Below are 115,343 nucleotides of genomic sequence, written 5' to 3'. Positions count from 1 at the left end.
AGATAGACGCCATGCTCGGCTCAGTGCAGGGCGCGCGCGATCGCGTCTCCAGTATTTTCACTGACCTCGGCGGACGCCAGAACCGTCTGACGCTGCTCGGCGACGCGCATACTGACGTCAGTGTGGCGAACCGCCAGCTGGCCAGTGAATTAGGCGATACGGATGAAGTGACGGCGACGACCAATCTTCAGCTCTACGCGCAATCGATGCAGATAAGCTACAAGACGTACAGCATGGTCAGTCAGCTTAATCTGTTCAGTATGATGTAATCACGATGCAGGTTGGTTTAAAAACTTCGTCGCTGACGACCCCCGCGTCCACCACTGCCGGACGCGGCACTATTGATGCCCCACAGACCGTTACCCGTGTTCGCATGCCGGAAGCGGTCTCTTCGCGCAGCGCGTTCCCGGAGTCGGCGCTGCTTTCCCGTCGCCCGATGCGCTATAACGTGCAGCTTAACCAGCAACTGACGGCGGTACAGCAGGCGGACAGTTATCTGGCGCAAACGGAAACACAACTGCTTCAGTTGCGCCAATCCTCCCTGCGCGGCGATGCTTCCGCCCAGGCGGCGGCGCTGCAAAAGCACCTAACCCGCCGTACGCAGCTTTCCGGGGGGACGGTCGATCGCCATCTCATGCCTTCGCTGGAACATAAAAGCAGCGTGAATTTTACGCTGCCAGGCAGTGAGAAACTCCTCAGTAACTCCGAAGGTGAGACGCTGGTGTTCTGTCTTGGCGGCCGCCAGCGTGAAATGAGCGCCGTGTCGCTGCCCGCAGAAGCATCGCCGCGCCAGATCCTGACGAAGCTGAATATTGGCCTGGGACGGCTGGGTATTCACGCCCGGCAGAGCGGGAGCGGGCAATTGCTGTTTAGCGTGGATGAAAGCCGCTGGGCGCGCGTCAGCCAGCAGCTTACAGTACGCGGTGAAGGGGGACGCTATCCGGCCGATGCTTTTACCCTGCTGTCGCCGCAGGCGGAAGCCGCCAGCAGCGATGAGGTGCTGGCGTTGACCGCAGGCCGCGAGCGGGAAGGACCGGCAAAGCTGCAAAATACTCTGGAGCACATCACCAGCCAGCGCAGCCGACTGCGCCAGCAGCAGGATCGTGTGGCGTCGCGTATCAACGATATGGCGGCGGTTTTCACGCCGCAGCAGGCGCTGGAGACGGCGCGTGGGCTGGGGGATGCGCTGGCCGGCGGTACGAAAAACTTTAGCGTGCTTTCACAGGCACTGGGCGCGCAGGCGAATGTGCGTCTGGCGACGGTGAAGAATTTGCTGGGCTAAAACCCGCCTCTCCGGGTCGGGGGAGGCGTCGTTCAGGGGAAAAAACCTTTCTTTATGAGCGTCTCAGTGGATAAAGAAAGATTGACCCGCTTTCCCCGACCACCAGCGGCTGATCGCCCAGCGAAAGCGGCTCCATCCAGAAGATGGTGTGCATCAGTTGATCCACCAGGTTGTCGACCATCAGCAGGTTCTGCGCCTTGCTGTAGTAAATCGGCGTCAGATAAAAATAGAGCCTGTTGTTTCGCCTTTGCGTCGGGGTAAAGGTGCCTTTCAGCACAAACTGGTTATCGTTCGGGCTGATGAGCGTGATCAGAATCGTGCCCCGTGTTGTTTTCAGGTGCGCGTCGTAAGTCTCTTTACTCTGCGATTTCAGATCGTAAAACCCCATCTGAAACGTGCCTTCAACGTTGGCGCCGCGCATCATTCTTGGTGATGTTAGCGCGTTCCAGACAAAAGGCGAGACCGCCACGATGAGAATGGCGATGCTCAGCAGCAGATTAATTCTCTGTACAAATAGCCATTTCATTCAGCTTTCTCCGGGTTTCGCGCAGGATCAGATTGTTGAGTTGGTTTGCATCGAGCCGCCATTGATAAACCGCCATCACCAACTGCTGCTTATCGCAGGGGCTGCTCAGCGCAAATGTATAATTCAGCATGAAATTTCGGGTGCTGAAATAGACGGTCATCGTCACAGACTGCGTTTTAATCTGCTGGTTCAGGGTATAGAGCGAGGCTTTCAGTTTGCTGTACAGGTTCTCCGCGCCGTAGGAGAGATCGCCGGACGGTTCAATCGCGTAAATATGAATATTGCTGTAAACGTTAGGCTGTACCTCTTTCGCCGTCAGGTTTCCGCTCTCCTGACGCTTCACCACCCACCATGTCAGCAACGTGGTACAGACGATGACCAGCACCACGAACAGTACAAAGGTTGTCCGGTTTGCGCGCGGCAGCGCCGCCGCAGCGACAGGAACGGTGGCTTCCTGAGCCGGTGTTTCTGGCGCTGGCGGCATAGCGGCGGATTCATTCACCCTGTCTTCAGGTACCGCCGGTTTGTTTTCCTCTTCCGTCTCTCGCTCAGCTGGATCTTGCGTAGATTCATTAACTTCACTCTCTTCCTTCTCGATTACGCGGCAATATTCCGGCTCCAGCAAATACCCTTTTTTGGGTATCGTTTTGATAATTTTTTGCTGTTTGCCGTCATCCTCCAGCGCAGTACGTAATGCATGGATAGCATTGGGAAGACTGTTATTACCGATAACACGCCGTTCCCAAACCAGGTTAGTCAATTCTTCACGTGTGAAGATTTTCCCTGCATCCTGCATCAGAATATCCAGCAGCTTGAGCTGATATTCACCAAGGCGCTTCTTTTCTCCGGTTGTTAAATGGAGGATCGATCCTGAAGGAATATCAATCAGCCAGTTATTTACAGAGCAGTAGCGTTTATTCATCGATTAGTTGATGGTAGTGACCATTCCCGTTCAGTCAGTTTGTATTGTCATAATTTAAGTTCAATGCTGTGTTATTTAATTGTTATGGCAAGCCGGGGGTTATAATGAATTGCCGCTTATGCAAAAAAGCAAGAAAGGAATAAGTTATTCTTTGCGAAAAGTTACGCATAAACTTTGAACAAAAGCGGAAGATTACCCCTTTCCCCGTGTCGTCAGCTCTAGGAATAATCTTTTCCATGGCCTCTTTTTACGCGATAAAAGTGTGATGCGCAACACCTCTGGTAGTAAAAAATCTTGCCGCTGATTAAGAAAATTAGACAAAAGTTAACTCCAATAGTTAAAAGATCTTGATGTTAAAAAAGGTCGTATTTATGTGAATCCTATGTTCATGGAATAAATCTATACCTTACGGAATAAAAGGGTTTTATAGGGGTGGTAACGGTTATCGAAAATAGTGGTTAAGTTTGCTGTTTTTTGTGTCGCCTTATATTTTGATTCTGCGCTTTTTAGTCGTCTTAGAAAAATGATGAAGAACTCCCTTACTATTATTAGCGAGGCTTATCAGATAGGCGAAATATTTTTCTTGCGGGATGTAAAGGTGGGTTAAAAATAAAATTTAATTTTTCCGTCAAAAGGCCGTTTTACTCTTCCAGTAACAATGAAAGTGCCTGACGGACAGGTCACCCAAGGAGAAAACAATGTCCCTTTCTATTTTCACCAGTGCTTCATCTATGGCGTCTACCAACGCGTTAAATAAATCCAACAGCATGCTGTCCACCGCGATGGAGCGCCTGGGTACCGGCAAACGTATTAACTCAGCGGCGGATGACGCGGCAGGTCTGCAGATCGCCAGCCGTCTTCAGGGCCAGACCAACGGTATGGCGGTTGCCCAGCGTAATATCTCCGATGCGACTGCGCTGATGCAGACGGCGGAAGGCGCGTTTGATGAAGTCAGCAATATCATGTACCGCATGAAAGACCTCGCAACCCAGGCGGCGAACGACACCAACACAGAAAAAGATCGCAATGCGATCAATGCGGAACTGAACGATCTGAACGCCGAGCTGAAGAACATCATGGACAATACCTCTTATGCGGGTGAGAAGCTGTTCGGTGACAGCGGCAAATTCGCGAAAGCGCTGAACTTCCAGATTGGTTCCTCTTCCGGTGAAACGATGGTAGTTGATCTCTCTGGCGAGCTGAACGGGACAGGCAGTGGCGCGCTGTTTACCTCTTCCGGCTTCGGCTTTGGGGACTGGGAACAGGCCGATGGCATCAACATCAGCGATGCAGATACGGCAAAAGCGATGATGGATAAACTGGAAACCGCGTTGAATGATGTTGGTTCCGTACGTTCCAAAATGGGCGCCAGCATCAACCGTCTGGGCCACACCGCCTCTAACCTGGCGAACATGAAAGACAACACCGAACTGGCGCTGAGCAATATTCAGGACGCTGACTTCGCCAGCGAGGCCTCCTCCATGACGCGTAACCAGATGCTGGCGCAGACCAGCATGTCCATGCTGAAGCAGTCCAACAGCATGTCCAGCATGGTGATGTCCCTGCTGGGCTAATCGCTCGCAGATGCCTCACAGGCCGCTCCATAGGGGCGGCTTTTTTATGGGGGAATGCCTGTCAGGATAAAAAATCGCCATTCAGCACACCGGCGATTTAATTTTCTAAACCGGCGTGCCGTTCTTATTTACCAGAGCCACTGAAAACCGATTTTAAAAAGGAATACACAATGTCACTGTCAATTTTCACCAGCGCATCTTCCATGGCATCCACCAACGCGTTAAATAAATCCAACAGCATGCTGTCCACCGCGATGGAGCGCCTGGGCACCGGCAAACGTATTAACTCAGCGGCGGATGACGCGGCAGGTCTGCAGATCGCCAGCCGTCTTCAGGGCCAGACCAACGGTATGGCGGTTGCCCAGCGTAATATCTCCGATGCGACTGCGCTGATGCAGACGGCGGAAGGCGCGTTTGATGAAGTCAGCAATATCATGTACCGCATGAAAGACCTCGCAACCCAGGCGGCGAACGACACCAACACAGAAAAAGATCGCAATGCGATCAATGCGGAACTGAACGATCTGAACGCCGAGCTGAAGAACATCATGGACAATACCTCTTATGCGGGTGAGAAGCTGTTCGGTGACAGCGGCAAATTCGCGAAAGCGCTGAACTTCCAGATTGGTTCCTCTTCCGGTGAAACGATGGTAGTTGATCTCTCTGGCGAGCTGAACGGGACAGGCAGTGGCGCGCTGTTTACCTCTTCCGGCTTCGGCTTTGGTGACTGGGAACAGGCCGATGGCATCAACATCAGCGATGCAGATACGGCAAAAGCGATGATGGATAAACTGGAAACCGCGTTGAATGATGTTGGTTCCGTACGCTCCAAAATGGGCGCCAGCATCAACCGTCTGGGCCACACCGCCTCTAACCTGGCGAACATGAAAGACAACACCGAACTGGCGCTGAGCAATATTCAGGACGCTGATTTCGCCAGCGAGGCCTCCTCCATGACGCGTAACCAGATGCTGGCGCAGACCAGCATGTCCATGCTGAAGCAGTCCAACAGTATGTCCAGCATGGTGATGTCCCTGCTGGGCTAATTCCTCCCGGCGCCGCATCAATAAAAAACACCGCTGCATAGCGGTGTTTTTGTATCCGGCGACGTCGTTTCCTCTGCCGGAAATAGCGGAAAGGGAGATTCCTCCCGTTTTGTAACCTACTGAAAATGTTTAATTAAAAAGTTGGCACGATAGTTGCTTGAATGACGTCATGTCGAACGCGACGAGCGTGCCTGGAGAAACCTTTTATGTCTGATTTTGACCCCACAACACTGGCTACACAGCTGGCAAGCTATGACATTCTGGCGCTGCAGAACTCTATCCAGACGCAGACCTCCACGCTGGCCGCGCAGAAAAAAGCGCTAACCTCGTTACGTACCGCGCTCACGGATTTTCGTACGGCGATCAAAGGGCTGAACTCCAGTTCCAGCAACGTGCTGAAGAACAGCGTCACCATGAATCAGGAGGGGATCGCCACTATCTCCGCCAGCGCCTCGGCCCGTAAAGGGACCTACAGCCTGAATGTGACGCAGTTGGCTTCCGCCCAGCAAAAAGGGTTTAGCGACCTGACGGATGAGGATATTAAAAACGCCACCGGCACGCTGACCATCAACCTGAACGGTGAAAGCATTGATATTGAGATGGACAATCTGAACAGTCTGTCCGATTTCGCCGGTGCGGTGAACAAGGCGGATTTTCCGAGCGCCAGCGGCAATACCTCTGCCACAGAGCAGAACGGCGTCACCGCCTCGCTGATGCGCGTTGACGGCAAAGTGCAACTGATGCTGAGCAGCGACCAGAGTGGGGAACAGTACGATATTCAACTCGATACCAGCGCGATGACCGGCGATCAGACTATTTTCGACAATGCGACCATCATCACCAGCGGGAAAGATGCGAAATTTACGCTCGGCGATTCGCCCCAGGAGTACAGCAGCAGCTCCAACAACCTGGACAACCTGGTGGACGGCGTGTCGATCAAACTGACCGGCACGACGGAAGTTGGCAAACCACTGGTGATTTCCGTGGATACCGATCCCACCGGGACGCAAGAGCAGATTCAGGCCTTTATCGACGCCTACAACACGCTGAAAGATACGATCTCCGGGCTGACCTCTTCCGGAAGTAATACGGACGAACGCGGTGCGTTCGCCGGTGATGCGAGCATCTCTTCGCTCTCTAATGAGCTAAGTAACATTCTGCGCCAGACCTTCGGTGATGAAAACATGACCAAATTTGGCATCACCTCCGATAAAGACGGCAAGCTCTCGTTGGACGCCGACACGCTGGAAGAGCAGTTGAAAGCCGACCCACAGTCGGTAAATAACTTCTTTAACGGCAACGACGGCATGATCAAGGCGATGGATAAATCGCTGGATAAATACCTCAATACCAGCACCGGTTTGCTGAAAGGCCGCCAGGACACGCTCGACCGCCAGCAGCGCGATATCGACACGAAAACAGAAAAAATGAATACCCGTTATGAAAGCTCCTATAACCGCTACCTCAAGCAGTTCACGCAGTTGCAGAGCATCATGACGCAGATGAATAACACCATGAGCATGTTTAGCTAATTCTAAGGGAATCTGAGCGTAATGTACGGTAACGATCGGGAAGGCTACGGCCTTTACCACCAGGAAGATCTCGCGATTCAGTCGGCGGCGGCGAATCCGCACCAGTTGGTGCTGATGCTGTTTAACGGGCTAATGGATGAATTAATTCGCGCGAAAAGTCATATTGCCGCGCGTCGCTTTGAGCGCAAGGCGCAGAGCATCAATAAATGCATCGATATTCTCAACGCGCTGACCAGCGCGCTCGACTTTGAAAAGGGCGGCGAACTGGCCCTGAGCCTGGCGAATCTCTACGACTACTGCGTCTACCGACTCTATGACGCCAGCCATAAGCTCTCTGTTGAACAGATCGAAGAAGTGGAAAACATTCTCGGCAACATCCAGGACGGCTGGGAAAAAATGGGTCAGGCTGCATGAGTTATCTCTCCTCTCTGCAAACCCTGGCAGCCACGCTGCGCCAGGTGACCGCCGATCATAACTGGCCGGCGGTACAGCGCGCCGATGGTGAAATCGCCGCGCTGCTGGCGGACATTCGGGGCAAAACCCTGAACGGCGCCGAGCAGCAGGCGCTGAAAACCCTGGCGAATATTCACCGCCAGGCGCGCGAATACTGCATGGGGCAGCTTGAGATTGTGGAAGCCAAAATGGCGCTCTCCGTGCGTAATCGCGAAGGCGCAACGGCCTACGCAGCCTTTATGGATGCGGAGGATTTACGATGATGGATCTTCTCACGCTCGCGGCTGGCGCGGGTAATGCCTCGGGATCGCCGGTGCAGGCGGAGCCGATTACCGGAAGCAGCCCGGCGGTGACAGCCGCCAGCGCTCAGACGCCAGTGGCCTTTAGCGACGCGCTGCTGAATGTGGTGAATACGCTGATGGCCGGGCAGGGGGAAAACGCGCCCGCCGTCAGCGTCAGCGCCGAGGGGATTCGACAGAAAGCGAGCGAAGAGGCGAATGACGCGACGGTGGAGGATTCCTCCCTGCTGAGAGTCGATGCGCAACAACAACTGCTGGATGCGTTGCTGATGCCGCGCCCGCAGCCGGTTAGCGTCGAAAACATGCGTACCGGCGAGGCGGCGACGACGCATTCCCTGCTTCAGCAAATGCCCGACGCGCTCAGTGGATACGCGCCTGCGCTGAACGGGGCGACAGGACTGCCGCAAGCGGTATCGGGGGCGGAAACGGCGCTGCCGGTCACGCCCGCAATGGGGAGGCAGCTTCAGGTCGCGCCGCAGCTGATGACGGCGATGACAGCGATGACCGCGGTAACGCCTGAGCTTGCTGTGCAGCCTGCTGGCACACAGAGCAGCAGTGTCGTCACGGTGAGTAACGACGCCCGCACCTCGCAGGGCGCGCCATTGAAGTTGGATACGGAAGATTCCCGCTGGACGCAGCAGCTCCAGCGAGTACTGGGCGAACGTCTGCAGGTGCAGGTGAAGAATCAGATCCAGCACGCCACCATCCGTCTTGACCCGCCGGAGATGGGCAAAATAGACATCTCGTTGCAGATCGATAACGGTCGGATGCAAGTACAAATCAACGCCAGCCACGCCGAGGTATACCGTGCGTTACAGCAGACCAGCAACGATCTGCGTCAGAGCCTGACGGAACAAAATTTCGTGCAGGTCAACGTGCAGGTCTCATCGCAGTCCGGTGGACAGCAGCAGGAGAAGGGTTCGCCTTTTGCCGAACAGCAGGCGGCGATTCAGTCCGCGCCGGAGATCGCCACAGGCGCCACGGTGGCGGATGAAACGCGCCGTAAAGATGACTCGGTATTACTGACCGTTTAACAGAAAGAACACTATGAATACAAAAACACTTTTATTTGGGGTGATTATCGCCCTTGTGACCGCCGTGATGGCGGCCGGTTTAACCGTGGTCGGCACCCACCTGCTGCGTTCCGATGAGCGCGCGACGGCGATCGATAAACTCTTTTCCTCTTCCGGGTCGCATTCGGTGGAGTTTGTGGAGATCAAAAATCTGGTGATCACCCTGAAAGGGAGCGGCCGTACGGAGCGTTACCTGCTGCTGGAACTTAACCTGGCGACCAACGGCCCGGATAACACCCGTAAATCGGAAGAGATGATCCCGGCAATTCGCGGGGCGACCGTCAGCCTGCTTTCCGATATGGAATACAGTGCGGTGCGCGCCTTAAGCGTGGGTGAGCTGCATAACAAACTGAAGACGGCCTACGAGGCGCGCTTCAGCAGCCTGAACATGAATGTACCATTTGATGACGTGATCATCAGCAAAATGGTTTTCCAGTGATTAATAAGCCGTAATGGACATGATGGATTTTATTGCCAGCGAAACGCTGACGCCCGCAGACGAAGCGCGCTACCTCAGCCAGTATCTGCCGTTGGTTAACAAAATTGTGAAACAGCTGGCATACCAGGCCAGCAGCGTGCTTGACCGCGAAGATATGGAGCAGAGCGCGCTGATGGGGCTGTTAAGCTCGCTGCGTCGCTATGGTCATCCTGACGAGCAGTTTGCCGCCTATGCTGCGCCGCGTATTCGCGGCGCGGTGCTGGACGAACTGCGTCAGCTTGACTGGCGGCCGCGTCGGCTGCGACAGAAAACGCACAAGATCAATGATGCCATTCGCGAAGTGGCGCGGCTGTTGGGCCGCCCGCCGACGTTTGATGATCTTAGCCGCCATCTTTCCATTACGGCTGATGAGTATCAGGAGTATCTGCTGCTGGATTGCGCCAAAGCGCTGGAGAGCCTTGACGATCTCCTGAGCAATGATGTGCATGCCGGGGCGCTGGATAGCCGCCCCCTTGAAGAGGAGATGATTGTCAGCCGCACGCTGCGCAACGCGCTGGCAAGCCTCGATGAACGTGAACAGTTGATCCTCACGCTCTATTACCAGCAGGAAATGAGCCTGAAAGAGATTGCCCTGGTGCTTGATCTCACCGAGGCGAGAGTCTGTCAGCTCAATAAAAAAATCGCGCAAAAAATTCAGTCTTTTTTCCAGAAGTGAAAGTGAAAGGTTTATGCAGAAATTCTTAGGTATTCTCATCATCATGGGGTGTGTTGTCGGCGGTTTTATTATGTCTGGCGGGCATTTAGCATCATTCTGGCAGCCGGGTGAAATCATCATCATCCTCGGTGCGGGCATGGGCGCAATGGTTCTGGCGAACCCGAAAGCCGTTCTGGGCGAGATGTATCGCCAGTTCCGCGGCATTATGCGCAAAAACGAGTACACCAGCGAATACCAGCGCGAGCTGCTGATGCTGCTGTATGAACTACTGGAGCTGGTGCAGGACGGCGGCCTGAAGGTGCTGGACGAGCACATCGAATCGCCGGCCAATAGCCCGTTGTTCCAGAAATATCCGCAAATGCTGCGTGATAAAGCGCTGGTCATGTTTATCTCCGATAACTTCCGCCTGATGGCGATGGGCAAGATCAACGAACATGAGCTGGAGGGGATTCTGGAGCAGGAACTCGGCGCGATGGAAGAGAACCTGCTCCAGCCGTCGCGCTCGCTGCAGCGTACCGCTGAAGCGATGCCGGGCTTCGGGATCTGCGCCGCGGTGCTCGGGATAATTATCACCATGCAGTCCATCGATGGCTCGATTGCCGTGATCGGCGTGAAGGTCGCGGCGGCGCTGGTGGGCACCTTCCTTGGCGTTTTCTTCTGTTACTGTCTGATGGACCCTGTCGCGAACGCCATGGAGCAGCGCACCAAAAAGCAGATTGCGGTGCTGGAGTGCGTGCGTACTGTGCTGGTCAACCATGTCGCAGGCAAACCGACCCTGCTGGCGGTCGACGCCGGACGCAAAATGTTGCCGATGGATTCTAAACCAACCTTTGCCACTCTCGATGGCTGGGTGAACCAGATGACGGGTATGGCCGATGCGTAATCGCGGTAAAGATCACCACACCACAATCATCAAGCGCTCGTCGCGTAAAGGGCATGAGGAGATCCATGGCGGCGCGTGGAAAGTGGCTTTCGCCGATTTTACGCTGGCGATGATGGCGCTGTTTATGGTGCTGTGGATCATGGGCGCGGTCACCGAAGAGGAGCGTAAAGAGATTGTCTCTCTGCTCAACGGCGGCGAGACGATATTTGAAGGCCATGCGATTTCGCCGATCACCCAAAAAGATGTGGGCGGCGATCTGACCATCGTCGGCAAACGCGATCCGCAGAAAAACGCGGCAGAACAGAAAAAACAGCTGGCGCAGCAGGTTAAGCAGTCGGAAAGTCTCAAAGACGTTAACACCCGTTCGAACGCCGAGATTGAGGAGCTGGCGCGCATCATTATGCAGATCACCTCCGCGTATGACGCGCAGTCCAACCTTAAAATGGAGATTGTGCCGCAGGGGTTACGCATTCTGGTTTCTGACGATAGGAAACGGGAGATGTTCCAGCGCAGCAGCGCCGTTCTGACGCCGTTCTTTAACCGGCTGCTGACCCGCTTTGCGCCGGAACTGAATAAGATAGATAACAAGATCATTATTACCGGCCATACGGACGCCACGCGTTTTCGCGATCAGGTGCTGTATAACAACTGGAATCTCTCCGGCGAGCGCGCCATGCAGGCGCGTGCAGTGCTGACGAAAGGCGGGCTCGATCCGAACAAAGTGTTGCAGGTCAGCGGCATGGCTGATCAGATGCTCCTCGACCCGAACCAGCCGCTGAGTTCTGCGAATCGCCGTATTGAAATCATGGTGTTAACGCACTCTGCCAGTGAGTCACTGTATCAGTTTTTTGGCCAGCATGGTGAGAAAATCATCAAGCCGCTGGTCGAGAAAATCTCGAAAAATCCATAATAAAAGAGTTGTCGCGTGAAACGTTTTCTCTCTTTTACTTCTGGCTTGCCCGTTCTTCGGGTACCTCTTTTTCTGCTGGCGCTGGTGCTGTTGGCAAACTCCGGATATAGCGCCGCCCGGTCTCAGCCGTCGCCGGAAAGCGCGGAACTGGCGAGGCAACAGAACCGTCTGCGGCTGATGGCTAAGGTCAAAAAGCGGACGGTGACCGTACCCTTAACGCCGGAGCAGAAGCGCCGGGACATCGAGCAAAAACGCGCGACGCGGCTGAAAAATCGCGAAATGCTGGCGATGCATTCCCGCTGGCGACCCGGCACCGTCGATGCGCTCTGGACGCGCTCGCTGAATGAAAAGGCGCCCGTGACCCGGGAGGCGCTTCAGCGCGCGGCCAAACTGCGCACGGTGATCCGCCGCCTGGAAGGGCAGCTCGGCAAACCTTACGTCTGGGGCGGTAAAACCCCCACCGAGGGCTTTGATTGCAGCGGACTGGTCTTCTACGCCTACAATGCGGTGCTGGAGCGCAAGCTGCCGCGCACGGCGAATGAAATGTATCAGGCGAATCATCTGAAGCCGGTGCGCAGAGACAAACTGCGCAACGGCGATCTGGTGTTCTTCAACATCAACCAGCGCCCCGGCGCCGATCACGTTGGCGTCTATCTGGGCGACGATAAGTTTATTGAAGCGCCACGTACCGGGCTGAAAATCCGCATTAGCCAGCTTTCAGACAATTTCTGGCAATCACATTATCTTGGCGCGCGCCGCATTCTGAGTGAAGACGCCGCGTTGTGAAAAATACCCTTTAGATTGAGATACCACCCATGACCGCAACCCGTATGAAATTCGCCATTGATGATGGCTCCACCAACGTCAAAATCAGCTGGATTGAAAACGGCACACTGAAAACCGTTGTGTCGCCGAACTCTTTTCGCAAAGACTGGAAAAGCGCCGCGCTGCTGCGCGGACAGTCGGTTTACAACTACACCATCGGCACCACGAAATACACCTACGACGCCACCTCCGATAAGGCGCTGTCGACCACGCACATCGACTACCAGTATGACGATCTGAATCTGCTGGCGGTACACCACGCGCTGCTGCAAACTGGCATGACGCCGTGCGACGTGGATATCGTGGTCACGCTGCCGATTACCCAGTTCTACAACCCGGACGATTGCCAGCGTAACGAAAGCCGCATCGAAGCGAAGCGCCGCAATCTGACGCGCGACATTTCCCTCAATAAGGGCGAACTGTTCCGTATCGTCGATGTACAGGTGATGCCGGAGAGTCTGCCGGCGGCGCTCTCGCATCTATTGAATTCGAATGTCAACGAGTTTACGAAGTCGCTGGTGATTGACTGCGGCGGCACCACGCTGGATATGGGAGTGATCGTCGGCGAATTTGACGATGTCTCCGCGATTTACGGTAACAATGAGATTGGTGTGGCGATGGTGACTGACGCCACCCGCAAGCTGCTGGCCGCCGCAGACAGCGACTCCAGCTATCTGGTGGCGAATGAACTGATCAAACGCCGCCACGATATGGCGTTTGTGAAAAGCGTGATTAACGATGAGTCGCGCATCGACGACATTCTTGAGCGCGTGGCGATTAAAATTCAGGAGCTGGGCGACCAGGTGGCGTATGAAGCGAAAAAATTCGCCAAAAACCCGAACCGCGTTTATCTGGTCGGCGGCGGGGCGCATCTGATTGAATCCGCTGTACGTCAGACTTACGCGACCCTGGGTGATCGCGTGGTGACCATCGACAATCCGCAAAGCGCGCTGTCGCGCGAAATCTGCCTGTACCATGCGGAAAGCGGCGTTGAGCAGGTGGCTGCGCCGCAGATGGTCGAGGTCGGCGACGATGAATAACAGGCAAATTCGCCGGGTTAATCTCTCCCTGCATTTGTCGCCGGAGCATTCGCGTGCGGATCTGCGCGCGATGCTGCATCTGAAAAAATGGCACGATGACATCAACCAGGCGGGCGGAAATGCGAGTGACGCCAGTATGGAGATGCGTCGTTTTCACCGTAACGTCTATCTGGCTGGGCTACAGCTGCAGATGCTGAATCCGCAGCTTTGCAGCCATATCGCCGAATCGATTGGTCGTGAAACGCTGACGCTGGAGGCGCTTTGTGCCGAACTGAGTGAAGGACAACTGCTGCCGGTCGCCGCGGCGGAGCCCGCTTCCGCCCCGCAAAACTGCCTGGAGTTCAGCAAGCCGCAGTTGCGCCAGCTGCGTGCGCTGATGTCCGACGCGATGCAACGGCAGCCAGTCGTGAAAGAGAAAGATGAGGGTGAACTGGCGGCGATGCACGATGAAATCGCACAACTGAAAGCGCTGCTGGAAAAGCAACATGTGTTGTTGCAACAACTGAAGATGATCGCCCGGACGACGCCTGCGGCGGAAAGCGCAAAAACGTCCGGGGCGGAAGAGATAGATTTAAGCACGCTTGAGGCCCAGACGCAGAAGATGAAACAGATTAAACAAAAAGGGATTTTTTGAGGTGCTCCTCTCCGTGAGGAGAGGGGTCACTAATTGCCAATATATTTCAATGGGTTGAATGGTAGGCTCTGTACCCTTTCCATCTTAAGGCTATAGTGGCAGCTTGAGAATCAACGTTAGCGCCTGGGTTTGCGATACCTTAAAGCCTTGGTGAATATAAAAGTATTTGGCTTCTTCAGACAGAGAGTGAGCCATGATCGCGCGAACACCACTATTTTCAGCCACTCTATAACATCGAAGAACGGCATCCTGAAGAAGGTCTGCTCCAGACGTCATATTTTTCGCCGTTAGGCAGGGCGTAAATCAATCTGACAGGCGATTATATTTGGAAAAAACAACCGGATACCGAAAAGTTTGTCGGCTGAGGCCAGCTAAAATGCAAAAACGGACTTCCATGGAGGTCCGTTGATATGAATTTGGTGCCCGGACTCGGAATCGAACCAAGGACACGGGGATTTTCAATCCCCTGCTCTACCGACTGAGCTATCCGGGCAACGGGGCGCATTAAAACCGATCCGCCTCGTTTCGTCAACGAAATTTCTTCAAATCAACGCAGACTGCACAATCTATCACCACTTTGCTGTTATTGCACGCATTCTCAGGCGAAAAATGCCGTCCAGGCGGCGGAAAGGGGCATTGCCAGCAGTAGGGCAGGGAGCATATTGACCACTGCGAACATCTTGATGCCGCAGATGCGCAAACCGGTGGCGACCAGCAGTAATCCGCCAACGGCACTGAAGTCTGCCATCATCGCTGGCGTGGTGAGCGGCAGGATCAGCGCCGCGCAGGCTGCCAGCGACAGCTGGATTAACAGCATTGGCGCCGAAATGGCCGACACGGCAATACCGAGCGAGCAGGCGAAAATCATCGCCGTAAAAAAATCGAGAAAAGATTTGGCAATCAGGATACTGGGATCGCCAGTCATCCCTTCGCGCATCGCACCGAAAATGCCGGTGCCGCTGGCGCAAAACAGAACGATAATGGCGACAAAGTTCTGAATAAACGACTCATGTGGTTGTTTTTTCCCCGGCCTTGAAAAGAGCGCCTGCGCTTTCGCCACCGCATTGTTGATGCCTTTTTCCAGATAGCAAAACTCGCCTATCAGTGCGCCGATCAGCGTTGCCAGAACCATGACCGGCAGATTGGCGCATTTGACCACCAGTAAAATACCAATGCCAAGCGACGCCAGGCCGAAAATCGACGTCATTGAGACACGAATCCGTTCCGGTAAACGTTGGCTGAGAAGGGCACCGATAACGCCGCCGAGCAACACTGCGCTGGCGTTAATGAAAGGTCCGATTACCACGTTAGCTCCTGCTAAATATTTTGTCAGAGTGCATTATTATGACCTGGTTCTCACCTTTAATGCTTGTTTATCCGTGGCCTGTGTGCATAGAGATTTGATCTTGCGCCTGCCGGGTAAAGGTGCCATCATTGCGCGAATTTTCTCCAGTCTGTTGGGGCCGCATGGGATGAATGTCGCGTCTTCACATCGCCTTTATCATCATCGCCGTCTGGTGCGATGCGTGCCCCTTCTCGTTACTCCCCTTCCTTTACTCACCATGCGGTGAGGGTAGCGCATGCTCACGCGGGACAACAGTAAGATCAGAAACGGTCTGCTTTTACTGATGTCTGGCGGTCGGAGCTGGTGACCAGTTTGACCCAACATCTCGTGGGACAGGGCGATACGCCTTGTCCGGGACTTTTTTCTCCCGAAACGGGCTTTTGCGCTTATGAAATCTATGAACATTGCCGCCAGTAGTGAACTGGTTTCGCGTTTATCTACTCACCGTGGCGTAGTCGCGCTGGACAGCACCGACTTTACCGATGTGGCCGCCGTCGTGCTGACCGTCGCCGACAGCCGTAGCGGCATTCTGGCGCTGCTTAAGCGTACGGGATTCCATCTGCCGGTATTTATCCTGAGTGATGAGAAAACCGATACGCCAGCAGGCGTGCAGGCGATCATCAGCGGCAATGCGCAGGAGTGGCTCGAGCTGGAAGCCGCTGCCTGCCAATATGAAGAAAATCTCCTGCCGCCCTTTTACGACACCCTGACGCAGTATGTGGAAATGGGCAACAGCACCTTTGCCTGTCCGGGTCATCAGCATGGCGCGTTTTTTAAAAAGCATCCGGCCGGGCGGCATTTTTATGACTTCTTTGGCGAGAACGTTTTCCGCGCGGACATGTGTAACGCCGACGTTAAGCTCGGCGATCTGCTGATCCACGAAGGATCGGCAAAACATGCGCAAAAGTTTGCGGCAAAAGTGTTTCACGCCGATAAAACCTACTTTGTGCTGAACGGCACGTCGGCGGCCAATAAAGTGGTAACGAATGCGCTGTTGACCCGTGGCGATCTGGTGCTGTTCGACCGTAATAACCACAAGTCAAACCATCATGGGGCGCTGATCCAGGCCGGGGCGACGCCGGTGTATCTGGAAGCGGCGCGCAATCCGTTTGGTTTTATCGGCGGGATCGATAATCACTGTTTTAATGAAGACTACCTGCGTGCGCAGATTCGTCGCGTAGCGCCGCACAAAGCCGGGGCGCCGCGTCCGTTTCGCCTGGCGATCATCCAGCTTGGCACCTATGACGGCACCATCTATAACGCCCGACAGGTGATCGACAACATCGGCCATCTGTGCGACTACATTTTGTTTGATTCCGCCTGGGTGGGCTACGAGCAGTTTATCCCGATGATGGCGGACGGTTCACCGCTGCTGCTGGAACTGAATGAAAACGATCCGGGTATTTTCGTCACCCAGTCGGTACACAAGCAGCAGGCCGGGTTCTCGCAGACTTCACAAATCCATAAAAAAGATAACCACCTTCGTGGTCAGGCGCGTTTTTGTCCGCATAAGCGACTGAACAACGCGTTTATGCTGCATGCGTCCACCAGCCCGTTTTATCCACTGTTTGCCGCCCTGGATGTGAACGCCAAAATCCATGAAGGGGAGAGCGGCCGACGACTGTGGGCGGAGTGCGTAGAACTGGGAATTGAAGCGCGTAAAGCCATCCTCGCCAGCTGTAAACTGCTCCAGCCGTTTATCCCGCCCGTGGTGGACGGCAAAGCCTGGCAGGATTATCCGACGGAACGGATTGCCCGCGAGCGACGTTTCTTCAGCTTTGAGCCGGGCGCCAAATGGCACGGATTTGCAGGCTATGCCGATGACCAGTATTTTGTCGATCCGTGTAAGCTGCTGCTCACAACGCCGGGCATTGATGCCGAAACCGGACGCTATACCGACTTTGGCATTCCGGCGACGATACTCGCCCACTACCTGCGGGAAAACGGCATTGTGCCGGAAAAATGCGATCTCAACTCCATCCTGTTTCTGCTGACGCCTGCCGAGAGCGCAGAGAAAATGGCCCACCTGGTGGCGATGCTGGCCCAGTTTGAACAGCATATCGAAGACGACACGCCGCTTGCGGACGTACTGCCGACCATCTTCAACAAATATCCCGTGCGCTACCGCGATTACACGCTGCGCGAGCTGTGTCAGGAAATGCACGATGTGTATGTCAGCTTTAACGTCAAAGAGTTGCAAAAGGCAATGTTCCGTCAGGAAAGCCTGCCGAAAGTGGCAATGAACCCACAGGATGCCAACAGCGCCTTTATTCGCGGCGACGTTGAGTTGGTACGCATTAGCGATGCCGAAGGGCGTATTGCCGCAGAAGGCGCACTGCCGTATCCGCCGGGCGTGCTGTGCGTGGTGCCGGGTGAAGTGTGGGGCGGCGCGGTACAGCGCTATTTCCTGGCGCTGGAAGAAGGGGTGAATATGCTGCCGGGCTTCTCGCCGGAATTACAGGGAGTTTACAATGAAAAAGACGCCGATGGCATTAAGCGGCTGTATGGCTACGTGTTGAAGTAACGCCGCGTCCAGGCCGGATGGCGAATGCCATCCGGCAATCGGATTAATGCGCCACAGACTGCGTACCCGTCGGTACGCGAACGTGCTTGTACTTAAACAGCGCCACGAAGGCGAAGGCCAGCACCAGCGAGTAGCCCGCGAAGATCAGCCACACGGTTTGCCAGTCGGTAATGCCGTTCAGGGTGTAATGCTCCACCACTTTTCCGCTTACCACGCCGCCGAGAATACAACCGAAGCCGTTGGTCATCATCAGGAACATGCCCTGCGCGCTGGCGCGGATTTCCGGACGAACCTCTTTTTCCACAAACACCGAACCGGAGATGTTGAAAAAGTCGAAGGCGCAGCCGTACACAATCATCGACAGAACCAGCAGCACGGTACCAAACGGCGTCGGGTCACCGTAGGCGAACAGACCGAAGCGCAGCATCCACGCTACAATACTGATCAGCATAACGTTTTTGATGCCGTAGCGGCTGAGGAAGAACGGAATGGTCAGGATGAACAGCGTTTCGGAGATCTGCGAAATCGACATCATCACCGACGCGTGTTCCACGATAAAGCTTCCGGAGAACAGCGGGTTGTTATCGAAGCTGTGCAGGAAGGTATTCCCGAACATATTGGTAATTTGCAGCTCCGCGCCCAGCATCATGGAGAAGATAAAGAAGATCGCCATACGCTTGTTTTTGAACAGCGCAAACGCGTCCAGACCCAGCATGGAGGACCAGCTCTGGTTCTTCTGCTGATTTGCAACCGGAATATGCGGCAGCGTCAGGGTGAACAGCACCAGCAGTACCGACAGCGCTGCGCCAATGTACAGCTGCATATGGCTCAGTTCAAAGCCGGAGAAGCTCACGCCCCACATCGCCATGATAAACCCGATGGTGCCCCAGATGCGGATTGGCGGGAAGTCGGTGACGATGTCCATCCCCGCAGACTGGAGACGATAATAGGAAATGGTGTTGATCAGACCGAGCGTCGGCATGTAGGCAAGCGAGTTCAGCAGGATCACAAAGAACATCGCGCCCGGCGTGGTAACTTCCGCGGCCATAAATAGCGTTGCCGCCCCGACGATATGACAGAGGGCGTAAACCCATTTCGCGCTCAGCCATTTGTCGGCAACGATCCCCAGTAGCGTCGGCATAAAGACTGCCGCGATCCCCAGCGAGCTATACACCGCGCCAATGGAAGCACCGTCAAATTTGAGAGTGACAAACATATAGGAACCGAGCGTCGTCAGCCAGCTACCCCACAGGCAGAACTGCAGAAACGAGAGTATTTTCAGCTGCAGCTTAAGATTCATGTTAATTTCCTCACACCAAAAGGCGATTGAATGTTCCAATTGGCACATTTGCCGTTTCAATATGATGTAATTCTATCAACGACTACGGCTGGTTTTTTGTTACCTGTGACAAATAATTGCAAACAATATCTTTTTGCAATGCAAAAGAGTGACGAAGTTAACATTCTGGAGCTGCCCGACCGGCAAATTTGCCGGGCGGGCAGAGGGGATTACTGACGACGGTAGGATTTCTGCGCGGAGTTCACTTTATAAAGGTAGCGACGCGATTCCGACGACGGGTGGCGGGTGGTCAGGGTCTGGTAGACATCTCCTGGCGTCATACTGTTAATAATATTCGCCGCCTGAACTTTATCGTTTGAGAAGACGCGCAGGACGCTCCCCGCGCCGCCGTTATAGGCGGTGATCACCGCATAGCGTCGGGAAGTCGGGTTGTCGATGCCGCCCAGGTAAACATTGCTGAGCATTGCCAGATAGGCCGTCCCGGTATCAATGTTACTTGCCGGATCAAACAGATAGCTGCGGCTTGGCGTTCCGGAACGCCCCTGGGAGCGGAAGACATCTTTGCCTGCGGTGTGCTGCACAACCTGCATCAGGCCCAGAGCGTCGGAGCGGCTCACTGCATAAGGGTTAAATGACGACTCAGTCTGCATAATCGCCAGAATCAGCGACTCGTCAACGCCATATTTGTGCGACGCTTTGCGCACCATACCGAGGTATTTGTGCGCACGTTTATCCAGGTGATTCGGCACCAGATTGATCGTTACGCTGAAGATTTTGCGGATCCCATTGCTGCGGCTTTGCAGGCGCGTTTGTAACAGGTAATCGGCGAATTGGGTGGCGCGGCCTTCCCAGCGGATCGGTTGACCCGTGTTATCCAGTACCTGGCCATACAGGAACGGCTCACGGGAGATCTGGATGTCATCCACATCCGAGTACAGGTCGACCGAACTCGGATCGTCGCCCATCAGCAGCGTTTTTATGATTGCGCGACGCAAATGCGCGGCGGGATCTGTTCCGGCAATGGTTTCAACGGTGATCGTACCGGCGTCGAAGTTAATATGGCTGCGGGTCTGATACTGATCGGTATACTTTACATAGTCCTTCGGACCGGCAATCAGCACTTCCTGATAGCCCCACAAGTTTTCAATGTTATGGGCAAACTGCCCCATCAAAATGTCAAAACCGTTGGTATCCTTGACCCAGGCTTCGTTATAAGAATCGCCTTTTTTGGTCGAGCTGGAACAGGAGATGAGCAACGGCGCAATAACGGCAAGCGCGAGTAATTTTTTCATCATTCCGGGAGTGCGTGTTGTGTTTGTCGTTATGCCATTTCGCCGCAGGATACTCGTCCTGGAGACGGCATGATGTCCGGGCCGGATAAGCGCGGCGCTATCCGGCAACGCATTATTTACCGTCTTCCGGCGTATACCCTTCGATATGCACGTCTTTGCCTTCAAACAGGAAGTTGACCATTTCCTGCTCCAGCAGTTTGCGGTGCTCGACGTTCATCATGTTGAGTTTCTTTTCGTTGATCAGCATGGTCTGCTTGTGTTGCCACTGCGCCCATGCCTCTTTTGAAATCTCGTTATAAATGCGTTTTCCCAGTTCGCCCGGGTACAGCTGGAAGTCCTGGCCTTCTGCTTCACGCTGCAGGAAAGTGCAAAAAATCGTTCTGCTCATAACAAATCCTCTTTATCGACCGATGCGTCAAACCGGCGCGCCGGTGCGTAACTGCTGTAATAAACGCTCCACGGGAGCCGCCAGACCAACGGACGGCGGTTGCGCTAAGTTATACCAGAGCGCGCTGCCTTCATCCATGCAGGAACCCGTTGAGGACACGCTCAGCCACATAGGCACAATATCTAAGTGGAAATGGCTGAAGGTATGGCGAAACGCGTTAAGCTGGGTCAAAGTATCCGCGTTAACCTGCCGTTGCGCCAGCCACTCGCGTAATTCTGTTTCGTTGGCAAACTGCGGGAAGCAGTACAGCCCACCCCACAGTCCGCTGGGTGGACGCTGGGTGAGTAAGACTTCATCTTGATGCTGCATCAGTAAAAAATAGCCGGTACGCTCGGGCAGCGTTTGTTTCGGTTTTTTCCCGGGATAACGTGACCAACTGTCGGTGGCCGCCGCCACGCAACCGTGCTGTAGCGGACAAATCATACATTTCGGTTTTGAGCGTGTGCAGACCATCGCGCCTAAATCCATCATCGCCTGGTTAAAACGGGCCACGCCGTTGACCGGCGTCACGTCTTCGCTCAGATCCCACAGTTTTTTCTCGACCTCTTTTTTCCCCGGCCAGCCGCTAACAGCATAGCAGCGTGCCAGCACGCGTTTGACGTTGCCGTCGAGAATCGGAAAAGGTTTATCCAGTGACAGAGAAAGTACCGCTCCGGCGGTGGAACGGCCAACGCCGGGCAGCGCCGCAACCTCATCAAACGTTTCCGGAAAGACGCCGTGGTGCAGCGTGGCGACCTGCTGAGCGGCTTTGTGCAGGTTGCGCGCGCGGGCGTAGTAGCCCAGTCCGGTCCACAGATGCAACACTTCGTCCAGCGGCGCGTTAGCGAGATCGGTCACCGTCGGGAAATGACGCATAAACCGTTCAAAATAGGGAATAACCGTCGCAACCTGCGTTTGTTGCAACATCACTTCCGAGAGCCATACTTTGTAAGGCGTCTTGTCAATTTGCCAGGGCAGGGTTTTTCGCCCGTATTTGTCGTACCAGTCCAGAACCTGGGCTGAAAATTGAGACGCTTGCATGGTCACCAAAATCATTATTGTCGGGGGCCAGATTGCAGCACAGCGGCAACAGGGTGTAAACCGGAACTTTCCGCAGCGTGTCATCTTCCTTTACTTGCATCCGGCAACTAACTTTGGATAATGCCCGTTTTCAGAACTCAATCACAAGCAGACTTAACTTTTATGAAAAACGACGTCATTTCACCGGAATTTGATGAAAACGGCCGCCCGCTGCGCCGGATTCGCAGTTTTGTGCGTCGCCAGGGGCGACTGACCAAAGGGCAGGAACACGCGCTGGAAAACTACTGGCCGGTGATGGGCGTTGAGTTTAGCGAAGATCCCGTGGAATTCGCGACGCTGTTTGGCCGCGAAGCGCCGGTGACGCTTGAGATTGGTTTCGGCATGGGGGCTTCGCTGGTGGCGATGGCGAAAGCGCGCCCGGAGCAAAACTTCCTCGGTATTGAAGTGCATTCGCCGGGCGTGGGGGCGTGTCTGGCTTCCGCCCATGAAGAAGGCGTCGAAAACCTGCGCGTGATGTGTCACGACGCCGTTGAAGTACTGCACAAAATGATTCCTGACAATTCTTTATCGATGGTTCAACTCTTTTTCCCTGACCCGTGGCATAAAGCACGTCATAATAAACGCCGTATCGTTCAGGTGCCGTTTGCTGAACTGGTGAAAAGCAAGCTGAAGCTGGGCGGCGTGTTCCACATGGCGACCGACTGGGAAGCCTATGCGGAACATATGCTGGAAGTGATGTCTTCAATTGACGGCTATAAAAACCTGTCGGAGAGTCACGATTACGTACCGCGCCCGGCCTCGCGCCCGGTAACCAAATTTGAACAACGTGGCCATCGTCTTGGTCACGGCGTATGGGACTTAATGTTCGAGAGGGTGAAATAATGGCAAAGAACCGTAGCCGTCGTCTGCGTAAAAAAATGCACATCGACGAATTCCAGGAATTAGGGTTTTCGGTTGCATGGCGTTTCCCGGAAGGCACTTCTGAAGATCAGATTGATAAAACCGTTGATGACTTTATCAACGACGTGATCGAACCGAATAAACTGGCCTTTGACGGCAGCGGTTATCTGGCCTGGGAAGGTCTGATCTGCATGCAGGAAATCGGCAAATGCACGGAAGAGCACCAGACCATCGTGCGTAAATGGTTAGAAGATCACAAACTTGAAGAAGTGCGCACCAGCGAACTTTTTGACGTTTGGTGGGACTAATAAAGCAAAGGGTCGGCAAATGCCGGCCCGATTTGTCTTGAGGGAAAGTTATGATGCGCAAAATGCTGCTGGCGGCAGCGCTTTCTGTTACTGCGATGTCCGCCCATGCAGATTACCAGTGCAGCGTCACGCCGCGTGACGATGTGATTCTTAGCCCGCAAACTGTGCAGGTGAAGGGCGAAAACGGCAATCTGGTCATCACGCCGGACGGCAATGTGATGTACAACGGCAAGCAATACTCCCTGAGCGCGGCGCAACGCGAACAGGCGAAAGATTATCAGGCGGCGCTGCGCAGCACCCTGCCGTGGATTGATGAAGGCGCCCGCTCACGCGTGGAAAAAGGCCGCGTCGCGCTGGACAACATTATTGCTAAAGAAGTCGGCGAGAGCAGCAACATGCGCGGTCGCCTGACCAAACTTGATGCTCAGCTTAAAGAGCAAATGAACCGGATCATTGAGCACCGTACCGACGGTCTGACGTTCCACTATAAAGCGATCGATCAAGTGCGCGCCGACGGCCAGCAACTGGTGAACCAGGCGATGGGCGGCATTTTGCAGGACAGCATTAACGAGATGGGGGCGAAAGCCGTACTCAAAGGCGGCGGTAATCCGCTCCAGGGCGTACTCGGCAGCCTCGGTGGTTTGCAAACCGCCATCCAGAATGAATGGAAGAATCAGGAAAAAGACTTCCAGCAGTTCGGCAAAGATGTTTGTAGCCGTGTGGTCACCCTGGAAGACAACCGCAAGGCGCTGGTCAGCAGCCTGAAATAATTCTTTCTTAAAAAACAATGGCACAGATCGTCTCTGTGCCGTTTTATCTTCCCTTTCCGCTTCGTTTTGATAGCCACCTCTAAATTTAACAATCTGAAAAATATATTTATCTGGTTAATTGGATGAAATCACATTATTCATCTGTGGCATTGGGATAATGCGGCAAATTCACGTAACTGGAGAAATAACATGGAGTTTTTCAGGAAAACGGCACTTGCCGCACTGGTGATGGGCTTTAGCGGCGCGGCGCTGGCCTTACCGAACGTCACTATTTTAGCGACCGGTGGCACCATTGCTGGCGGCGGTGATTCCGCCACCAAATCTAACTACACAGCGGGCAAAGTCGGTGTGGAAAACCTGGTGAACGCGGTACCTCAGTTGAAGGAGATCGCGAACGTCAAAGGCGAACAGGTGGTGAATATCGGCTCGCAGGATATGAACGACGAGGTCTGGTTAACCCTGGCGAAGAAAATCAATAACGAATGCGACAGCACCGATGGTTTCGTGATCACCCACGGTACCGACACCATGGAAGAAACGGCCTATTTCCTCGATCTTACCGTGAAATGCAACAAGCCGGTGGTGCTGGTGGGGGCGATGCGTCCATCCACGTCGATGAGCGCCGACGGTCCGTTCAACCTTTATAATGCGGTCGTAACGGCGGCAGACAAAGCCTCCGCTAACCGCGGCGTGCTGGTGGTGATGAACGATACTGTGCTTGACGGGCGTGACGTGACCAAGACTAACACCACCGATGTCGCCACCTTTAAGTCCGTTAACTACGGGCCGCTGGGCTACATTCACAACGGTAAAATTGACTATCAGCGCACCCCGGCGCGTAAGCACACGACATCTACCCCATTCGACGTCTCTAAGCTGAGCGAACTGCCGAAAGTAGGCATTGTGTATAACTACGCCAACGCTTCTGACCTGCCGGCTAAAGCGCTGGTGGATGCCGGTTATGAAGGGATTGTGAGCGCAGGCGTGGGTAACGGCAACCTGTATAAAACGGTTTTCGATACCCTGGCGACGGCGGCGCATAAAGGTACGGTAGTGGTGCGTTCTTCTCGCGTTCCGACCGGTTCTACCACTCAGGATGCAGAAATCGACGACGCGAAGTACGGTTTTGTGGCTTCCGGTACGCTGAACCCGCAGAAAGCGCGCGTGCTGCTGCAACTGGCGTTAACCCAGACTAAAGATCCGAAGCAAATCCAGACGATGTTTAATCAGTACTAATAGCGCAGGGCGGCTACGTGTCGTTGAAGCCCAGAGAAGCGTAGCGCCATCAGGCGCTTGCCGGGTGAAGGTCCTGCCTCACCCGGCTTTTCGTGTTTACATTAAACCCAGCAGTTGCGGCACGAACAGCGAAATTTGCGGGATGTAGACGATCATCATCAGCGCGATCAGCAGCGCGGCGTAAAACGGCAGCAGTGGCCGAATCAGCTGCTGAATCTTCACGCCGGAAATGGAACAGCCGACAAACAGCGCGCTTCCCACCGGTGGCGTAAGCAACCCGATACAGAGGTTGGAAACCATCATAATACCGAAATGAACCGGATCCATTCCCAGCTCCTGCGCGATAGGCAGGAAGATGGGCGTGAAGATCAGTACGGCGGGCGTCATATCCATAAAGATACCGACGATCAGCAACACGATATTGATTAACAGCAGAATGATGATCGGATTGTCCGAAATGCCCATCAGCGTGTCGCTGATCATGTACGGAATGTCCGCGTTGGTCATCGCCCATGACATCCCGACCGAGAAGCCAATCAGGAGCAGGACGATCGAGGTCGTCACCACTGACTCCAGAATCAGCTTCGGCAGGTCACGCCATTTCACTTCACGATAAATCAGCACCGACAGGATAAAGGTATACACCACCGCAATGGCAGAGGCTTCCGTCGCGGTAAAAATCCCGCCGAGAATGCCGCCCATAACGATAATCACCAGCAGCAGGCTGGGCAGAGCGTCAATCAATGCCCTGAAGGCCTGAGCGCAGGTTGGGCGTTCTGAAAGCGGATAATGGCGGCGTTTGGCGATGATCGCGCAGACCACCATAATCGCCAGTCCCATCAGAATGCCCGGCAAATAACCCGCCATAAACAACGAGGCCACCGAAACGCCGCCTGCGGTAAGTGAAAAGACGATCAGCACATTGGAAGGTGGGATCAACAGTCCGGTGATACAGGAGGAGACGTTCACCGCGGTGGAAAACGTGGGATCGTAACCTTGTTTTGTCTGGATCGGGTTAAGCGTACCGCCCACTGCGGCGGCGGCGGCTACCGCCGAACCCGAAATGGAGCCAAACATCATGTTGGCCAGTACGTTGACATGGCCAAGCGATCCCGGTACCCGGCCCACCATCACCTGCGCCAGATTGATCAGGCGGATGGCGATGCCACCGCTGTTCATCAGCGTACCGGCGAAAATAAAGAAGGGAATGGCCAGCAGCGCAAAGTTATCCAGGCCGTTTGCCAGTCGCTGTGAAACAGTGATAACGGCGATATCCCACGGGAACATCAACAGCATCGAGGCGACGGTGGCAATGCCGATGGAAAAGGAAATCGGAACGCCAATAAAGACCAGAATAAAGAAGCAGCCAAAGAGGGTGAGAGCGATATAACTGTCCATCAGACGACTCCCTGCGTACCGTTTTTCAGTTGTTGAATGCTTTGATAAATAAAGCACAGGGCATAGAACATCATCACCACGCCGCACAGCGGCAGGATAAAGTACACGTAGCCCATCGGGATCTGCATCGCCGCAGACACCTGCGCTGTCGCCAGCGTTTTCTCGATCAGCTTCAGGCCACCGGTAACGATGACGGATCCGGCGAAGCCGAAAATCATCACGTTGATCAGCAGGCTAAGCAGGGCCTGCTTGCGTTTGTCGAGCGACATCGCCAGCAGGTCAATTGACAGGTGGCGCTGTGCGCCGACCGTATAGGCCGCGCCCAACAGGCCAACCCAAATCATTAAAAAGCGCGCCAGTTCATCGGTTAACGTGCTGGGCTGGTTGAGCACATAGCGGCTAAAAACCTGCCAGACCACGCAGATCACCAGCGCAATCATGACGATGACGGAAAATGCGGCAATGACGCGGTCTACCGCAAGTTTTAGGCGGTTAAATATCATCATTAAAATCCCGGTGTGCCGGGCCAGCGGCTGGCCCGGAAGAGTGGTTATTGCGCGGCGTTTTCAAATTTTTCCAGCAGCGCGGCTTGCCTGGAATCTTTCTTGAAGTCATCAAACAGGGGCTGTACCGCTGCGCGGAACGGGGCTTTCTCGACTTTTATGATTTCGCCGCCCATGGCTTTCGCTTGCGCGCGGGTATCGGCGTCGATCTTGTCCCACAGTTTTTGCTGGTGAGTTTCAGAGTTTTTCGCTGCGGTACTCAGGATCTGCTGCTGTTCAGGCGTGAGCTTGTCCCAGGTTTTCGTTGAGATCACCAGAAAATCAGGAATGGAGGCATGCTCATCCTCAGAAAACACTTTGGCGATTTCAATGTGACGCGTCTGTACCCAGGAAGGCACGTTGTTCTCCGCGCCATCTACCACTCCTTGTTGCATGGCGGTATAAACTTCTCCAAAGGAGATGGGCGTGGGCGAACCGCCCATCAGCTCGATCATTTTAATGGTCGTCGGGCTGGCCTGAACGCGGATTTTTAAACCTTTCAGGTCTTCAGGCCGGGTAATGGGTTTTTTGGCGTAAAAGCTACGCGTACCGGCAACATAGGCGGAAAGGGCAAAGAATCCTTTGTCTTTAGTGGAATCCATAATTTCTTTACCGACTTCGCCAAATACCACTTTATTGAAATGATTCTGATCTTTAAATAAGAAAGGCAAATTATAAATTGCGTAGACGTTATCAAAAGATTCCAGATCGCTGGCGGAACCTTTTGTCATATCCAGCGCGCCATTTTGTAGCAGTTCCATTGTTTCGCGGGCATTGCCCATTTGGCTGCTGGGGTAAATACGCACCGTCATTTTACCGTCAGAAAGTTGTTTCACCTCTTTTGCCAGCTCTTCAAACGCCTGATGGACGACATGGCTACGCTCGAGATTGTGCGCCAGTTTTAGCGTCACTTTTTCCGCCGCGCTGGCGCCGGCGCTCAACAGTGCAAGAAGGGAAGCGCATAATAATGAACGAGAAAACGATCTGATCTTCATAAGGTAGGCTCCATGCTCCAGAGGGAAGATAGTGGTTTATATCTGCTGTCAGTAATTTAATTTCTGTATGATAGATTGACATAGTTGTCGTACATCTGTGCGCCATCTTAATCACTAATGCGTCAGCCGAAAGGAGTTTGTATCTGTTTTGTGCGCCATGTTGGATATATTTTTCGCAGTACAGGGATTTTATATTTCAATAAAAATAATGAAGAAGAATATTATGTGGAAATACCGCGCTTACCGTTCGGTTTTATCGAATTTATTGGTCGGGGGAATGGGCGCCTTTAAAAAGGCGCGCGCTATTTATTCGGCAAGAAATAGTTCGAGGAGAGAGTTGAGAAACAGTTTACCGTGCTGGCTGATCTGCCAGTATTCTTCGCTTTCGGTCAGATAACCCTGCGCTTTCGCGTCGTCGATTTGTCGGCGAATCGTCGTTTCGCTCAGGCCGGTGTATTCGCTGAATTCGCGACGGGGCGCGGCTTCCAGCAAACGGAAGCGGTTCATAAAGAATTCGAACGGTTTGTCCGCTTGCGCCACATCACGCTGGCTTTCCAGATACCGTCCTTGCATATAGCCGCGCGGATGACGGGTTTTCGTGGTGCGCAAGATCCTGCCGTCCGGGAAGGTGACTTTGCCGTGTGCGCCGCAGCCAATCCCCAGATAGTCGCCAAAGCGCCAGTAGTTCAGGTTGTGCTGGCACTGATAGCCCGGTCTGGCATAGGCAGAGGTTTCGTATTGCTGATAACCGGCGGCAGTCAGCAACTGGTGTCCTTGTTCGAAAATATCCCACAGCGCATCGTCATCCGGCAGTACCGGTGGGCGTGAGCCAAACAGCGTGTTCGGTTCAATGGTCAGCTGATACCAGGAAAGATGCGGTGGATTAAGCGCAATCGCCTGTTTCAGATCGCCAAGCGCCTCTTCCAGCGTCTGGTCCGGCAGGCCGTGCATCAGATCAAGGTTAAAACTGCGCAGACCCAGCCCGCAGGCCAGATTCGCCGCACGTAGCGCTTCTTCCGGGCCGTGAATACGCCCAAGCCGTTTCAGCTTCGGCTCACTAAAGCTCTGTACGCCGATGGAGATACGGTTAACGCCAGCGCGTTGATAGTCGACGAAGCGATCGGCCTCTACCGTTCCGGGGTTCGCTTCCATGGTTATTTCCGCATCGGCGGCCAGATTCAGGCGCGCTCGCACGCCATCGAGCAGCGTTTGCATCGCCGGGCCGGAAAGCAAACTCGGCGTACCGCCGCCAATGAAAAGGGTTTTTACTTCACGCCCCTGTGCGTATGCGACGTCCGCATCCAGATCGCTCAGCAGGTGCTGAACGTAATCGTCGTGCGGCACTTCGCCCTTTAACGCATGCGAATTAAAGTCGCAGTACGGGCATTTCTGCACGCACCACGGAATGTGAATATAAAGACTCAGCGGCGGTAGCTTAACCATTACGCAAGGCTTCCAGTAACAGCTTCAGCGCCTGTCCACGGTGGGAAATCGCGATTTTTTCTTCGCGGGTCAGTTCAGCCGCGGTTTTGCCTTCCGAAGGGACAAAGAAGATGGGGTCGTAGCCAAAACCGCCGTTGCCTGCCGCTTCGCGTGTGATAACGCCCGGCCAACTGCCGTGGCAGACCAGTGGGGTCGGATCGTCCGCGTGGCGCAGATAAACCAGCACACAGTGGAAACGCGCCTGGCGTTTACCGTCCGGAATGTCCTGCATGGTGTGCAACAGCTTTTCCAGATTCTGCTGGTCAGTGGCGTCCTCACCGGCGTAGCGCGCGGAGTAGATCCCCGGCGCGCCGCCCAGCGCGTCAACCGCCAGACCGGAGTCGTCGGCAATCGCCGGTAAACCGGTAACCTGAGCCGCATGGCGCGCTTTCAGGATCGCATTTTCAATGAAAGTCAGGCCGGTCTCTTCGGCGGAATCGACGCCGAGTGCCGTTTGCGCCACGACTTCAAGCCCGAAATCGCTCAGCAGCGATGCAAGCTCACGCACTTTACCGGCATTGCCGGTAGCGAGGACAACTTTTTGCATAGGATACCTAATCTGTTAACGCCGAGACTTCGGGCGGGATCTGTTGCGGATGAAGAATTTTAACCTGTTTATGGCGGCCAAGTTCGCCTTTTTCAATAATGACCTGGCTTTTGGCCACGCGGAACTGCTTGCCGAGAAACTTCACCAGATGGCTGTTCGCCTGGCCGTCTACCGGCGGAGCGGTAATGGCGACTTTCAGTTCGTCGCCGTGTAAACCAACAATGCTGTCACGGCTGGCTTTCGGCTGAATATACAACCGTAAAACCAGACCGTCTTCGCAGCGCGTTACGGCACTCATAGCGCCATCCACAGCCCCGGCAGCAGCATGTTTCCGGTGGCCTGTAACAGCTCGCCAATCCCCATGTTGATCACATACAGCAACAGAACAAGGATCATCGGGGAGAAATCAATACCGCCCATACCGGGCAAAATGCGGCGTATCGGGCGCAGCAGCGGGTCGGCCAACTGCATCAGCACGAATTCGATCGGGCTGCGGCCCTGGCTGACCCAACTCATAATCGCCATCACCAGCAGCACCCAGAAAATCAGCAGACCGATAGTCTTCAGCACGATCAGCAGCGCGGCAATCCAGATAATCGGCAGGAAGGTCACCACCTTAAACAGCACGATCGCTTTGATAAAGCTGAGGATAAACGCCACCAGCAAAGAGGCGCTGTCGATGGGGCCCATCGGTGGAATGATGCGGCGCAAGGGGCCAATAATCGGCTGCGTGACTTTCACCACGAACTGGGAGAAAGGGTTGTAAAAATCGCAGCGAGCCCACTGCATCCACACGCGCAACAACAGCACCATGGTGTACAGCTCAATTACCGTTGAGAGCAGGAAGGTCAACGTATTCATCGCGTTCCTCAGTTTTCCTTAATTTTTTGTGTAATCCCGGGCGCCAAAGATGGCGGTGCCGATACGGACCATCGTACTACCGGCGGCGATAGCGGCATCCATATCGTCCGACATGCCCAGTGACAGCGTGTCGACGTCAGGATAGCGCGCTTGCAGCCCGGCAAATGCTACAGCCATTTGGCGTGCGACTTCAAACTGCCTTACATAATCTGACTCTGGCGCCGGAATCGCCATCAGACCACGCAGGCGAAGATGGGGTAATTCAGCGACCTCCGCAGCAAGCGCATCCAGGGCCTCCAGTGAAATCCCGGACTTGCTGTTCTCATCACTAATATTGATTTGAATCAGCACGTTAAGTGGAGGAAGTTCAGCCGGACGTTGCTCGCTCAGACGCGCGGCGATGCGCAGACGGTCAATGGTATGGCACCAGTCAAAATGCTCTGCCACCAGACGGCTTTTATTGGACTGTAGCGGGCCGATAAAGTGCCATTGCAGGCCTTCAACGCCTTGCGCCTGAAAATGGCGGATTTTCTCCACTCCTTCCTGCACGTAATTTTCGCCAAATGCACGCTGTCCGGCAGCGATGGCTTCTTCGATGGCGCTCGCAGGTTTGGTTTTACTGACTGCAAGCAACGTAACTTCTTCTGAAGCGCGACCGCAACGCGATGCGGCGGCTGAGATTTTGTCCCGGACCTGTGCCAGGTTATGCGCGATATCGTTCATTTTCCGAGGATGCATCTATGAATATGGAAGAAATTGTGGCCCTTAGTGTAAAGCATAATGTCTCGGATCTACACCTAAGCAATGCGTGGCCGGCGCGATGGCGCAAGCGAGGACGGCTTGAGGCGGCGCCATTCCCTATACCGGATATGGACAGCCTGTTGGCGCAATGGCTTGATGCGCGACAGCTGGCGGTGTTTCAGCAGGAAGGGCAGCTTGATTTCGCCGTCACGCTTACGGGTAACCAACGCTTGCGGGCCAGCGCCTTTCGTCAACAGCGGGGGATATCGCTGGCGCTGCGCTTGTTGCCCTCCCGTTGCGCCACCCTGGAAGCGCTGGCGACGCCTGCGGCACTGCCTGAACTGCTTGCCAGCGAGAACGGACTGATACTGGTGACCGGAGCGACGGGCAGCGGTAAATCCACCACCCTGGCGGCAATGGTGGACTGGCTCAACCGCCATACCGACGGACATATTCTGACGCTGGAAGATCCCATTGAGTACATTTACGCCAGCCAACGCTGCCTGATTCAACAGCGTGAGATCGGTATGCATTGCTCATCGTTTGCCGCGGGATTACGCGCGGCGCTGCGGGAAGACCCAGACGTTATTCTGCTCGGGGAACTGCGGGACAGCGAGACCATCCGCCTGGCGCTGACGGCGGCGGAAACCGGGCATCTGGTATTGGCGACGCTACATACCCGCGGCGCGGCGCAGGCCGTCGAGCGGCTGCTGGATACCTTTCCGGCGCAGGAAAAAGAGCCGGTGCGCAGCCAACTGGCGGGCAGTCTGCGCGCCGTTTTGTCGCAAAAGCTGGAGCCCGATAAGCAGGAAGGGCGCGTTGCGCTGTTTGAATTGCTGATCAACACCCCAGCGACGGGAAATTTAATTCGTGAGGGCAAAACGCACCAACTACCCCATGTCATTCAGACCGGACAGCAGGCAGGAATGATGACTTTTGCCCAGAGTTGGCAGCAGCGTCAGGCGCAGGGGCGAGTGTAGCCAGCTAAGCGGCGTGTCAACGCGGAGGGCGCCTCAATAACCCTGCTCGAAATAGCTTTCGAGAATGATGACTGCAGAAGCGGAGTCAATCTTACCTTTGTTGAGCGCGCGATAGCCGCCTTGCTCAAACAGGCCAGACCGTGCTTCAACGGTGCTCAGGCGTTCGTCATGCAGCGTTACCGTCACGCCAAATCGACCATGGATGCGGTTAGCAAATTTGCGCGCGCGGGCAGTGAGCGGTTGCTCGGTGCCGTCCATGTTTAGCGGCAAGCCAACGATGATTTCATCCGGCTGCCACTCTTTGAGCAGGCGTTCGACGAGTAGCCAGTCCGGCGTGCCGTCCTGCGCTTTAATCGCCGGAAGCGGGCGGGCGGTGCCGGTGACGCGTTGACCAATCGCCACGCCGATACTTTTGGTGCCAAAATCAAAGGCCAGTAACGTTCCGCTCATCAGGCATGCCCCGCCACGCCGGGCATGGTCTGAATGTCGATGCCAATCAGTCTGGCAGCGTCGCGCCAGCGGTCGGCTATCGGCGTTTTGAACAGAATATTGAGATCGGCGGGTGCGGTCAGCCAGGCGTTATCCAGCAACTCTTGCTCCAGTTGGCCTTTATCCCACGACGCGTAGCCCAGCGCGACCAGCACTTCAGAGGGTTGTTCGCGGGTGCCTAAGGTTTCCAGTACGTCACGGGAAGTGGTAATGACCGTGTTATCGGAAATGCGAATGCTTGATGAAAAACGCGACGGAGGGGTGTGCAGGATAAACCCGCGATCTTCCGCCAGCGGGCCGCCGAGCATCACCGCTTTATCCAGGCGAATAGCCGGATCGCGCGGTTCCGGGGTGATTTTCAGCTTTTCCAGAATTCCTTCAATCTGCAAGTTTTCCAGCGGTTTGTTAACAATAATCCCCATTGCGCCATCTTCATTATGTTCGCAAATATAGACCACAGAGCGGCGGAAAATCGGATCCTGGAGAGCAGGCATGGCAATAAGAAAGTGATGCTGTAAATTCATTGTCAGAGGTTCTGTGTCCTGGTTTAAAAAATCAACAGGGGTCAGTATGTGTGGAAAGCGTTAAATTGTCACTCTTAGAAACGCGTTGCCGGATGGGGCTTCGCTTTATCTGGCGAACAGGGACGCAAAATGTCAGCCGGACACGACGACCAGGCGTCGCGTCCGGCGACAGATTTTACCTGGCAAGGCGCGCTTCGATGGCGTCCATCAGCATGCCGGTAATGGAGACGGGGAACTCCGCTTCAATCTCGCGAATACAGGTCGGGCTGGTGACGTTAATCTCGGTCAGGCGATCGCCAATGATGTCCAGACCGACAAAAATCAGCCCTTTAGCTTTCAGCGTTGGCCCAATGCGGCGCGCGATTTCCCAGTCGCTGTCGGTTAATGGACGCGGTTCGCCACGACCGCCCGCGGCGAGGTTGCCACGGGTTTCGCCGCCCTGCGGGATACGCGCCAGGCAGTACGGCACCGGCTCGCCATCCACCACCAGCACGCGCTTATCGCCATCGACAATCGCCGGCAGATAGTTCTGCGCCATGCAGTAACGGGTGCCATGCTCGGTCAGGGTCTCGGCAATCACTCCGAGGTTCGGATCTCCCTCTTTCACCCGGAAAATGGACGCGCCGCCCATGCCGTCAAGCGGCTTAAGAATAATGTCGCTGTGTTTTTGCCAGAAGGCTTTCAACTGTGCTTTGTTGCGGGTGACCAGCGTTTCCGGCGTCAGGTCAGAGAACCAGGCGGTGAACAGTTTTTCATTACAGTCGCGCAGACTCTGCGGTTTGTTCACGATCAGCGTACCTTTCTCTTCGGCGCGCTCCAGAATGTAGGTGGCGTAAATAAATTCGGTATCAAACGGCGGATCTTTACGCATCAGAATCACGTCGAGATCCGCCAGCGCCAGATCCTGCTCGCCGGTAAAGTCATACCATTTGTCGTAGTTCTGCTCGACGCTCAGCGTGCGCGTATGCGCGCGGGCTTCACCATTGATCAAATAAAGATCGGCCATCTCCATATAATGAAGTTCGTAACCACGACGTTGCGCTTCCAGCAGCATAGCGAAGCTGGAGTCTTTCTTGATGTTGATGCTTGCGATGGGGTCCATCACGATGCCGAGCTTGATCATTATTCTTCTCCGTTAGCCCAGATCGCCAAAACGCACCTGCAGCGCGGTGATGGCGGTGAGCGCAGTTGTCTCAGTACGCAGAACGCGAGGTCCTAACAGAATATCAGTAAACTGGTAGCGTGCGGTCATGGCGATTTCATCTGCCGACAGCCCGCCTTCCGGGCCAATCAGCAGACGAACGCGTTCAACCGGCAGCGGCAGCGTATTAATACTGTTGCTGGCGCGGGGATGAAGGTTCAGTTTTAACCCTTCTTCCTGTTCCGCGCACCAGGCTTCCAGGTCCATCGCCGGGCGGATTTCCGGCACCCGGTTGCGGCCACACTGTTCGCAGGCGGCGATGGCGATTTTCTGCCACTGCTGCAGCTTCTTGTTCAGACGTTCATTATCCAGTTTAACGCCGCAGCGCTCAGAAAAAAGTGGCGTAATGAGGCTTACACCAAGCTCAATCGATTTCTGGATGGTGAATTCCATTTTTTCACCGCGCGACATCACCTGTCCAAGGTGAATATGTAACGGCGATTCGCGATCGTCTGTTTCTCCGCGCAGAACCTTTACCTCCACGCTCTTTTTACTGGCATGGGTAATTTCGGCGTCAAAAACCTGATTGCTGCCGTCAAACAGCTGCAGCGCCTGACCCGGCCCCATCCGCAGTACGCGCCCGATATGATTCGCGGCATCTTCGCACAATGAAAACTGTGTGTTAGCGGTAATGGGTTCAGGGTGATAAATGCGGGGAATACGCATGGTTAACAGTCCGCGTCTTGCCCCACGCCCGTTGGCGCGGGGAGGTTTAATATGAATCCCGCTAGTGTAGGTTAGCTCTTTTGCGCCTGGCAAGCGCGTTGCACATACGGGTTGTGGTTGCCTTGCACCTTCGCGATACGTTCGTCGCGCTCGCACTCCCAGTCGCTGACCGGATACATCTTATTCCACGCGTTGAAAAGTTGGGTTTGCTGGCGGGATAGGGTCAGATCGTACTGGTCGCGCATGTAAAAGTACGTCCGGGCGATGGCGCCGCGAGCGCGGGCGGGCGGCTCGGCGGCCTTCGCTTTAAAGTCGACCTTCATTGCACACTGCCCGTATTGACCGTCGCCGCCGTTCCATTGGCTGTACATAAAGTTGCCGCGATCGCCGTTGACCTCGCCAACGGCGGGCTGCAGGTTATGCATGTCGCTTTCCATTTTGCGATAGACCGGGTCTTTGGCGCAGTTTTTACGCCCACCGTCCTGCCAGCACTGACGCTGGTGGCCAAACTGCCATGCCGGAACCACGTGTTCCCATTCAATTCGGCTGGCGCGGTTTTCATTTTTACGCACTTTATAGCCGCAGGATGCGAGATCAACGACCCCTTTTTTCCCCTGCCAGTTGATTTTACATCCGCAGTAGAAGTCGCCAGGTACGTCGGCGTAGATCTTGACGCCAGCGGCTTTGGCTTGTGAAAAGCTGTTGATTCCGGCAGCAAGGGCCGGGCCTGAAAATACCGTTGCCAGCAGCGCAGCGGTAACACTCAAATGACGGTACATCACACACTCCGTGTCAAAACGAGCCCGCAACGTAGCGAAAGATGATTTGGGATGCAATCAGTCAGATCAGGAAAGTTCCTGATAGTTCTGATTATTTCAGTGGCACTAAGGGTTCGCCGCAGTGAACGCAGCGGTAGGTTGCCTCACCGCGTACCACGCGATTATGGCGGCGGACGGTCAATTGATGTTCCTGACACTGACAGCGATAAGGATAGGTATTGCGGCGCACTGACTGGAGCGCAAACTCATGGGTGCGCCGTGCAGGCACGCCAAGTACGCTTTCCATCATCCATTTCCACTCTTTACCGTGCGGCGCCACGCGGCCAAAGTGCTTCCAGACCAGCAAATGCGCCAGCTCGTGGGGAACCACCTCGCTGATAAATGCGTCGGTGTTCTCCATCAGCAAGACCGGGTTCAGGCGAATTTCGTAGCTTTCCAGCCAGGCGGTGCCGGCGGAGGTGCCACGCTGCTGATAAACCAGCTTAGGTTCAGGATAGCTGCGCGCCAGTTTCAGGTTTGCCCTGGCGAGATTTTCCCGCAGGCTGCGCATAACGGCCTGCTGGACGGCGATGGGGAGACGGGCTGTTTTCATAACGGCAGAGAATAATGGCTAAAAAAGGCGACTGCAACCAGCGCTTACCTGTCAGGCAGGAAAGTGCAGGGCGAAAATATGTTTTCCGTCGCGAAAGCGGTAGCTCACTGTGGCGGAATGCAGAGTCATAATGGCTTTAACCAGCGATAATCCCAGCCCATAACCCGCAGACTGACGGGCATTGTCTCCTCGCCAGAAGCGATGAAACAGCTTATCGGCGTTCAGGGCGACGATGCCTGGATTACGGATCTCGATAACCGTTTGGTCAGGGTTGCCACTGGCCTCAATCTCCACGGTCGCCTGCGCTGGCGAATAGCGGATCGCATTACTGAGCAGGTTCATTAATACCCTTTGCAGCAACGTCCGGTCCGCCTGAATCGTTGCATCGCCTGATACGAAAAAGCGGATGTTCTTTTCTTCGGCTTCGTACTCAAGAAACTCGACAAGGTTGTTGATGACCGCGGAGTAAGCCACCGCTTCTTTGGCGAGCAAAATAGTATGATGCTCCGCCCTGGCGAGGAAAAGGATGTTTTCCGTTAGACGCGACAGTCCCTCAAGCTCCTCAATATTGCTTGCCAGCGTGTGTTGATATTGTTCTGCCGTGCGTGCTTTGCTTAACGCCACCTGGTTATGGCCCAACAGAATATTGACCGGGGTACGCAGCTCGTGCGCCAGATCGTCAGCAAACTGATTCAGGCGCGTAAAGTCATCACAGAGCTTCTGGCGCATCACGTTCAGCGCGCTGCCTAACGGCTTCAACTCGACGGGGAGCGCATTTTCGTCCAGCGGCTGGCTCAGCCCGCGACTGTCGATATTAGCCGTCTGCTGACTGAGCGATGTTATCGCTTTTAGCCCTCGCCTGACCAGAAAGGGGGTGAGTGCGGAGCACACCAGGATGGCGAGGATGCCGATCGCCAGGCTGTTATTCCGGTACTGCTCAAGCATGTCCTGGCGTTCCGAGGCCAGTCTGGCGACGGTAATGGTGACAGGGCGGGCGTCGCTACTCGCGATGATGCGCACCGCTGAAAGTTGCGTACCGGCAATATCCCTTTTGGCGAGGGACGCCAGCGTCGGTTTTTGCTGCGCCGGAAGGGCATCCAGAACCGCTGGATTGACCCCGGTATGATTAACGGCAATATTTTCCGACGTGGGGGAGTGGATAAGCAGAATATCCTGGCGGGTGTCCATCATCCGGTTGAAATAAAGGGGAAGATTTTCCGCTTTCGCGCCGTCAACAAGCAGTTGTCGGATTTGCTCCGCGCGGTTAATCAGAGTGATGTCATCACGCCAGGTCAGCTCTTTACTCAGCGCGCGATACAGCGTCCAGCTGACGCCAGCGCAGGCGAGAGTCAGCACCAGCACAAATAACATCGTCAGGCGCAGCGTCATGGAGAGTTCACGCTTCATTGTTTTCTCCGGCGCACAGGCGGTAACCCATCCCTCTGACAGTGCCGATCAGCTTCACCTCAAACGGATCGTCGATTTTTGCCCGCAGGCGGCGGATGGCGACGTCTACCGTGTTGGTCTCACTGTCGAAATTGATTCCCCATACCTCGCTGGCGATGACCGCTCTGGGGATGATTTCTCCGGCTCTGGACGCCAGCAGCCAGAGCAGCAGAAACTCTTTCCGGGTTAAGACAATGGCCTTTCCTTCGCGGGAAACGCTTTGCCTGACGGAGTCCATTTCCAGCCCGCTGATTTTTATTCGGGTCTGGCCGCGACTGTGATTTCTCAACAGCGCGCGCACCCGCGCCAGCAGTTCGGCGAAAGAAAAAGGCTTCACCAGATAATCATTGGCGCCGGACTCCAGCCCTTTTACCCGGTCCTCAATGGCGTCGCGAGCGGTAAGACAAATGACCGGCGTTTGCTGTGCGGTTCTGATCGCTTTCAACACCTGCCAGCCGTCCAGTTCTGGCAGCATGATATCCAGAACGATCAGGCTATAAGGTTCATGCAGCGCGAGACGGAGTCCCATTTTGCCATCGCTGGCCTGGTCGACGACATAGCCTGCTTCCGTCAGCCCCTGGCTTACCCAGTCGCGGGTTTTCTGGTTATCTTCAATCAGCAAAATCTTCATGGAATTCACTATGTCACACGCGGCGGGTCACGGCTAAAAATAACACCAAAGATGACGAAAATGTAATGCGAATGTCAGGTTAGCAGCGGGCGGTTCATCTACATTTGTCTCACTCACCCCATACGGAGCGACACATGAAAAAAACTATTTTGACCGTAGCGTTACTCAGCGCAATGGCTGTACCCGCCATGGCGATGGCGGCAGCCACTAACCTGCTGAGCGTACATATTCTCGATCAGCAAACCGGCAAGCCTGCGGCGAATGTTGAGGTTATCCTTGAGCAAAAACGTCAGGACGGCTGGCAGCAGTTAAACAGCGGCCGCACCGATCGGGACGGCAGAATTAAGGCGCTATGGCCTGAACAGGCGGCAAAACCAGGGGATTATCGCGTAACGTTTAAAACCAAACCGTACTTCGACAGCAAACAGCAGGCGAGTTTTTTCCCTGAAGTTCCCGTTGAATTTCATATCAGCAATACCAGCGAACACTACCACGTTCCCTTACTGCTGAGTCAATACGGTTACTCGACCTATCGGGGAAGCTAAGGGTTAAGAGAAACGGGCGTCCTCTCAGACGAGAGGACGCGCAGGGAAGATTAGTCGTGCGCGCCGATTTCGCGCAGCTTGCGGCCTTTCATCAGGTTACGCTCGATGTGTTCCAGCGACACATGTTTGGTTTCCGGCACCAGCCACAGCGTGAGCAGAATGAACAGCACGTTCAGCGCGGCGTACACCCAGAAGGTGTTAGCGCTGCCCAGGTTGTTGAGCATGGTCAGGAATGTTGCCCCGACGATCATGTTGGCGATCCAGTTGGTGGCGGTAGAGCAGGTGATACCGAAATCGCGACCTTTCAGCGGCTGAATTTCAGAACACAGGACCCAGATCAGCGGACCGGCGCTCATGGCAAACCCGATGATAAACATCAATAGCATGGCGATGGCGAAGTACTGGGCTGCCGGCGAGTGGATGCCAACGTGCATCATCGTCCCCATAATTCCCATCCCTGCCGCCATGACCAGGAAGCCCAGCGTCAACGTCGGCTTACGGCCCCAGCGGTCAACCAGGCCGATAGCGATAAAGGTGGCCAGTACGTTAGTCAGACCGACAATAACGGTACCCCACATCTGTTCGGTGGTGTTCGTGTAACCCGCCAGTTCGAAGATTTTCGGCGCGTAATACATGATGACGTTCATCCCGGTGAACTGCTGCATCACCTGTAACAGCACGCCGAGGAATACCGCGCGGCGGAAGTTGCTGTTCTCTTTAAACAGCGCCCAACCGCTTTGTTTTACCTGTAAACTTTCACGGATTTCGTCCAGCTCGCGCTTCGCTTCGGCGCTGGTGTCACGCAGGCGCAGCAGCACCCGTTCCGCGTCGTGGAAGCGGCGTTTCGCGGCAAACCAGCGCGGGCTGTCGGGGAGGAAGAAAACGCCGATCAGCAGCAGGATAGCCGGAATGATGATAATGCCCAGCATCCAGCGCCATGCGCCGCTGTAGCTAAAGGCGGTATCTGAGAGATAGGCGCCGAGAATACCAATGGTGATCATCAACTGATACATGGAAATCATACTGCCGCGAATTTTCTCCGGCGCAATCTCAGACAGATACAGCGGGGCGGTGTAAGAGGCGACGCCGACGGCCAGGCCCAGCAGTACGCGGGAAAGAATCAGCACCTCGACGTTAGGCGCAGCGGCGGAAAACAGCGAACCGGCAACAAACAGGATCGCGCCAATCATCAGGCTTTTCTTACGCCCGAGCTTGAAGGAGAGCCAGCCGCTGCCGACGGCGCCCACTGCCGCACCGAACATCATGGAGCTGACAACCCACTCCTGGGTGTGGGCGGAAATCTGGAACTCATCAGTAATAAACGGTAACGCGCCGGCAATAACGCCGATATCCAGGCCAAAAAGTAATCCTGCCAGGGCTGCAAGGAAGCAGACAAAAAATGTCATCGCCTTATTTGAACGCCCCTGTTTTTTATTGTCAGGCATTATGCCCTCCGATTGGGTTATCAGTTTTGATGATGGTAAGGGTAGGTCAGTGCACCGTAAAAATATGTGATTGTTATCACGTTGGTGTAATCGGTTACACTATCATTTATCCCATTAATGTTTTAACTTTCTGAAATTAAAACCTTTTGCTAACCTTAGTACGGGAGCGTTTGTCTGAATTTAAGACAAAGCTGAAAAACAATGTAACAACTCTGCGATCGGGGTCATGGCGAAGGGAAATGGCGGGCAGAGGGGGAGAAAAGCGAATGTAATCGCTTTCATGAATACGTTATGAGGTCGTGTAAAGTGTAGATGACGCAGGGAGGTTTTGCCGGAAGGGCAACGCGTATCCGGCCTGCGTTGTAGGATGCGGGCCGGATACGCAGAGAAGGGATTATTTCAGACCGGCAGCGTCGCGCAGTACCTGCGCTTTGTCGGTTTTTTCCCACGGGAAGTGTTCGCGGCCAAAGTGACCATACGCAGCGGTTTCTTTGTAGATCGGGTGCAGCAGATCCAACATCTGAATCAGGCCGTAAGGGCGAAGATCAAAGAATTCACGCACCAGCAGGGTTAACTGTTCAGTCGGCACTTTTTCCGTACCGAAGGTTTCCACCATGATGGAAGTCGGTTCAGCCACCCCGATGGCATAAGACACCTGGATTTCACAACGGTCAGCCAGACCCGCTGCAACGATGTTTTTCGCCACGTAACGCGCCGCGTAGGCTGCGGAACGGTCAACTTTTGATGGATCTTTACCGGAGAATGCGCCGCCGCCGTGACGCGCCATACCGCCGTAAGTATCGACGATGATTTTACGGCCAGTCAGACCACAGTCGCCCATCGGGCCGCCGATAACGAAACGACCGGTCGGGTTGATGAAGAATTTGGTGGCGGAAGACAGCCATTCGGTTGGCAGAATCGGCTTGATGATCTCTTCCATCACCGCTTCCTGCAGCGTTTTCTGCTCGATATCTTCAGCATGCTGGGTGGACAGCACGACCGCGTCGATGCCGACAATTTTACCGTCATCGTACTGGAAGGTAACCTGGCTTTTCGCATCCGGACGCAGCCACGGCAGGGTGCCGTTTTTACGGACTTCAGCCTGACGTTGTACCAGACGGTGCGCGTAGGTGACCGGCGCAGGCATCAGCACGTCGGTTTCGTTGGTGGCATAGCCGAACATCAGACCCTGGTCGCCCGCGCCTTGCTCCAGCGGATCGGCACGGTCTACACCCTGGTTGATGTCTGGCGACTGTTTGCCAATGGCGCTCAGAACCGCACAAGAGTTGGCGTCAAAGCCCATGTCGGAATGCACATAGCCAATTTCGCGCACGGTGTTACGGGTGATCTCTTCGATGTCGACCCATGCGCTGGTGGTGATTTCACCACCCACTAAAACCATACCGGTTTTGACGTAGGTTTCACAGGCGACGCGCGCTTTCGGATCCTGTTCCAGGATCGCATCCAGCACGGCATCAGAGATTTGGTCAGCGATTTTGTCAGGATGCCCTTCTGATACGGACTCGGACGTAAAAAGGTGTTTAGCCATTTTTTGTTTCACCTAAGGAGAATTTGGTTAGCTCAAACTGCTGTGCGGAAAAGCCAGGGTAGAAGATTCCACCAGGGCTTGCAGGTTAGTGACACTGGCAGTCTGAGTGTTAATCAGTATGGATGGATTAACATCTGGACGGCTATTTTAGGTTACTTCTTCACCCGATTTCCAGTTTTTTTTGAATCATCTCTCACTGCGTTGTAAACGTGTGTGGAAATTTTTACAAACACTGATGGCAATCTGCGCATTTATGTTTTGCTTTTTAAATCGCTTATCGGTATAAATCGCGGCGCGCGGCTCACACAAAAAAGCGCTCGATGGATTCATCGTGTCGCCACTTCCAGCCGGGTTAAAACGAATGCTTTGGCTTTTGGCTTGTCCTGCGGGGCGGCCGTGGAGGTGATACGAAATAATGAACCGTTGTTTACTGCTGAATCTGACGCACCGTTCTGGTGTGCGCATGTCCCCCGCATTCTGCATCTCTGTTTTGCATACCTGCCGATGTTATACCCATCTCGGCGCTTCTCAGGACTCCAGGGCCGGTTGATCGCTTTGTGATTTCTGAACAAGGGCACTCCTGAATCTCAGGAGGTTTCTCGTGGTTTCGCCGAACCTTGTCATACTTAAGTTCGGTTACGTGTTTTACAATGATATGAATAAGAAACCGGTCGCACGGCCTCGCTTTCAGCACGATGTGCTGAAACTTAGCGCCGTTTATGGGTTGTTATCGCAGTGTTACGCTGCGATAGTAGTCAACTGTTTTACACTTAATACAAAGAGTTGAGGTTCGCTATGTCTGACGATATGTCTATGGGTTCGCCTTCGTCAGCGGGCGAACAGGGTGTACTACGCTCCATGCAGGAGGTTGCAATGAGCTCCCAGGAAGCCAGCAAGATGCTGCGTACTTACAATATTGCCTGGTGGGGCAATAATTACTATGACGTCAACGAGCTGGGCCACATCAGCGTGTGCCCGGATCCTGACGTTCCGCAAGCGCGCGTCGACCTCGCCAAACTGGTGAAGGCTCGCGAAGCGCAGGGGCAGCGTCTGCCTGCACTCTTCTGCTTTCCGCAGATCCTGCAACACCGTCTGCGTTCTATTAACGCCGCGTTTAAACGCGCGCGGGAATCGTATGGCTATAACGGCGACTATTTCCTCGTTTACCCGATCAAAGTAAACCAGCACCGTCGCGTCATTGAATCCTTGATCCACTCTGGCGAACCGCTGGGGCTGGAGGCGGGGTCAAAAGCTGAGCTGATGGCGGTACTGGCGCACGCGGGCATGACCCGTAGCGTGATCGTGTGTAACGGTTATAAAGACCGTGAATACATCCGTCTGGCGCTGATTGGCGAAAAGATGGGCCATAAGGTCTATCTGGTTATCGAGAAGATGACGGAAATCGCTATCGTGCTGGAAGAGGCCGAGCGTCTGAACGTCGTACCGCGCCTCGGCGTGCGCGCCCGTCTGGCCTCGCAAGGCTCGGGTAAATGGCAGTCTTCCGGCGGCGAAAAGTCGAAATTCGGCCTGGCGGCGGCGCAGGTGCTGCAACTGGTGGAGATTCTGCGCGAACGCGGGCGTCTCGACAGCATTCAACTGCTGCACTTCCATCTCGGTTCGCAAATGGCCAATATTCGCGATATCGCCACTGGTGTGCGTGAGTCGGCGCGTTTCTACGTAGAGCTGCACAAACTGGGCGTGAACATCCAGTGTTTCGACGTTGGTGGCGGTCTTGGTGTGGACTATGAAGGCACCCGCTCGCAGTCTGACTGCTCGGTAAACTACGGCCTTAATGAATACGCTAACAATATTATTTGGGCGATTGGCGATGCCTGCGACGAGCACGGCCTGCCGCACCCGACGGTGATCACCGAGTCAGGTCGCGCCGTTACCGCGCACCATACGGTGCTGGTTTCCAATATCATCGGCGTAGAGCGTAACGAATACACGGAAGCAACGCCGCCTGCGGACGACGCGCCGCGCGCGCTGCAAAGCATGTGGGAAACCTGGCAGGAAATGCATGAACCAGGCACCCGCCGTTCGCTGCGTGAATGGCTGCACGATAGCCAGATGGACCTGCACGATATTCATGTGGGTTATTCGTCTGGAACCTTTAGCCTTCAGGAACGCGCCTGGGCCGAGCAGCTGTATCTGAACATGTGTCATGAAGTGCAGAAACAGCTCGACCCGAGCAACCGCGCGCATCGCCCGATCATTGACGAACTGCAGGAGCGGATGGCGGACAAAATGTACGTCAACTTTTCCCTGTTCCAGTCGATGCCGGATGCGTGGGGGATCGATCAGTTGTTCCCGGTATTGCCGCTGGAAGGGCTGGATCAGGTGCCGGAGCGCCGCGCGGTACTGCTGGACATCACCTGCGATTCTGACGGCGCTATCGATCACTATATCGACGGTGACGGTATCGCTACCACGATGCCGATGCCGGAATACGATCCGGATAACCCGCCAATGCTTGGCTTCTTTATGGTTGGCGCGTATCAGGAGATCCTTGGCAACATGCATAACCTGTTTGGCGACACCGAAGCGGTTGACGTGTTTGTCTTCCCTGATGGCAGCGTCGAGGTTGAGCTGTCAGACGAAGGGGATACCGTGGCGGACATGTTGCAATATGTGCAATTAGATCCGAAAACGCTGCTGACCCACTTCCGCGATCAGGTGAAACAGACCGGACTAGACGATGCGCTGCAGCAGCAGTTCCTTGAAGAGTTTGAAGCCGGTCTTTACGGGTACACGTATCTGGAAGACGAGTAGCGGTTGATGCCCGGCGGCGCTGCGCTGTCCGGGCCGACAATTCCGCGCCGGATAGGGTGAATCCGTCAACCGGCAGGATGCTATACTCACTTGAACCCGTATGAATTAACGGCGATAATTCGTCCCAATAAGCGATTTACGAATCAATCCCTTCCTCGTCGGGTTTAACGACGCGGAAGGGATTTTTTTTCATCTGTTTTTAATGTATCGACTTTAAATGAGGTCTGGTCATGAGCACTTTAGGTCATCAGTACGATAACTCTCTGGTATCTAACGCGTTTGGTTTTTTACGCCTTCCAATGAACTTCCAGCCGTACGACAGCGACGCTGACTGGGTGATCACCGGCGTTCCGTTTGATATGGCGACGTCGGGGCGCGCGGGTGGACGCCACGGTCCGGCGGCGATCCGTCAGGTTTCGACTAACCTCGCCTGGGAGCACAACCGCTTCCCGTGGAACTTCGATATGCGCGAGCGCCTGAACGTGGTGGACTGCGGCGATCTGGTGTATGCGTTCGGCGATGCCCGTGAAATGAGCGAAAAGCTGCAGGCGCACGCAGAGAAATTGCTGGCTGCCGGCAAGCGGATGCTCTCCTTCGGTGGCGACCACTTCGTGACTCTGCCGCTGCTGCGCGCCCACGCGAAGCACTTCGGCAAAATGGCGCTGGTGCACTTTGATGCGCATACCGACACCTACGCGAACGGCTGTGAATTTGACCATGGCACCATGTTCTACACCGCGCCGAACGAAGGCTTGATCGACCCGAATCATTCTGTACAGATCGGTATTCGTACCGAGTTTGACAAAGACAACGGCTTTACCGTGCTGGACGCCTGCCAGGTCAACGATCGCGGCGTGGACGATATCCTCGCGCAGGTGAAGCAGATCGTCGGCGACATGCCGGTTTACCTGACGTTTGACATCGACTGTCTGGATCCGGCGTTTGCTCCGGGAACCGGTACGCCGGTTATTGGCGGTCTGACTTCCGATCGCGCCATTAAGCTGGTTCGTGGCCTGAAGGATCTGAATATCGTCGGTATGGACGTGGTGGAAGTCGCGCCAGCTTATGACCAGTCGGAAATTACCGCACTGGCTGCCGCGACGCTGGCATTAGAGATGCTTTATATCCAGGCGGCGAAGAAAGGCGAGTAATCTCGCCATTTTGAAAGCGGGCAGCGCGCTGCCCGTGTCATAACCGGCGTTGCCGGGGTGAAAAATCGTTACTTGATACCGTCCGCTTTCATGCGATCGCGAATATGCTGCGCACGTTCAGCCGATGCCGGGTGATCGTCAAACATAGAGCTTTGACGGCCTTCTTCCAGCTTCGCCAGTTTCTCGAAGCTGGTCGCCAGACCCGCCGGACTGAGGCCGCGTTTGCGCAATAAGTCGTAAGAGTAGTCATCAGCTTCTGATTCCTGGCGCTGGGAGAACTGCGAGTTCACCAGTTTTTCACCCAGATCCCCGAGCTGTGACTGGGACAGACTGCCGACAATTCCGCCCGCGGATGCCGCCGCCGCGCGTACAGCATTGGTGCCCAGCGCAACTTGCATCCCTTTCTTCACGTGGCCGAGCGCCACGTGACCCATTTCGTGACCGATAACCGCTTCCACTTCGTTATCCGTCATCATGTCCATCAGGCCGCTGTAAACGCGGATACAGCCGTTCGCCATGGCAAAAGCGTTCACGTCTTTCGCCATGTAAACCTTATAGTTAACCGCCTGTCCGTTGATGTTATCGCCCAGCGCGGCGGCGATTTTACTCAGGCGCTTCGCATACTCGCTGCTGGCAGGCGCGAGAGTGGCTTTCCCGTCCATCTCTGCGCAAGCCTGGTCGCTTAGCGCTTTCACCTGCGCATCGCTCAGGCTATAGGCCTGAAACGCTTCGGCGCCCGAGGAAAGCAGTCCGTTGGAGTCCATATTCTGGCAGCCGGTCAACACCGTCGCCATGCCCATAGCAAGCAGTAAAGCGCGAATCTTCATGTTTTTTCTTCCGCATGAAATGAGGATTGTTCTAAAAGTGCGCCTGAGCAGATGAACCGGCGCTTATGACTAAGTATAAAGAAAAGAACAACAAGCGGGCGAGCAGATTGCGCAACATGCGAGCACGATCCGGAGATTTCTGAAGCGGCAAAAGGATGCTCCATGTACATGGCAGGCGGCTTGGGTTACATTGTTCGCACTTTTTTCCGGCGTAGCCCAAAACGCGCTGTCGTCAAGTCGTTACGGGCATGGCCTTCATCATCCGATCTGGAGTCAAAATGTCCTCACGTAAAGAGCTTGCTAATGCTATTCGTGCGCTGAGCATGGACGCAGTACAGAAAGCCAAATCCGGTCACCCGGGCGCCCCTATGGGTATGGCTGACATTGCCGAAGTCCTGTGGCGTGATTTCCTGAACCACAACCCGAGCAACCCGTCCTGGGCTGACCGTGACCGCTTTGTGCTGTCTAACGGCCACGGCTCCATGCTGATTTACAGCCTGCTGCACCTCACTGGCTACGATCTGCCAATGTCTGAACTGCAGAACTTCCGTCAGTTGCATTCCAAAACCCCGGGGCACCCGGAAGTGGGCTACACCGCTGGTGTTGAAACCACGACCGGCCCGCTGGGACAGGGTATTGCTAACGCAGTGGGCATGGCGATTGCGGAAAAAACGCTGGCCGCCCAGTTTAACCGCCCGGGTCATGACATTGTTAACCACTACACCTACGCGTTTATGGGCGACGGCTGTATGATGGAAGGCATCTCTCACGAGGTCTGCTCGCTGGCTGGTACCCTGAAACTCGGTAAACTGGTGGCGTTCTACGATGACAACGGGATCTCCATCGATGGTCACGTTGAAGGCTGGTTCACTGACGATACCGCGAAGCGTTTCGAAGCCTACGGCTGGCACGTGGTGCGCGGCGTAGACGGTCACGACGCTGACGCAATCAAACGTGCGGTAGAAGAAGCGCGCGCTGTCACCGACAAACCGTCCCTGTTGATGTGCAAAACCATCATTGGTTTCGGTTCTCCGAATAAAGCGGGTACCCACGACTCCCACGGTGCGCCGCTGGGCGATGCCGAAATCGCGCTGACCCGCGAACAACTGGGCTGGAAATACGCGCCGTTTGAAATCCCGTCTGAAATCTATGCTCAATGGGATGCGAAAGAAGCCGGCCAGGCGAAAGAGTCGGCCTGGAACGAGAAATTCGCTGCCTACGCGAAGGCTTTCCCACAGGAAGCGGCAGAATTCACCCGCCGTATGAAAGGTGAAATGCCGGCTGACTTCGACGCGAAAGCGAACGAGTTTATCGCGAAGCTGCAGGCGAATCCGTCTAAAATCGCCAGCCGTAAAGCGTCTCAGAATGCGATCGAAGCCTTTGGTCCTCTGCTGCCTGAATTCCTCGGCGGCTCCGCTGACCTGGCGCCTTCTAACCTGACCCTGTGGTCTGGTTCTAAGCCGATCAACGAAGACACTGCCGGTAACTACATCCATTACGGCGTGCGTGAATTCGGTATGACCGCTATCGCTAACGGTATCTCTCTGCACGGTGGTTTCCTGCCGTATACCTCCACCTTCCTGATGTTTGTCGAATACGCCCGTAACGCGGTGCGTATGGCTGCGCTGATGAAACAGCGTCAGGTGATGGTTTACACCCACGACTCCATCGGTCTGGGTGAAGACGGTCCGACTCACCAGCCGGTTGAACAGGTGGCTTCCCTGCGCGTGACCCCGAACATGAGCACATGGCGCCCGTGCGACCAGGTGGAATCCGCCGTGGCGTGGAAATACGGCGTTGAGCGTCAGGACGGTCCGACCGCACTGATTCTTTCCCGTCAGAATCTGGCGCAGCAGGAACGTACCGAAGAGCAACTGGCGAACATCGCGCGCGGTGGTTACGTGCTGAAAGACTGTGCTGGTCAGCCTGAGCTGATCTTCATCGCTACCGGTTCAGAAGTTGAGCTGGCGGTGGCCGCCTGGGACAAACTGACCGCAGAAGGCGTGAAGGCGCGTGTGGTCTCCATGCCGTCTACCGACGCGTTTGACAAGCAGGATGCCGCCTATCGTGAAGCGGTACTGCCAAAAGCCGTTACCGCACGCGTGGCAGTTGAAGCCGGCATCGCTGACTACTGGTTCAAATACGTAGGCCTCAACGGCGCTATTGTGGGCATGACGACCTTCGGCGAATCCGCGCCTGCTGAGCAACTGTTCGAAGAATTTGGCTTCACCGTGGACAACGTGGTGGCTAAAGCGAAAGAACTGCTGCGATAATGGCGTACTCGCTTGAAATGGACCGCATAGCAACATAACGCGAGTTCATTCGCGCTAAAATCTGAATCCGGAAATGACACGCATTTCCGGATTTTTTTTCTCTTTTTTCTCCTCTTACTCGCGCAAAAAAACATCATAAAAAATTATTTTACTCAATGAATTTCTTGAAAAAAAGCAACTCCATATTTGGACACTGCACGTGCCATATATTTATTTAATAAATATTGATTCAAGTAATAAAAGTAATTATCCCTTATATATCAGCTGTATTCAAACTTAAACAGTCCAATAACTATTCATAAAATAAATATTGGTCCATTTTAGGATTTTATTTAGGACCGGAATGTAGTTGACACAAGCAAAAAAAACTAGAATGCATCCTCATTTCACTATTATTTTATATATGGATATAGTATGAATTATATTGCGAAAAGTGCATTACTGACGGTTCTCATTTGCGCCGGGAATGTTGCCGCTGCGGAAGATGGAACAATTACCTTTGAAGGGACGATTAGCGATGCGACCTGTACAATAACGGGGGGCGATGCTACCGGCACCTCCACGACCCCGGACTTTACTGTACATCTGCCACCCATCAGCATCACGGCATTAGCGGCGGATGGTGAGCGTGCAGGGGACACACCATTCTTTATTAAACTCAGCGGCGCAAACTGTGCGAACGGAAAGGTTGCCAGCGTCTTCTTTGAACTCGCGCAAAGTACAAATATCGACAATGCTACCGGTAACCTGAAAAACACCGTTGCTGCAGATAGCGGCGGCGCGAATAAAGTGCAGGTGGGTTTGCTTGATGCTAATAAAGCGATTCTGAATCTGACGACGGCCAACGAATCAGCGATCACCAAAACGGTGAGCGGTAATACTGCGCAGTTTGACTACTGGGCGCAGTATGTTGCTACCGGCGGCGCGGCTACCGCTGGTGAGGTCAGTACTGAAGTGGTTTATTCCATCAAATATCAGTGATCCCCTAATAAATTAATCATGTATTAGCCAAATGGCGGAGAACATCCGCCATTAAATTCATCTGAAGGAGCAGGTTGAATGATAAGGAAGTTGAGTGTCGGTATCGCGGCGGTGTTAAGTCTGGCTTGCTCGTTTCAGGCCATGTCGACGATTCAAATTATGACGACGCGCGTTGTGCTTAATGCGGCAGAAAAAGAACAAAGCGTGCGTATTAACAACGTGGGGGCCCAGCCCACATTAACGCAAGTGTGGCTATCTACCACAGAGAAAAACATCGGTGCCGAGAAGGAGCAGTTACCCTTCTTTATTAACCCGCCGGTAGCCCGCATTAACAGCCAAAAAGGGAAAGTATTCCGTATCTTCCAGACCGACGAGGCCATTAATAAATACCCTAAAGATCGTGAAACCATGCTCTGGTTGAACGTATTAGATATCCCACCTGAATTACCTGAAGATGCGAACAAGAATCAGATAAAAATGGCATTCAGGACGCTGATTAAATTCTTCTACCGTCCGGCAGGTTTGAAAGGAAACCCGATGGAAGCGGCGGATAATTTAACATGGGAATTACAAAAAACCGCGAAAGGCTATGCCGTTACGGGTACGAATAGATCGCCTTATTACGTCAGTATGACGAACGCCTGGCTGCTCAACGCCGAGGGTAAAGAGAGTGAAGTGGAAGGACAGATACTTGCGCCATACAGCCAACTGACTTACCACTTTCCGCAGGTTAATGCCGTACAGGGAAAAGGCGTATTTAAATATAACTACATTACCGATTTAGGTGCTTATATCAAACGTACTTATACGTTCTAAACGTTAAGGATATTGTTGCCAGGATGGTTGCTGCATGTTCCCTTTTATTAAAAAAGATATAACACAACATCAAATCAAGCGACTTATGACGACCTGGGTTGCTGTTGCGGTACTGTCCTCATTTTCCGCATCGGCGGCGAGTGAAGGCCAGGCCATAAATTTTTCTCGTGGGTTTATGAAGTTTTATGATAGCGGAATTGACCTCACGCAGTTCGACGGCAAAGACAAAATCCTGCCCGGCAACTATAAGCTGGAGGTCTACAGCAATCGTACAAAAATTGACGCATGGATGATCACATTCGTTGCGGCGCAAAACGAACAGGGGGTCAACGCCTGCCTGAAACCCGAAATGATCATCCGCTTTGACGTTGATACGTCAAAGCTGCCGGAGAACTGGAAGAACGCAGACTGCATTATCCTGCCGGCGTTAATTCCTGGCGCTACCGTGAAATACAACCAGGACGATGAACAGCTTGACGTCACCATTCCTCAGGCGATGCTGTTAAATACGCCGGTAGGGTATATCAGTCCGGAATTATGGGATGACGGTGTGCCTGCGTTAATGTCTTCCTACACCTTTAGCGCAACCAGCGCGCGCTATCGACCAGGGGAGGATAACTCGAATTACCTCTACGGTAACATGCACAACTCGTTGTCTTTAGGGGCGTGGCGTTTTACAACCTATGACAGCATGATGTCCGGCAGTGATACGAGTGAGTCTGGTATACAACATATTCAGGCTTATGCCGAACGCGCCATTGCGCCGATTAAGTCGACAATTGTGTTGGGCGATCTCAACACCACTGGTGATTTTTTCGATACTACGGCGCTACGGGGTGCGCGCCTGGCGACGGACGATCGGATGTTACCGGATTCCGTGCGTAATTACGCGCCTGTAGTGCGTGGGATTGCGAACAGCAACGCCACGGTTACTATCACGCAGGCGGGGAATACGATTTTCGAAAAAGTCGTCCCACCGGGCGAGTTTGCGATTAGCGATCTGTATGCCACCGGTTACAACGGCGACCTGGAGGTCACCGTCAAGGAAACCAATGGCGATGAAACGCATTTCTCCGTACCGTATTCCAGCGTCCCGCAGTTGCTGCGAGAAGGCTATTCACGCTACTCCGTGTCTGCCGGCGAGATCCGCGACACGTGGCTTTCCGAGGATCCGCAACTGCTGGAAGGGACCATCCAATATGGTCTGCTCAATAACCTCACGGGTTATCTCGGTGGGCAAAGCGCTTTCGACGGCGACTACGCTTCATTAATGGCAGGTTTAGCGGTGAATACCCGCCTCGGCGCGCTGGGTCTTGATGTAACACGGTCTTTTACTCACTTCGACGAGCAGCCGGAGACTCAGGATTGCGGTACGTTTTGCGATATGAGTCTGCGGATAAGTCTGGCGAAGAGCCTGCCGGATATCGGCACCAACTTCAGTTTGGTCGGCTACCGTTATTCGAGCAAAAATTACTACTCCTTGTCCGATGCGATAAGCCTTAAAAGAAGCCTTGATACGGGCGATACGGATTACTATCCATCACGCTATCGCGAGCGTCTTGAAGCCAACATCAATCAGACATTACCTCCCGGTTGGGGAAGTTTTTATGTAAGCGGATTTGTTGGCAACGTCTGGAATGATGAGTTAGGACAGAATGAAAAGTCCAACTTTGTCGTTGGGTATAACAACCAGTTTGGCAGAACGACCTGGGGTATCTCTTTTGGCCGCACGCATAGCGAAGATGGCGAACGTGAAGATACGGTTTATCTAAACGTCAGTCTGCCGCTTGGCAACCAGTACGACAGAAACGTGCGCCTCGGCGCAAACTTTAGCTATAACAGCGACGACGCGAATTTCCGTACCTCCTTAAATGGCTCTGCCGGCGAGCGTTCGCAGTTCGGTTTTGGCGGTTACTTCAGCCAGTCAAACCAGCCAGAAACCAACTTCGGTATGAACCTGTCCTATACGGGAGAAAGTGCTTCCGGCGGCGTGACCTACAGCCAGTCCAGAGACAGTTTCATGGCAGGCGTGAACTTCAACGGCGGAATGGTAGTGCACCAGGGCGGGGTTAATTTTGTGCCAATGCTCGCTGATACCATTGGTATTGTTGAAGCGAAAGGGGCTGAAGGATCGCATGTGTATCCGGACTCGAATGCAATCATTAAAGATAATGGATATGGGATTATCAGTTATCTGTCACCCTACAGATACAATGAAGTGTACGCCGATCCTAAAGGTACTCGCTTTGACGTAGAAGTCGATGATACGCGCCGTACAATTGTTCCTACCGCCGGGGCAGCCGTCCTCATAAAAATGGATGCGCAAAAGGATAAGCAAACTTTTGTCCATTTCGTATTGAATACGGGGGAGATTATTCCTTTTGGCGCGCCCATACTCAATGGCGAGGGGGATAATATTGGCATGGTGGGCCAGAATGGTCTTGCTATGGTTTCACTGCAAAAAGGGAAAAATACGCTTTTAATTAAATGGAAAAAACAAAAGCAGTCATTCCAGTGCCGGTCAAGTTATGACGTGACTGAAAAAGAATATAATGCTGATGAATCAGAGAGCGCTTTTAAAGCTGTCGATATTCATTGCGAAAAGGAAGAATTAACAAAATGAAACGGATTTTATCAGGGCTATTGATGTTAGCGGCGGGCATACTGTTTTCGGTCAGTAGTAATCAAGCTTATGCTGCGCTTTGTGAATTAACGTCACCGTTGGCGATGTTGAATATCACAGATGATATTACACTTAAGCCTGCAGAGAAGGGGGCTGCAGGTACTGTACTCTGGAGTAAAACCTTTTCGGTGCCGGATATTAGCTATAAGTGTAATAGCGCTACGCAGTCAACCTGGCATTCCTCTTATACGCGCAATTACATTACCTCGCAGATCGATAATGTCTATGTCACGGAAATTCCGGGTATCGGTATCCGCATGAAGTGGCCTACTCAGGCCGCTGACGCCTGGTTACCCGGTAACTCAGGGGCTGCGGTGACGTGTGCTGCCGGATGTTCGATAAAAAATAGCACGGTGCTGGTCGAGTTTGTTCAGACGGGGACGCTCAATGCTGGGGAGAGTTATATTCCGGTAGGAAGCGTTGCAGAGGCCTCGGTTATTCCGACAGCAGATTCCAGCGATAAATTATCCATCTTATCAATTAATTTTGGCACGGCGATTAAAGTTAAACCCTATTCGTGCACTCTTTATCCATCAACAAATTATATCGATTTGGGAACCTATAGTCTGGCTGATTTTGTTAAAGATAATTCGAAGCAAGGGGATAAAAAAGAGTTCACTATTACTGTGACCTGCCCCGAACCCGCAAACGTCAAGCTGCAGTTTGACACAGTGATTAACCCACAGTTCGCTTCTCTCACAGGGGTACTGGGTGTTGAGACAGGCGAGGGATACGCGAAAAATTTTGCGATACGTCTTTATGAAAAAAGCCGTTACAGCTCTACTGCGCTAACGCTTGGACAAGCTAAAGAGTACCCGGTCACATCAATGCGGACCAATACCTATCAGGCACAAATATATGTGCCGGCCGACATCCAGCGCGATTCGCAGCTGACAGCCGGAAAAGTTGTGGGCGTTGTTGTATACACAATGATTAATTAAATATAAATATCAGGGAATGATGTGATGATATATTCACGATTTTTATTAAAACAGATGGTTTTAATTGTGCCACTTTTACAAGTGGCACATGCCGCTATGTTTCCCGGTCAGCAAAATAAGCAAGAACTGGACAGACTCGAAAGACAAAGTAATCAGTTCTTAATTGAAGAGGCGAAACGTACAGAAGCGCTTTTGCAAAAACAAAGAGCGCTGCGCGGTAGCGAAGAAGAAGGCGGGCTGCCAGCTGATTCACAGTGGAAATTTAAAGTCGATAAAATTGTCATTCTGGATGACGCTCGGTTCGACAGCTCGCCGCAACGAGAAGAAATCGTTCAGCGCTATGTGGGAAAGGAACTGGGAAAAGCCGAAATTTTTTCGTTGGTCAAAGAACTGACGGATTTTTATATTGCTCGTGGCTATGCTACAACCCTTATAAGTATTGAACCTGGTAATATTAAAAGCGGCTCGTTAACGCTTCGTGTACTGTGGGGAAAGATTAACGATTTTAAAGTGAACGGTCAAGAACCTTCATTTCGTGAACACACGCGTTTATTTACCGCCTATCCCTTTGCCAAAGGGAAGGTGCTCAATATGCAGGATATTGACCAGAGCGTGGAAAATTTATTACGCGTATCGGATGCTGACAATATTCATGTTCAGCCCTCGGTGATTAATGGCTATTCCGATCTCAATTTACTGCATCAGCCATCATTTCCGGTATCTCTCACCGCAGGTCTCAATAACTCGGGCACTCAGGCGGAGGGCTGGCAGCAATACTATGGCAGTTTTACCGGTAAAAATATTGCCGGGCTAAATGATATTTTTAATGCTTATTACTCCTGGAACAACCTTAATAATCCGGATGACAAACAGGACTCCTGGTCTTTTAGCTATGGTGTCCCATTGGGATACTGGGGATTTGATGCGAATTACTATAAATCTCAATACACTAAAAGCATTGATGGTGGGTACGACATTTATGAGTCAGACGGAAACTCAGAACGCGCGTCACTGCGTATAAGCCGTATGCTTATGCGTGGTGCAACCGGTAAAACAAGTGCGTGGATGAAAGTTGAGCGCCGGGATAACTACAATGGAATTGAACATTCGCAAATTGATGTCAGTTCAAAAAAATACACCTCGCTTGCTACTGGCCTGACGTATGTCGGCGCGCTGGGCGGTGGTTGGGTCTATGGTGATATTGGCGTAACGGCTGGGGTTCCATGGTTTGGTTCTGCCTGGAAAGGCGATCCGGACCTGGAGGGTTTTGACCTCAATTATATTAAATATAACGGCATTGTCAGCTGGACTCGCCCTCTTTATAAAATGGGAAGGCTGGGGGTTACGTATGAATTAAACAGTGGCTTCCAGTATTCGCCAGATGTGCTGGTGAGTGACGCAAAAGTCACAATTGGCGATGAATATACGGTTCGGGGCTTCAAAGACGATAATGTAATGAGCGATAGCGGAGCATGGATCGCAAATACTCTGCAATTCCCTTTTGATGTGGGTGTGGCTGGTGTTTATCAGTTGACGCCTTATATGGGCTACGATCTCGGATTCACTAAAGATAATTGTCCTGAGGGTGTCGATGCGTGTGATGGGCAGTTCATGATGGGCGCGTCAGTAGGTATCAAAGCAAGCGGTAAATATTTCTCCTCCTATGTTATGGCAGGTTGGCCCATCAGAAAACCAGATTCAATGGATGAACAGACTGTAGATGATGCAGTTGTCTATTACAAAACGGAAATTACTTTTTAATTTAGGGACACATTATGAATCGACAAAATGTTAAAGCTGAGAAGTTGAATGCCAGCAACTTGCATAAAAAACTTGGCCCATTATATCTGTCATTGGCGAGTATTTTATCGCCTGCCGTTGAAGCAGCCACCACACCGGACAATCGTCAATCAAACGGTCCCACGATGGGCCAGACGGCGAATGGCACGCCGTTGATTAATATCGCTAACCCTAATGCGAAGGGCGTTTCATTAAATAAATTCACTGAATTTAACGTTGACCAGAAAGGCGTTGTCTTTAATAACAGCATGCAAGAAGGCGTGACCAAAATTGGAGGTTACGCGGTTAAAAATGGTCAACTGCAGCAGGAAGCCAGTGCGATTATCAGCGAAGTCACAGGTGCGAAGGCCTCGTATATTAATGGCACGATGGAAGTTTTCGGTAAAAAAGCCGACATTATTATTGCGAACGAAAATGGTATTAGCGTCAACGGCGCGACGACCATTAACGCCAATAGTCTGACCCTCAGCACCGGTAAAGTACAGGCAAATCAGGACGGTACTTATAAACTTGCCGTCGATAAGGGAAACATCACCGTCACCGGGCAGGGTATTAACACTGAAGGCTTAAGCTATTTTGATATCGTCAGCCGCAGCGCCCAGCTTGAAGGCGAAATCGCCGGTAAGGCAGACCTGAAGGTTTTGGCCGGACAGAACGACTATGAGCTTGCCAGCCGTAGCCATACCGTTCGTAGCCAGGGCGATGGGCAGGGGCCTGCTGTTGCTATCGATGGTAGCGCGCTGGGTTCCATGTACGGCGGTAAAATTCAGTTAATCAGCACCGAATCTGGCGCGGGTGTGCGCCACGCAGGTGGTATTATTTCCAGCGGTGATTTAGAAATTAGCGCCGACGGGGATATCACGCTGGCCAGCCTGCACAGCGATAAAAATATTACGCTAAACGGCAACAATATTGCGACCACCAAATCCAGCAATAGCGCGATGGGCGTTGAAGCGCAAAATGACATTGTGTTTAATGCGCTTGCTGGCGTTATCCTCAATAACGATGTGATTTCCTCTGCGGGTAAGATCCGTATTGACGCCAGTTCGCTGGTGCAAAATGCCGCCTCGCTGATTACCAACGCGACGGCGACGACCTCTGTACCAGCCATCCAGATCAACGTTGCCGGACAATATACGCTGAATGGCAAACTCCAGGCGCTGGATGCAAATGGCAATATCATCAGCAATGGCGTTGTGACGCTGAAAAAGGGTGACTTCGTCGTCCTGGTGGACGGCAAGGAAGTCGCGTTCAGCTCACTGGTATCGGATGTTCAGGTTATCAGCCACAGCGGAGATATTCAGATTACCGCTGGCAGTATGACCAATAACGGCGGCTCTGTACTGGCGAAAAAAGGCACTTTGCAGGTTAATCTGACTGGCGCGTTTGAAAGCAGCGGTGCCGTTAACGCCAGCGGCAATATCGTTATCGCTTCCGGATCGGCGAAAAATAATGGCGTGATCTATGCGTCTGGCACCCAGACGCTCACCGTTGGCGACCTGGATAACAGCGGCCGAATCTTTGCCGATAAAAAACTGGTGATGAATGCCAGTGCCCTCAATAACAAAGGGGTAATCGGCGTCACGCAAGGGGAAATGCAGCTTGCCAGCCGCGGAAACCTTATCAATAGCGGTACGATCAGTAGCGACGATGCAACCATCGATGTAAGTGCTGAAGGTGATATCGACAACAGCGGCAATATCATCAGCAATAAAAATGACGTTACCGTCACTGCGAAAGGCAAGTCGCTGAAAAATACCGGCGCCATTGAAGGCCGCAGTATCGCGCTAACGACTTCTGATGCAGATGCCACTCTTGAAAACCGCGGCACCGTGAATGCTAAACAGAAAGTTCAGGTGAAGACCGCGAAGCTAAGCAATGCTGGCGGTACGCTCAGTTCGTCGGGCGATATGGAATTGAAGGTGAGCAAGCAGCTCGCCAACACCAGCGGCGGTGAAATTCTGGCGGCGGGTAAACTGTCACTGGATGGCGAAAACGTGACGACAGTGGTGAATGACGATGCCGGTTGGATCCAGGGCAAGTCCGTTTCGTTGACCAATCTTGCGTCGCTGTCTAATACCCAGGATGGGGTTATCTTAGCCACGGAAGATCTTACGCTTACTGGTATTAATACGCTGACGAATGACGCATCGACAATTCAGGCGACGACGCTCCTGCTCGATCAGATTGATACGCTTGATAACGTCAATACCGGGACAATCTACAGCGGTGATAGCTTGCAATTGTCGAATATTGAATCCCTTAAAAACGATAATTCCCAGCTGATTGCCGAAGGCGCTCTTTCACTCAGCCATCTGTCCGACATTTCAAACCAGAATGGCGCGGTGGTGGTCAGTGGCATGCAGCTTGCCATCAACAATGTTGATTCATTAACCAACAGCGGTGGCGCGGTGATTCAGGCAGGTGGCGCGCTCAATATAACTTCCGTTGATACGCTGAATAACGCTTCCGACGCTTCCATTGTGGCGTCAGGCGATATGACGTTTGACGGCGTTCGGGAACTGACTAACCAGGCTGTCATCCTTAGCAACAGTGCGATCACCCTGCAAAATGGCGATACGCTTAAAAATGAAGGCGTTGTACAGGCCGGAACCGATCTGATTATCCGCAATATCAGAAACCTGATTAACCAGGGGAGCGACCATGTGTTAATGGCCTTGCGTAACCTGACGATTGAAGATGTGGATGCCCTGACCAACGCCGACCAGGCCGTGATTACAGCAAGTATGCATACTGTACTCACTGCGATCGGTCTGCTGACGAACCTGTCAGGTTCCTTGATTCAGGCGGTTGACGGTACGCTGACTATCGCCGCGGATACCTTGACCAACAGCGGCGGCACGGGGGAATACGCATCAACTCTGGTCGCGGGCGGCGACCTGACTATCGATGCTAATAATCTGACGAATGATGATGGCGGCGCTATTGTCTCGTCTGATAATAACCTGACGCTGAATATTGCGCAGGTTTTAAATAACACAAATTCGGCGGTAATCGTCGGTGGCCGAACCACCACGCTGAACGTGACGAACGGTGATATTAACAACAGCGCTGATTCGCTTATCGCCGGTTATGATATTAACGTCAACGCCAGGGCTATGGCGAATGACGACAACTCGTCTATTGTTGCCGATCGCGATCTGACGCTCAAACTGGCCAGCCTGAATAATACCTCTGGTATTCTGGAAGCCGGGCGGATTTTGTCTCTTGATCTCGACGCCAGTTTGACCCTTGACAATCTCAGTAAAAACATTCGGGCAGGAAGTGAGCTAAACATTTCGACGCAGGGTGATTTTACGAACAATGCCATGCTGGAAATCATCGGCGATATGAACGTGGACGCCGAAGGCGACTTCGTCAATAACATGTCCATTGTCACCGGCGGTGATTTAGATATTAATGCGAAGAATGTGACTAATGGCGCGCAAAGTCTGCTGTGGACAATGGGCGATTTGAGTCTTGAAGCGCGCAACGGACAGTTTATCAATGCCGTTGGCGGCAATGTGCTTAGCATGGGTGATTTGTCAATTATCGCGAAAGAAATCTGGAACCAGGCGGGGATAATCCGGGCAGAAAAAGATATTTATCTGGATGCTGAAGTCATTACCAATGAAAGCACCTACAGCGGTGATGAAATTTCAGTCACTGGTGCGCAGATTGCGACTGTATCGTATGAGACGATCGAACATGCATTGACGAAATCTTTTACGCATATTGGGTTAGATATGCCGACCGTCACATCCGGCCTGCAGCTGGAAAACCAGGCGGAGATCAGCGCAGGTGGCAATATCAATATCAACCAGCGTGATATTTACGATACCCACGATGTGTTTAATACCGGTGGTCTGATACAGGCGGCGAAAGATATCACCATCACGGGTAACGTCTATAACTCGCCGCGCTATGGCGAACTCACGCTTTACGATTACTTGCAACTTCCGCTCAGCAAGCAAGGATCCCTTACCTATCGCTGGGAGCTTGCATCAGAGCACCAGTCAAGCTGGGAATTCGATACGCTTTATCAATTCCTTGACTTTGAATTCGGCGGGGGCAGTGCGGCAAACAAAATTGACTCAAAAGGTGGCGGCACTGATGCGGAAAAAGAGCTCTGGTTTAACGCAGTAGTGATGTTAGGTAATCAATCAACATTATTTAACAGCATGATGATCCGAATTTTCGGCGAAAACTGGCAAACGTCTAATTATAACAAATTGTGTAATATTTGGGCGCAACAAACCGCATCAGACAATGCAGGGCTGAAGGCCAATAAAACCTATTATGTGCCGCAGGAAAAAGGCGAAATTACCGCTGGCGGCAACTTCACGCAGAATGGTGGGGTGCTGGATAATGGTATTGCCGGGGCAGGGGTGATTAACGCCAACGCCAATATCAGCGATATTGATGTAGGTGATTATACCGTTGACACCGTTATTGCGGGCTATGATGTTAACGTCAATACCAAAACTATTGATGAGCTGTCCATGGGTATCAGCCCCATGCCGACCATCAAAGATATGATCTCGATCCCGGGAATGTTTGAAATCTCCACCGATTTCAAGAAAACCACAGAAGCGGCGAAAAATGGCGAGGATTATCCGGGACCCGCTAACAATATCGTGCCGATTTTTGAAACCCGTCCATCAATGATAGACCAGAGCGGTTATACCGGATCGGACTATTTCTTTGATCAGGTGGGTTACGATCCGCAACAACCGGTCAATGTGATCGGCGATAATTATTTTACCTCTGAGCTGATTCGCCGCGAAATTTCCGCTTCGGTTGGCAGCTTCTTCTCAATTCGCGACGGCCTGGAGGGCGATGCGCTTGTCCAGGCATTAATGGATAACGCAGGTGAAGCGGCGAAGGATAGCGAGCTTGGCCTGGTGGTTGGCGAACCGTTGTCTCAGGAGCAGCGTAACAATCTGGATAAAGATATCGTCTGGTTTGTTAACCAAAATGTAAACGGTGTGGATGTATTGGTTCCGGTTGTTTATCTGTGCCCGGAAACGCTGCGTCAGATGGAAAGCGGCGACGTTAACGGCGGCAGCGCGACAATCCATGCTGGTAATGACATGAACGTTGATGCCAGTGAAATCAACAATATGAATGGCTCAATTTCGTCTGGCGGCGACATGACGCTGGTCTCTGACGGCGATATTAATAACGTCAGTAACGGTATGAACTCCGGTATTTCCGCGGGTGGCGATATGAGCATGACGACCACCAATGGCGATATCAACAATAATGGCGCGGCTATCAGTGCCGACGGTGATATTGCGATGAGCGCTGAAAATGGCGATATCACCATGACGGCAAGCGTGGGTCGGGGTGAAGATGGCAAGCAGATTATTCATGCCTACGACGATGGCGTGACTGCTGGCGGTAGCATCAGCATGGAAGCGAAATCAATCACCTCAAACGCGTCAGATATTACCGCGGGTCAGGATGTCAATATGAAGGCCACAGAGGGGGACGTGACCTTCAACGACCTGCATGAAATTGATGCGACCCGCACCATTGATAACGATGTGCAAAATGCCTTTAATTTCTCGTTATCAGATACCTCCACCACGACGGGCACCGCTATTGGCAGTAATGTGTCGGCTGGCGGGAATATGAACATTGAGGCTAAAAATGATGTTGTGATGGAAGGCGGCACCTATTCTGCGCAGACCGGCTCGATCTCGGCAGAAAACAATGTCACGATTAAAACCTCAGAGGATGTCTCTCATTCGGAAGAACACACCTCCAGCCGCGAATTCCGTATGGGGGCTGGAGTCAGCGGTGGTGGTCAGACTGTGGAAACGGACTATGGCACGATGTCGGGTGGGTCTAATACAACCACGACAGGCGATTACGTTAGTGCCGGTTCACAATCCGATACGTCGGCTATCGGTAAAAAGCCTGGACGCGCGCCGGTAAACGATACCGCGGGTTTCAGTCTCGAATTTAATTCTCAAAGTGATTCTACCGTTATTGACAGTAAAAAGAATACGAATGCCTCAATCAGTTTTGCCGAGTCGGGATCGATCAACGCCAATAAAACCGTGGATATCGGTGGGGCTGACCTGAGCGCGGGCGACTCTCTGAGTATTAATGCAGAAGATGTCGCCAGCACTAAATACCTCGATGAAGAGAAGACCACCACCACGCATAAAGAGATGAATTTCGGTATTTCTGGCGAAGCGCACAGTACCCTTGCCGATTCCGCCGATAAGGCCGGTAACCTGGTCGAGAAATCGCAGGATGGCCAGGAGCTTAATGCGGGGACCACAGCCGCAGAAGTGCTTGGCGATGCGTCGAATTTGTTACTTAACGATATTGCGGGCGCGTCCATAACGATTGGCGGCGGTTCGAAGAAATCGACATCCACTACCGAAACGACATCGGAAAATATCACCAACATTAATGCGAAAAATATCTCTATCAATACTAAAAAAGACACCACCCTCAATGGTGTCGATATTAAGGGCGAGGAGGTAGAAATTAACGCCGGTGGCGACGTGTCGATGAATGCGGCGAAATCGACTTCCAGCTATTCCAACTCCAGCGAAGAACATTCTGGAGGGGTCACGGCAGGCGTTGGTGTGGATCTGACCGGAATCAGCGGCGGTGCGTCCGTTGACTACAGCGGTAATAAAGAAAATGGTTCCGGTGATTCAACCACCTACACTAACAGCACTATTACCGCCGATAACGTGAAGATCAAGACCGGCGGCGATATGTCCATGACCGGGGCAAATATCGAGGCCAATACCGCGGATGTCGACGTGGCAGGGGATCTGGATATTACCTCCGTCCAGGATACGGTTCATACCGAAAATGCCCGACAGAACTGGGGAGCGTCGGTGGGTGTCGCCGTATCGGGTAAAGGGGTTACGCCTACCGCTGCGGTAAACGCGGGTGGTGGCTCCGAGGCGCATGACGCAGCGACCACGGCAAAACAATCTGGCATTCACACGAATGGCGAAGTGAACGTGAAAACCGGCGGCGACCTGAACATGACAGGGGCGAATATTGTCTCTGAAGAGGGTACCGGCTCCGTGAACGTGGCTGGCGACATTAACGCCCGAACCCTCGAAGACAGTGTGGAACAGGATGGTCTGTACGGTGGCGGTGGTGTGGGTATCGGTGGCGTGCCGGGCAAGAAAGACGGCGTGCCATCGGCAAACCTTTATGTTGATACGGTTGATGAAATTCATCGTGATGAAACGCAAAAATCGACCATTTCCGTTGGTGATATCACCAGTAAAGGCACGACCGGCGAGATTAATACCAATAAAGACGAAATGTCTGTCGTCACGCGTGATGAGAAGGAAGCGGGCAACAATATCTCCTTTACGCTGGCCGATCCGGGCATCGGTAAGAAAAATAAAGGCAGCTATGATCTTGATACGCCAGATGCGCCTAAGAACAAAGGCAACGGTAGCACCGGCGAGAAAAAGACAGATTTCACTCCGGGCAAACCGCCGCGTAGCGAAGACGTTCCGGCCGTCACGCCGCAGAAGGCAGACGATCTGAAACCGGCGCCGAAACCGGCAGACAGCGAAACGAAGACGGACACCACGCCGTCGCAGACCGCGCACAGTGAAGACGTTCCGGCCGTCATGCCGCAGAAGGCAGACGATCTGAAACCGGCGCCGAAACCGGCAGACAGCGAAACGAAGACGGATACCACGCCGTCGCAGACCGCGTACAGTGAAGACGTTCCGGCCGTCACGCCGCAGAAAACAGACGATCTGAAACCGGCGCCGAAACCGGCAGACAGCGAAACGAAATCGGACACCACGCCGACGCCAGCCGCGGCTGATACTACGACGCCGACTAAGAAATGGCCTGTTCCGAATACGAACTACCCGACGCTGTCTCCAGGTTCCGCAACCGGCAAAACCGGAATGGACACGCCGAAGACGCCGAAGCACAAGCAGTGGAACGGTGACATGACCAACGGCGTGGCGCCATCTTCCGGCAACGGCGACAGTGCCAAGCTGTCCCCGGGATCGTCTACCGGTCAGACCGGAATGGATATGCCGAAAACGCCGGAGCACAAGCAGTGGAACGGTGACATGACCAACGGCGTGGCGCCGTCTTCCGGCAACGGCGACAGCGCGAAGCTATCACCGGGATCGTCTACCGGTCAGACCGGGATGGATATGCCGAAAACGCCGGAGCACAAGCAGGCGAACGGTGACATGACCAACGGCGTGGCGCCGTCTTCCGGTGATGGCAGTGACGTGAAGCTTTCTCCTGGGTCTGCAACCGGTCAGACGGGTATGGACATGCCGAAAACGCCGGAACACAAGCAGTGGAATGGCGACATGAGCATGTCCGGCGTCACGCGCCATAGCGACATGCCGCGCTGGGTACCTCTGATGCGTGAAACCACCATCGACGCCTACGCAACTGTCATCATTCAATTTGATCACTCGCTCTTGAGCTAAGTCGTCCCTTTCCCCGCCATATCGTCTGGCGGGAATTTACACATTACCCCCTTAGGCCGTCTGTATTCACAGATGGCCTTTTTTTTACGCGATTAATGCGTAACGGCTTCAGGGGGAGTGGTAATTTTTTTAATGATGGCAATAGCGTATTTGCGATCACCATTGCAAAATGAACATTAATTTATATTCAAAAAATGCAATTCACATCACGTAATTACAGTTGCTTTTTAATTTTTTGTTTTTATATCATTGTTTTTATTTGCTTTTATAAAACACGCTTCTTTCTCGCCCTGACGTTGACCCCTGTTGCTTTCATTTTATCGCGCGCGTATTTTATTTTCAGCGCAACATTGTACCCTAAAAATAAAATAAGGATTACGTATGCGGTTGATTGATTATTTTCCTGAAGCATCTATCTCGATAAAGTCATCGGTAGAAAATTGGCAGCAGGCCATTGATTTTTGCATGTCTTCCCTGCTGACTCATCATTATATTAATTCAAATTATATTCAGGCTATTAAAGATTCGACTCTCAGCAACGGCCCCTATTATATTCTGGCCCCCGGCGTGGCTATGCCTCATGCGCGACCAGAGTGTGGAGCGTTAAAAACAGGAATGTCGTTAACGTTACTCAAACAGGAAGTGCAGTTCAGTGAAGGTGAAGAAGGTATCAGGTTATTAATCGGTTTATCGGCAGCAAATGCCGATTCACATATTGAAGCTATCCAGGCATTAAGCGAGCTGTTATGTGAAGAACAAACGATAAACGCGCTGTTAGCGGCAAAGTCAGAAAAACAGTTAGCGGATATTATCGCTCACGCATAATTATTCTCTCCTTGACAGGATATTAATATGGAACACAAGTCTGCTCGTGCTAAGGTCCAGGCTTTTGGCGGGTTTTTGACTGCAATGGTCATCCCGAATATCGGCGCCTTTATTGCCTGGGGCTTTATTACCGCATTATTTATTCCAACCGGATGGTTGCCGAATGAACATTTCGCCAAAATTGTCGGCCCGATGATTACCTATTTACTGCCGGTGATGATTGGTTCGACCGGTGGACATCTGGTGGGGGGCAAACGGGGAGCGGTGATGGGAGGCATTGGTACGATTGGCGTCATTATTGGCGCGGATATCCCAATGTTCCTCGGTTCAATGATCATGGGACCGCTAGGCGGGCTGGTGATTAAATATATTGACCGACTGCTGGACAGGCGCATTCCTGCCGGTTTTGAAATGGTGATTAATAACTTCTCCCTGGGTATCGCCGGGATGATCTTGTGTCTGCTGGGGTTTGAGGTCATTGGCCCGGCGGTACTGGTTGCCAATAACTTTGTGAAGGAGTGTATTGAATCGTTGGTACATGCGGGCTACCTGCCGCTACTGTCGTTAATTAATGAACCAGCAAAAATCCTTTTTTTAAACAATGCGATTGACCAGGGCGTTTATTATCCACTGGGTATGCAGCAAGCCTCAGAGACAGGAAAATCCATTTTCTTTATGGTGGCGTCTAACCCGGGTCCGGGTCTGGGTTTACTGCTTGCGTTCACCTTGTTTGGTAAAGGGATGGCGAAGAAGTCTGCACCCGGCGCCATGATCATCCATTTCCTGGGCGGTATCCATGAACTGTATTTCCCGTATGTGCTGATGAAACCGTTGACGCTGATCGGCATGATTGCGGGCGGGATGAGCGGAACGTGGGTCTTTAATGTATTAGGCGGCGGGCTGGTCGCCGGGCCGAGTCCTGGGTCGATTTTCGCTTACCTGGCGCTGACGCCGAAGGGGGCTTTCCTGGCGACGATTGCTGGTGTTACGGCGGGAACGCTGGTGACCTTTGTGGTGACCTCTTTCATATTAAAAATGGAAAAAAATAGCGCTGGCGAAAGTGAAGATACCTTCAGTGATTCCACGAAAGCCGTCAAGGCAATGAAGCAGGAGGGTAAATTCTCTTACCGTGATGTGAAACGAATAGCATTTGTTTGCGATGCGGGAATGGGGTCGAGCGCTATGGGGGCAACGACGTTTCGTAAACGCCTGGAAAAAGCGGGATTAACGGTCGATGTCAAACATTATGCGATCGAAAATGTTCCCGAGGATGCCGATATTATCGTGACGCATGCCAGCCTGGAGGGGCGCGTTAAACGGGTTAGCGACAACCCCGTCGTTCTGATTAAAAACTATATTGGCGACCCGTTGCTCGACGATTTATTTCATCACCTTACGACGAAGTAATATTTCTGGTTTCTGGAGTAAATATGAAAACGAAAGTGGCAGCCATCTATGGCAAGCGGGATGTCCGTATCCGTGAATTTGAACTACCTGACATTACGGATAATGAATTATTAGTCAGCGTTATTTCTGACAGCGTCTGTTTGTCTACCTGGAAAGCGGCAACATTAGGCAGCGAACATAAACGTGTGCCAGATGATCTGGAGAATCATCCGGTGATTACCGGTCATGAATGTGCCGGGATCATTGTCGAAGTCGGGAAAAATCTAACCGATAAATATAAAAAGGGCGAGCGCTTCGTTTTACAACCCGCAATGGGCTTGCCGAGTGGTTATTCTGCCGGATACAGCTATGAATATTTTGGCGGTAATGCGACGTATATGATTATCCCGGAGATCGCGATTAAGTTGGGCTGCGTTTTACCCTATCACGGCTCTTATTTCGCCGCCGCATCGCTGGCGGAACCGATGTGCTGCATAATTGGCGCTTATAACGCCAATTATCACACTACGCCTTACGTTTACGAGCACCGGATGGGCATTAAACCCGGCGGCAACATCGCACTATTAGCCTGTGCCGGGCCGATGGGGATAGGCGCCATTGACTATGCCATTAATGGCGGGATCCAGCCGTCGCGGGTCGTGGTGGTGGATATCGATGAAACGCGACTGGCCCAGGCCAGCCGCTTGCTATCGGTTGAGCACGCGGCCAGTAAAGGCATCGAGCTTATTTATGTGAATACCGCCGGAATAAAAGAACCCGCTGCCATGCTTCGCGAACTCACGGACGGTAGCGGTTTTGATGACGTATTTGTCTATGCCGCTGTTCCGGCTCTTGTCGAACTGGCGGATGAGCTTCTCGCGGAAGACGGTTGCCTGAACTTTTTTGCCGGGCCGACGGACAGTCGCTTCAGGGTGCCGTTCAACTTTTACAACGTGCATTACAACAGTACACATGTGGTCGGAACATCCGGCGGTTCCACCGACGATATGAAAGAGGCGATTGCATTAAGCGCTACGGGACAACTGCAACCGTCTTTTATGGTCACCCATATCGGCGGGCTGGATGCGGTGCCGGATACGGTTCTCAATCTTCCCGATATTCCGGGCGGCAAAAAGCTGATTTATAACGGCGTCACGATGCCGCTGACGGCGATCGCTGATTTCGCGGAAAAAGGCAAAACCGATCCGTTGTTTCGTGAACTGGCGCGTCTGGTTGAAGAGACGCACGGTATCTGGAACGAAAAGGCTGAGAGATTCCTGCTGGCGCAATTTGGCGTGGACGTAGGGGAGGCTGCTGCATGATCTCTCTGACATGGCCGCTATTTCGCACAACGGAACAGGCGGCGCTGGCAGCCTGGCCGCAAACCGGATGCGGCGACAAAAACCGGATCGATGGTCTCGCGGTCAGCGCGATGCGACAGGCTCTGAACGAGGTGGCTATCCGTGGGAGAATTGTCATTGGCGAGGGGGAAATCGATTGTGCGCCGATGTTATGGATCGGTGAGGAGGTCGGAACAGGCAGCGGGCCGGAGGTGGATATCGCTGTCGATCCTATTGAAGGAACCCGTATGGTCGCAATGGGGCAGAGCAATGCGCTGGCGGTCATGGCTTTCGCCCCGCGCGGCAGTTTGCTTCACGCACCTGACATGTATATGAAAAAGCTGGTTGTTAATGCCCAGGCAAAAGGCGCGATCGATCTGGCGCTTCCGTTAGCCGACAATTTACGCAATGTGGCGGCGGCGCTGGGAAAACCGCTGGATCGCTTACACATGGTCACGCTGGACAAACCCCGGCTTCATCCGGCGATTGCCGAGGCAACACAGCTCGGCGTGAAGGTTTTTGCCCTGCCCGATGGCGATGTGGCGGCCAGCGTTCTGACCTGTCTGCAGGACAATCCGTATGACCTGATGTATACGCTCGGCGGTGCGCCGGAAGGGGTGATTTCCGCTTGTGCGGTCAAAGCGCTCGGGGGCGATATGCAGGCAGAGCTGATCGACTTTTGTGAAGCGAAAGGCGATACCGCAGATAATCGCGTGATCGCTGTCCGTGAACGACAACGCTGTGCGGAGATGGGCGTCGAGATTAACCGCGTCTATGCGATCGACACGTTAGTAAAGGGAAATGACATTCTCTTTAGTGCAACGGGCGTGACGGGTGGCGACCTTCTGAAGGGGATCCAACAGGTTGCGAAGGGTGTGCGCACGCAAACTTTACTGATCGGCGGCGCGGATCGAACGTGTAATATAATAGACTCTCTGCATTCATGGTGATTTATCGGGACACAAATGACGACGCTGACAGAAGACGATGTGCTTGAGCAACTGGACGCTCAGACCAATTTACTTTCGTTTATGACGACGGCACATGACATTTTGCTTCAGGGCATTAAACGCTTTCTGCCGTCGCTGTTTGTCGATAATGATGAAGAGATCGTGGAGTATGCAGTGAAGCCGTTACTCGCGCAGAGTGGGCCGCTTGATGATATCGACGTTGCGTTACGCCTGATTTATGCGTTGGGAAAAATGGAAAAATGGCTGTATGCCGACATCACCCATTTTTCCCAGTTTTATCGCTACCTTAAGGAACAGGACACGATCCCGGGCTTTACGGATGACATCACCTGGGATTTCGTCAGTAACGTAAACAGTATTACCCGTAATGCAACCTTATATGGCGCGCTTGAGTCGATGAAGTTTGCCGACTTCGCCACCTGGTCCGAGGTTCGCTTTACCGGCATGATCAAGACGGCGATGACGCTGGCGGTAACGACAATTTTAAAGGAATTAACGCCGTGAAAATCGGACTGACGGTTAATGGGCTGGACGTTACCGCGCATTACCACGACGATGAAATTGAAATCGTCCATAAACCCCTGTTGCGACAGCTGGCGAAAATAAACGCTGCGCATACTGGACAACGAACCCTTATTTTTCTCTGCGCCCCTCCCGGGACCGGCAAATCCACGCTAACCACATTTTGGGAGTATCTCTGTCAACAGGACGCCAGTCTGCCAACGATCCAGACTCTGCCGATGGATGGCTTTCATCATTACAACGCGTGGCTGGAGGCGCATAACTTGCGAGCCAGTAAAGGCGCGCCGGACACCTTTGACGTGGATAAACTGGCGCGCAATCTGCGTCAGATCAGGGAAGCGGAAGGCGCCTGGCCGCAGTACGATCGGCAAACCCATGAGCCGGTTGAAAATGCCATCCCGGTAACCGCGCCGTTGGTGATTGTTGAAGGAAACTGGCTTTTGCTGAAGGAACCGCGTTGGCAGGCGCTGGCGGAGTTTTGCGATTATTCGCTTTTTATACGCGCACCGGAAGAGGCGCTTCGATCGCGCCTGATCGCCCGTAAACTGGCGGGAGGATCGTCTCAGGGTGATGCCGAAGCATTCTATGAACGCACTGATGGGCCGAACGTGCGTCGGGTTCTGCAAAACAGTCGACCGGCCGACCTTACGTTAATCATGACGCCGACAGGTGAGTATCGGCTCTGCTAAGAGGACCGCCTGGCGTACGATTCCTGGAATCGGCGCCGGGGCAACCGCTATTACTCCTGGGTGGAATAATTTCTGCGAACCAGGGGCGTGAAATGTGATGTAAGTCATATGGCTGGCTTAATCAACTGGACAATCATTCCTTTTATTCCTCGTTTCGCTTATTCTAGCTGAAGCGTTTCAGTCGATTAAATGTTCGACAAATAATCAATCAGTCGCAGTTTGCGACAGGTAAGGTTTCCCTGAACGATGCGCTGGATTACTCTGTCAGCCACATCTGAATCAGGATAGCCTTGCAGGAGATCTATGACCGTACGCGTAGCGATTAATGGCTTCGGTCGCATCGGACGTAACGTGGTTCGCGCTTTATACGAATCCGGACGTCGGGCGGAAATCACCGTGGTGGCCATCAACGAACTGGCGGATGCCGCAGGCATGGCGCATTTGTTGAAATATGACACCAGCCATGGACGTTTTGCATGGGACGTTCGCCATGAGCGCGAGCAGCTCATTGTCGGCGACGATTCGATCCGCATCCTGCATCAGCCTTCGCTTGCCGCGTTGCCCTGGCGTGAACTGGGCGTTGATATTGTCCTCGACTGCACGGGCGTATACGGCAGCCGCGAACACGGCGAAGCGCATATTGCCGCAGGCGCGAAGAAAGTGCTCTTTTCACATCCTGGCAGCCACGATCTCGACGCCACCGTTGTGTTTGGCGTCAATCAGGATCGCCTGCGGGCACAAGACCGCATTGTGTCAAACGCGTCCTGCACGACGAACTGCATCATTCCCGTCATCAAATTATTAGATGATGCCTATGGCATCGAGTCTGGTACGGTGACCACAATACACTCCGCCATGCACGATCAGCAGGTTATCGATGCATACCATCCTGACCTGCGGCGTACGCGTGCGGCGAGTCAGTCGATCATTCCGGTCGATACCAAACTGGCGGCAGGCATTACCCGTATTTTTCCGCAGTTTAACGATCGTTTTGAGGCCATTGCGGTGCGTGTTCCCACGATAAACGTCACGGCAATCGACTTAAGCGTCACGGTGAAGAAACCGGTAAAAGCCAATGAAGTCAACCAGTTGCTGCAAAAAGCGGCACAAGGTGCATTTCATGATATAGTTGACTATACGGAATTACCGTTGGTCTCAGTAGATTTTAACCATGACCCGCACAGCGCCATCGTCGATGGCACACAAACGCGAGTCAGTGGTGGGCACCTGATAAAGACGCTGGTCTGGTGCGATAATGAATGGGGCTTTGCTAACAGAATGCTCGACACCACGTTAGCCATGGCCGCTATTGGTTTCAGGTAAAGCGCGTAAGCGCTTGCAAAACTTTAAGAATCAACGAGAGGATTCACCATGTCTGTAATCAAGATGACCGATCTGGATCTTGCTGGTAAACGCGTTTTCATCCGTGCGGATCTGAACGTGCCAGTTAAAGAAGGGAAAGTAACCAGCGACGCGCGTATCCGTGCTTCCCTGCCGACTATCGAACTGGCGCTGAAACAGGGTGCGAAAGTGATGGTCACGTCCCACCTGGGTCGTCCTACCGAAGGCGAGTACAACGAAGAATTCTCTCTGCTGCCGGTTGTTAACTACCTGAAAGACAAACTGTCCAACCCGGTTCGTCTGGTTAAAGATTACCTGGACGGCGTTGAAGTGGCGGCCGGTGAGCTGGTGGTTCTGGAAAACGTTCGCTTTAACAAGGGCGAGAAGAAAGACGACGAAGCACTGTCCAAAAAATACGCGGCGCTGTGCGACGTGTTCGTCATGGACGCATTTGGTACGGCTCACCGTGCGCAGGCGTCTACTCACGGTATCGGCAAATTTGCTGACGTAGCCTGTGCCGGCCCGCTGCTGGCGGCTGAACTGGACGCGCTGGGTAAAGCGTTGAAAGAACCGGCTCGTCCGATGGTCGCTATCGTCGGCGGTTCTAAAGTCTCTACCAAACTGACGGTACTGGACTCCCTGTCCAAAATCGCTGACCAGCTGATCGTGGGCGGCGGTATCGCCAACACCTTCGTTGCCGCTCAGGGCCACAGCGTAGGGAAATCCCTGTACGAAGCTGACCTGGTTGACGAAGCAAAACGTCTGCTGACCACCTGTGATATCCCGGTGCCGACTGACGTTCGCGTTGCCACCGAGTTCTCCGAAACCGCCGCGGCTACGCTGAAATCTGTCTCTGACGTGAAAGAAGACGAGCAGATCCTGGACATCGGCGACGCGTCTGCACAGCAACTGGCTGAGATCCTGAAGAATGCGAAAACCATTCTGTGGAACGGTCCGGTCGGCGTATTTGAATTCCCGAACTTCCGTAAAGGGACTGAAATCGTGGCTAACGCTATTGCAGACAGCGAAGCGTTCTCTATCGCTGGCGGCGGTGACACTCTGGCGGCTATCGATCTGTTCGGTATTGCAGACAAAATCTCCTACATCTCCACTGGCGGCGGCGCATTCCTCGAATTCGTGGAAGGCAAAGTTCTGCCAGCCGTAGCGATGCTCGAGGAGCGCGCGAAGCAGTAAATTTGTTCAGGCGGGGAAACCCGCCTGTTTTTCAGCGCGCTGAAAGGCCCGCTCCCCCGTTTTAACGGTCGAAGATACAGAAACAGGACTCGCAACATGTCTAAAATTTTTGATTTCGTAAAACCTGGCGTTATCACTGGCGATGACGTACAGAAAGTTTTCCAGGTAGCTAAAGAAAACAACTTTGCTCTGCCAGCAGTAAACTGCGTCGGCACCGACTCCATCAACGCCGTTCTGGAAACCGCTGCAAAAGTGAAAGCGCCGGTTATCGTTCAGTTCTCCAACGGTGGCGCTTCTTTCATCGCGGGCAAAGGCGTAAAAACTGACGTTCCTCAGGGCGCTGCTATCCTGGGTGCGATCTCCGGTGCGCATCACGTTCACCAGATGGCTGAACATTACGGTGTTCCGGTTATTCTGCACACCGACCACTGCGCGAAGAAACTGCTGCCGTGGATCGACGGTCTGCTGGACGCGGGTGAGAAACACTTCGCGGAGACCGGTAAACCGCTGTTCTCGTCTCACATGATCGACCTGTCTGAAGAGTCTCTGGAAGAGAACATCGAAATCTGCTCCAAATACCTGGCGCGCATGTCCAAAATCGGCATGACCCTGGAAATCGAACTGGGCTGCACCGGCGGCGAAGAAGACGGCGTGGATAACAGCCACATGGACGCTTCCGCTCTGTACACCCAGCCGGAAGACGTTGATTACGCGTACACCGAACTGAGCAAAATCAGCCCGCGTTTCACCATCGCGGCTTCCTTCGGTAACGTACACGGCGTTTACAAGCCGGGTAACGTGGTTCTGACCCCGACCATCCTGCGCGACTCTCAGGAATACGTTTCTAAGAAACACAACCTGCCGCACAACAGCCTGAACTTCGTTTTCCACGGCGGTTCCGGTTCTACTGCTCAGGAAATCAAAGATTCCGTAAGCTACGGTGTTATCAAAATGAACATCGATACCGATACCCAATGGGCAACCTGGGAAGGTGTTCTGAAGTACTACAAAGATAACGAAGCGTATCTGCAGGGTCAGCTGGGTAACCCGAAAGGCGAAGATCAGCCGAACAAGAAATACTACGATCCGCGCGTATGGCTGCGTGCAGGCCAGACTTCCATGATCACCCGTCTGGAACAGGCTTTCAAAGAACTGAACGCGGTAGACGTTCTGTAATTTCAGCCTCGCAGATTGTTGAAATGGCTTCCTTCGGGAAGCCATTTTTTTGTCCGTCAGCCGGAGGGGGCTATCACCTCATCCGTCCCGTGAGGTGATAGCGTGCATCCTGCACACAGACATTATCGCGTCACGCAGGTTCCTTTTTCGCCAGCCAGGATCTGCGGCGCATCTTTGAGCGCGCCAATAAAGGCCGCATTCCCGCTCTGCTTGACAAACTGGATCACGGCGGCGGCTTTCGGGCCCATCGCGCCGTCCGGCGCAGCGAAGGGAGCCAGTTCCTCTGGCGTGACGTGACGCAATGCCCGCGCTTGCGGCGTGCCCCAGTGCTCATACACCGCATCGGCATCGGTGAGGATCAGCAAATGATCGGCGTCGAGAGTACATGCCAGCACCGCTGCCGTTAAATCTTTGTCGATCACCGCTTCGGTTCCCCGATAGCTATCTCCCTGCGCCACAACCGGGACGCCGCCTCCGCCGCAGCAGATTACCGTATGGCCTGCCGCCAGCAGCGTTTGAATAGCATCACCGTCGACAATGTTTTTTGGCGCTGGGGAAGGTACAACCCGACGAATGTGCTGACCGTCGACTTTTATCGTCCAGCCATAACGCTTCTCCAGTTCGGTCTGCTGTTCGGGAGGATATACCGGCCCAATGTATTTGCCGGGCGTGGCGAACGCTGCGTCATCAGGATCGACTTCCACGCGGGTCATCAGCGTCGTCACGGGCGTTCCGCCTGCACATTGCGTTAATGCCTGGGCAATAGCGACGCCTATCATGCCCTGGCTTTCAGCCACCAGAATATCCAGCGGCCAGGCGGGAGAGCCGGTGTACGCCGCATTTTGCAGCGCCAGTAAACCCACCTGCGGTCCGTTGCCATGAACAATCACCAGCTGATAGTCACGCGCCAGGCTTGTCACGGTTTGTGCAAAAAGCTCAATGTTCCGCTGCTGATTCTCCGCGCTCAAAACCTCTCCGCGCTGCAAAAGCGCATTGCCGCCCAGAGCAATAACCAGTTTCTTTTTCATTTTAGCCTCAATAAATAAATTATCTCGCGGCAAAAATAGCGATATTGAGAACGGATATTGTGATTGCGTCGACAAAGCTGTTACCCCAAAAAATATCTGATTAATGCGTTACGTGTTTATTTAAAATCCTTTAAAAATGATTATTAGATATTTTTTAATAATTAAGACACCAGCCCCCAGGAATTTATAACAATGAGTTTTGTGTGACTTTGTTCAAAAGAAAAGGGGGATTTGCCCGATAAGGTAGTGACAGTTTAAACATCAACCCTCATCGTTTGGGGAATTTAATACCGGGAGACAGTTTATGTCTGGTTCATGTGAAGTGACTGATGTCACAAATAAAAAAGGAATACCGGCCTGGTGGGTCACTATTTTCCTGTTCTGGCTGGGATGGATTTTTATGTATGCCGACCGGACAATATTGAATCCGGTTATGGGCGAGCTGGAAAAAGAGTTTGGCCTGAGCGGAACGCAATTAGGTATTCTCAACTCGGTGTTCTATTTTTCTTATGCGTTATTACAGGTTCCGGCCGGTATTCTCGGTGACAAAATCGGCAAGAAAAAAGTGCTGGTGCCCGGATTTATTCTGTTTGGCGTTTTTACGGCCGTTACCGGCTGGGCGAAAAGCTGGTACACCTTGCTGTTTGCCCGCGTGGTAACAGGCGCCGGAGAAGGCACCTATTACGGCCCGCAGTATGGCTTATCTTCCGAGCAGATCCCGAAAAAATACCGCTCACTGGGGAGCGCCATTATCAACAGCGGCATGGCGTTTGGTATTGCGCTGGGGCTGATGACGTCGAGCTGGCTGGTGTACGATCAGGGATATTCATGGCGGATGCCGTTTTATGCGATGGCAATCCCCTCGGTGTTGGTTGGCCTGGCGATCTGGTTTTTGGTCAAAGAGAAAAAACGCACCGCCGATACCGATGGCAAACAGGCTAAAAAAGGCAAATTCAGCGACCTGCTGAAAAACCGTAATCTGCTGTTGACGTATATTATGGTGTTTTGCAGCCTGTTTGGATTCTTCGTTATCCTGACCTGGCTTCCGTATTATCTGCAAAGTGAACGTGGTATCGCCGGTAGCGAAACGGGTTTTATTTCGTCGCTGGTGGCGTGGATTTCAATTCCTGGCGCGCTGTTATTCTCCAGCCTGTCTGACAAATTAGGTAAGCGCAAACCGTTAATTATGTTCCTCGTGCCGGTTGCGATTATCAGCATGCTGTCAATTATCTGGATGCCCAATATGACCGGGGTAGTGATCGCACTGTGCGTTTACGGCCTTGTCGGCAAACTGGCGCTGGATCCGGTACTGGTGGCACTGGTTGCTGACAGCGTCGATGAAAATAATTACAGCACCGCGTTTGGCTTATTTAATTTTATCGGCATGAGTTCATCGATCCTTGCACCGATTATTGCCGGGGCCGCGCGCGATATTACCGGTAGCCTGGCCTCCAGTTTTTATGTTTCAGCCATTCTGTTGGGCATTGGTCTGATTGCCATGCTGTTTTTGAAAGAAAAACGCACATAAGAGGTAGCGGTAATGATTTACGCCTTTATTAAAAAGGGAAGTTTTCAGGACTCGGTCAGCCTGATGATTATTTCCCGCAAATTGAGCGAACGGCCGGAAGTGGATCAGGTATCGGTCATGATGGGAACGCCAGCCAATAAAGCCATGCTGGACTCCACCGGTTTCTGGCACGACGATTTTGCCGAGGCCACGCCGAACGATATTTGCGTGGCGGTGCGAACTCAGGAGGCGCGTCCGGGGATCCTTGACCTCGTTCGTGAGCAACTGGAAAAAGAACTCAGCGCGATCGCTAACGCGTCAGGCAGTTCGCAACAATTGCTGAAAGCGCGCCGTTGGGAAAGCGCCTGCCAGAAGCTGCCGCAGGCCAATCTGCTGCTGGTTTCCGTTGCCGGAGAGTACGCGGCGTCAGTTGCCAGAGAAGGGCTGCTGGCAGGTAAGAACGTTATGCTGTTTTCGGACAACGTGCCGTTGGCGCAGGAGGTCGAACTGAAAACGCTGGCGCGCGAGCGTGGGCTGATCGTGATGGGACCGGACTGCGGGACGGCGATGATTGCCGGTAGTCCGCTGGCGTTTGCCAACGTCCTGCCGGAAGGCGGAATCGGGGTTATTGGCGCGTCCGGCACCGGTATTCAGGAAGTGACGTCGCAGATTGCGCTGCGCCATCAGGGGATCAGCCACGCCATTGGTCTGGGGGGGCGCGATCTCAGCGCGGAAGTCGGCGGGATCAGCGCCTTAACCGCTCTTGAGATGCTGGCAGGTGACGACGCCACACGAGTCATCGCTTTTGTCTCCAAGCCGCCGTCGCCGCAGGTCAGAACACGCATTATTACTGCGATGCAGAAGGTTGGAAAACCGGTGGTTGCGCTGTTTCTCGGCAGTAAGCCGGAACGGCGCAGGGAAGGAAACGTCTGGTTGGCAAATTCGCTGTCAGATGCCGCGCAGTTGGCGGTGCTGTTGATGCGCGTTGCGCAACAGCGCGTCAGCCAGCCCGCGGTGGTGGGCAAAACCATTTATGGTCTGTATGCCGGCGGCACCCTTGCCGCAGAGGCCGCAATGTTGCTGTCTGCCGGGCTTGGCGTCCCGGTGAGCGAAACGCACGCCGACGGCGTCATGCTGGAAGCCGAAGGGCATCGCATTGTCGATCTTGGCGATGACAGCTACACCCTGGGCCGGCCACATCCCATGATCGACCCGACCACCCGCAGTATTGAGATTGAAAAACTGGCCGCAATGCCGGAGGTCGGCGTGCTGCTACTGGACGTGGTGTTGGGCTATGGCGCCTGTGCTGACCCGGCAGGCGCGGTTGTTGAGGCCGTTGAGCAAGTCCGCGCGAAACGCGACGCGCCTTTGGTCACCATTGCCACCCTGACCGGTACCGACGGCGATCCGCAGGGACGTAGTGATCAAACCGACATCTTGCGCGCTGCCGGTATCGCGGTGGTGGAAACCCTCGAAGAAGCCGTTCTGCTTGCCGTTAGCCTGACGCGCCATCAGGACGTCGGTTCTGCAACCCGTCATAGCGCTCTGCTGGACGGCATTCAGGTGATTAACGCCGGGCTACGCAGCTTCGCGCTGGATCTGCAAAGCAGCGGCACGCCGGTTGTGCATTATCAGTGGGCGCCCGTTGCCGGTGGCAACGCCCGTCTCGCCAGTTTACTCAAGCAGTTACATTAATTTCAGAGGTACCGATATGTATTCATCTATTGCTCAGGCCAACGACGCCATTATTGAACGCATTAAAGCTGCTCGCCCGCACTGGATTGCCGTCCGTCCGGCGAAAGAGGTCATAGAGACGCTGGCGACAGGCCGAAAACTGCTTCACGCGGGGACACCGATCGCCTGGGAAGAGATGACCGGCCCGATGCGTGGCGCGTGTATTGGCGCGTCGCTGTTTGAAGGATGGGCGGCCAGTGAAGCAGAGGCGCTGGCGCTGTTAAACAAGGGCGAAGTGGCATTCATTCCCTGTCATCACGTTGGCGCGGTCGGGCCGATGGGAGGGATCACCTCTGCAAATATGCCCGTACTGGTGGTGCGCGACACGGTACACGGCAATCAGTCGTACTGCAATCTGAACGAAGGGATCGGTAAAGTGATGCGCTTTGGCGCTTACGGCGACGACGTCCAGACCCGCCTTCGCTGGATGCGCGATACGCTGGCGCCAGTGCTGCAGGAGGCGTTATCACGCATGGAAAACGGCGTTGACCTGACCGCGTTGATGGCTCAGGCGATCACCATGGGCGACGAATTCCATCAGCGCAATATCGCCGCTTCTTCGCTGCTGCTTCGCACGTTGTCACCGGCGATCGCCGGACTGGACCGACCAAAAGCCGGGATTGTCGACGTGATGCAGTTCCTCAGCGTCACCGATCAGTTCTTTCTTAATCTGGCGATGGCTTACAGTAAAGCGGTCATGGACGCGGCAGCAGAGATTAAGGCCGGTTCCGTTGTCACGGCGATGACGCGTAATGGTCGCGAATTTGGCATTCGCGTTAGCGGCACGGGTGACCGGTGGTTTACTGCGCCGGTGAACACGCCGCAGGGCTTGTTTTTTACCGGCTACAGCCAGGCTGACTCCAACCCGGATATCGGCGACAGCGCCATTACCGAAACGCTGGGCATTGGCGGCGCGGCGATGATTGCCGCCCCCGGCGTGACGCGATTTGTCGGCGCGGGCGGTATGGGCGCGGCGCTGGAAACTTCTGAAGAGATGGCGGAAATTTATTTGGATCACAACCCGCTGTTCCAGATCCCATCCTGGGATTTCAAAGGCGCATGCCTGGGGTTGGATATTCGTCGGGTGGTGGAAACGGGGATTACGCCGCTGATCAATACCGGGATTGCGCACCGTGAGGCGGGGATCGGTCAGGTCGGCGCGGGCACTGTACGTGCGCCGCTGCTCTGTTTTGAAAAAGCGCTGGAAGCGCTGGCGGAAGCACATCACATCACCGCGTAGTGTCATGGCCCGGTGGCGCAGTGCTTACCGGGCCTGCATGGCAATGCTGTTGGAGGCCGGACAAGGCGTAGCCGCCATCCGGCATAGCGGAGCAAAGTTATGGTCACCTTCAATGCGCTGGCCAGTGCCGGGCTTAATCGACTTCCTGACGGCGAATGGCTGCTGCATAGCCGTTTTTCGCAGGCGATCAATTTCATCCATGCCGGAGGCGAACTGCTGACATTGTATCGCTACGGTAAAGGCATGGGGCCGTCGGGCGTCTTGCTGGCTGATGATGTCTTCTCCCGGTGCGCGCAGCATGCAACAATGATCAAGCGGGACGCACAGCTTTATGGACGGAGACTGACCCTACGACCACTGCGGCAACTGACGCTGCGCCTGACGCCCGGGAGCTTACAGCCAGCGGATCTCTCACCTTTTACCTCGCCAACCGGTCTTGGCGGCCCGCTTAATCGCGCCGTCGCGTCACTGTCTGTTTTCCCGCAAATAGCCGCGCAGCTGTCGCGCTGGCAGGCCGGTGTTGCGCCTGACTGGCGCTGGCTGATTGGCTGTGGGCCGGGGTTAACGCCCAGCGGAGATGATATGTTAACCGGCATGTTGGCGGTCTTTCACGCCGTCGCGCTGCCGGTTCGGCTTTTTTTACCCCCGAACGATCAACTCGCTTCGCTGACAACTTCGGTAAGCTGTAGCTATCTGAACAGCGCCAGGGTAGGGGAATTTTCTACCCCCGTACTGCGGGTTATGCGCCGTTTACAGTCCGGGCGTTCGCCACAGCGTGCGATTGGTCGGTTGCTGGCGACGGGACACACCTCTGGCGCCGACATGATGTTAGGGATAGCCATTGCGCAGCGCTGGTTACAGGCCGTTGATTTAAGGGGAAAACATGCTCGATCAGGAAACCATTCGTACCTTTATTCGCGTTGCTGAAACGGAGAGTTTTTCCCGTGCGGCCAGCTCGCTGCATAAAACGCCAGCAGCGATCAGCTATCGCATTAAAACGCTGGAAGAGCAGGTGGGAACACAGTTGTTTTTGCGCACCACGCGTTCTGTCAGCCTGACGCTGGCGGGTCAGCATTTGCTGGAACATTGTCGCCAGTGGCTTAACTGGCTTGATGCGATGCCCGATGAGTTGCAGCAAATTAACGCGGGCGTAGAGCGGCAGGTCAATATCGTCATCAATAATCTCCTTTATCAACCGCAAACCACTGCCGATTTGCTGACCTGGCTGCATCAACACTTTCCCTTTACCCGCTTCCAGATTTCCCGTCAGGTCTATATGGGCGTCTGGGACTCGCTGCTGTATGACGACTATCAACTGGCGATTGGCGTCACTGGCTCTGAGTCGTTGTCGAACAACATTTCGCTGTTGCCGCTGGGGGATATCACCTGGCAGTTTGTGGTGGCGCAGCAACATCCGTTAGCCAGCCATCCGGCGGCGGTATTATCGGATGATGTGCTGCGGCGCTACCCGGCTATCAATATTGAAGACACCTCGCGGACGCTCACCCGGCGCGTGGCCTGGCTGTTAAGCGGGCAAAAAGAGATCAAAGTGCCGGATCTCAGCACCAAACTGGCCTGTCATTTAAGCGGACTGGGCGTCGGTTTTCTGCCTGAACGTTTATGCCGCCCGTACGTGGAGTCCGGGGCGCTGGTGGCGCGATCCGTCGCAAATCCTCGCCAGCCCTCTCCGCTTTCTCTGGCGTGGAAAAATGCGGGTAGTGGAAAGGTGGTCAGCGAAATCGCCAATATTTTTAAACAGCGTCAGCCCCTGGTTGGGGGCTATTTACGTATGGTCGATCGCCCCGCAGAGCGCCAGAAATAGCCTTACCTCAAACAAGAACGTAACGAAAATGGAATATTGACTTGTTTTTGTTTACCTTTAAGAGGTTATTTCGTGAGATTGATCTCATTTGCTCTTTTTTGTCATGACCAAGGAACATCGAATGGAAGATTTGAATGTTGTCGACAGCATTAACGGCGCGGGGACCTGGCTGGTCCGTAATCAGGCGTTGCTGCTGAGCTATGCCGTCAACATCGTTGCGGCTATCGCCATTATCATCATCGGGATGATTGTGGCGCGTATCGTCTCGAACACGGTAAACCGTCTGATGCTGGCGCGCCATATTGACGCCACCGTTGCCGACTTCCTCTCTGCGCTGGTGCGTTATGGCATTATCGCCTTCACGCTGATTGCTGCGCTGGGGCGCGTTGGCGTACAAACCGCCTCGGTTATCGCCGTTCTCGGCGCCGCCGGTTTAGCTGTCGGTCTGGCGCTGCAGGGCTCGTTGTCAAACCTTGCCGCAGGCGTGCTGCTGGTGATGTTCCGTCCATTCCGTGCGGGTGAATATGTCGATCTTGGCGGCGTGGCGGGGACAGTGCTGAACGTGCAGATTTTCTCTACCACTATGCGCACCATCGACGGCAAAATCGTGGTGATCCCGAACGGCAAAATCATCGCGGGCAATATTATTAACTTCTCCCGCGAGCCGGTCCGCCGGAATGAATTTATTATTGGCGTGGCTTACGATTCGGATATCGATCAGGTGAAGAAAATCCTGACCGGGATTATCGAATCCGATGAGCGCATTCTGAAAGACCGCGAAATGACGGTGCGACTGAACGAACTGGGCGCGTCCTCGATAAATTTTGTGGTGCGCGTGTGGAGTAAAAGCGGCGACCTGCAAAATGTCTACTGGGACGTACTGGAGCGGATTAAGCGCGAGTTTGACGCCGCGGGTATCAGCTTCCCGTATCCGCAAATGGACGTTAATTTTAAACGTGTAAAAGAACACACGGCAGAGTAAAACGTGCCCGGTGGCGCTAACGCTTACCGGGCCTGCCAGTCTCCAGGCCGGTGCCGGCGTTAGCCGCCATTCGGCAATTTCCCCTCTTGCTATTACCCTTTCTTATACCCGATTAAAATTTTCAATTATCGCTAATAATCTTCCCGCGCTATAGTTTCGCCATAGCGACTTTCTTCAGGAATATTTGACGTGATATCGTATTATTTTCAAGGGCTTGCTCTGGGCGCGGCCATGATCTTACCCCTGGGCCCGCAAAATGCTTTTGTCATGAATCAGGGGATTCGCCGCCAGTACCACATCATGATTGCGTTCCTGTGCGCGGTGAGCGATCTGCTGCTGATTTGTGCCGGGATCTTCGGCGGAAGCGCGCTGCTGATGCAGTCGCCATGGCTGCTGGCGCTGGTGACCTGGGGCGGTGTGGCCTTCCTGCTGTGGTATGGCTTTGGCGCCTTAAGGACGGCCATGAGCAGCAATCTGGCGCTGGCCAGCGCGGAGGTGATGAAACAGGGGCGCTGGAAAATCATCGCCACAATGCTGGCGGTAACCTGGCTGAATCCGCATGTGTATCTGGATACCTTTGTGGTGTTGGGCAGCCTCGGCGGGCAACTGGCGGTAGAGCCAAAACGTTGGTTCGCGCTTGGCACCGTTAGCGCTTCCTTCTTATGGTTCTTTGGTCTCGCATTGCTGGCGGCGTGGCTCGCGCCGCGTCTGCGTACGGCGAAAGCGCAGCGAATTATCAACACGTTGGTCGGTCTGATAATGTGGTTTATCGCTTTCCAGTTAGCAAAGGAAGGGGTCGCACACGTGCACGCTTTGTTCATCTAAGCGTTGTCTGATGGACATTGGGGCGTTTCGCGCTAAGCTTGCCTGCATGCGCCCTGAAACCCAGGGCAACCTACGTAACAAGGAGGAACGACTGTGAAGTTCAAAGTGATTGCCCTGGCGGCATTAGTTGGTTTAAGTGCACTGTCGGCGCAGGCGAGCGAATTGCCTGACGGACCGCACATCGTGACTTCCGGAACGGCAAGCGTGGATGCAGTGCCTGATATCGCCACTCTGGCCATCGAGGTTAACGTGGCGGCGAAAGACGCGGCGACGGCGAAGAAGCAGGCCGATGAGCGTGTTGCGCAGTATCTCTCTTTCCTGGAGCAAAACCAGATTGCGAAAAAAGACATCAGTTCCGCCAATCTGCGTACCCAGCCCGACTACGACTATCAGAACGGCAAAAGCATTCTGAAAGGCTACCGTGCGGTGCGTACCGTGGAAGTCACTTTGCGTCAGTTAGACAAACTTAACTCGCTGCTGGATGGCGCGTTGAAAGCGGGACTGAACGAAATTCGCTCCGTGTCGTTAGGCGTGGCGCAGCCGAATGCATATAAAGATAAAGCGCGTAAAGCGGCGATTGACGATGCGATCCATCAGGCGCAGGCGCTGGCGGCAGGCTTTAACAGCAAGCTGGGGCCGGTTTACAGCGTGCGTTACCATGTATCAAACTATCAGCCAAGCCCGATGGTACGGATGATGAAAGCCGATGCGGCGCCGGCTTCCGCGCAGGAGACCTACGAGCAGGCGACCATTCAGTTTGACGATCAGGTTGATGTGGTGTTCCAACTGGAACCTGCGGCAGGACAACAGCAGGCAACGGCGACGAAAGCGCACTAATCCCTGTAGCCGGATAAGGCCTTGCGGCGTCTTATCCGGCACACTGACTGATTACTTCGCAATACGTTTGTACTTGATACGCTTCGGCTCCAGCGCATCGGCGCCCAGCGTGCGTTTCTTATACTCTTCGTATTCGGTGAAGTTCCCTTCGAAGAACTCCACTTTCCCTTCGTCCTGATAATCCAGAATATGGGTCGCGATACGGTCCAGGAACCAACGGTCGTGCGAGATAACCATGGCGCAGCCCGGGAACTCCAGCAGGGCGTTTTCTAATGCACGCAGGGTTTCGATGTCCAGGTCGTTGGTCGGTTCATCGAGCAGCAGCATGTTGCCGCCAACCTGCAGCAGCTTCGCCAGGTGCAGACGACCACGCTCACCGCCGGACAGTTCGCCCACGCGTTTGCCCTGATCGACGCCCTTGAAGTTAAAGCGACCTACGTAGGCGCGGCTTGGCATCTCGGTATTGCCGATACGCATGATATCCAGTCCGCCGGACACTTCTTCCCACACGGTTTTGCTGTTATCCATTGCGTCACGGAACTGGTCAACGGACGCCAGCTTGACGGTTTCACCCAGCGTGATGGTACCGCTGTCAGGCTGTTCCTGACCGGAAATCATGCGGAACAGGGTGGATTTCCCCGCGCCGTTCGGACCGATGATCCCGACAATAGCGCCTTTCGGTACGGAGAAGCTCAGATCGTCGATCAGGACGCGATCGCCGTAGGATTTACGCAGGTTGCTCACTTCCACGACCTTATCGCCCAGGCGCGGTCCCGGTGGAATGAACAGTTCGTTGGTTTCGTTACGTTTCTGGTATTCGGTATTGTTCAGCTCTTCAAAGCGCGCAAGACGGGCTTTGCCCTTAGACTGACGGCCTTTCGCGCCCTGACGCACCCACTCCAGCTCTTTCTCAATTGACTTGCGACGGGCCGCTTCCTGAGAGGCTTCCTGCGCCAGACGCTGATCTTTCTGCTCCAGCCAGGAGGAGTAGTTGCCTTCCCACGGAATACCTTCACCGCGGTCCAGCTCAAGGATCCAGCCCGCGACGTTATCGAGGAAGTAACGGTCGTGGGTAATCGCCACCACGGTGCCTTCAAAGTCGTGCAGGAAGCGCTCCAGCCAGGCTACGGACTCGGCGTCCAGGTGGTTCGTCGGTTCGTCGAGCAGCAGCATGTCTGGTTTTTCCAGCAGCAGGCGGCACAGCGCGACGCGGCGGCGTTCACCACCGGAAAGGTTCGCGACTTTGGCGTCCCACTCCGGCAGGCGCAGGGCGTCTGCGGCGCGTTCCAGTTGGACGTTCAGGTTATGCCCGTCATGCGCCTGGATAATCTCTTCCAGCTTGCCCTGTTCAGCGGCCAGTTTGTCAAAGTCGGCATCCGGATCGGCATACAGCGCATACACTTCGTCCAGACGTTTCAGCGCGCCGACCACTTCGGCCACGGCTTCTTCGATGGATTCACGGACGGTATGCTCAGGATTCAACTGCGGTTCCTGCGGTAGATAGCCGATTTTAATGCCCGGCTGCGGGCGTGCTTCACCCTCAATGTCGGTATCAATGCCCGCCATGATGCGTAGCAGAGTGGACTTACCGGCGCCATTAAGACCCAGCACGCCGATTTTTGCTCCGGGGAAGAAGCTCAGAGAGATGTTCTTAAGAATGTGACGTTTCGGCGGAACAACTTTGCCGACACGATGCATGGTATAAACGAATTGGGCCACTTTGGACTCGCCTCTTTCTCTGTCGTGATGAGTAATCGTAGTTAAAGGCGAAGTGTAGCCTTTTTCCCTCCCTAAGCCCAGCCAGCAGATCGTACTCTCAGTAAAAGTAAAAAAGTGTTCGTGACGTGGCGTAAACGGCAATGACTGGTTAGCATAAAACCATCAGGCGGCATGATGCTGCACAGAAATAATGACAAACAGAGGACGAGCTTGTGGACAAAGCCAAATCATTCACCTGGCGTTTTATTGCCGCCAGCGTATGCCTGCTTGCGGTAAGCCAGGCGGCGCGAGCCGACTCCCTGGACGAACAGCGTATCCGTTATGCGCAGATTAAGCAGGCCTGGGATAACCGGCAAATGGACGTGGTGGAACAGATGATGCCGGGCCTGAAGAATTATCCGCTGTACCCCTACCTGGAATACCGCCAGATTACAGACGATCTCATGAACCAGCCGACCATCACGGTGACCCGTTTTGTGCGCGCCAACCCAACGCTGCCCCCGGCCCGCACGCTGCAGTCGCGCTTTGTCAATGAACTGGCGCGACGTGAAGACTGGCGCGGGCTGTTAGCCTTCAGCCCTGATAAACCGAGAACCACTGAAGCTCAGTGTAATTACTATTACGCCAGGTGGAGCACCGGGCAAACGGAAGAGGCCTGGCAGGGGGCGAAAGAACTCTGGCTGACGGGAAAAAGCCAGCCGAACGCCTGCGACAAATTGTTCAGCGTCTGGCGCGCATCGGGAACCCAGGATCCGCTGGCTTACCTGGAGCGGATCCGCCTGGCGATGAAAGCGGGCAATACCGGGCTGGTGACGGTACTGGCGGGGCAGATGCCCGCTGACTACCAGACTATCGCCTCATCCATTATCTCGCTGGCTAACGATCCCAATACTGTACTGACCTTCGCCCGTACCACCGGCGCGACGGATTTCACCCGTCAGATGGCTGCCGTCGCCTTTGCCAGCGTCGCTCGTCAGGACGCCGAGAACGCGCGGCTGATGATCCCGTCGCTGGCCCAGGCGCAGCAGCTTAATGAAGAACAAACCCAGGAACTGCGTGACATCGTCGCCTGGCGACTGATGGGGAATGACGTCACTGACGAGCAGGCAAAATGGCGCGACGATGCGATCATGCGCTCGCAGTCCACTACGCTTGTGGAGCGGCGTGTGCGGATGGCGCTGGGAACCGGCGATCGTCGCGGGCTGAATACCTGGCTTGCGCGGCTGCCGATGGACGCGAAAGAGAAAGATGAGTGGCGCTACTGGCAGGCGGATTTACTGCTGGAGCGTGGGCGTGAAGCTGAAGCCAAAGAGATCCTCCATGCGCTGATGCAGCAGCGTGGCTTTTACCCGATGGTGGCCGCCCAACGTCTGGGGGAAGAGTATGTTCTGAAAATCGACAAAGCCCCGGCGAATGTCGACAACGACCTGACCCGTGGACCCGAAATGGCGCGGGTGCGCGAGCTGATGTACTGGAATCTGGATAACACGGCGCGCAGCGAGTGGGCGAATCTGGTAACCAGTCGGAGCAAAACCGAACAGGCGCAGCTGGCACGCTACGCCTTCAACAATCACTGGTGGGATCTGAGCGTGCAGGCGACGATCGCCGGCAAGCTGTGGGATCATCTGGAAGAACGTTTCCCGCTGGCTTACAACGATCTGTTTGCCCGCTATACCCGTGGTAAAGACATCCCGCAGAGCTATGCGATGGCGATAGCGCGCCAGGAAAGCGCCTGGAACCCGAAGGTGAAATCGCCGGTAGGCGCCAGTGGTCTGATGCAGATCATGCCGGGCACGGCGACGCATACGGTGAAGATGTTCTCGATTCCCGGCTACAACAGCCAGAGCCAGTTGCTCGAACCGGAAACCAATATCAATATTGGCACGCACTATCTCCAGTATGTGTACGAGCAGTTTGGCAATAACCGCATCTTCGCTTCGGCAGCTTACAATGCCGGACCGGGCCGCGTGCGGACCTGGCTTGGCAACAGCGCCGGACGTATTGATGCCGTGGCGTTTGTCGAAAGCATTCCGTTTTCGGAAACCCGCGGTTACGTGAAGAACGTGCTGGCTTACGACGCGTACTACCGCCATTTCATGGGGCAGAAAGATACGCTGATGAGCGATTCTGAGTGGCAGAGACGTTATTAATCAGACGGGTTATGTTATGATTTGTACTCGTGTAAGAGTACAAATGGCGGCATAACATGACCCAGCATTCCCCTTATTCATCGGCGATGGCCGAACAACGTCATCAGGAGTGGCTTCGTTTTGTGGAGTTGCTCCGCCAGTCTTATACAGAAGATTTGCATCTGCCGCTGCTGCAGCTGATGCTGACGCCGGACGAGCGCGAAGCGCTGGGCACCCGCGTGCGAATTATTGAAGAACTTTTACGCGGCGAGATGAGTCAGCGTGAACTGAAAAACGAGCTGGGAGCGGGCATTGCGACGATCACCCGCGGCTCAAACAGCCTGAAATCCGCTCCGGTCGAACTGCGCCAGTGGCTGGAGCAGGTGCTGCTGAAAGACGCCTGAACCGGCCCAGAGACTATCAATACACTGCGTTGTGAAACGGGCTGAGCGCCAGAATCACCGCCTGATGATAGACGCTGGCGCGGGTCAGTTTGCCGGCGGTAAACACACCAATTGCGCCTTCTTTTCGGCCTATTTCATCGATGCCGGTATAAAGCGACATCACCGGACCGAGCGCTTCTCCCTGACGCACTTTTTCGAGGATCGCGGCAGGCAGGGGCAGCGTAGCGGAACGCGCTTCACCGCGCTGGCTGCCGTTATCAATCACGACCCAGCTAAAGGTGGCGTCGTCATCAATACCCGCTTCAATCGCCACCCAGAAGTCGGCGTCTGGCCGCGCGCGACGCGCATTGTCTACTCGATTTCGTGCGCCAGCACGCGTTTCAGCACTTCCGAAGGGTTGTTCCGGCACGCCGCTCTCGACGGCAACGGACTCGATATGGCAGGATCCTTCGCCGAAGATCTCCTCAAATGCCTTTAGAATTGCCTGAATTTTGGCAGGATTGGTTGTTGCTGAGACGACATGGTGCATAATTAAGCTCGGTTTAAAAAATTTATCGCAGTCTGCTCAAATTATTTTGAGTATATAACGGAAAAAAAGCATGTTACAGGTATACCTTGTTCGCCACGGTGAAACGCAGTGGAACGCCGAGCGACGCATTCAAGGCCAGTCAGACAGTCCACTGACCGCTAAAGGTGAACAGCAGGCCATGCAGGTCGGTGAGCGCGCGAAAACCCTCGGCATCACCCACATTATCAGTAGCGATTTAGGGCGCACCCGCCGCACCGCAGAAATTATCGCCCAGGCATGTGGCTGCGATATCCGCTTTGACGCCCGGCTGCGCGAACTGGACATGGGCGTGCTGGAAAAACGTCATATTGATTCCCTGACCGAAGAAGAAGAAAACTGGCGTCGCCAGTTGGTCAACGGGACGGTGGATGGACGTATCCCCGATGGCGAATCGATGCAGGAACTGGGCGTCCGGGTGAATGCCGCGCTCGCATCGTGCCTTGAGCTGCCGCAGGGGAGCCGTCCACTGCTGGTGAGTCACGGTATCGCGCTGGGTTGCCTGGTGAGCACCATTCTCGGTCTGCCCGCCTGGGCGGAGCGTCGCCTGCGTCTGCGCAACTGTTCGATTTCGCGGGTGGATTATCAGGAAAGCCTGTGGCTGGCGCCGGGCTGGGTCGTGGAAACGGCAGGGGACGTGTCACATCTGGACGCCCCTGCGCTGGATGAACTGCAGCGTTAACGGCGAATCGGAATCAGGAATTCGCAGCGCAGATTGATGGGGCGGTCACCGGCTTTGGCATCTTCGGCCGGGTAGTACCGCTCGATATCCTGACCTTTGCGGCGCGTCAGATTCAGCATCGGCATACAGGTGCCGTAAACTGTCAGAATAAATTCCTGAACGCCAGTACCCAGACCTTCATAGGTAAACATCACATACTCGCCGCCGTGTAACTGCACTGGCTGTGCCGACTGCACGTAGCCGTTCGCCTGCTCAGGCGTGAGCGCGGTGGTATAAAACACCTCCTGCTCGTCGTCTTTTTCCAGGCTCGGACGCGTTTCGTTCAGGCCGTACAGCACCGGGGGAATCGCTGGGGCGTGGCCGAGGAAATCGCGCCAGAACTGGACGCGCATTTCATGGCGGAAGTCAGAAATTTGCTCAAGCGAGCAGGAATAACTTTGGGTGACGCCAACCAGCTGCGTGTCTTCCAGAGTGACGAATTTATGCTCAGGTAGGGCAAACTCGCCCAGGCGCAAAGGCGGGCGAATACCGAACGCGCTCCATTCCGGCGAACGGCGGTACAGCGCAGGCGTCTGGGAAAACTGTTTTTTAAAGGCGCGGGTGAACGTTTGTTGAGAGTCGAAGCGGTATTGCAGGGCAATATCCAGGATCGGTCGCGCCGTCAGGCGAAGGGCCACAGCGGATTTCGACAAACGCCGCGCGCGGATGTACGCGCCAATGGCGTGGCCCGTGACGTCCTTAAACATTCTTTGCAGATGCCACTTGGAATACCCTGCTTTTGCCGCCACATTGTCAAGCGACAGAGGTTGGTCCAGGTGACCTTCCAGCCAGACTAAAAGGTCGCGAATAATGCCGGCCTGATCCATAAAATTTCCTCATCCTTTCAACTACGAGCACCTGACATCAGGTACCTGGATAATAGCATTTTTTGCTGTTTTAGCATTCAGTGTTTTTTTTGCGTATAAATGCTTTTTCCGGACTTACTAACGCGGGATTATTGTAATCCTGTGATCTACAAACAGTTTATTCTACAATGCCGAATAATTACGCAGCGTAATGTTTAATAATGGTAACAATATGAAATATAAGAGCTTAGTACTTTCCTCACTTCTGCTGCTGTTGGGGCAAACGGCGCAGGCCGAGCAGATTGGTTCTGTCGATACGGTATTCAAAATATTTGGCCCGGATCATAAAATTGTCGTGGAGGCCTTTGACGATCCCGACGTGAAAAATGTGACCTGCTACGTCAGTCGCGCCAAAACCGGGGGAATTAAAGGCGGGTTAGGGCTGGCCGAAGATACCTCCGACGCGGCGATATCCTGTCAGCAGGTGGGGCCGATTGAGCTTGGCGAAAGAATCAAAAACGGCAAAGCGCAGGGCGAAGTGGTATTTAAAAAACGCACTTCTCTGGTCTTCAAGTCTTTACAGGTTGTGCGCTTTTATGACGCCAAACGCAACGCGTTGGCGTATCTGGCCTACTCGGACAAGGTGGTCGATGGGTCGCCAAAAAACGCCATTAGCGCGGTGCCGATCATGCCGTGGCGACAGTAACAAGGAAGCATTATGCAGCAGGTTTCGGTCTGGCTGGTGGAAGATGAACAGGGCATTGCGGATACCCTGATTTACATGCTCCAGCAGGAAGGTTTTCGCGTTGAAGCCTTTGAGCGCGGCTTGCCCGCGCTGGAAAAATCGCGGCAGCGTTGTCCGGATGTCGCGATTCTTGACGTCGGCCTACCGGATATCAGCGGCTTTGAACTGTGCCGACGCCTGCTGGAACGGTATCCGGCCTTACCGGTTCTCTTTCTGACGGCGCGCAGTGATGAAGTCGATCGCCTGTTAGGCCTGGAAATCGGCGCGGATGACTATGTGGCGAAACCTTTCTCGCCGCGGGAAGTGTGCGCCCGGGTGCGAACGCTGCTACGCCGGGTGAAAAAATTCTCCACGCCATCTCCCGTCGTCACTATTGGTCATTTTGAACTGAATGAACTGGCCGCCGGGATTGCGTGGTTTGGCACGCCGCTGACGCTCACGCGCTATGAGTTTTTACTGCTGAAAACGTTGCTACAGTCACCCGGCCGGGTTTACTCGCGCCAGCAACTGATGGATATCGTTTGGGCCGATGCGCAGGATACTTTTGACCGCACGGTCGATACGCATATCAAAACCCTGCGCGCTAAATTACGCGCGATTAATCCGGATCTTTCGCCTATCAATACGCATCGCGGGATGGGCTACAGCCTGAGGAGCCTCTGATGCGCATTGGCATGCGTCTGCTGCTCGGTTACTTCCTGATTGTCGCCGTTGCCGCCTGGTTTGTACTGTCGATTTTCGTGCAGGAAATCAAACCGGGCGTCCGACGCGCAACCGAGGGAACGTTGATTGACACCGCGACGCTGTTGGCGGCGCTGGCGCGCGACGATCTTCTGTCTGGCGATCCGGCGCGCGGCCAGCTGGCGCAGGCGTTCACGCTGCTGCACGATCGCCCCTTTCGCGCCAATATCAGCGGTATCTATAAAGTGCGTAACGAGTACCACGTCTACATGACCGATGCGCAGGGCAAAGTGGTGTTCGACTCTGCGAATAAGGCCGTTGGGCAAGACTATTCGCGCTGGAACGACGTCTGGTTAACCCTGCGCGGACAATACGGCGCGCGCAGTACCCCACAGGATCCCGCGGACCCGGAAAGTTCGGTTATGTATGTCGCGGCGCCGGTGCTGGACGGCGGTAAAATCATTGGCGTACTGAGCGTGGGTAAGCCAAATGCGGCGATGGCGCCAGTCATTAAACGCAGTGAACGGCGGATCCTCTGGGCGAGCGCGATCCTGCTCGGTATTGCGTTGGTGATTGGCGCGGGTATGGTCTGGTGGATTAACCGCTCGATCGCCCGCCTGACACGCTATGCGGATTCGGTGACGGAAAATCAGCCAATGCCGCTGCCGGCGTTGGGAAGCAGTGAGTTGCGCAAGCTGGCGCAGGCGCTGGAGAGTATGCGTCTGAAGCTGGAAGGGAAGAATTACATCGAACAGTATGTCTACGCGTTAACCCATGAGCTAAAAAGTCCGCTGGCGGCGATCCGCGGCGCGGCGGAAATCCTGCGCGAAGGCCCGCCTCCGGACATCGTGCAGCGTTTCACCGACAACATTCTCAGCCAGAATGCGCGGATGCAGGTGCTGGTTGAAACGCTGCTGCGCCAGGCGCGGCTGGAGAACCGTCAGGAAATTACACTCTCGCCGGTGGCGGTTGACGCGCTGTTTACGCACGTCAGCGAGGCGCGCGCCATCCAGCTCGCCACAAAGAAGATCGCACTGGAGATGATGCCATCGACATTGACCGTTGCGGCGGAGCCCGCTTTGCTGGAGCAGGCGCTGGGCAATTTGCTCGATAACGCCATTGATTTTACTCCCGAGGGGGGAACCATTACCCTGAGCGCGCGGGCACAGGCGGATCGGGTCACGCTGACGGTTACCGATACCGGGACGGGGATCCCGGACTTTGCGCTGCCGCGTATCTTCGAGCGGTTTTATTCGCTGCCGCGCGAAAACGGGCATAAAAGCAGTGGCCTGGGTCTGGCGTTCGTCAGCGAGGTCGCGCGTTTGTTAAAAGGGAATGTTGAACTGCGTAACCGTCCGCAAGGCGGTGTGGAGGCCTCGTTCACACTTCACCGTCACTTCACATAACTTCAACATCTCCCCACATAGCGGACTTACTCTTGCGGGTATTGCAAAAGGAGAACGCTATGTTGAAATCCCCCCTGTTCTGGAAAGTCGTCACCTTAGGTGGCGCGATCGTGTTATTGCTGATCCCGCTGATGATGGTCCGGCAGATTATTGTTGAACGCGCTGATTACCGCGATACGGTGGAGGATGCCATTCGGCAGAGCACCAGCGGCCCGCAAAAAGTGGTGGGGCCATTGATTGCAGTACCCGTCAGCGAACTGTACACGGTGATGGAAGATGACAAAAAAGTAGAGCGCACCCGCAGTTTTATCCACTTCTGGCTACCGGAGTCGCTGATGGTGGAAGGCAATCAGAATGTCGAAGCACGCAAGGTAGGCATTTATCAGGGGCAGGTCTGGCATACCGACCTGGCGATCAATGCGAAGTTTGACGTTGCGCGCCTAAATGCCCTGAACAAGCCCTCGATTAGCCTGGGGAAACCGTTTATTGTGATGGGCGTCGGCGACGCGCGGGGGATTGACGCAGTGAAAGCGCCGACGGTCAATGGCATCCCACTCGCCGTCGAGCCGGGGACGGGGTTAACCGGGAGCGGGGCGGGGATCCACATTCCCCTGCCGGATGAACAGTGGGCGACGCGCGACCTGAACCTGGCGATGTCGCTAAACTTAAGCGGAACCGGCTCTTTTTCAGTGGTGCCCATCGGGCGCAGCAGTGAAATGACGCTCACCAGCAACTGGCCGCATCCGAATTTCCTCGGTGATTTCCTGCCGGGTAAACGTGAAATCAGCCCGTCCGGGTTTCAGGCCCAGTGGCAAAGCAGCTGGTTTGCCAACAATCTCGGCGAAGAGTTTGTCGCTACGCAAAAAGACGGTTGGTACCGTTTGCCTTCGTTCAGCGTCGCCGTTGCGACACCCGCCGATCAATATCAGTTAACAGACAGAGCGACAAAATATGCGCTTTTGCTGATCAGTCTCACGTTCATGGCGTTCTTTGTCTTCGAAACGCTGACCGGAAAACGGCTTCATCCCATGCAGTATCTGCTGGTGGGGCTTTCGTTGGTCATGTTTTACCTGCTGCTGTTGGCGCTGTCCGAACACATTGGCTTTACGCCAGCGTGGATAGCGGCGAGTCTGGTCGGGGCGATGATGAATGGCGTCTATTTGCAGGCGGTGTTGAAAGGCTGGCGTATCAGTATCGTTTTCACGCTGGCTTTACTGTTGCTTGATGGGGTGATGTGGGTGCTGCTGCGCTCCGAGGATAGCGCGCTGCTGTTGGGGACGGCGGTACTGCTTTTGGCGCTGGGCGGGGTGATGTTCCTGACACGCCATCTGGACTGGTATACGTTTTCCCGTACAAAGCCTGTGCCGCCGGTGACGCCAGATAATCAGGACGACGCATTGCGTCTCTGGAAATAAAGTGTTTTTCTTCCCGGTATAAAAAACGGCGCACAAAGCGCCGTTTTTCAATGACGGTGGTAACCCGTTTAGTCCTGCAGATCGCCGCAGAAACGGTAACCTTCACCGTGAATGGTGGCGATGATTTCAGGGGTATCCGGCGTGGATTCGAAATGCTTACGAATACGGCGGATGGTCACGTCAACGGTACGGTCATGCGGCTTCAGCTCGCGACCGGTCATTTTTTTCAGCAGTTCTGCGCGAGACTGGATCTTGCCTGGATTCTCACAGAAGTGCAGCATCGCGCGGAACTCGCTGCGCGGCAGTTTGTACTGCTCGCCATCAGGGCCGATCAGAGAACGGCTGTTGATGTCCAGTTCCCAACCGTTGAACTTATAGCTTTCTACGCTACGACGTTCTTCGCTGACAGTACCCAGGTTCATGGTACGGGACAGCAGGTTACGGGCACGGATAGTCAGTTCGCGCGGGTTAAACGGTTTGGTGATGTAATCGTCCGCACCGATTTCGAGGCCGAGGATTTTGTCGACTTCGTTATCGCGGCCCGTCAGGAACATCAGCGCAACGTTCGCCTGTTCGCGCAGTTCACGCGCCAGCAGAAGGCCGTTTTTCCCTGGCAGGTTGATATCCATGATCACCAGGTTGATGTCATATTCAGAGAGGATCTGATGCATTTCCGCGCCATCTGTCGCTTCGAATACATCATAGCCTTCCGCTTCGAAAATACTTTTCAACGTGTTGCGTGTTACCAACTCGTCTTCAACGATAAGAATGTGCGGGGTCTGCATGTTTGATACCTAAATTGCCAACTAAATCGAAACAGGAAGTACAAAAGTCCCTGACCTGCCTGATGCATGTCGCAAATTAACATGATCGGCGTAACATGACTAAAGTACGTAATTGCGTTCTTGATGCACTTTCCATCAACGTCAACAACATCATTAGCTTGGTCGTGGGTACTTTCCCTCTGGACCCGACAGTGTCAAAAACGGCTGTCATCCTAACCATTTTAACAGCAACATAACAGGCTAAGACGTACCGGACACCCAATAAAACTACGCTTCGTTGACATATATCAAGTTCAATTGTAGCACGTTAACAGTTTGATGAAATCATCGTATCCAAATGCTAGCGTTCATCACAAATTTGCAATAATCCAACTAGTTGCACAGGAAAACTAATTAACGCAATGAATCCGATGAATGCGTTTCATTTTAAATCAAATTGTCTTAGATAAACAGCAGGATATACTGTTTCTGTTAACATAAAAAATGTTAGTAAAGTCAGGAAATAGTTTAGCGTCTTTTATTGAAGGTGAAACGGTTTTTCAGCTTTTTTCGTTAAAATTTTGTAAATTCGCTCTGCGTAATAAGTTGACATTGGTCACGTTATTCTGCGCGGGCATATCTAAAGAGTAGCTAAATGCGTATCACAATTATCCTTGTTGCCCCGGCGAGAGCGGAAAATATCGGCGCGGCGGCACGCGCGATGAAAACAATGGGATTCAGCCAGTTGCGTATTGTGGACAGCCAGGCGCATCTGGAGCCAGCAACGCGCTGGGTCGCGCATGGTTCCGGCGATATTATTGATAATATTGCTGTTTTTCCCACGCTTGCTGACGCGATTCAGGATGTCGATTTTACCATCGCCACGACCGCGCGCAGCCGGGCGAAATTCCATTACTACGCCACGCCAGCAGAACTGGTGCCGCTGCTGGACGAAAAAGCAGGCTGGATGAATCATGCTGCGCTGGTGTTTGGCCGTGAAGATTCCGGCTTAACCAATGAGGAGCTGGCGCTGGCGGACGTGCTGACCGGCGTGCCAATGGTGGCGGATTATCCCTCCCTGAATCTTGGGCAGGCCGTCATGGTTTATTGCTATCAATTAGCAGGTTTAATGCAACAACCGGCTAAAAATATCGACGTATCTGATGAATTTCAGTTACAGGCGTTACGTTCCCGCCTCATGCAATTGCTGATGACCTTAGATGTCGCAGATGACCAAAAGCTGGTCGACTGGTTACAACAGCGTTTGGGACTTTTAGGTCAGCGAGACACCGCCATGCTGCATCGACTGGTGCATGATATCGAAAAAAATATCACAGAATAATTGTTTGTTAATTATCTGGATTGTGGTTATTTTTGCTGAAAACAAGAGGGGCTAACCTGGTTTATCGGTTAAAAGTAAACCTGACGGCAGCAGCACATGAACAAGTTTCGTAAGGTGAGTAAATCAATTATTTATTGACTTAGGTCATCAGATACTTTAACCAATATATACCCGTCATACTTCACGTTGCAGGTGTGCTCTCAGCGGTCGCCCAGCGAAATCGCTTAGCCAGGCTCATCGGACATTGTTCATTTGCCGCCTTCGTGCAACTCGACGTATTCAGGGTATAGACAAGCACAGACAGATAAAAATGACAGAGCACACAACATCTATGAAACGCATCAGCACCACCATTACCACCACCATCACCATTACCACAGGTAACGGTGCGGGCTGACGCGTACAGGAAACACAGAAAAAAGCCCGCACCTGAACAGTGCGGGCTTTTTTTTCGACCAAAGGTAACGAGGTAACAACCATGCGAGTGTTGAAGTTCGGCGGTACATCAGTGGCAAATGCAGAACGTTTTCTGCGGGTTGCCGATATTCTGGAGAGCAATGCCAGGCAGGGGCAGGTAGCGACCGTACTTTCTGCCCCGGCGAAAATAACGAACCATCTGGTGGCCATGATTGAAAAGACTATCGGCGGCCAGGACGCTTTGCCCAATATCAGCGATGCCGAACGTATTTTTGCCGAACTTCTGACTGGGCTCGCTGAGGCGCAACCGGGCTTCCCGGTGGCGAAGTTGAAAGCGTTCGTTGAGCAAGAGTTTGCCCAGATTAAACATGTACTGCATGGGATCAGCCTGCTCGGCCAGTGCCCGGACAGCATCAACGCTGCGCTTATCTGCCGTGGCGAAAAAATGTCAATTGCCATCATGGCGGGCCTGCTGGAAGCTCGCGGCCACAACGTGACCGTTATCGATCCCGTCGAGAAATTGCTGGCTGTCGGTCACTACCTCGAATCTACCGTTGATATTGCCGAATCGACGCGTCGTATTGCCGCCGGACGCATTCCGGCCGATCACATGATTCTGATGGCCGGTTTCACCGCCGGGAACGAGAAAGGGGAGCTGGTGGTGCTGGGCCGCAATGGTTCCGATTACTCTGCCGCAGTACTGGCCGCCTGCTTACGCGCCGACTGCTGCGAGATCTGGACTGACGTTGACGGCGTGTATACCTGCGATCCGCGCCAGGTACCGGATGCCAGGCTGCTGAAGTCGATGTCGTATCAGGAAGCGATGGAGCTCTCCTACTTCGGCGCGAAAGTCCTTCACCCCCGTACTATCACCCCAATCGCCCAGTTCCAGATCCCTTGCCTGATTAAAAATACCGGTAACCCGCAGGCGCCGGGCACGCTCATTGGCGCAAGCCGTGACGAAGACGACCTGCCGGTGAAAGGTATTTCTAACCTCAACAATATGGCGATGTTCAACGTCTCCGGCCCTGGAATGAAAGGCATGGTGGGGATGGCGGCGCGCGTTTTCGCGGTAATGTCACGCGCCGGGATCTCGGTGGTGCTGATCACCCAGTCATCATCGGAATACAGCATCAGCTTCTGTGTGCCGCAGGCAGACTGCGCCCGCGCCCAGCGCGCGTTGCAGGACGAGTTCTATCTTGAGCTGAAAGAAGGGCTGCTGGAACCGCTGGCAGTCACAGAACGTCTGGCGATCATTTCGGTCGTGGGGGATGGCATGCGCACGCTGCGCGGGATCTCCGCTAAATTCTTCGCCGCGCTGGCTCGCGCCAATATCAATATTGTCGCAATCGCTCAAGGGTCTTCCGAACGTTCCATTTCGGTTGTTGTGAACAATGACGATGTCACTACGGGCGTCCGGGTGACCCATCAGATGCTGTTCAATACCGACCAGGTGATTGAAGTATTTGTCATCGGCGTCGGCGGCGTCGGCGGCGCACTGCTGGAGCAGCTTAAGCGACAGCAAACTTGGCTTAAGAACAAGCATATCGATCTGCGCGTCTGCGGCGTAGCGAACTCCAGGGCAATGTTGACTAACGTACACGGCCTGAACCTGGAAAACTGGCAGGCGGCGCTGGCGGAAGCGAAAGAGCCGTTTAACCTGGGACGCTTAATTCGGCTGGTGAAAGACTACCATCTGCTGAACCCGGTGATTGTCGACTGCACCTCCAGCCAGGCGGTGGCGGATCAGTATGCAGACTTCCTGCGTGAAGGTTTCCACGTCGTTACGCCGAACAAAAAGGCGAATACCTCGTCGATGGATTACTACCACCAGTTGCGTTTCGCGGCGGCGAAGTCACGGCGTAAATTCCTTTACGACACTAACGTCGGCGCGGGTTTGCCGGTGATCGAGAACCTGCAAAACCTGCTCAACGCGGGTGACGAACTGCAAAAATTTTCCGGCATCCTGTCTGGTTCGCTGTCGTTTATTTTCGGTAAGCTGGACGAAGGGATGAGCCTTTCGGACGCCACCAAAATGGCGCGCGAAATGGGCTATACCGAGCCGGATCCACGTGACGATCTGTCCGGGATGGACGTTGCGCGCAAGCTGCTGATCCTCGCTCGTGAAACCGGGCGTGAGCTGGAGCTGTCTGACATCGTAATTGAGCCAGTCCTTCCGGAAACGTTTGATGATTCCGGCGATGTCGCGGCGTTTATGGCGAACCTGCCGCAACTGGATGACGCCTTTGCCGCACGAGTGGCAAAAGCGCGTGATGCGGGCAACGTCTTACGCTATGTTGGCAACATCGAAGAAGACGGCGTGTGCCGGGTGAAAATTGCTGAAGTGGATGGCAACGATCCGTTATATAAAGTGAAAAACGGCGAAAACGCGCTGGCCTTCTACAGCCACTATTACCAGCCGCTGCCGCTGGTGCTGCGTGGTTACGGCGCCGGCAACGACGTGACGGCGGCAGGGGTATTTGCCGACCTGCTGCGCACCCTCTCATGGAAGTTAGGAGTCTAAGATGGTTAAAGTGTATGCCCCGGCTTCCAGCGCCAATATGAGCGTTGGCTTCGATGTGCTCGGGGCGGCCGTCACGCCGGTTGATGGTTCACTGTTAGGCGACGTGGTAACGGTTGACGCGGCGGAAAGCTTCAGTCTGCAAAATCGCGGCCATTTCGCGGACAAACTGCCGACCGAGCCACGCGAAAACATTGTGTATCAATGCTGGGAGCGTTTCTGCCAGGAGTTGGGTAAACCGATCCCGGTGGCGATGACCCTGGAAAAGAATATGCCGATTGGCTCCGGTTTAGGGTCCAGCGCCTGTTCTGTGGTGGCGGCGCTGGTGGCGATGAACGCGCACTGCGGAAAGCCGCTGAACGATACCCGGCTGCTGGCGATCATGGGCGAGCTGGAAGGCCGTATCTCAGGCAGTATTCATTACGATAATGTGGCGCCGTGTTTCCTCGGCGGCATGCAGCTGATGATTGAAGAAAACGGCATTATCAGCCAGCAGGTGCCAGGCTTTGATGAATGGCTGTGGGTGCTGGCTTATCCGGGCATTAAGGTCTCTACGGCGGAAGCGCGCGCGATTTTGCCTGCGCAATATCGTCGTCAGGACTGCATCGCCCACGGGCGTCATCTGGCCGGATTTATTCATGCCTGTTATTCCCGTCAGCCAGGGCTGGCGGCAAAACTGATGAAGGACGTGATTGCCGAACCGTACCGCGAGCGTTTACTGCCGGGCTTCAGCCTGGCGCGTCAGGCGGTGGCGGAAATCGGCGCGCTGGCGAGCGGGATTTCCGGGTCAGGGCCGACGCTGTTCGCGCTGTGCGATAAGCCGGATACCGCACAGCGGGTGGCAGACTGGCTTGAGAAAAACTATCTGCAAAATCAGGAAGGCTTTGTTCATATTTGCCGGCTGGACACGGCAGGCGCACGGGTATTGGGATAATTAATGAAACTCTACAATCTTAAAGATCATAACGAACAGGTTAACTTCGCGCAGGCCGTCACGCAGGGGCTGGGCAAAAATCAGGGGCTGTTTTTTCCGCACGACCTGCCGGAATTTAGCCTGACAGAAGTCGATGACATGCTGAACCAGGATTTCGTCAGCCGGAGCGCGAAGATTCTTTCCGCTTTTATTGGCGATGAGATCCCGCAGGCGATCCTTGAAGAGCGCGTGCGCGCCGCGTTTGCCTTCCCGGCGCCGGTCACACAGGTTGAAGGCGACGTCGGCTGTCTGGAGCTGTTCCACGGCCCAACGTTGGCGTTTAAGGATTTCGGCGGCCGGTTTATGGCGCAGATGCTGACCCAAATCAGCGGCGACAAGCCGGTGACCATTCTGACGGCGACATCAGGTGATACTGGCGCTGCCGTGGCCCATGCGTTTTACGGTCTGCCGAACGTGCGCGTCGTTATTCTGTATCCGCGCGGCAAGATCAGCCCGCTACAGGAAAAACTGTTCTGCACCCTCGGCGGCAACATTGAAACCGTGGCGATTGATGGCGATTTCGATGCTTGTCAGGCGCTGGTGAAGCAGGCGTTCGATGATGAGGAACTGAAAGTCGCGCTGGGGCTGAACTCGGCGAACTCGATCAATATCAGCCGTCTGCTGGCGCAGATTTGTTATTACTTTGAAGCCGTCGCGCAGTTGCCGCAAGACGCGCGCAATCAGTTGGTCATCTCTGTACCGAGCGGAAACTTTGGCGATCTGACGGCGGGCCTGTTGGCGAAGTCGCTTGGCCTGCCGGTGAAGCGCTTTATCGCGGCGACCAACGTCAATGATACCGTACCGAGATTCCTGCAAGAGGGCAAATGGGCGCCGAAAGCGACGCAGGCGACTTTGTCGAACGCCATGGATGTCAGCCAGCCGAACAACTGGCCGCGCGTTGAGGAGCTGTTCCGTCGTAAGATCTGGCGTCTGAATGAGCTGGGCTATGCCGCAGTGGATGATGAAACCACCAAAGAGACCCTGCGTGAGCTCAAAGCGAAGGGATATACCTCGGAGCCGCACGCGGCGGTAGCGTACCGCGCCCTGCGCGATCGCCTGAATCCGGGCGAGTACGGTCTGTTTCTCGGTACGGCGCATCCGGCGAAATTTAAAGAGAGCGTGGAAGCGATCCTGGGCGAAACGTTGGATCTGCCGAAAGCGCTGGCGGAAAGGGCCGATCTGCCGCTGCTTTCCCATTCGCTTCCGGCGGATTTCGCCGCTCTGCGTAAGCTGATGATGAGCCGGGGATAATCGCGGCTGTATCTGCAATGTCTGATGGCGGCGTGCCGCCATCAGACCATCGCCCATTACTGCTCGTAGCGCTTAAACACCAATTCGCCATCCCCCGATGCGGTTTCATCAAAGAAATAGCCTTCACGATTAAAACCGGTCAATTGTTCCGGTTTCGTCAGACGATTTTCAATAATGTACCGGCTCATCAGGCCGCGCGCTTTTTTGGCGTAGAAGCTGATCACCTTAAACTTGCCGTTCTTCTCATCAAGAAACACCGGCTTGATTAATTCAGCATTCAATTTCTGCGGTTTCACCGATTTAAAGTATTCGTCCGACGCCAGATTGATAATCACCCGGTCTCCCTGTGCCGCCAGCGCGTCGTTTAGCTTGTTGGTAATCACGTCGCCCCAAAACTGATACAGATCTTTCCCTCTGGCGTTTTGCAGACGAATCCCCATTTCCAGACGGTACGGCTGCATCAGATCCAATGGGCGCAGGACGCCATATAACCCTGACAGCATACGTAAATGCTGCTGGGCGAACTCGAAATCCGCGTCGCTGAAGGTTTCCGCCTGCAAACCGGTATACACATCGCCCTTAAAGGCGAGAATAGCCTGGCGGGCGTTTTCCGGCGTAAAGTCGGGCTGCCAGTCGTGAAAGCGGGTGGCATTCAGATCGGCAAGTTTATCGCTGATGCCCATCAGCTTGCCGATTTGCGGCGCCGACAGCTTGCGCGCCTCATGAATAAGCTGCTGGGCGTGATCCAGCAGCTCGGGTTGCGTAAAGCGCGTTGTCGCCAGCGGGCTTTGATAGTCGAGGGTTTTTGCAGGTGAAATCAGAATCAGCATATCCAGTCCTTGCAGGAAATTTTCTGCGACTTTAGCAAAAAACGCGACAGAGTTGATCGATAGTTGCGATTAGTTCCGTGGGATATCGTCCCAGGCATCCGGCGCCAGCTGCGGTTCAATATCCGGGTACCGCAGCGGATCGAAGACGGGACGCACGCCCAGTTTACGCTGGCGTAAATAATCGCTGGCGAGGGTATGCACCACCGGCGACAGCAGCAGAATCGCGGTCAGGTTGGTTATCGCCATGCAGGCCATGATGATGTCGGCAAGTTGCCACAAAACGGGGAAACTCATCAGCGTCCCGGCGATCACCGTAGAACAGGCCGCAAACCGCAATGTCCAGATGGCCCGCCGGTTATCCATTCGCAGAAAGAACAGATTGTTCTCGGCATAAATGGTGTTCACCACGATCGAACTAAAGGCAAACAGCGTCACCACAATGGCGACAAAATCGCCACCCCACTCGCCAACCAGCGCGCTCATCGCTTTCTGGATCAACTGTATGCCTTCCATCGGCGCATAGGTCGTGCCGTTGCCAGCCAGCAAAACCAGCATGGCGGTGGCGCTGCAGACCACCAGCGTGTCGATAAAAATGCCGATCATCTGTACGATGCCCTGGGCTGCGGGGTGCGGCGGCCAGGAGGCTGCCGCGGCGGCGGCATTCGGCGTTGACCCCATTCCGGCTTCATTAGAAAACATGCTGCGCTGAAAGCCGCTGGTAAGGGCCTGGCTCAGCGTGTACCCTGCCGCGCCGCCTGCGGCTTCCTGCCAGCCAAACGCGCTCTGCACGATGGACAGTACCACGTCAGGGATCAAGTCGATATTGATTGCACAGACCACCAGGCTGGTCACCACCCATAGCAGCGCCATCATCGGAACAAACCACTGCATCATTCGCGCCACGCCCCGGATGCCCCTGACGATAACCAGCAACGCGGCGCCGGCGAGGACCACGCCGCTGACAAGGGGCGGGAAATCAAACGAAAAATGGAGCGCGCGCGAAACGGCGTTTGCCTGAACGCCATTGAAAATCATCCCATACGCTATCAGCAAAAAGAGGGCAAACAGCACGCCCATCCAACGCATGCCTAAACCGCGCGCCATATACCACGCCGGACCGCCGCGAAACTGGCCGTGGCGATCGCGCTCTTTATACAGTTGGGCCAGGGCGCTTTCGGCGAAGGAGGTGGCCATGCCGATAACGGCAGCGACCCACATCCAGAAAACCGCGCCCGGCCCGCCGGCGGTGATCGCCAGCGCGACGCCGGACAGGTTGCCGCTCCCTATCCGCGCGGCAAGACTGGTGCATAATGCCTGAAATGAGGTTAGCCCGCCCGGTTGCGGGTTCACGCTGTTTTTCAGACTTCTGCCAAACTGGCGGATATAGCGAAATTGAACGAATCCCGTGCGCCAGGTAAACCAGCAGCCTGCCCCAAAGAGCAGGTAGATCATGACCGATCCCCAGAGCACGTCGTTGATAAATGAAAAGAAGTCAGGCATTAACATCCCTCTTGTTGCTGCCGGTACGCTTTAACAATCCCGTGTAAGCGTTACCAATTGTCGAATAGTATATACGCTGCTGGACAACGGGTAGCGGGCGTCAATCATACATGAGGTTGAGCGCACGAATCGCGCGTGACATCAAGACAAGCGCTGAAAATTGACCCTGGCGGCGCGACGGGGATAACCGCATTGTCTGCGGTTGCGCTGACACTGCGTCGTGTTATCATCAGGGCAGACCGGTTACATCCCCCTAACAAGCTGTTTAAAGAGAAACACTATCATGACGGACAAATTGACCTCCCTTCGTCAGTTCACCACCGTGGTGGCCGACACCGGAGACATCGCGGCAATGAAGCTGTATCAGCCGCAGGATGCCACAACCAACCCTTCTCTCATTCTTAACGCAGCGCAGATCCCGGAATACCGCAAGTTGATTGATGACGCTGTTGCCTGGGCTAAGCAGCAGAGCAGCGACCGCGCGCAGCAGATTGTTGACGCTACCGATAAGCTGGCGGTCAACATTGGTCTGGAAATCCTCAAACTGGTTCCGGGCCGTATCTCCACGGAAGTGGATGCGCGTCTGTCCTACGACACCGAAGCGTCTATCGCTAAGGCAAAACGCATCATTAAGCTCTATAACGACGCGGGCATCAGCAACGATCGCATTCTGATTAAGCTGGCTTCCACCTGGCAGGGCATCCGTGCCGCTGAGCAGTTGGAAAAAGAGGGCATCAACTGTAACCTGACGCTGCTGTTCTCCTTCGCTCAGGCGCGCGCCTGTGCTGAAGCGGGTGTTTACCTGATCTCCCCGTTTGTGGGTCGTATTCTGGACTGGTACAAAGCCAATACCGATAAGAAAGAGTATGCTCCGGCAGAAGATCCGGGCGTGGTTTCCGTAACGGAAATCTACGAATACTACAAACAGCACGGCTACGAGACGGTAGTAATGGGCGCAAGCTTCCGCAATATCGGCGAAATCCTTGAGCTGGCAGGTTGCGACCGCCTGACGATCGCTCCGGCGCTGCTGAAAGAACTGGCTGAAAGCGAAGGCGCTGTCGAACGTAAACTGTCCTTCTCTGGCGAAGTGAAAGCGCGCCCGGAACGTATTACCGAGTCTGAGTTCCTGTGGCAGCACAACCAGGATCCAATGGCGGTGGACAAACTGGCGGACGGTATCCGTAAGTTTGCCGTTGACCAGGAAAAACTGGAAAAAATGATCGGCGATCTGCTGTAATCATTCCGCGTGACCGGATCCCCGGTCACGCGACCTCTCTCGTCCTCTGTCTGAAAATCCCCTCTGCGTGTATCATTCCCTAAATGCATCAGTTGAATGGAATGAATATGAATACCTTACGCATCGGCTTAGTGTCGATTTCTGACCGCGCGTCCAGCGGTGTTTATCAGGATAAAGGCATCCCGGCTCTGGAAGAATGGCTGGGCAAAGCGCTGACAACGCCGTTTGACGTGCAGACGCGTTTAATTCCCGATGAGCAGGCCATTATTGAGCAGACGCTGTGCGAACTGGTCGACGAAATGAGTTGCCACCTGGTGCTGACTACCGGCGGTACCGGTCCGGCGCGTCGCGACGTCACGCCGGACGCGACGCTGGCCATTGCCGACCGCGAGATGCCCGGTTTCGGTGAACAGATGCGGCAGATTAGCCTCCACTTTGTACCGACAGCGATTCTCTCGCGCCAGGTTGGGGTGATCCGCAAACAGGCGCTGATCCTCAATTTGCCGGGCCAGCCGAAATCGATTAAAGAGACGCTGGAAGGGGTCAAAGCAGCGGATGGCAGCGTGGTGGTCGCGGGTATTTTTGCCAGTGTACCGTATTGTATACAGTTGCTTGACGGGCCTTACGTCGAAACAGCAGCGGAAGTTGTAGCAGCATTTCGTCCGAAAAGCGCGCGGCGCGAAACAAATAGCTAAATTATATGTTTTTGTGACATAAGCATCGGCAAATCTGGCGTGTTGATTTATTTACGTTAAAGTAATGTTTACTTTACAAGGGCGATGCGCGATCGCCCAATCACGCCTTAATGATGGTTTGCTATGTCACAACATGCCCGATCTTTGAATCGTCAGGACTATAAAACGCTGACGCTGGCCGCTCTGGGCGGCGCGCTGGAGTTTTACGACTTCATTATCTTCGTCTTTTTTGCCGCCGTTGTTGGTGAGCTGTTTTTCCCGGCAGACATTCCGGAATGGCTTCGTCAGGTGCAGACCTTTGGTATTTTTGCCGCAGGCTATCTGGCGCGTCCGTTAGGCGGCATCATCATGGCGCATTTCGGCGATCTGGTCGGGCGCAAGAAAATGTTCACTCTGAGCATCCTGCTGATGGCGGTGCCCACGCTGGCGATAGGTCTGTTACCGACTTATGCCGCGATAGGCATTGCCGCGCCGCTGTTATTGTTGCTGATGCGCATCCTGCAAGGGGCGGCGATTGGCGGTGAAGTGCCGGGCGCGTGGGTGTTTGTCGCCGAACATGTGCCGGAACATCGTATCGGCATTGCCTGCGGCACGCTAACGGCGGGGCTGACGGTGGGTATCCTGCTCGGCTCAGTGGTGGCAACACAGGTCAATACCCATTTTTCTTCCCAGGCGGTCCACGACTATGGCTGGCGCATTCCTTTCCTGCTCGGCGGTGTGTTTGGCCTGGTGGCGATGTACCTGCGCCGCTGGTTACAGGAAACGCCTGTCTTTTTGGAAATGCAACAGCGTAAAGCGTTGGCGCAGGAGTTACCGGTGAAGTCGGTGGTGGTCAGGCATCAGAAAGCCGTCATCATCTCAATGCTGCTGACCTGGCTGCTCTCTGCGGGTATTGTGGTGGTCATACTGATGTCGCCGGTCTGGCTGCAAAAACAGCATGGACTGGCTCCCGCCCTGACGCTCCAGGCCAACAGCGTGGCGACCATTATGCTCTGCGTCGGCTGCCTGCTCTCCGGCTATCTTGTCGATCGCGTCGGCGCCAGCAAAACCTTTATTGTCGGCAGTGTTCTGCTGGCCTGTTCCAGTGGACTCTTCTATCACCTGGCGGGTGAAGACCCGGCGCGATTATTTCTTTTATACGGGCTGGTGGGATTGTGCGTTGGCGTGGTCGGCGCTGTGCCATACGTAATGGTACGCGCGTTCCCTGCGGAGGTTCGCTTTACCGGCATTTCGTTTTCGTACAATGTTTCCTACGCCATTTTCGGCGGCCTGACGCCCATTGCAGTGACGTTGCTAATGAACGTATCGCCAATGGCCCCGGCATGGTATGTGCTGGCGCTGTCGCTGGTAGGGCTAGGACTGGGAATTTGGTTGCGGCAGGATAGGTGTTATCACAACACGGACATACAGGCTGAGCTACAACGGCAGTGAGAGTATCCCCCCAGGCGGGGGGATAAATGATTAATGCGCGTCGCCGATTGGCAAAATGGTGCGGCCAAACTGCTCGTTTAGCACTTCACCCATCGCCAGGTAAATCGCGCTGGCGCCGCATACCAGACCGACCCAACCTGCGATGTGGATCACCGCTTCGCTGCCGCCGATGTTGCCGACAGCCAGCAGGGCGAACAGAACGGTCAGGCTCAGGAAGACGAACTGCAGCGCGCGTGCGCCTTTCAGCGTACCGAAGAACATAAACAGCGTGAAGACGCCCCACAGACCGAGGAATACCCCGAGGAACTGCGCATTCGGCGCGTCGGTCAGACCCATTTTCGGCATCAGCAGAATGGCGACCAGCGTCAGCCAGAAGGCGCCGTAAGAGGTGAAGGCGGTTAAGCCGAAAGTGTTGCCTTTTTTGTATTCCAGCAGACCGGCAAAGATTTGCGCGATGCCGCCGTAGAAAATTCCCATCGCGAGAATAATACCGTCAAGGGCGAAGAAACCCGCGTTATGCAGGTTAAGCAGAATGGTGGTCATGCCGAAGCCCATCAGGCCCAGCGGTGCCGGGTTAGCCAACTTAGTGTTGCCCATAAATCCTCAAAAATCATCATTGATTGAATGGTGAAATAGTTTCCCCGAAAAACGGTTCCGCGTTCGGGGCGCGGCATAATAATCAGGGGCGAGGTGGCTGTCTATGATCTCATCAGGGGAAACGGCGTTATTTTTGACGTGATTGACATCACAACTCCGTCGGAGGCTTTTTTCTCATCAAAAGCAAAAATTTTTTTCATTCCCCCCTTGATGAAGTGGGTTACGACCCCACTTAGTAGTCAACCGCAATGGCGAGTCTGAAAAAAAACGATTCAGGGGTAGTTGAAACCGCACGTTTCGCCCTTATTACAGACTCACAACCACATGTTGACCGAATTTTTAGTGGAGACGTTTAGATGGGTAAAATTATTGGTATCGACCTGGGTACTACCAACTCTTGTGTAGCGATTATGGACGGCACTCAGGCACGCGTGCTGGAGAATGCTGAGGGCGATCGCACCACGCCTTCTATCATTGCATATACCCAGGAAGGTGAAACTCTGGTTGGTCAGCCGGCTAAACGTCAGGCAGTGACAAACCCGCAAAACACCCTGTTTGCGATCAAACGCCTGATTGGCCGCCGCTTCCAGGACGAAGAAGTCCAGCGCGATGTTTCTATCATGCCGTACAAAATCATCGGCGCCGATAACGGCGACGCGTGGCTTGATGTGAAAGGCCAGAAAATGGCGCCGCCGCAGATCTCTGCCGAAGTGCTGAAAAAAATGAAGAAAACGGCGGAAGATTACCTGGGTGAGCCGGTAACGGAAGCGGTTATTACCGTACCTGCATACTTTAACGATGCTCAGCGTCAGGCAACCAAAGATGCTGGCCGTATCGCAGGTCTGGAAGTCAAACGTATCATCAACGAACCGACCGCAGCGGCACTGGCTTACGGTCTGGATAAAGAAGTTGGCAACCGTACTATCGCGGTCTACGACCTCGGTGGCGGTACCTTCGATATCTCTATTATCGAAATCGACGAAGTTGACGGCGAAAAAACCTTCGAAGTTCTGGCAACCAACGGTGATACCCACCTGGGTGGTGAAGACTTCGACAGCCGTATGATCAACTATCTGGTTGAAGAATTTAAGAAAGATCAGGGCATTGACCTGCGTAATGACCCGCTGGCCATGCAGCGCCTGAAAGAAGCGGCGGAAAAAGCGAAAATCGAACTTTCTTCCGCACAGCAGACCGATGTGAACCTGCCGTATATCACCGCAGATGCCACCGGTCCGAAACACATGAACATCAAAGTGACGCGCGCGAAACTGGAAAGCCTGGTCGAAGATCTGGTGAACCGTTCTATCGAGCCGCTGAAAGTTGCGCTGCAGGACGCTGGCCTGTCCGTATCTGATATCAACGACGTTATTCTCGTTGGTGGTCAGACCCGTATGCCAATGGTGCAGAAGAAAGTGGCTGAGTTCTTTGGTAAAGAACCGCGTAAAGACGTTAACCCGGACGAAGCCGTGGCTATCGGTGCTGCCGTTCAGGGCGGTGTATTGACCGGGGATGTGAAAGACGTTCTGTTGCTCGACGTTACCCCGCTGTCGCTGGGTATCGAAACGATGGGCGGCGTCATGACTGCGCTGATCAGCAAAAACACCACTATCCCGACCAAGCACAGCCAGGTGTTCTCTACTGCAGAAGACAACCAGTCTGCGGTAACCATCCATGTGCTGCAGGGTGAGCGTAAACGCGCGTCTGATAACAAATCTCTGGGTCAGTTCAACCTGGATGGCATCAACCCAGCGCCGCGCGGCATGCCGCAGATCGAAGTCACCTTCGATATCGATGCTGACGGTATCCTGCACGTTTCCGCGAAAGACAAAAACAGCGGTAAAGAGCAGAAGATCACCATCAAGGCATCTTCTGGCCTGAACGAGGAAGAGATTCAGAAAATGGTTCGCGAAGCAGAAGCGAACGCAGAATCTGACCGTAAGTTCGAAGAGCTGGTTCAGACCCGCAACCAGGGCGACCATCTGCTGCACAGCACGCGTAAGCAGGTAGAAGAAGCAGGCGATCAGCTGCCGGCTGACGATAAGACGGCCATTGAGTCTGCGCTGAGCGGCCTGGAAACGGCGCTGAAAGGTGAAGACAAAGCGGCTATCGAAGCGAAGATGCAGGAACTGGCGCAGGTTTCCCAGAAACTGATGGAGATCGCCCAGCAGCAGCACGCACAGCAGCAGGCAGGCTCCGCTGACGCTTCCGCAAACAATGCGAAAGATGACGATGTTGTCGACGCTGAGTTTGAAGAAGTGAAAGACAAAAAATAATCGCCCTTTGAACGGGTAATTACTGGCACGGGCGAAGAGGTTTCCTCTCCGCCCGTGCACGCATGTTAAGGGCAGATAAAAAGAGATGGCTAAGCAAGACTATTACGAGATTTTGGGCGTTTCCAAATCAGCGGAAGAGCGTGAAATCAAAAAGGCCTACAAGCGCCTGGCCATGAAATATCACCCGGACCGTAACCAGGGTGATAAAGAGGCCGAAGCCAAGTTCAAAGAGATCAAAGAAGCCTACGAAGTGCTGACCGATGCGCAAAAACGCGCCGCTTACGATCAGTACGGGCATGCTGCGTTTGAGCAGGGTGGAATGGGCGGTGGCGGCGGCTTTGGCGGCGGCGCTGACTTCAGCGATATTTTTGGTGACGTTTTTGGCGATATCTTCGGCGGTGGCCGGGGCCGTCAACGTGCCGCGCGTGGGGCCGATTTACGTTACAACATGGATCTCACCCTCGAAGAAGCCGTACGTGGCGTGACCAAAGAGATCCGTATTCCGACGCTGGAAGAGTGTGATGTTTGCCACGGTAGCGGGGCAAAAGCGGGCACTCAGCCGCAGACATGTCCAACCTGTCACGGCTCCGGCCAGGTGCAGATGCGTCAGGGCTTTTTTGCCGTTCAGCAAACCTGTCCGCACTGTCAGGGACGGGGTACGTTGATCAAAGACCCGTGCAACAAATGTCACGGTCATGGTCGCGTTGAGAAAAGCAAAACGCTGTCGGTTAAAATCCCGGCAGGTGTGGATACCGGCGATCGCATTCGTCTTTCCGGCGAGGGCGAAGCAGGGGAGCACGGCGCTCCGGCAGGCGATCTGTATGTTCAGGTCCAGGTGAAACAGCACCCGATCTTCGAACGTGAAGGGAATAACCTGTACTGTGAAGTACCGATCAACTTCGCAATGGCGGCGCTCGGCGGCGAGATTGAAGTTCCGACGCTCGACGGACGTGTGAAGCTGAAAATCCCTGGCGAAACGCAGACCGGCAAACTGTTCCGTATGCGCGGAAAAGGCGTGAAGTCCGTTCGCGGCGGCGCGCAGGGCGATCTGTTATGTCGCGTGGTGGTGGAAACGCCGGTAGGCCTGAACGAAAAGCAAAAGCAACTGCTGAAAGATCTGCAGGAAAGCTTTGGCGGACCGACAGGGGAAAATAACAGCCCACGTTCCAAGAGTTTCTTCGACGGCGTGAAAAAGTTCTTCGACGATCTGACACGCTAAGACACATCGGTTATTTCGCTTAACAAGCCTGAGATTGAGAGATCTCGGGCTTTTTTATTTTGGTCTATACTCGTAAAAACCGATTCATTCATCATAAATAATCTAATTTTAACGATGATTCATGCGGAGTAAGATGGTCATTACGAAGTATTCACCTGAAAGCGAGAATAAAAAGTGAAACATCTGCATCGATTCTTTAGCAGCGACGCCTCCGGAGGCATCATACTGATCATCGCCGCTGCGCTGGCCATGATAATGGCGAATAGCGGCGCCACCAGTGGGTGGTACCACGCTTTTCTTGACACTCCTGTACAACTGCGCGTTGGCGCGCTTGAAATCAACAAAAACATGTTGTTATGGATTAACGATGCCCTGATGGCGGTGTTTTTTCTGTTGATTGGTCTGGAGGTCAAGCGGGAACTGATGCAAGGCTCCCTTGCCAGCTTGCGTCAGGCGGCGTTTCCCGTTATTGCCGCTATTGGCGGGATGATTGTTCCGGCTGTGCTCTATCTGGCGTTTAACTATGCCGACCCGGTAACGCGTGAGGGCTGGGCGATCCCGGCGGCGACGGATATTGCTTTTGCGCTGGGCGTACTGGCGCTACTGGGCAGCCGTGTACCTCTGGCGTTGAAAATTTTCCTCATGGCGCTGGCGATTATTGATGACCTGGGCGCGATTGTGATTATCGCGCTGTTCTATACCAGCGATCTGTCGATGGTATCTCTGGGCGTGGCGGCATGCGCCATTGCGGTACTGGCGCTGCTGAATCTGTGCGGGGTAAGACGAACGGGGGTTTATATTCTGGTGGGCGTTGTGCTCTGGACTGCGGTGCTCAAGTCTGGCGTACACGCAACGTTAGCGGGGGTGATTGTCGGGTTCTTTATTCCACTCAAGGAGAAACACGGGCGTTCTCCGGCGAAGCGTCTGGAGCATGTTTTGCACCCGTGGGTGGCGTACATGATCCTGCCGCTGTTTGCTTTCGCCAACGCGGGTGTTTCCCTGCAGGGCGTGACGATCGATGGGCTCACCTCCATCCTGCCGTTGGGCATTATTGCCGGCCTGCTGATAGGTAAACCGCTGGGCATTAGTCTGTTCTGCTGGCTGGCGCTGCGTCTGAAAATGGCGCAATTACCGCAGGGGACGACCTTCCCGCAGATCATGGCGGTCGGCATTCTGTGCGGCATTGGCTTTACTATGTCGATCTTTATCGCCAGCCTGGCGTTTGGCAGCGTTGATCCGGAACTGATTAACTGGGCGAAGCTGGGGATCCTGATTGGTTCGCTGCTGTCGGCAGTAATTGGCTATAGCTGGCTACGCGCGCGTTTAAGCGCGGCGGCCTGAGCGTAAGCATTCGCAGGGGAGCGCAGTCAGCTCCCCTTTTTGTGACATTTTTCAGGGAGAGAGTATGTCCCATATCAATTACAACCATCTCTATTATTTCTGGCACGTTTATAAAGAGGGATCCGTGGTTGGCGCGGCGGAAGCGCTGTATCTGACGCCGCAAACCATTACCGGACAGATCAAAGCGCTCGAGGAGCGTTTGCAGGGCAAATTGTTCAAGCGTAAAGGGCGCGGCCTTGAACCCAGCGAGCTTGGCGAACTGGTATTCCGCTATGCCGATAAAATGTTCACGCTCAGCCAGGAGATGCTGGATATCGTTAACTACCGCAAAGAGTCGAACCTGCTGTTTGATGTGGGCGTTGCGGATGCGCTGTCAAAACGTCTGGTCAGCAGCGTACTGGACGCGGCGGTGGTGGAAGATGAACAAATTCATCTGCGCTGCTTTGAGTCCACTCATGAAATGCTGCTGGAACAATTAAGCCAGCATAAGCTGGACATGATCATTTCCGACTGCCCGATCGATTCGACACAGCAGGAGGGGCTGTTTTCGGTAAAAATTGGCGAATGCAGCGTCAGCTTCTGGTGCACGAATCCGCTGCCGGAAAAGCCATTTCCGGCCTGCCTGGAGGAGCGCCGCCTGTTAGTGCCTGGTCGGCGTTCTATGCTGGGACGCAAATTGCTGAACTGGTTTAACTCTCAGGGGCTCAACGTCGAGATTTTAGGTGAGTTCGACGACGCGGCGTTAATGAAAGCCTTTGGTGCCACGCACAACGCGATTTTCGTCGCGCCTACGCTCTATGCAAATGATTTTTATGCAGATGATTCAATCGTTGAGATAGGACGCGTGGAGAACGTGATGGAGGAGTATCACGCGATATTTGCCGAGCGCATGATTCAACACCCGGCAGTGCAGCGCATCTGTAACAGCAACTATTCGGCGTTGTTTATGCCTGTGGCAAAATAAACCTCGTTGGCCGGATAACGCGCCGCCGCCATCCGGCACAGTCAAACGCCCGATCGCAGACATAAAAAAACCCGCGTTAGCGGGTTTTTTCACAAAGCGACAACGAACGGACGATTAAGCCAGTTTGTTGATCTGTGCAGTCAGGTTAGCTTTATGACGTGCAGCTTTGTTTTTGTGGATCAGACCTTTAGCAGCCTGACGGTCCACGATTGGTTGCATTTCGTTAAATGCTTTCTGTGCAGCAGCTTTGTCGCCAGCTTCGATAGCTGCGTATACTTTCTTGATGAAAGTACGCATCATAGAGCGACGGCTTGCGTTGTGCTTACGAGCCTTTTCAGACTGAACGGCGCGCTTCTTAGCTGATTTGATATTAGCCAAGGTCCAACTCCCAAATGTGTTCTATATGGACAATTCAAAGGCCGAGGAATATGCCCTTTTAGCCTTCTTTTGTCAATGGATTTGTGCAAATAAGCGCCGTTAATCTAGCGGCACTCGTTACGTAGTGATGGCGCAGGATTCTACCAGCTTGCGGGGCGTGAATACAGCTTTTCGACGATAAAAAT

Annotated in this window: 105 protein-coding genes, 1 tRNA gene, 2 pseudogenes and 1 other annotated feature (2 of these 109 only partly in view); of the genes and pseudogenes, 71 read left to right on the top strand and 37 right to left on the bottom strand. The window is 54.0% G+C overall.

What is annotated here, in order from left to right:
* Positions 1-269, top strand: partial view of a flagellar hook-associated protein FlgL gene (gene flgL, locus APU02_RS17870; RefSeq protein WP_042289093.1) — the final stretch only. It extends 646 nt beyond the left edge of the window; the window shows 269 of its 915 coding nt (coding positions 647-915); the start codon falls outside the window, past its left edge; its stop codon occupies positions 267-269.
* 5 nt (positions 270-274) lie between these two features.
* Positions 275-1,282 (top strand): hypothetical protein, encoded by a 1,008-nt coding sequence (locus tag APU02_RS17865; protein ID WP_060570806.1) that lies wholly within the window; start codon positions 275-277, stop codon positions 1,280-1,282.
* Positions 1,283-1,334: 52 nt separating this feature from the next.
* Here the strand turns inward: APU02_RS17865 and APU02_RS17860 are convergent, their stop codons facing one another.
* Complete coding sequence (locus APU02_RS17860; RefSeq protein WP_042289092.1) at positions 1,335-1,808, bottom strand: hypothetical protein; 474 nt, start codon at positions 1,806-1,808, stop codon at positions 1,335-1,337.
* A complete protein-coding gene (locus APU02_RS17855; protein WP_042289089.1) occupies positions 1,780-2,730 on the bottom strand; it encodes a transcriptional regulator in 951 nt (316 codons plus the stop codon). The genes APU02_RS17860 and APU02_RS17855 overlap by 29 nt, the downstream gene beginning before the upstream one ends.
* Positions 2,731-3,428: 698 nt before the next feature.
* On the opposite strand from APU02_RS17855, the gene APU02_RS17850 reads away from it, so the two are divergent.
* The 13 genes from APU02_RS17850 (at position 3,429) to APU02_RS17790 (ending at position 14,153) form a co-directional block, all read left to right on the top strand.
* Positions 3,429-4,304, top strand: coding sequence for a flagellin (locus tag APU02_RS17850; protein WP_060570805.1), 876 nt, complete (start codon positions 3,429-3,431; stop codon positions 4,302-4,304).
* 170 nt (positions 4,305-4,474) lie between these two features.
* A complete protein-coding gene (locus APU02_RS17845) occupies positions 4,475-5,350 on the top strand; it encodes a flagellin (RefSeq protein ID WP_060570805.1) in 876 nt (291 codons plus the stop codon).
* A gap of 206 nt (positions 5,351-5,556) precedes the next feature.
* Positions 5,557-6,882 (top strand): flagellar filament capping protein FliD, encoded by a 1,326-nt coding sequence (gene fliD, locus APU02_RS17840; RefSeq protein WP_060570804.1) that lies wholly within the window; start codon positions 5,557-5,559, stop codon positions 6,880-6,882.
* A gap of 21 nt (positions 6,883-6,903) precedes the next feature.
* Positions 6,904-7,296, top strand: coding sequence for a flagellar export chaperone FliS (gene fliS, locus APU02_RS17835; protein ID WP_042290456.1), 393 nt, complete (start codon positions 6,904-6,906; stop codon positions 7,294-7,296).
* Positions 7,293-7,598: a hypothetical protein gene (locus tag APU02_RS17830; RefSeq protein ID WP_060570803.1), complete on the top strand. Its 306-nt coding sequence runs from the start codon at positions 7,293-7,295 to the stop codon at positions 7,596-7,598. Before fliS ends, APU02_RS17830 begins: the two co-directional genes overlap by 4 nt.
* Positions 7,595-8,668 carry a flagellar hook-length control protein FliK gene (locus tag APU02_RS17825; protein ID WP_060570802.1) on the top strand — a complete coding sequence of 358 codons (1,074 nt, stop codon included), beginning with the start codon at positions 7,595-7,597 and terminating at the stop codon, positions 8,666-8,668. Before APU02_RS17830 ends, APU02_RS17825 begins: the two co-directional genes overlap by 4 nt.
* 13 nt (positions 8,669-8,681) lie before the next feature.
* Complete coding sequence (locus APU02_RS17820; RefSeq protein ID WP_060570801.1) at positions 8,682-9,146, top strand: flagellar basal body-associated FliL family protein; 465 nt, start codon at positions 8,682-8,684, stop codon at positions 9,144-9,146.
* A 13-nt stretch (positions 9,147-9,159) separates the two neighbouring features.
* The gene (locus APU02_RS17815; RefSeq protein ID WP_042290448.1) at positions 9,160-9,861 is read left to right on the top strand and encodes a FliA/WhiG family RNA polymerase sigma factor; all 702 of its coding nucleotides are present in this window, start codon (positions 9,160-9,162) and stop codon (positions 9,859-9,861) included.
* 13 nt (positions 9,862-9,874) lie between these two features.
* Positions 9,875-10,744, top strand: coding sequence for a flagellar motor stator protein MotA (gene motA, locus APU02_RS17810; RefSeq protein WP_042290445.1), 870 nt, complete (start codon positions 9,875-9,877; stop codon positions 10,742-10,744).
* The gene (lafU, locus tag APU02_RS17805) at positions 10,737-11,654 is read left to right on the top strand and encodes a putative lateral flagellar export/assembly protein LafU (protein WP_060570800.1); all 918 of its coding nucleotides are present in this window, start codon (positions 10,737-10,739) and stop codon (positions 11,652-11,654) included. Before motA ends, lafU begins: the two co-directional genes overlap by 8 nt.
* 15 nt (positions 11,655-11,669) lie before the next feature.
* Positions 11,670-12,440: a C40 family peptidase gene (locus tag APU02_RS27095; RefSeq protein ID WP_275477535.1), complete on the top strand. Its 771-nt coding sequence runs from the start codon at positions 11,670-11,672 to the stop codon at positions 12,438-12,440.
* Between the two features lie 29 nt (positions 12,441-12,469).
* Positions 12,470-13,519 carry a plasmid segregation protein ParM domain-containing protein gene (gene parM, locus APU02_RS17795; protein ID WP_082636856.1) on the top strand — a complete coding sequence of 350 codons (1,050 nt, stop codon included), beginning with the start codon at positions 12,470-12,472 and terminating at the stop codon, positions 13,517-13,519.
* The gene (locus APU02_RS17790) at positions 13,512-14,153 is read left to right on the top strand and encodes a hypothetical protein (RefSeq protein ID WP_042290440.1); all 642 of its coding nucleotides are present in this window, start codon (positions 13,512-13,514) and stop codon (positions 14,151-14,153) included. Before parM ends, APU02_RS17790 begins: the two co-directional genes overlap by 8 nt.
* A 90-nt stretch (positions 14,154-14,243) precedes the next feature.
* Here the strand turns inward: APU02_RS17790 and APU02_RS17785 are convergent.
* From APU02_RS17785 to APU02_RS17775, 3 genes and pseudogenes are all read right to left on the bottom strand, one after another.
* Positions 14,244-14,420: pseudogene (locus APU02_RS17785) on the bottom strand (GNAT family N-acetyltransferase); the annotation flags it as partial.
* 150 nt (positions 14,421-14,570) lie between these two features.
* Positions 14,571-14,646, bottom strand: a tRNA-Phe gene (locus tag APU02_RS17780).
* A 105-nt stretch (positions 14,647-14,751) separates the two neighbouring features.
* Positions 14,752-15,459, bottom strand: coding sequence for a DUF554 domain-containing protein (locus APU02_RS17775; protein ID WP_042290438.1), 708 nt, complete (start codon positions 15,457-15,459; stop codon positions 14,752-14,754).
* A gap of 427 nt (positions 15,460-15,886) precedes the next feature.
* Here APU02_RS17775 and APU02_RS17770 point away from each other — a divergent pair, with 427 nt between their 5' ends.
* The gene (locus tag APU02_RS17770; RefSeq protein ID WP_060570799.1) at positions 15,887-18,022 is read left to right on the top strand and encodes an ornithine decarboxylase; all 2,136 of its coding nucleotides are present in this window, start codon (positions 15,887-15,889) and stop codon (positions 18,020-18,022) included.
* 43 nt (positions 18,023-18,065) lie between these two features.
* Here APU02_RS17770 and APU02_RS17765 read toward each other — a convergent pair whose 3' ends face one another.
* The 4 genes from APU02_RS17765 to mutY form a co-directional block, all read right to left on the bottom strand.
* Positions 18,066-19,322, bottom strand: a complete 1,257-nt coding sequence (locus APU02_RS17765) for a nucleoside permease (protein ID WP_042290435.1) — start codon at positions 19,320-19,322, stop codon at positions 18,066-18,068.
* A 209-nt stretch (positions 19,323-19,531) separates the two neighbouring features.
* Positions 19,532-20,614 carry a membrane-bound lytic murein transglycosylase MltC gene (gene mltC, locus APU02_RS17755; RefSeq protein WP_072015011.1) on the bottom strand — a complete coding sequence of 361 codons (1,083 nt, stop codon included), beginning with the start codon at positions 20,612-20,614 and terminating at the stop codon, positions 19,532-19,534.
* Positions 20,615-20,726: 112 nt separating this feature from the next.
* The gene (locus APU02_RS17750) at positions 20,727-21,002 is read right to left on the bottom strand and encodes an oxidative damage protection protein (RefSeq protein ID WP_060570797.1); all 276 of its coding nucleotides are present in this window, start codon (positions 21,000-21,002) and stop codon (positions 20,727-20,729) included.
* Between the two features lie 27 nt (positions 21,003-21,029).
* Positions 21,030-22,082 carry an A/G-specific adenine glycosylase gene (gene mutY, locus APU02_RS17745; RefSeq protein ID WP_060570950.1) on the bottom strand — a complete coding sequence of 351 codons (1,053 nt, stop codon included), beginning with the start codon at positions 22,080-22,082 and terminating at the stop codon, positions 21,030-21,032.
* Positions 22,083-22,244: 162 nt separating this feature from the next.
* Between mutY and trmB the strand changes: the two genes are divergently transcribed.
* From trmB to ansB, 4 genes are all read left to right on the top strand, one after another.
* A complete protein-coding gene (trmB, locus tag APU02_RS17740) occupies positions 22,245-22,964 on the top strand; it encodes a tRNA (guanosine(46)-N7)-methyltransferase TrmB (RefSeq protein WP_042290426.1) in 720 nt (239 codons plus the stop codon).
* Entirely contained in the window at positions 22,964-23,290 is a 327-nt protein-coding gene (locus tag APU02_RS17735; RefSeq protein WP_042290424.1) for a YggL family protein, read from the top strand. The genes trmB and APU02_RS17735 overlap by 1 nt, the downstream gene beginning before the upstream one ends.
* 50 nt (positions 23,291-23,340) lie before the next feature.
* On the top strand, positions 23,341-24,060 hold the full coding sequence (locus APU02_RS17730) for a DUF2884 domain-containing protein (protein WP_042290421.1): 720 nt from the start codon (positions 23,341-23,343) through the stop codon (positions 24,058-24,060).
* A 189-nt stretch (positions 24,061-24,249) separates the two neighbouring features.
* Complete coding sequence (ansB, locus tag APU02_RS17725; protein ID WP_042290419.1) at positions 24,250-25,296, top strand: L-asparaginase 2; 1,047 nt, start codon at positions 24,250-24,252, stop codon at positions 25,294-25,296.
* A 96-nt stretch (positions 25,297-25,392) separates the two neighbouring features.
* Here ansB and APU02_RS17720 read toward each other — a convergent pair whose 3' ends face one another.
* From APU02_RS17720 to APU02_RS17685, 8 genes are all read right to left on the bottom strand, one after another.
* The gene (locus APU02_RS17720; RefSeq protein WP_042290417.1) at positions 25,393-26,694 is read right to left on the bottom strand and encodes a TRAP transporter large permease subunit; all 1,302 of its coding nucleotides are present in this window, start codon (positions 26,692-26,694) and stop codon (positions 25,393-25,395) included.
* Positions 26,694-27,197, bottom strand: coding sequence for a TRAP transporter small permease (locus APU02_RS17715; protein WP_060570949.1), 504 nt, complete (start codon positions 27,195-27,197; stop codon positions 26,694-26,696). The genes APU02_RS17720 and APU02_RS17715 overlap by 1 nt, the downstream gene beginning before the upstream one ends.
* A gap of 47 nt (positions 27,198-27,244) precedes the next feature.
* Entirely contained in the window at positions 27,245-28,231 is a 987-nt protein-coding gene (locus tag APU02_RS17710; RefSeq protein WP_060570796.1) for a TRAP transporter substrate-binding protein, read from the bottom strand.
* 306 nt (positions 28,232-28,537) lie between these two features.
* Complete coding sequence (gene hemW, locus APU02_RS17705; protein WP_060570795.1) at positions 28,538-29,674, bottom strand: radical SAM family heme chaperone HemW; 1,137 nt, start codon at positions 29,672-29,674, stop codon at positions 28,538-28,540.
* Positions 29,667-30,260, bottom strand: coding sequence for an XTP/dITP diphosphatase (locus tag APU02_RS17700; RefSeq protein WP_060570794.1), 594 nt, complete (start codon positions 30,258-30,260; stop codon positions 29,667-29,669). Before APU02_RS17700 ends, hemW begins: the two co-directional genes overlap by 8 nt.
* Before the next feature lie 7 nt (positions 30,261-30,267).
* Complete coding sequence (yggU, locus tag APU02_RS17695) at positions 30,268-30,558, bottom strand: DUF167 family protein YggU (protein WP_042290406.1); 291 nt, start codon at positions 30,556-30,558, stop codon at positions 30,268-30,270.
* Positions 30,555-31,121 carry a YggT family protein gene (locus APU02_RS17690; protein ID WP_042290404.1) on the bottom strand — a complete coding sequence of 189 codons (567 nt, stop codon included), beginning with the start codon at positions 31,119-31,121 and terminating at the stop codon, positions 30,555-30,557. Before APU02_RS17690 ends, yggU begins: the two co-directional genes overlap by 4 nt.
* Before the next feature lie 18 nt (positions 31,122-31,139).
* Positions 31,140-31,844 carry a YggS family pyridoxal phosphate-dependent enzyme gene (locus APU02_RS17685; protein ID WP_060570948.1) on the bottom strand — a complete coding sequence of 235 codons (705 nt, stop codon included), beginning with the start codon at positions 31,842-31,844 and terminating at the stop codon, positions 31,140-31,142.
* Positions 31,845-31,861: 17 nt separating this feature from the next.
* Here APU02_RS17685 and APU02_RS17680 point away from each other — a divergent pair, with 17 nt between their 5' ends.
* Positions 31,862-32,842, top strand: a complete 981-nt coding sequence (locus tag APU02_RS17680) for a type IV pilus twitching motility protein PilT (RefSeq protein WP_060570793.1) — start codon at positions 31,862-31,864, stop codon at positions 32,840-32,842.
* A gap of 33 nt (positions 32,843-32,875) precedes the next feature.
* Here APU02_RS17680 and ruvX read toward each other — a convergent pair whose 3' ends face one another.
* The 8 genes from ruvX to hprR form a co-directional block, all read right to left on the bottom strand.
* Positions 32,876-33,292, bottom strand: a complete 417-nt coding sequence (gene ruvX / locus APU02_RS17675; protein WP_042290401.1) for a Holliday junction resolvase RuvX — start codon at positions 33,290-33,292, stop codon at positions 32,876-32,878.
* Positions 33,292-33,855, bottom strand: a complete 564-nt coding sequence (locus APU02_RS17670) for a YqgE/AlgH family protein (RefSeq protein ID WP_042290400.1) — start codon at positions 33,853-33,855, stop codon at positions 33,292-33,294. The genes ruvX and APU02_RS17670 overlap by 1 nt, the downstream gene beginning before the upstream one ends.
* Positions 33,856-34,030: 175 nt before the next feature.
* Positions 34,031-34,978 carry a glutathione synthase gene (gshB, locus tag APU02_RS17665; RefSeq protein WP_042290397.1) on the bottom strand — a complete coding sequence of 316 codons (948 nt, stop codon included), beginning with the start codon at positions 34,976-34,978 and terminating at the stop codon, positions 34,031-34,033.
* 12 nt (positions 34,979-34,990) lie between these two features.
* Positions 34,991-35,722 (bottom strand): 16S rRNA (uracil(1498)-N(3))-methyltransferase, encoded by a 732-nt coding sequence (gene rsmE / locus APU02_RS17660; protein ID WP_060570792.1) that lies wholly within the window; start codon positions 35,720-35,722, stop codon positions 34,991-34,993.
* Between the two features lie 71 nt (positions 35,723-35,793).
* Complete coding sequence (gene endA / locus APU02_RS17655; protein WP_042290392.1) at positions 35,794-36,501, bottom strand: deoxyribonuclease I; 708 nt, start codon at positions 36,499-36,501, stop codon at positions 35,794-35,796.
* A gap of 91 nt (positions 36,502-36,592) precedes the next feature.
* The gene (locus APU02_RS17650; RefSeq protein WP_042290390.1) at positions 36,593-37,093 is read right to left on the bottom strand and encodes a SprT family zinc-dependent metalloprotease; all 501 of its coding nucleotides are present in this window, start codon (positions 37,091-37,093) and stop codon (positions 36,593-36,595) included.
* Positions 37,094-37,144: 51 nt separating this feature from the next.
* Entirely contained in the window at positions 37,145-38,500 is a 1,356-nt protein-coding gene (locus tag APU02_RS17645; protein ID WP_060570791.1) for a heavy metal sensor histidine kinase, read from the bottom strand.
* The gene (hprR, locus tag APU02_RS17640) at positions 38,490-39,170 is read right to left on the bottom strand and encodes a response regulator transcription factor HprR (RefSeq protein WP_042290384.1); all 681 of its coding nucleotides are present in this window, start codon (positions 39,168-39,170) and stop codon (positions 38,490-38,492) included. Before hprR ends, APU02_RS17645 begins: the two co-directional genes overlap by 11 nt.
* Before the next feature lie 134 nt (positions 39,171-39,304).
* Between hprR and hiuH the strand changes: the two genes are divergently transcribed.
* Positions 39,305-39,715 (top strand): hydroxyisourate hydrolase, encoded by a 411-nt coding sequence (gene hiuH / locus APU02_RS17635; RefSeq protein ID WP_060570790.1) that lies wholly within the window; start codon positions 39,305-39,307, stop codon positions 39,713-39,715.
* Positions 39,716-39,765: 50 nt separating this feature from the next.
* Here the strand turns inward: hiuH and galP are convergent, their stop codons facing one another.
* Positions 39,766-41,181, bottom strand: coding sequence for a galactose/proton symporter (galP, locus tag APU02_RS17630; RefSeq protein ID WP_256380057.1), 1,416 nt, complete (start codon positions 41,179-41,181; stop codon positions 39,766-39,768).
* Positions 41,182-41,554: 373 nt separating this feature from the next.
* Complete coding sequence (metK, locus tag APU02_RS17625) at positions 41,555-42,709, bottom strand: methionine adenosyltransferase (protein ID WP_042290376.1); 1,155 nt, start codon at positions 42,707-42,709, stop codon at positions 41,555-41,557.
* A gap of 415 nt (positions 42,710-43,124) precedes the next feature.
* Between metK and APU02_RS27090 the strand changes: the two genes are divergently transcribed.
* From APU02_RS27090 to speB, 4 genes are all read left to right on the top strand, one after another.
* Positions 43,125-43,259 carry a hypothetical protein gene (locus APU02_RS27090; protein WP_269468262.1) on the top strand — a complete coding sequence of 45 codons (135 nt, stop codon included), beginning with the start codon at positions 43,125-43,127 and terminating at the stop codon, positions 43,257-43,259.
* Between the two features lie 105 nt (positions 43,260-43,364).
* Entirely contained in the window at positions 43,365-43,496 is a 132-nt protein-coding gene (gene yqgB, locus APU02_RS26290) for an acid stress response protein YqgB (RefSeq protein WP_042290464.1), read from the top strand.
* Between the two features lie 8 nt (positions 43,497-43,504).
* Positions 43,505-45,481 carry a biosynthetic arginine decarboxylase gene (gene speA, locus APU02_RS17610; protein WP_042290374.1) on the top strand — a complete coding sequence of 659 codons (1,977 nt, stop codon included), beginning with the start codon at positions 43,505-43,507 and terminating at the stop codon, positions 45,479-45,481.
* Positions 45,482-45,711: 230 nt separating this feature from the next.
* Complete coding sequence (gene speB / locus APU02_RS17605) at positions 45,712-46,632, top strand: agmatinase (RefSeq protein ID WP_042290372.1); 921 nt, start codon at positions 45,712-45,714, stop codon at positions 46,630-46,632.
* A gap of 68 nt (positions 46,633-46,700) precedes the next feature.
* Here speB and APU02_RS17600 read toward each other — a convergent pair whose 3' ends face one another.
* Complete coding sequence (locus tag APU02_RS17600) at positions 46,701-47,459, bottom strand: M48 family metallopeptidase (RefSeq protein WP_042290370.1); 759 nt, start codon at positions 47,457-47,459, stop codon at positions 46,701-46,703.
* A gap of 278 nt (positions 47,460-47,737) precedes the next feature.
* Between APU02_RS17600 and tkt the strand changes: the two genes are divergently transcribed.
* The 16 genes from tkt to fbaA all read left to right on the top strand — a co-directional run bounded on the left by tkt (position 47,738) and on the right by fbaA (position 74,859).
* Complete coding sequence (gene tkt, locus APU02_RS17595) at positions 47,738-49,732, top strand: transketolase (protein WP_060570789.1); 1,995 nt, start codon at positions 47,738-47,740, stop codon at positions 49,730-49,732.
* 414 nt (positions 49,733-50,146) lie between these two features.
* The gene (locus APU02_RS17590; protein WP_042290365.1) at positions 50,147-50,713 is read left to right on the top strand and encodes a fimbrial protein; all 567 of its coding nucleotides are present in this window, start codon (positions 50,147-50,149) and stop codon (positions 50,711-50,713) included.
* Between the two features lie 90 nt (positions 50,714-50,803).
* Positions 50,804-51,529 (top strand): fimbria/pilus periplasmic chaperone, encoded by a 726-nt coding sequence (locus APU02_RS17585; RefSeq protein ID WP_239692880.1) that lies wholly within the window; start codon positions 50,804-50,806, stop codon positions 51,527-51,529.
* Positions 51,530-51,563: 34 nt separating this feature from the next.
* Positions 51,564-54,152 (top strand): fimbria/pilus outer membrane usher protein, encoded by a 2,589-nt coding sequence (locus APU02_RS17580; RefSeq protein WP_060570788.1) that lies wholly within the window; start codon positions 51,564-51,566, stop codon positions 54,150-54,152.
* Positions 54,149-55,153 (top strand): fimbrial protein, encoded by a 1,005-nt coding sequence (locus APU02_RS17575; protein WP_060570787.1) that lies wholly within the window; start codon positions 54,149-54,151, stop codon positions 55,151-55,153. Before APU02_RS17580 ends, APU02_RS17575 begins: the two co-directional genes overlap by 4 nt.
* A 24-nt stretch (positions 55,154-55,177) precedes the next feature.
* Positions 55,178-56,914 carry a ShlB/FhaC/HecB family hemolysin secretion/activation protein gene (locus APU02_RS17570; protein WP_060570786.1) on the top strand — a complete coding sequence of 579 codons (1,737 nt, stop codon included), beginning with the start codon at positions 55,178-55,180 and terminating at the stop codon, positions 56,912-56,914.
* Positions 56,915-56,928: 14 nt separating this feature from the next.
* The gene (locus APU02_RS17565; protein WP_060570785.1) at positions 56,929-65,415 is read left to right on the top strand and encodes a hemagglutinin repeat-containing protein; all 8,487 of its coding nucleotides are present in this window, start codon (positions 56,929-56,931) and stop codon (positions 65,413-65,415) included.
* Between the two features lie 381 nt (positions 65,416-65,796).
* Complete coding sequence (gene cmtB / locus APU02_RS17560) at positions 65,797-66,240, top strand: PTS mannitol transporter subunit IIA (protein ID WP_042290323.1); 444 nt, start codon at positions 65,797-65,799, stop codon at positions 66,238-66,240.
* A 27-nt stretch (positions 66,241-66,267) separates the two neighbouring features.
* Positions 66,268-67,647 (top strand): PTS mannitol transporter subunit IICB, encoded by a 1,380-nt coding sequence (locus APU02_RS17555; RefSeq protein WP_060570784.1) that lies wholly within the window; start codon positions 66,268-66,270, stop codon positions 67,645-67,647.
* Between the two features lie 23 nt (positions 67,648-67,670).
* Complete coding sequence (locus tag APU02_RS17550) at positions 67,671-68,948, top strand: zinc-binding dehydrogenase (RefSeq protein WP_060570783.1); 1,278 nt, start codon at positions 67,671-67,673, stop codon at positions 68,946-68,948.
* Positions 68,945-69,916 carry a class II fructose-bisphosphatase gene (gene glpX, locus APU02_RS17545; RefSeq protein WP_060570782.1) on the top strand — a complete coding sequence of 324 codons (972 nt, stop codon included), beginning with the start codon at positions 68,945-68,947 and terminating at the stop codon, positions 69,914-69,916. Before APU02_RS17550 ends, glpX begins: the two co-directional genes overlap by 4 nt.
* Before the next feature lie 15 nt (positions 69,917-69,931).
* Positions 69,932-70,441 carry an MltR family transcriptional regulator gene (locus tag APU02_RS17540; protein ID WP_042290313.1) on the top strand — a complete coding sequence of 170 codons (510 nt, stop codon included), beginning with the start codon at positions 69,932-69,934 and terminating at the stop codon, positions 70,439-70,441.
* On the top strand, positions 70,438-71,148 hold the full coding sequence (locus APU02_RS17535) for a nucleoside/nucleotide kinase family protein (RefSeq protein ID WP_060570781.1): 711 nt from the start codon (positions 70,438-70,440) through the stop codon (positions 71,146-71,148). The genes APU02_RS17540 and APU02_RS17535 overlap by 4 nt, the downstream gene beginning before the upstream one ends.
* Before the next feature lie 303 nt (positions 71,149-71,451).
* The gene (epd, locus tag APU02_RS17530) at positions 71,452-72,471 is read left to right on the top strand and encodes an erythrose-4-phosphate dehydrogenase (RefSeq protein ID WP_042290307.1); all 1,020 of its coding nucleotides are present in this window, start codon (positions 71,452-71,454) and stop codon (positions 72,469-72,471) included.
* 48 nt (positions 72,472-72,519) lie between these two features.
* Entirely contained in the window at positions 72,520-73,683 is a 1,164-nt protein-coding gene (pgk, locus tag APU02_RS17525) for a phosphoglycerate kinase (protein ID WP_042290304.1), read from the top strand.
* A 96-nt stretch (positions 73,684-73,779) separates the two neighbouring features.
* A complete protein-coding gene (gene fbaA / locus APU02_RS17520; protein WP_042290302.1) occupies positions 73,780-74,859 on the top strand; it encodes a class II fructose-bisphosphate aldolase in 1,080 nt (359 codons plus the stop codon).
* A 122-nt stretch (positions 74,860-74,981) separates the two neighbouring features.
* On the opposite strand, the gene APU02_RS17515 is transcribed toward fbaA, so the two are convergent.
* Entirely contained in the window at positions 74,982-75,887 is a 906-nt protein-coding gene (locus tag APU02_RS17515; protein WP_060570780.1) for a carbamate kinase, read from the bottom strand.
* 304 nt (positions 75,888-76,191) lie between these two features.
* Between APU02_RS17515 and APU02_RS17510 the strand changes: the two genes are divergently transcribed.
* From APU02_RS17510 to APU02_RS17475, 8 genes are all read left to right on the top strand, one after another.
* Positions 76,192-77,415, top strand: coding sequence for an MFS transporter (locus APU02_RS17510; RefSeq protein ID WP_060570779.1), 1,224 nt, complete (start codon positions 76,192-76,194; stop codon positions 77,413-77,415).
* Between the two features lie 12 nt (positions 77,416-77,427).
* Positions 77,428-79,089 carry an acyl-CoA synthetase FdrA gene (locus APU02_RS17505; protein ID WP_060570778.1) on the top strand — a complete coding sequence of 554 codons (1,662 nt, stop codon included), beginning with the start codon at positions 77,428-77,430 and terminating at the stop codon, positions 79,087-79,089.
* 16 nt (positions 79,090-79,105) lie between these two features.
* Entirely contained in the window at positions 79,106-80,368 is a 1,263-nt protein-coding gene (locus APU02_RS17500; protein ID WP_060570777.1) for a DUF1116 domain-containing protein, read from the top strand.
* A gap of 99 nt (positions 80,369-80,467) precedes the next feature.
* Entirely contained in the window at positions 80,468-81,295 is an 828-nt protein-coding gene (locus tag APU02_RS17495) for a DUF2877 domain-containing protein (RefSeq protein ID WP_042290292.1), read from the top strand.
* On the top strand, positions 81,252-82,190 hold the full coding sequence (gene allS, locus APU02_RS17490) for an HTH-type transcriptional activator AllS (protein ID WP_042290289.1): 939 nt from the start codon (positions 81,252-81,254) through the stop codon (positions 82,188-82,190). The genes APU02_RS17495 and allS overlap by 44 nt, the downstream gene beginning before the upstream one ends.
* Positions 82,191-82,311: 121 nt before the next feature.
* Entirely contained in the window at positions 82,312-83,172 is an 861-nt protein-coding gene (locus tag APU02_RS17485) for a small-conductance mechanosensitive channel MscS (RefSeq protein ID WP_042290286.1), read from the top strand.
* 189 nt (positions 83,173-83,361) lie between these two features.
* A complete protein-coding gene (argO, locus tag APU02_RS17480; protein ID WP_060570776.1) occupies positions 83,362-83,997 on the top strand; it encodes an arginine exporter ArgO in 636 nt (211 codons plus the stop codon).
* A 93-nt stretch (positions 83,998-84,090) separates the two neighbouring features.
* Positions 84,091-84,834: an oxidative stress defense protein gene (locus tag APU02_RS17475; RefSeq protein WP_060570775.1), complete on the top strand. Its 744-nt coding sequence runs from the start codon at positions 84,091-84,093 to the stop codon at positions 84,832-84,834.
* 51 nt (positions 84,835-84,885) lie between these two features.
* On the opposite strand, the gene ettA is transcribed toward APU02_RS17475, so the two are convergent.
* Entirely contained in the window at positions 84,886-86,553 is a 1,668-nt protein-coding gene (gene ettA / locus APU02_RS17470; RefSeq protein WP_060570774.1) for an energy-dependent translational throttle protein EttA, read from the bottom strand.
* Positions 86,554-86,765: 212 nt separating this feature from the next.
* Here ettA and sltY point away from each other — a divergent pair, with 212 nt between their 5' ends.
* On the top strand, positions 86,766-88,703 hold the full coding sequence (gene sltY, locus APU02_RS17465) for a murein transglycosylase (protein ID WP_060570773.1): 1,938 nt from the start codon (positions 86,766-86,768) through the stop codon (positions 88,701-88,703).
* Positions 88,704-88,759: 56 nt separating this feature from the next.
* Positions 88,760-89,086, top strand: coding sequence for a trp operon repressor (gene trpR, locus APU02_RS17460; RefSeq protein ID WP_042290272.1), 327 nt, complete (start codon positions 88,760-88,762; stop codon positions 89,084-89,086).
* Positions 89,087-89,102: 16 nt separating this feature from the next.
* Here trpR and yjjX read toward each other — a convergent pair whose 3' ends face one another.
* Positions 89,103-89,615, bottom strand: a complete 513-nt coding sequence (gene yjjX / locus APU02_RS17455) for an inosine/xanthosine triphosphatase (protein ID WP_042290268.1) — start codon at positions 89,613-89,615, stop codon at positions 89,103-89,105.
* A gap of 70 nt (positions 89,616-89,685) precedes the next feature.
* On the opposite strand from yjjX, the gene gpmB reads away from it, so the two are divergent.
* Complete coding sequence (gpmB, locus tag APU02_RS17450; RefSeq protein ID WP_042290266.1) at positions 89,686-90,333, top strand: 2,3-diphosphoglycerate-dependent phosphoglycerate mutase GpmB; 648 nt, start codon at positions 89,686-89,688, stop codon at positions 90,331-90,333.
* Here the strand turns inward: gpmB and robA are convergent.
* The gene (gene robA, locus APU02_RS17445) at positions 90,330-91,199 is read right to left on the bottom strand and encodes an MDR efflux pump AcrAB transcriptional activator RobA (RefSeq protein WP_060570772.1); all 870 of its coding nucleotides are present in this window, start codon (positions 91,197-91,199) and stop codon (positions 90,330-90,332) included. The genes gpmB and robA overlap by 4 nt on opposite strands.
* A 211-nt stretch (positions 91,200-91,410) precedes the next feature.
* On the opposite strand from robA, the gene creA reads away from it, so the two are divergent.
* Genes creA through creD form a run of 4 tightly spaced genes read left to right on the top strand, consistent with a single transcriptional unit; the run spans position 91,411 to position 95,425 of the window.
* A complete protein-coding gene (gene creA / locus APU02_RS17440) occupies positions 91,411-91,884 on the top strand; it encodes a protein CreA (protein WP_042290339.1) in 474 nt (157 codons plus the stop codon).
* Between the two features lie 12 nt (positions 91,885-91,896).
* Positions 91,897-92,586, top strand: a complete 690-nt coding sequence (gene creB, locus APU02_RS17435; protein ID WP_042290262.1) for a two-component system response regulator CreB — start codon at positions 91,897-91,899, stop codon at positions 92,584-92,586.
* Entirely contained in the window at positions 92,586-94,010 is a 1,425-nt protein-coding gene (gene creC, locus APU02_RS17430) for a two-component system sensor histidine kinase CreC (protein WP_060570771.1), read from the top strand. The genes creB and creC overlap by 1 nt, the downstream gene beginning before the upstream one ends.
* Positions 94,011-94,069: 59 nt before the next feature.
* Positions 94,070-95,425: a cell envelope integrity protein CreD gene (gene creD, locus APU02_RS17425; protein WP_060570770.1), complete on the top strand. Its 1,356-nt coding sequence runs from the start codon at positions 94,070-94,072 to the stop codon at positions 95,423-95,425.
* Between the two features lie 68 nt (positions 95,426-95,493).
* On the opposite strand, the gene arcA is transcribed toward creD, so the two are convergent.
* Positions 95,494-96,210 carry a two-component system response regulator ArcA gene (arcA, locus tag APU02_RS17420; RefSeq protein WP_001194359.1) on the bottom strand — a complete coding sequence of 239 codons (717 nt, stop codon included), beginning with the start codon at positions 96,208-96,210 and terminating at the stop codon, positions 95,494-95,496.
* A gap of 95 nt (positions 96,211-96,305) precedes the next feature.
* Here arcA and yjjY point away from each other — a divergent pair, with 95 nt between their 5' ends.
* The 6 genes from yjjY (at position 96,306) to thrC (ending at position 102,693) form a co-directional block, all read left to right on the top strand.
* Entirely contained in the window at positions 96,306-96,446 is a 141-nt protein-coding gene (gene yjjY / locus APU02_RS25860) for a protein YjjY (protein WP_001541509.1), read from the top strand.
* A gap of 398 nt (positions 96,447-96,844) precedes the next feature.
* Entirely contained in the window at positions 96,845-97,531 is a 687-nt protein-coding gene (locus APU02_RS17410; protein ID WP_060570769.1) for a tRNA/rRNA methyltransferase, read from the top strand.
* Positions 97,532-97,862: 331 nt separating this feature from the next.
* Complete coding sequence (gene thrL, locus APU02_RS17405) at positions 97,863-97,928, top strand: thr operon leader peptide (RefSeq protein ID WP_001386572.1); 66 nt, start codon at positions 97,863-97,865, stop codon at positions 97,926-97,928.
* Positions 97,864-97,984, top strand: a sequence feature (Thr leader region). Its footprint overlaps the gene before it by 65 nt.
* Positions 97,985-98,009: 25 nt before the next feature.
* A complete protein-coding gene (gene thrA / locus APU02_RS17400; protein ID WP_042290336.1) occupies positions 98,010-100,472 on the top strand; it encodes a bifunctional aspartate kinase/homoserine dehydrogenase I in 2,463 nt (820 codons plus the stop codon).
* Between the two features lies 1 nt (position 100,473).
* On the top strand, positions 100,474-101,403 hold the full coding sequence (gene thrB / locus APU02_RS17395) for a homoserine kinase (protein WP_042290253.1): 930 nt from the start codon (positions 100,474-100,476) through the stop codon (positions 101,401-101,403).
* A 3-nt stretch (positions 101,404-101,406) separates the two neighbouring features.
* A complete protein-coding gene (gene thrC, locus APU02_RS17390) occupies positions 101,407-102,693 on the top strand; it encodes a threonine synthase (protein ID WP_042290250.1) in 1,287 nt (428 codons plus the stop codon).
* A gap of 56 nt (positions 102,694-102,749) precedes the next feature.
* Here thrC and yaaA read toward each other — a convergent pair whose 3' ends face one another.
* Together yaaA and APU02_RS17380 are read right to left on the bottom strand one after the other, a co-directional pair.
* Positions 102,750-103,523 (bottom strand): peroxide stress protein YaaA, encoded by a 774-nt coding sequence (gene yaaA / locus APU02_RS17385; protein ID WP_060570768.1) that lies wholly within the window; start codon positions 103,521-103,523, stop codon positions 102,750-102,752.
* Between the two features lie 69 nt (positions 103,524-103,592).
* Complete coding sequence (locus APU02_RS17380; protein ID WP_060570767.1) at positions 103,593-105,023, bottom strand: sodium:alanine symporter family protein; 1,431 nt, start codon at positions 105,021-105,023, stop codon at positions 103,593-103,595.
* Positions 105,024-105,306: 283 nt separating this feature from the next.
* On the opposite strand from APU02_RS17380, the gene tal reads away from it, so the two are divergent.
* From tal to APU02_RS17365, 3 genes are all read left to right on the top strand, one after another.
* A complete protein-coding gene (gene tal / locus APU02_RS17375) occupies positions 105,307-106,260 on the top strand; it encodes a transaldolase (protein ID WP_042290242.1) in 954 nt (317 codons plus the stop codon).
* Positions 106,261-106,367: 107 nt separating this feature from the next.
* The gene (gene mog / locus APU02_RS17370; protein WP_060570766.1) at positions 106,368-106,955 is read left to right on the top strand and encodes a molybdopterin adenylyltransferase; all 588 of its coding nucleotides are present in this window, start codon (positions 106,368-106,370) and stop codon (positions 106,953-106,955) included.
* A gap of 123 nt (positions 106,956-107,078) precedes the next feature.
* A complete protein-coding gene (locus APU02_RS17365) occupies positions 107,079-108,386 on the top strand; it encodes an MFS transporter (protein ID WP_060570765.1) in 1,308 nt (435 codons plus the stop codon).
* Positions 108,387-108,416: 30 nt separating this feature from the next.
* Here APU02_RS17365 and satP read toward each other — a convergent pair whose 3' ends face one another.
* Positions 108,417-108,983: an acetate uptake transporter gene (satP, locus tag APU02_RS17360; protein WP_060570764.1), complete on the bottom strand. Its 567-nt coding sequence runs from the start codon at positions 108,981-108,983 to the stop codon at positions 108,417-108,419.
* Between the two features lie 356 nt (positions 108,984-109,339).
* Between satP and dnaK the strand changes: the two genes are divergently transcribed.
* The 4 genes from dnaK to nhaR all read left to right on the top strand — a co-directional run bounded on the left by dnaK (position 109,340) and on the right by nhaR (position 114,780).
* Positions 109,340-111,256: a molecular chaperone DnaK gene (gene dnaK / locus APU02_RS17355; RefSeq protein WP_060570763.1), complete on the top strand. Its 1,917-nt coding sequence runs from the start codon at positions 109,340-109,342 to the stop codon at positions 111,254-111,256.
* 85 nt (positions 111,257-111,341) lie between these two features.
* Entirely contained in the window at positions 111,342-112,475 is a 1,134-nt protein-coding gene (gene dnaJ / locus APU02_RS17350) for a molecular chaperone DnaJ (protein ID WP_042290231.1), read from the top strand.
* A gap of 174 nt (positions 112,476-112,649) precedes the next feature.
* On the top strand, positions 112,650-113,816 hold the full coding sequence (nhaA, locus tag APU02_RS17345) for a Na+/H+ antiporter NhaA (RefSeq protein WP_042290227.1): 1,167 nt from the start codon (positions 112,650-112,652) through the stop codon (positions 113,814-113,816).
* Between the two features lie 64 nt (positions 113,817-113,880).
* Positions 113,881-114,780 (top strand): transcriptional activator NhaR, encoded by a 900-nt coding sequence (gene nhaR / locus APU02_RS17340; protein ID WP_042290226.1) that lies wholly within the window; start codon positions 113,881-113,883, stop codon positions 114,778-114,780.
* Between the two features lie 114 nt (positions 114,781-114,894).
* Here the strand turns inward: nhaR and rpsT are convergent, their stop codons facing one another.
* On the bottom strand, positions 114,895-115,158 hold the full coding sequence (rpsT, locus tag APU02_RS17335) for a 30S ribosomal protein S20 (protein WP_002887965.1): 264 nt from the start codon (positions 115,156-115,158) through the stop codon (positions 114,895-114,897).
* 102 nt (positions 115,159-115,260) lie between these two features.
* Between rpsT and APU02_RS27015 the strand changes: the two are divergent.
* Positions 115,261-115,343: pseudogene (locus tag APU02_RS27015) on the top strand (DUF2575 domain-containing protein); it runs 136 nt beyond the window's last position.

The organism is Citrobacter sp. 50677481 (assembly GCF_001463265.1).
In the GTDB taxonomy this organism is placed as follows: Bacteria; Pseudomonadota; Gammaproteobacteria; order Enterobacterales; family Enterobacteriaceae; genus Citrobacter_A; species Citrobacter_A sedlakii.
Note: the sequence above shows the minus strand (reverse complement) of the source record. Positions and strands in the feature narration are given on the sequence as shown.

Bases quoted from the DNA above. Each gene is read 5' to 3' on its own strand.
- speB (WP_042290372.1), top strand. From the start codon at position 45,712: ATGAGCACTTTAGGTCATCAGTACGATAACTCTCTGGTATCTAACGCG.
- creA (WP_042290339.1), top strand. From the start codon at position 91,411: ATGAAATATAAGAGCTTAGTACTTTCCTCACTTCTGCTGCTGTTGGGG.
- APU02_RS17645 (WP_060570791.1), bottom strand. From the start codon at position 38,500: ATGAAGCGTGAACTCTCCATGACGCTGCGCCTGACGATGTTATTTGTG.
- APU02_RS17850 (WP_060570805.1), top strand. From the start codon at position 3,429: ATGTCCCTTTCTATTTTCACCAGTGCTTCATCTATGGCGTCTACCAAC.
- APU02_RS17510 (WP_060570779.1), top strand. From the start codon at position 76,192: ATGTCTGGTTCATGTGAAGTGACTGATGTCACAAATAAAAAAGGAATA.
- APU02_RS17710 (WP_060570796.1), bottom strand. From the start codon at position 28,231: ATGAAGATCAGATCGTTTTCTCGTTCATTATTATGCGCTTCCCTTCTT.
- thrC (WP_042290250.1), top strand. From the start codon at position 101,407: ATGAAACTCTACAATCTTAAAGATCATAACGAACAGGTTAACTTCGCG.
- APU02_RS17865 (WP_060570806.1), top strand. From the start codon at position 275: ATGCAGGTTGGTTTAAAAACTTCGTCGCTGACGACCCCCGCGTCCACC.
- lafU (WP_060570800.1), top strand. From the start codon at position 10,737: ATGCGTAATCGCGGTAAAGATCACCACACCACAATCATCAAGCGCTCG.
- APU02_RS17650 (WP_042290390.1), bottom strand. From the start codon at position 37,093: ATGAAAACAGCCCGTCTCCCCATCGCCGTCCAGCAGGCCGTTATGCGC.
- APU02_RS17730 (WP_042290421.1), top strand. From the start codon at position 23,341: ATGATGCGCAAAATGCTGCTGGCGGCAGCGCTTTCTGTTACTGCGATG.
- cmtB (WP_042290323.1), top strand. From the start codon at position 65,797: ATGCGGTTGATTGATTATTTTCCTGAAGCATCTATCTCGATAAAGTCA.
- APU02_RS17365 (WP_060570765.1), top strand. From the start codon at position 107,079: ATGTCACAACATGCCCGATCTTTGAATCGTCAGGACTATAAAACGCTG.
- creB (WP_042290262.1), top strand. From the start codon at position 91,897: ATGCAGCAGGTTTCGGTCTGGCTGGTGGAAGATGAACAGGGCATTGCG.
- APU02_RS17685 (WP_060570948.1), bottom strand. From the start codon at position 31,844: ATGAACGATATCGCGCATAACCTGGCACAGGTCCGGGACAAAATCTCA.
- motA (WP_042290445.1), top strand. From the start codon at position 9,875: ATGCAGAAATTCTTAGGTATTCTCATCATCATGGGGTGTGTTGTCGGC.
- metK (WP_042290376.1), bottom strand. From the start codon at position 42,709: ATGGCTAAACACCTTTTTACGTCCGAGTCCGTATCAGAAGGGCATCCT.
- yaaA (WP_060570768.1), bottom strand. From the start codon at position 103,523: ATGCTGATTCTGATTTCACCTGCAAAAACCCTCGACTATCAAAGCCCG.
- APU02_RS17700 (WP_060570794.1), bottom strand. From the start codon at position 30,260: ATGCAAAAAGTTGTCCTCGCTACCGGCAATGCCGGTAAAGTGCGTGAG.
- APU02_RS17845 (WP_060570805.1), top strand. From the start codon at position 4,475: ATGTCACTGTCAATTTTCACCAGCGCATCTTCCATGGCATCCACCAAC.
- creC (WP_060570771.1), top strand. From the start codon at position 92,586: ATGCGCATTGGCATGCGTCTGCTGCTCGGTTACTTCCTGATTGTCGCC.
- APU02_RS17820 (WP_060570801.1), top strand. From the start codon at position 8,682: ATGAATACAAAAACACTTTTATTTGGGGTGATTATCGCCCTTGTGACC.
- APU02_RS17550 (WP_060570783.1), top strand. From the start codon at position 67,671: ATGAAAACGAAAGTGGCAGCCATCTATGGCAAGCGGGATGTCCGTATC.
- tkt (WP_060570789.1), top strand. From the start codon at position 47,738: ATGTCCTCACGTAAAGAGCTTGCTAATGCTATTCGTGCGCTGAGCATG.
- APU02_RS17500 (WP_060570777.1), top strand. From the start codon at position 79,106: ATGTATTCATCTATTGCTCAGGCCAACGACGCCATTATTGAACGCATT.
- APU02_RS17750 (WP_060570797.1), bottom strand. From the start codon at position 21,002: ATGAGCAGAACGATTTTTTGCACTTTCCTGCAGCGTGAAGCAGAAGGC.
- gpmB (WP_042290266.1), top strand. From the start codon at position 89,686: ATGTTACAGGTATACCTTGTTCGCCACGGTGAAACGCAGTGGAACGCC.
- yggU (WP_042290406.1), bottom strand. From the start codon at position 30,558: ATGAGTGCCGTAACGCGCTGCGAAGACGGTCTGGTTTTACGGTTGTAT.
- rsmE (WP_060570792.1), bottom strand. From the start codon at position 35,722: ATGCGTATTCCCCGCATTTATCACCCTGAACCCATTACCGCTAACACA.
- APU02_RS17570 (WP_060570786.1), top strand. From the start codon at position 55,178: ATGATATATTCACGATTTTTATTAAAACAGATGGTTTTAATTGTGCCA.
- APU02_RS17515 (WP_060570780.1), bottom strand. From the start codon at position 75,887: ATGAAAAAGAAACTGGTTATTGCTCTGGGCGGCAATGCGCTTTTGCAG.
- APU02_RS17565 (WP_060570785.1), top strand. From the start codon at position 56,929: ATGAATCGACAAAATGTTAAAGCTGAGAAGTTGAATGCCAGCAACTTG.
- APU02_RS17815 (WP_042290448.1), top strand. From the start codon at position 9,160: ATGGACATGATGGATTTTATTGCCAGCGAAACGCTGACGCCCGCAGAC.
- APU02_RS17410 (WP_060570769.1), top strand. From the start codon at position 96,845: ATGCGTATCACAATTATCCTTGTTGCCCCGGCGAGAGCGGAAAATATC.
- trmB (WP_042290426.1), top strand. From the start codon at position 22,245: ATGAAAAACGACGTCATTTCACCGGAATTTGATGAAAACGGCCGCCCG.
- mog (WP_060570766.1), top strand. From the start codon at position 106,368: ATGAATACCTTACGCATCGGCTTAGTGTCGATTTCTGACCGCGCGTCC.
- ansB (WP_042290419.1), top strand. From the start codon at position 24,250: ATGGAGTTTTTCAGGAAAACGGCACTTGCCGCACTGGTGATGGGCTTT.
- parM (WP_082636856.1), top strand. From the start codon at position 12,470: ATGACCGCAACCCGTATGAAATTCGCCATTGATGATGGCTCCACCAAC.
- gshB (WP_042290397.1), bottom strand. From the start codon at position 34,978: ATGATCAAGCTCGGCATCGTGATGGACCCCATCGCAAGCATCAACATC.
- APU02_RS17735 (WP_042290424.1), top strand. From the start codon at position 22,964: ATGGCAAAGAACCGTAGCCGTCGTCTGCGTAAAAAAATGCACATCGAC.
- APU02_RS17765 (WP_042290435.1), bottom strand. From the start codon at position 19,322: ATGAATCTTAAGCTGCAGCTGAAAATACTCTCGTTTCTGCAGTTCTGC.
- endA (WP_042290392.1), bottom strand. From the start codon at position 36,501: ATGTACCGTCATTTGAGTGTTACCGCTGCGCTGCTGGCAACGGTATTT.
- arcA (WP_001194359.1), bottom strand. From the start codon at position 96,210: ATGCAGACCCCGCACATTCTTATCGTTGAAGACGAGTTGGTAACACGC.
- APU02_RS17830 (WP_060570803.1), top strand. From the start codon at position 7,293: ATGAGTTATCTCTCCTCTCTGCAAACCCTGGCAGCCACGCTGCGCCAG.
- APU02_RS17770 (WP_060570799.1), top strand. From the start codon at position 15,887: ATGAAATCTATGAACATTGCCGCCAGTAGTGAACTGGTTTCGCGTTTA.
- APU02_RS17860 (WP_042289092.1), bottom strand. From the start codon at position 1,808: ATGAAATGGCTATTTGTACAGAGAATTAATCTGCTGCTGAGCATCGCC.
- thrA (WP_042290336.1), top strand. From the start codon at position 98,010: ATGCGAGTGTTGAAGTTCGGCGGTACATCAGTGGCAAATGCAGAACGT.
- nhaR (WP_042290226.1), top strand. From the start codon at position 113,881: ATGTCCCATATCAATTACAACCATCTCTATTATTTCTGGCACGTTTAT.
- ruvX (WP_042290401.1), bottom strand. From the start codon at position 33,292: ATGAGCGGAACGTTACTGGCCTTTGATTTTGGCACCAAAAGTATCGGC.
- APU02_RS27090 (WP_269468262.1), top strand. From the start codon at position 43,125: ATGAACCGTTGTTTACTGCTGAATCTGACGCACCGTTCTGGTGTGCGC.
- creD (WP_060570770.1), top strand. From the start codon at position 94,070: ATGTTGAAATCCCCCCTGTTCTGGAAAGTCGTCACCTTAGGTGGCGCG.
- APU02_RS17855 (WP_042289089.1), bottom strand. From the start codon at position 2,730: ATGAATAAACGCTACTGCTCTGTAAATAACTGGCTGATTGATATTCCT.
- APU02_RS17485 (WP_042290286.1), top strand. From the start codon at position 82,312: ATGGAAGATTTGAATGTTGTCGACAGCATTAACGGCGCGGGGACCTGG.
- thrB (WP_042290253.1), top strand. From the start codon at position 100,474: ATGGTTAAAGTGTATGCCCCGGCTTCCAGCGCCAATATGAGCGTTGGC.
- satP (WP_060570764.1), bottom strand. From the start codon at position 108,983: ATGGGCAACACTAAGTTGGCTAACCCGGCACCGCTGGGCCTGATGGGC.
- APU02_RS17555 (WP_060570784.1), top strand. From the start codon at position 66,268: ATGGAACACAAGTCTGCTCGTGCTAAGGTCCAGGCTTTTGGCGGGTTT.
- APU02_RS17720 (WP_042290417.1), bottom strand. From the start codon at position 26,694: ATGGACAGTTATATCGCTCTCACCCTCTTTGGCTGCTTCTTTATTCTG.
- glpX (WP_060570782.1), top strand. From the start codon at position 68,945: ATGATCTCTCTGACATGGCCGCTATTTCGCACAACGGAACAGGCGGCG.
- APU02_RS17680 (WP_060570793.1), top strand. From the start codon at position 31,862: ATGAATATGGAAGAAATTGTGGCCCTTAGTGTAAAGCATAATGTCTCG.
- pgk (WP_042290304.1), top strand. From the start codon at position 72,520: ATGTCTGTAATCAAGATGACCGATCTGGATCTTGCTGGTAAACGCGTT.
- fliD (WP_060570804.1), top strand. From the start codon at position 5,557: ATGTCTGATTTTGACCCCACAACACTGGCTACACAGCTGGCAAGCTAT.
- APU02_RS17825 (WP_060570802.1), top strand. From the start codon at position 7,595: ATGATGGATCTTCTCACGCTCGCGGCTGGCGCGGGTAATGCCTCGGGA.
- fbaA (WP_042290302.1), top strand. From the start codon at position 73,780: ATGTCTAAAATTTTTGATTTCGTAAAACCTGGCGTTATCACTGGCGAT.
- mutY (WP_060570950.1), bottom strand. From the start codon at position 22,082: ATGCAAGCGTCTCAATTTTCAGCCCAGGTTCTGGACTGGTACGACAAA.
- mltC (WP_072015011.1), bottom strand. From the start codon at position 20,614: ATGAAAAAATTACTCGCGCTTGCCGTTATTGCGCCGTTGCTCATCTCC.
- trpR (WP_042290272.1), top strand. From the start codon at position 88,760: ATGACCCAGCATTCCCCTTATTCATCGGCGATGGCCGAACAACGTCAT.
- allS (WP_042290289.1), top strand. From the start codon at position 81,252: ATGCTCGATCAGGAAACCATTCGTACCTTTATTCGCGTTGCTGAAACG.
- APU02_RS17715 (WP_060570949.1), bottom strand. From the start codon at position 27,197: ATGATATTTAACCGCCTAAAACTTGCGGTAGACCGCGTCATTGCCGCA.
- yqgB (WP_042290464.1), top strand. From the start codon at position 43,365: ATGAATAAGAAACCGGTCGCACGGCCTCGCTTTCAGCACGATGTGCTG.
- speA (WP_042290374.1), top strand. From the start codon at position 43,505: ATGTCTGACGATATGTCTATGGGTTCGCCTTCGTCAGCGGGCGAACAG.
- APU02_RS17600 (WP_042290370.1), bottom strand. From the start codon at position 47,459: ATGAAGATTCGCGCTTTACTGCTTGCTATGGGCATGGCGACGGTGTTG.
- APU02_RS17380 (WP_060570767.1), bottom strand. From the start codon at position 105,023: ATGCCTGACTTCTTTTCATTTATCAACGACGTGCTCTGGGGATCGGTC.
- fliS (WP_042290456.1), top strand. From the start codon at position 6,904: ATGTACGGTAACGATCGGGAAGGCTACGGCCTTTACCACCAGGAAGAT.
- hiuH (WP_060570790.1), top strand. From the start codon at position 39,305: ATGAAAAAAACTATTTTGACCGTAGCGTTACTCAGCGCAATGGCTGTA.
- dnaK (WP_060570763.1), top strand. From the start codon at position 109,340: ATGGGTAAAATTATTGGTATCGACCTGGGTACTACCAACTCTTGTGTA.
- yjjX (WP_042290268.1), bottom strand. From the start codon at position 89,615: ATGCACCATGTCGTCTCAGCAACAACCAATCCTGCCAAAATTCAGGCA.
- APU02_RS17670 (WP_042290400.1), bottom strand. From the start codon at position 33,855: ATGAATTTACAGCATCACTTTCTTATTGCCATGCCTGCTCTCCAGGAT.
- APU02_RS17790 (WP_042290440.1), top strand. From the start codon at position 13,512: ATGAATAACAGGCAAATTCGCCGGGTTAATCTCTCCCTGCATTTGTCG.
- yjjY (WP_001541509.1), top strand. From the start codon at position 96,306: ATGACTAAAGTACGTAATTGCGTTCTTGATGCACTTTCCATCAACGTC.
- hprR (WP_042290384.1), bottom strand. From the start codon at position 39,170: ATGAAGATTTTGCTGATTGAAGATAACCAGAAAACCCGCGACTGGGTA.
- robA (WP_060570772.1), bottom strand. From the start codon at position 91,199: ATGGATCAGGCCGGCATTATTCGCGACCTTTTAGTCTGGCTGGAAGGT.
- APU02_RS17575 (WP_060570787.1), top strand. From the start codon at position 54,149: ATGAAACGGATTTTATCAGGGCTATTGATGTTAGCGGCGGGCATACTG.
- dnaJ (WP_042290231.1), top strand. From the start codon at position 111,342: ATGGCTAAGCAAGACTATTACGAGATTTTGGGCGTTTCCAAATCAGCG.
- APU02_RS17690 (WP_042290404.1), bottom strand. From the start codon at position 31,121: ATGAATACGTTGACCTTCCTGCTCTCAACGGTAATTGAGCTGTACACC.
- epd (WP_042290307.1), top strand. From the start codon at position 71,452: ATGACCGTACGCGTAGCGATTAATGGCTTCGGTCGCATCGGACGTAAC.
- APU02_RS17495 (WP_042290292.1), top strand. From the start codon at position 80,468: ATGGTCACCTTCAATGCGCTGGCCAGTGCCGGGCTTAATCGACTTCCT.
- APU02_RS17505 (WP_060570778.1), top strand. From the start codon at position 77,428: ATGATTTACGCCTTTATTAAAAAGGGAAGTTTTCAGGACTCGGTCAGC.
- APU02_RS17590 (WP_042290365.1), top strand. From the start codon at position 50,147: ATGAATTATATTGCGAAAAGTGCATTACTGACGGTTCTCATTTGCGCC.
- tal (WP_042290242.1), top strand. From the start codon at position 105,307: ATGACGGACAAATTGACCTCCCTTCGTCAGTTCACCACCGTGGTGGCC.
- APU02_RS17580 (WP_060570788.1), top strand. From the start codon at position 51,564: ATGTTCCCTTTTATTAAAAAAGATATAACACAACATCAAATCAAGCGA.
- hemW (WP_060570795.1), bottom strand. From the start codon at position 29,674: ATGGTTAAGCTACCGCCGCTGAGTCTTTATATTCACATTCCGTGGTGC.
- APU02_RS17540 (WP_042290313.1), top strand. From the start codon at position 69,932: ATGACGACGCTGACAGAAGACGATGTGCTTGAGCAACTGGACGCTCAG.